Raw genomic sequence first — 115,343 nt, forward strand, 5'->3', positions numbered from 1 at the left:
TATTATCACGTTACGAAACTTTGCGTCATCAATCTTAATTGAACCGCCGTATACCGAACGGTACGTACGGTGGTGTGAGAGGTCGGGAGTTAATCACTCCCTCCTACTCGATTGAATCCATTCCAGTTGCCGGTACAAGATTGAATTTGGAATAGTGTGCCGGAGAAGGAACAGAAAGGTGTCATGTACTTTTATCCTCGGAGTAGACGGCGATAAGTAAGACTGCCTCATCTTCTCCGATGTTTTTTACAAAGTGAGGTACGCTAGCATTCCAACTAAATGAATCGCCTTCCTCTGCAATAACAGAATCTTCGCCTTGTTCAGCAAGAACCGTGCCTTTTAGTACGACATGGCTCTCTTCACCTTCGTGGGCGATCGCTTCACCGGTCGATGTACCGGGTGGTAATTCAACGTGCATCATTCGCAGACCACTTTGCGTAGTAATATGTTCAATTTTTATACCGTTAAACGTTGTGTATACCCGATCAGCTTTCCTAATGACTTTCATATGCTTCTTTTTCTCTAGCAGCAAATAAGGAAGCGGGACGTCTAGAAAGCGAGCGATTTCTTGCAACGTATTAAGGGAGGGGGATGTATTATCATTTTCGATGTTGCTTATAAACCCTTTTGAAAGTCCTATTTGTTCGCTCATCTGTGCGATGGTTATTTTCTTTCTTTTCCGTATATCTCGTATTTTTGAGCCGATTTCCACATGGATCCCTCCAAGAGTATTGTTATGTATGTATATAATAGCACAACTATCTTGACGCTATCTTTCATTTGATGTTATCCTATAGAGAATTAATATTCACATGCGAATATTAAAAAATGAGTTAAATACTCACAATAAATATATTGACGTGATGCAAGAAAGAATAGTAAGTGTTATGAAGTAAATATATGTTTATAGATATATTTATTTTAGAGAAGCGAGGAGGTATGTGTAAACCAAGTATTTTACGATGCTGAAAATCAGATGAAATAGGATAAATAATTATTTTTTTTACAATTAATGTTCACCTATAGAGATATAATATCCTTAAAGAGATATAATAGTAACTTGAAATGATGCCAACCAGTTTAAATATGATCTTCAAAGTCCAAACTCATAGAAGTAAACTTTGGTATTGATCGAGTGATATGTAATAGGAAGCGGATAAAAATTTAGATTACGCACATTAGAAACGATACAAGATAGAAGAGGGAGATTATAAAAATGAAAAACTTTCATAATAAACCTAATACATTTGTTGGACAAGTTAATATAAATGTAATGAATTTGGATGTAGCTCTTGAATTTTACCAACAGGTTATCGGATTTCAAGTACTGGAGCAAACAAATCGAAAAGCGGTTTTAACAGCAGACGGAAAAACAGGATTATTAACGATTGAACAGCCGGTTGATGTACTGCCCAAGGAGGAAAGGAGATCTGGTTTATTCCACTTTGCACTTTTGTTACCGACAAGGGCTGACTTATCCGCCTTTTTACGCCATTTATCTAAGACAGGTTCTCGATTCGGAGCATCGGATCACCTGGTAAGTGAAGCACTCTACATTTCGGATCCAGACGGAAATGGTATTGAAGTGTATATAGATCGGCCATCTTCTGAATGGAGTTGGTCTAATGGAGAAGTCAAGATGGTGTCTGACCCATTGGATGGGGAAAGTCTTCTGGCAGTAAGTGATTTGGAATGGAACGGGTTGCCGGCTGATACGATAATGGGCCACATTCATTTGCATGTAGCCGATCTTCAAAAGACAGAAGAATTTTACACGAGGGGACTAGGTTTTACAGTTGTAAGCCATTATCCTCAAGCTATTTTTATTTCAACGGGCGATTATCATCATCATATTGCCTTAAATACATGGCAAGGAGTAGGTGCTCCCAAACCACAGAAAAATAGTGTGGGTATAAATTGGTACTCGCTTGTTTTCCCAGACGAAGCTGAAAGATCGAAAGTAATGGAACAATTACAGAACCTAGGTATTTCGTATACGGTTGAAGGTGAGTTGTTTGTGATTGAAGATCCATCAGGAAATAAAATTCAATTAACCGTGTAAATTTCCACACTTATCCCGCCTCAAACGAAGAGCCCCAATTCGCAGATGAATTGGGGCTCTTCGTATTTATTATTGAAATGCGTTTTGTACTAGTAACCTAAGACATTAACCTCGAAAGCACTTGCTTTTTTTACGCATGTTATTTTGGTTCAAGCGAAATCAAACGCTTTTTGCCTGCGTACATTCCACTTATAAATAGTATGGTTGCGACAACTATGAAGGTATATAGTGGCGCTGTCCATGAACCCGTAAAGTCATGAAGAATACCGAACAACACAGGACCAATAGACGCGAGTAAATAGCCAATCGACTGCGCCATTCCGGAAATTGAAGCTGCCTGGTCTGGTGTATGGGTACGTAAAGTGAAGAACATCATAGCGAGGCCGAATGCTGAACCGCCTCCTAGTCCGATGAAAATCATCCAAAGTGCAGTCAGGCTTTCGCTTCCGAATTGTACACCACCATAGCCAATTACATAACAAGCGAAAACAGCTACGACCAGAACACGTTGATCACGTACTTTATCCGCAACCACTGGTATGATAAACATCATAGGCAATTGTGCGAGTTGGACAAGGGCTAACATCCATCCAGCAGCATCAGCAGTCATGCCATTTGTTTGCAACACAACTGGAATCCATGAAGCTGTCGTATAAAATAGGAACGATTGCAGTCCCATGAAAACTGTGATGCTCCAGGCTAGTGGCGAGCGCCAAATAGGCCTAGCAGGTCCCGTCTTCTTGTTTTTCTGAACTGTTTTGATAACCTCTTTCTTTTTACGTATTTGAGGAATCCATACGATAATAGCTAACAATGTAATGACTCCCCAAATTCCTAGAGCACCTTGCCAGCCGTAGACAGTTTCATTGGCGATTGGAGAAGCGATACCAGAAGCTAGCGTTGCAGATATACTCATAGAAACAGAGTACAACCCTGTCATTAATCCAATATGGAAGGGAAAGCTCAGTTTAAGAAGGCTTGGTAATAAGACGTTTGCAAAGGCAATTCCGACACCAATTAAAAATGTGCCGATCAGTAGCAAGATACTATTGCCGACAGAACGCATGACAATTCCTATTAGTAAAATAATCATTGCATAGAAAAGTGTTCGCGACATGCCAAACCGTTTTGCAATGCGTGGTGTAAAAGGTGATACAATGGCAAATGCCAGTAGTGGGATTGTCGTTAGAAATCCAGCCAATGAATTGGAGATTTGCAGTTGATCGCGAATGTTTCCAATAATAGGTCCGACAGAAGTTAGTGGAGAACGGATGGTAGCAGCTAAAAATAAAATACCCACTAACAGCACCCACTGACTTTTAGGGAAATGTAAATGTTTGCTTGGTCGTTCTGTTTCCATCATGAAGCCTCCTGTATTCCTTGAAGATTGTTCTGAGAAGTATATCGCTGAATCAGCAGAAAGGAGATTCCTTTATGGAGTACTTACTCATAGTCTTTGTAAATGTTATCACACCGATGCTCATTTTATTAGCAATTGGCGTGTTTTTACAAATAAAGTTTACTTTTAATGTTAAGGCGTTAGGGAATATTCTTACATACTGTCTAATACCTGCCGCTGTGTTTATGAACTTATATCATACTGTTATTGATATAGACATCCTACTCGATGTATTAATGTTTGTCGTATTATTCACATCCGCTTTAATAATTACTGGCCATATATTTAGTAAATTCTTGCGTTTAAACCGCCAGCAAACCGCCGTAATGAAAAACAGTATTGTGTTGATCAATTCTGGAAACTATGGATTACCCGTCAGTCAGCTAGTCTTTCATGCCAATCCACTCGGAGTGTCCATTCAGATCGTGTTGATTGTCTATCAGAACTTACTGACGTACTCGTATGGATTGTATAATCTCGTGTCTTCCACGCAATCGGGAAAAGACATCGTGAAGCAGTTTCTTCGAATGCCGATTATTCATGCATTGTGGCTAGGTGCTGTGCTCAATTTAACAAATATCCACCTGCCACAATTTATCGAGTTGCCGATTAGTCATTTATCGGATGCTTTCATCGCCATTGCGCTCATTACACTAGGCGCGCAGTTAGCGCAGATTAAGGTGAAAACGCTATGGAACCGTTTGATCTACCTAAGCGCTATCGGCAGACTCATTATTTCACCAACTGTGGCGTTGCTGTTGATTTTACTGTTAAGAATAGACGGTGTCACGGCCCAGTCACTCTGGATCGCCAGCTCATTTCCAACGTCAAGGAACAGCTCAACGCTGGCATTGGAATATGATGTAGAGTCTGAGCTAGCAGCCCAGATCGTCCTGTTCAATACCGTAGCTAGTAGCTTTACAGTAGGCGTAGTAATTTATCTTTCCTCACTATTTTTCGGGTAAGTAAAAAACGGGGAGTTTATTACAAAGAGAGTCTGGCGTGGGTGTTGGTAAGCGATTGGCACTACTGAGGAGACGCTTCAATCCAATGCCTTCTCTTGGAATTACTATTTATCCCAATTCACGCCGACTTTTTGTCAAGAATATGTCCATGTGCTTGCCAGCTTGAAGCTATCAAACTAATTGGCAAATATTCGTATTGAAAATTTGTCGAATCATGCTATACTGTTAGCATTCAGTTAAATAAGACTCATATAATCACGGGGATATGGCCCGTAAGTTTCTACCGGTTTACCGAAAATAGACCGACTATGGGGAGAATGAAAAGCAGCTTTCTTTGTCGTTCGACAAGAAATTGCTTTTTCATTTTTAAAAGCGTACATGCCGCTCTCTCATAGTTGTTATATGGGAGTATGGCATATACGCTTTTTTTATTCGGAAAAATGAAGGGAGCACAACGGTGTGGAGTTGTTAAAAAACAAGATTCGACAAGAAGGTAAAGTATTATCGGAAGAGGTATTAAAAGTAGATTCTTTTTTGAATCATCAAATTGATCCATTACTGATGCAGGAAATCGGAAAAGAGTTTGTTAAACGATTTAGCGATCAAAACATCACGAGAATCATCACGATTGAATCTTCAGGTATTGCTCCAGCGACAATGGCGGGAATGATATTGGGCGTTCCGGTAGTGTTTGCCAGAAAACGTAAATCACTTACATTGACGGATCATTTATACTCCGCGAAAGTGTATTCTTTCACTAAGAAAGAATCGAATGATATTTCGGTTTCTAAAGATTTTATTTCAAATGAAGATACGGTTTTGCTCATTGATGATTTCCTTGCGAATGGACAAGCTGCACTCGGACTCATAGATATCGCAAAACAAGCAGGTGCGACTATCGCTGGTGTTGGTATTGTCATCGAAAAATGCTTCCAACCAGGTGGAGATTTGATTCGTAAAGAAGGTGTACGTTTAGAGTCACTGGCTGAGCTTCAGTCACTGAAAAACGGTCAAGTCCAATTCGTCGGGGAGGAAAATAACGGATGAAAACAACACTGCTAGGTTTTCAGCATTTACTAGCTATGTATGCAGGCGCGGTATTGGTACCGCTTATTGTGGGGAATGCCATAGGGTTAACTCCCACACAGCTGACATATCTTGTTTCAATTGATATTTTAATGTGTGGTATCGCTACATTGTTGCAAATTTCACGTAATAAATATTTTGGTGTTGGTCTACCTGTCGTCCTTGGGTGTACGTTCACAGCTGTAGGCCCTATGATTTTGATCGGCAATGATTATGGAATTTCGGCCATTTACGGTGCAGTTATTGCTTCGGGCGTAATCATTTTCTTCATTAGCCGCTTCTTCGGGAGTCTTGTGAAATTCTTCCCTCCAATCGTTACGGGTTCTGTCGTAACAATTATTGGAATCACATTGATTCCTGTTGCGATCAATAATATGGGTGGCGGACAAGGGGCTGAAGACTTTGGCTCAATGACAAATATTTTACTTTCATTTGGAACGTTATTATTCATTGTCTTACTGTTCCGATTCACTTCAGGTTTTATGCAGTCTATCGCTATTTTGTTGGGATTAGTCGTGGGTACGATCGCGGCGATATTCCTCGGCATCGTAGATTTTTCCAATGTACAAGATGCTTCTTATGTTCATATGGTCATGCCGTTTTATCTAGCAACACCTACGTTCCATTTGCTACCGATTGCCATTATGACATTGGTTGCGATGGTGTCACTCGTAGAATCCACCGGAGTATACTTTGCGCTCGGTGATATTTGTGAAAAAGAAATCGATCAAAAAATGTTGGAAAGCGGCTATCGTGCAGAAGGTTTAGCTTCCATTATTGGAGGTATTTTCAACGCATTTCCTTACACGACATTTTCACAAAACGTGGGTTTAATGCAATTATCTGGTGTGAAGTCACGCCGTGTAATATTGGTTACCGCGATCATGCTGATTTCTTTAGGATTCTTGCCGAAAGTAGCCGCTCTTGCAACGATTGTTCCTGCGGCAGTACTTGGGGGGGCTATGGTTGCTATGTTCGGAATGGTTGTTTCTCAAGGAATTAAGATGTTGAGTCCTGTTATTTCAAAAACTCAAGATAATGCAATGATCGTAGCGTGTTCTATCGGGATCGGACTTGGCGTTTCGGTTGTACCGGATCTATTCAAGGAATTGCCAGAAAGTGTACAGATCTTAACAAGTAATGGGATTGTACTCGGAAGTATTACGGCTATCTTCTTAAATATAATTTTCAATATGCTGCCTTCAAAAAAGAAGCAAGCGGTCGAACAAGCACGTCAAGCGGAGACTACGTCACGTAGCATTAAAGAAGGATCATCTTCTGTCTTGGTCAGTGCAACAGCTAATCATAAATAACAAAAAAAGAGCAACTGCTTTTTTGCAGTTGCTCTTTTTGTTATTTTATACGCGATGCTGATCATATAGATGTTGCTCTGTTTTGTTTGTTACCATCGTCAGCAATTGTGGATCGATTGGCGTGTCATAAGCTCTTAATGACTCCCGAAGCTGTTGTTGTGTTCTAGCACCAATCAAAGCAGAGGCCACAGCAGGCTCTTTAAGTGCAAAGGCAAGAGCGTATGCATGTAAGTCGTTTGTTCCCTCCGAAAGCGATTGAATTGTCTGCTGTAACTCAGACGATGTGTAAGAAACGAAGCCACTCATTTTCTTCGCACGGTCCATGCCTTCATTCGTCAGTAGGCCTTTTGCTAGTATTCCTCTCGTGACAACAGATGCACCTTTTTCCGTAATCATAGAAAAATATTCTTCAGGACGTCGATCGAGCAAGCTATACTGCATCATGACAGAAACTGCATGGCTAGTATTCAGGAAACGTTCGATGACAGTGGGGCGGATACTTGAGATACCGTATTCACGTATGATGCCTTCTTTCTTTAATGTTTCAAACGCCTCGATTGTTTCTTCAGCATCATCTTCCATCGTACCACCGTGAAGTTGGTACAAATCGATATAATCGAGTTGTAATCGTCGTAAACTTTGTTTTACAGCGTTCATTATATAGGCTTTTGAAGGATCCCATGTCCAGGAATCTTCCCCATTCCACTTGTTACCGACTTTCGTCGCGATGATCAACTCTTGACGTTTTTCCTTCAATACTTTTCCTATAAGTTCTTCATTTATTCCTCTATCATACAGATCGGCTGTATCGAAATAGTTGATGCCATGATCCACTGCTTCATCGAGTACGGAACGAGCCGCTTCAAGTTCAGTCGGTAATGACATGCACCCTAATCCAAGTTGGGAAACAAGTAAATTACTAGAACCTATTGTACGCTTCTTCATGTGCTTCACTCCTTTGGTTTCATGGTACAATGAAAACGGGATATAAAACCAATGGAAAGGGTTGAGTGCTGGATGAAGTTTGAAGAAATTACCCTCTCAACAGAACAAATTTTTACAGGTAAAATCATTTCGGTGCAAGTAGACGAAGTAGAATTGCCTGATGGAAAACTAGCAAAAAGAGAATTAGTAAAACATCCAGGAGCCGTGGCGATTATCGCCTTGACTGAAGATAAAAAGCTCGTGTTAGTTGAACAGTACAGAAAGCCTTTGGAACGAACGATGCTAGAAATACCTGCGGGAAAGATTGAGCTTGGGGAAGAACCTAAACTGACGGCAATTCGTGAACTGGAAGAAGAGACAGGTTACCGTGCTAATTCATTCGAATATTTGCAGACTTTCTCAACTTCACCAGGCTTCGCGGATGAAATCATTCATTTATATGTGGCAAAAGAGCTTGAGAAAGTGGAACAGCCTGCGACAGGGGATGAAGATGAATTCATTGAAGTACTCGAAGTAACCGTTGAAGAGGCAGAGGAATTGATTGCGAATGAAAGGATTTATGATGCCAAGACGGTTGCGGCTGTCTGGTATGTAAAAAACCTATAAAGGATTGAGCTATTTCTGGACGGACAAGCATATGTTATAGAAACGATGCGGAGGTGTCCTATTTATGGCTCGATCATTGTCTTTTGTATATTTATTCGTTATACTCGCAATTAGTTATATAGGAGGGGCTTTATTATTCAGAGAGTGGCCGATCACGTCACTAGAGCAGGTCATTGGTTTATATGATCAACGTGTGGTGAAGGGATCTGAAGCGGCTTTGTGGTCGCCTGTTGTGGTGACATTGAGCTTTATTCTGTTAGCCATCATTCTGTCTAAGTATAAAAGAGTCCGTTTTATCACTATGTTTCTCGGTGCAATTAAATGTGCTTTTTTTGGTCTGTCATCCACATATTTATTGTCGACAGGCTTAAAAATGGTATCCTATACGATTTGGTGGTTTCCATTTCAATTAATCAGCTGTTTGTTGTTTTTGATTTTATGTTCGGTGTTTAACCCGCCATTTTTCGCAACACCGGCCAGCAAGAAAGATCGTCCATTAACTGCTGTGCCTCCATTAATTGCATTATTGTTCATCACACAGATACTGGAACTATCGATCTTTCATTTTATTAAGTAATATCCACTACACACTATAATGAACTGAACCTTTCCTTTCTATTGTCATCTGGAACGACAGTTTGGTATAATGGAAACAATTTGAGGGGGGCGTCGTATGGAAAGCCGAATCGAACGAATCAAGAAGCAATTGCACGGGGCCAGCTACAAGTTGACGCCTCAGCGTGAAGCGACTGTAGCAGTTCTTCTGGAAAATGAAGAAGACCATTTAAGTGCAGAAGACGTATTTTTGCTAGTAAAAGAAAAAGCTCCAGATATTGGTCTGGCGACTGTATATCGTACATTAGAATTATTAACTGAACTAAAAGTTGTCGATAAAATTAATTTTGGCGATGGGGTAGCACGTTATGATTTACGAGAAGAAGGTGCTGCAAGGTTCCACCATCACTTAATTTGTCTGGAATGTGGAACGGTTGATGAAATTCAGGAAGATTTGCTTGGCGAAGTAGAAAAGGTCGTGGAAGGTCGTTATGGTTTTACAGTCAAAGATCATTGGCTGACGTTCCATGGAATTTGTAAACGTTGTAAAACGAAAGACGAAGAGAAAGAACAAGAAGACAATGGGATGGCCTAAGCGCTGTCCTTTTTTACTTTTTACAAAAGAAAGGAGGAAAGTCTATGAAAGATGCGCAGTTTGCGTTAGAAGATTATGTGCACTTTTTAACAGTTGAAAGACAATTAGCCCAAAATACGGTGAAGTCGTATCAACGCGACCTGATAGCCTATATACGTTTTATCGCGAGTTTAAACTTAGAAACTGTTAATTCTATCGAACGCGCGATGGTTCTACAGTATTTGCAGGAGTTGAAAGATAGTGGTAAATCTAGTCGTACCCTTTCCCGGCACATTTCCTCCATTCGTTCATTCCATCAATTTTTAGTGAGAGAACAAATCACGACACATGATTGCACAATTCATATCGAATTGCCTAAAATCGAACAAAAGTTGCCAGATGTCCTCTCTATACCCGAGATTGAACGATTGATCCAGGCCGTTGATGGCAATACTTCACAAGGTATGCGCGATATTGCATTGCTTGAATTGTTATATGGGACTGGAATGCGGGTAAGTGAATTGATAGCGATTGATTTGGCTGATCTTCATTTGACCATGGGTTTTGTGCGGGTATTTGGAAAAGGTAGCAAAGAGCGAATAGTACCACTTGGACGTTCTGCAATCGATGCCTGTACGTTGTATTTAAATGAGGGGCGTCCTAAGTTCGTCAGTGATACGGAAGCCTTGTTCCTCAACATGCATGGCAGACGGCTGACGAGACAAGGCTGTTGGAAGATCTTGAAAGAAGCAGGAGTGAAGGCGGGAATTCAGAAAGTCATTTCACCGCATTTATTGCGTCACTCATTTGCCACACATTTGATTGAAAATGGGGCTGACTTGCGCGCCGTTCAGGAAATGCTCGGACATGCCGATATTTCCACAACGCAACTTTACACGCATGTCAGCAAAAAACGCTTGAAAGATGTCTACAGTCAATATCATCCGAGAGCGTAAACTACTATTACTGGAGGTTTTTATATGAAGAAATTTCGTTATAACCGTATTCATTTAATCGTACTTGACTCAGTAGGGATCGGTGAAGCACCTGATGCTGAAGCTTTTGGTGATGTTGGCGCTAATACGCTTGGACATATCGGTGAAGAGATGGATGGACTGAACCTACCAAACTTGGAACGTCTCGGTCTGGCGAATATTGCACCGATTAAAGGACTTGCACCTCAAAAAGAAGCGCAAGGATATTACACAAAAATGCAAGAAGCATCTGTCGGTAAAGATACGATGACAGGTCACTGGGAAATCATGGGCTTGCGTATCGATGATGCATTCAAAGTGTATCCAAATGGTTTTCCAAAAGAATTAATAGATGAATTGGAGTTGAAAACGGGTAGAAAAATCATCGGAAATAAACCAGCAAGCGGTACGGAAATCATCGAAGAACTAGGCGAAGAGCATATGAAGACAGGCGCTCTCATTGTTTACACGTCTGGTGACCCTGTACTGCAAATTGCTGCACATGAAGAAATTATTTCGATTGAAGAGCAATATCGGATTTGTGAAATTGCCAGAGAACTTACGTTGCAACCTGAATTTTTAGTAGGTCGCGTGATTGCACGTCCGTTTATTGGGGAACCGGGTACATTTACTCGAACTACAAATCGTCATGATTATGCATTGAAGCCATTTGGGAAAACGGTAATGAATGAATTGCAGGATAAAGGCTTTGACGTAATCGCCATCGGTAAAATTGCTGATATTTACAATGGTGAGGGCGTGACGGAAGCAGTCCGGACAACAGGAAACATGGACGGTGTAGATAAGCTAGTTTCGGTGATGGAAAAAGAGTTTGAAGGCCTCAGTTTCGTTAATCTCGTAGACTTTGATGCATTATATGGTCACCGTCGCGATCCGATTGGTTACGGTAAGGCACTTGAAGAATTTGATGCACGTTTGCCTGAAATTATCGATGCCATGCAACCAGACGATTTACTGATCATCACAGCAGACCACGGGAATGACCCGGTTCATGAAGGAACGGATCATACAAGAGAATATGTACCGTTACTCGTCTATTCCCCTTCAAATAAAGGAGCAGGGCAATTGCCCATCCGTAAAACGTTCTCTGACGTCGGAGCGACAATTGCCGAGAACTTCCAAGTAGAAATGCCTGAACATGGTGAGAGTTTCTTGTCTGCATTGGTGAAGGAGGACTAATTGTATGCTGCGCATGGTAGATATCATTGAAAACAAGCGAGACGGAAAAGAACTAACTAAAGAACAGATTGAGTTTTTTGTGATGGGTTATACAGATGGCTCAATCCCTGATTATCAGGCGAGTGCTTTCTTGATGGCCATTTACTTTAAGGGGATGACTACAGAAGAACAAAGCTATTTAACGATGGCCATGGCGGAGTCTGGTGATCAAATCGATTTATCTGCAATTGAAGGAGTGAAGGTAGACAAACACTCAACGGGCGGAGTAGGAGATACTACGACACTGATCTTAGCACCACTTGTCGCAGCATGCGGTGTACCGGTTGCTAAAATGAGTGGTCGAGGACTAGGCCATACAGGTGGCACACTGGATAAGCTTGAAGCAATTGACGGCTTCCACGTAGAGATTTCAACGGAACAATTTATTCAACAGGTCAATGATTTGAAGATCGCTGTAATTGGCCAAAGTGGTAATTTGACGCCAGCCGATAAAAAACTATATGCGTTGAGGGATGTCACAGCGACCGTCAACAGCATTCCGCTGATTGCAAGCTCTATCATGAGTAAAAAGCTAGCGGCGGGCGCAGATGCTATCGTATTAGACGTCAAGACAGGCGCGGGAGCCTTTATGAAAACAGTAGAAGAATCAAAACGACTGGCAGATGCCATGACTGCGATCGGAAATGAAGTGGGAAGAAACACAAGTGCTGTTATTTCGGATATGAGCCAACCACTAGGATTTGCTATAGGTAATGCACTTGAAGTAAGGGAAGCTATTGATACACTACAAGGAAAAGGTCCAGCCGATCTAACGGAGTTGTGTGTAGTTCTGGGTAGCAAGATGTTGCTTGCAGCGAATAAAGCAGAAACTGAAGAAGACGCACGCAAACAATTGCAGAACGTCGTAGAAAATGGTGACGCACTGCGCTTGTTCGGCGAGTTAATCAAAGCACAAGGCGGCAACGAAAAAATTATAGAGAATACCAATCTATTGCCGCAAGCACAGTATCAAATTGAAGTTCCGGCTAGTAAAAGTGGCTATGTATCCATGATTGATGCCGATGAAATAGGCGTAGCTGCCATGCTTCTCGGCGCCGGTCGTGCAACAAAAGAAGACGTCATAGATCTTGCGGTTGGGATTGTGCTGCGCAAGAAAATAGGTGACTTTGTAGAAATTGGGGAGACACTTGCTATTCTCCATGCAAACACGGAACAAGTGGATGAATCGATCAAATTACTGCAAACTCATATGCATATCACAAAGGAAAAAACTGAAGCACCACCGCTTATACATTCCTTATACTGAATAAAAGCCATGTGCCTGAAGCACACCAAGAAATTGGTTCTTCCAGGGCGCATGGCTTTTTTGTCGTTCATGTGTAAAAACAAATTCAACTGTACATACTCTTGTGTAGCTCGAGGTAGGAGCGTAGGAGAGGCTCGCTGTGAATTCAGTGCAAGGCTAACGGGTATCTTTAGCTAGTCAGTGAAGAATGTATATTCGTGTTATTCCAATTAAACGCGGCACTTCAGTTGCTAGTAAGTGAAAGACAGCGAGTGCATAGAAGAGATCTAACTGCTTCGCACTTTCTCCAAAATGCCGTTCTTTGTGGCAGCGTTTTAGAGAGGTTAGCTTGAACGCTGTGAACCTATGGAAGGGTCCGCTTGGAACGTTGATTAATACTTACCAACCCATTTAATTTCTGTCACAACGTAAGAAGTTTTAGGGACAGCTGACTAGTTTTGTCAAAACTAAAGGATGACCGTTCTAAATGTGCGACAATGCCTTCATGAAGGAGGCGTATCTACACATGTCAACTATTACACAACTGGAAAATGGCATTGTCTTAATCACGCTAGCAGGAGAACTCGATAACCACGAAGCCAATCAAATTAGAGAAGAAGTATCTACCGCTATATTCACGGGAAAGACGCGTGCAATCATCTGGGACCTCTACCAACTAGGCTTCATGGACAGCGCAGGGATCGGACTTATTCTTGGAAGAATGCGCGATCTAGTTCCTGTTAACGGAGAAACGCTCATATTGAATCCATCTCCGACAATGCAGAAACTATTTCAATTTTCGGGTCTTGGTGATGTCGTCAGAATATGTACAGTCGAAGAAGCAATCGACGAAATCGGAGGGGTTGTACATGAAAAATGAAATGACCTTGTCGTTTCTAGCGATAGAACAAAATGAAGCACTTGCCAGAATGGCACTCACCTGTTTTATTGCACCATTGGATCCGACACTGGAAGAAATTTCGGAATTTAAAACAATTGTTTCGGAAGCTGTTACGAATGCTATTATCCACGGTTACGAATGCGATGGTAAAAGTATGGTGAAGATCCATGCGTCAATTGATGACCGCTCAGTTAAAATGACGGTCACAGATGAGGGAATGGGTATCTTTGACATTGAGCAAGCAATGGAGCCGATGTTTACGACCAAACCACAAATGGAGCGCTCCGGTATGGGCTTTACGATTATGGAAAGTTTCTCGGACGGTATCCGTGTAGATTCTACCCTTGGAAATGGGACAATCGTGACATTTGAGAAGAATTTTTCTCCGGTCACAGAAGTAAGTAGAATGAGGTGACGTATGGAAGCATCTGTTGAGAAGCAACACGCTCTATTGTCACAAGAAAAAATGCGAGAACTCATCAAAGAATCACAAGCGGGTGACAAAGAAGCTAGGCGAATGATGGTAGAAGGCAATACAAGACTTGTGTGGTCCATCGTTCAACGCTTTGCTTCGCGTGGTGCGGATTTAGAAGATTTATTTCAAATAGGCTGTATTGGCTTGATGAAATCAATAGATAAGTTCGATTTATCCTATGAGGTGAAGTTTTCAACGTATGCTGTACCGATGATTGTGGGAGAAATACAACGTTATTTACGTGATGATGGAATGGTGAAAGTAGGCCGTACCATTCGTGAGTTAAGTTATAAAATTCGTCATGCAACCGATGATTTCTTTAAGAAAAATGGACGTTCACCCTCCATTTCAGAAATGGCGGAAATATTAGAAGTAAAACAAGAAGATATTATCCTAGCCTCTGATGCGCTCCGTGATCCTGCCTCGTTGCATGAACAATTGTATGAGAGTGACGGAGACAGCCTGACGTTAATGGATCAACTGCGAGACGATAGATCAGAGAGGGTATTCGACCATATTCCGTTACGGGATGTCATTACTCGGTTGAATAAACGTGATCAGACGATCATTTATATGCGCTATTATTTAGATTACACACAAAGTGATATTGCGAAACGTATTGGAATATCACAAGTACAAGTATCACGGTTGGAAAAGAAAATTCTAGCTCAAATGAAAACATGGATGGGCGCAGATGCCGAAGAAGCGCTCGAGAAGGTGAGGAGACCGTAATTTGACCGATACACTATTTACGTCCATACGAGAAGGGGAAAGGTGGTTCATCAACCAGTTTGGCAAAGACGAAACATATGATGCGACTAAACGGTTGATCCACCTATGGGATAAAGAAATACTTCTTCTGTATATGAACGGTTTAGTGGATGGAGTGGTCTTAACAACTTTAATGACAGAAATGCAGTATCGTAATGATTTATATACTAGTGAAGATGTGGAAAACATTGACCGTGCAATGATGGATTATTTTCCGTATCATTCGGTGGAAATCGTCAAGGATGAAGATCAACTCGCGAAAGTTATTTTAAGTGGGTTAGCTGTATTCATTATGAAAGATGGTTTCACATTCGCACTTGATGTGCGGTCATACCCAGGCAGAAATCCTGAAGAACCTGATACGGAAAAAGTCATACGAGGCTCAAGAGACGGTTTTACGGAAAACATCCTGACGAACACCGCATTAGTTCGAAGACGTTTACGTACAACGGAACTACGATTTGAAATGCATGAGACGTCCGTAAAAGGCAAAACGGACATTGCCATTGCCTTCATGAAAGGCGCCGCTAATGAAGGGCATTTAAATTTTGTGCGGGAGCGACTGGATGCATTGAAAACTGATGGCTTGACGATGACCGATAAATCACTCGAGGAATTTCTATTTAAACAAGGATTTCATCCGATGCCGTTCGTTCGGTATACGGAACGTGCGGATATATGTGCGGCGCATTTACTCGAAGGACATATTGCGATCATCGTGGATACGTCTCCTTCCGTCATTTTAGTACCTGTTACGCTTGTGCATCATCTGCAACATGCGGAAGAATATAGACAAGCGCCTTTGATAGGTACTTTCATCCGGATGGTGCGCTTCATAGGGACATTTTTAAGTCTAGTGATGTTGCCGTTTTGGTATTTGATGTCAGTCGAAAATCAATTCGTTCCAGAAGCAATCAAGTATATCGGTCCGAATGAATGGGGAGAAGTTCCGTTATTTGTCCAATTGTTAATAGCTGATGTCGGTATAGAAGTGTTGCGGATGGCCGCAATCCATACACCTACACCGCTGTCGACCGCGATGGGACTCGTTGCTGCTATCGTCATTGGGCAAGTGGCGATTGACGTAGGCTTGTTCTCTTCGGAAGTGGTTTTATACGTGGCGGTCAGTGCTATTTTAACATTTGCCATTCCGTCATTTGAATTAAGTATTACGACAAAAGTGTTCAGGGTTTTCTTGTTAGTTTCCACAGCGTTACTAGGGGCCCCGGGCTTTTTCATAGCACTTGCTGTAATTTACTATTATTTATGTTCATTAAAACCGATGGATGTGCCATATTTGTGGCCGTTCACTCCATTCTTCCCGAAAGCTTTGTTGCGTGTGTTGATTCGTTTCCCTATGACAATCGACGATCCACGGCCGTTTATCACGGAATCGCCGAACCGTGATAGAATGTCATAGGACGATTTAGACATTCCGCATGTCGTTGCCACTTCCCGTCTTTTTGTGATAAAGTTATCTGAAAGAATTCGGGAGGGGTATGGGACATGCATCTTTATGGAACACAGGCAGTGAATGAAAACGGTCATCTGACAATCGGTGGAGTGGACGTTTCAGAACTGGCTACACAATACGGAACACCGGTTATGGTCTATGATACAGAGTTATTCAAAGAGCGTGCGCAGGCATTTAAAGAAACTTTTGAAAAAAAAGATATTAAAGCACAAGTTGCGTATGCGAGTAAAGCCTTTTCTTCAATCGCGATTTATCAACTGGCAGAACAGCAAGGATTGTCTCTTGATGTTGTTTCAGGTGGAGAATTGTATACGGCTGTAGCCGCAGGATTCCCACGTGAGCGGATTCATTTCCATGGCAATAATAAAAGCAGAGAAGAACTAGTATATGCATTTGAAGAGAAAATTGGATGCATCGTAGTCGACAATTTCTTAGAAATCGACATGATCAAAGAAATTGCGGACGAGCGAAAGCAAACAATGAATGTCTTAATCCGTGTAACACCGGGCATTGAAGCACATACACACGACTATATTACTACAGGTCAGGAAGATTCAAAGTTTGGTTTTGATTTGAAAAATGGTCAAACGAATCAAGCATTCCTAGTTTTGCACGATCATCAATATATTCATTTCCTTGGCATGCATTGTCATATAGGCTCGCAGATTTTTGAAACCGATGCATTCAAATTTGCAGCAGAAGTGTTGATGGAAAGAATGGTTGAGTGGCGAAAGAATTATCAATTTATCTGTCCGGTCTTAAATCTGGGTGGAGGATTTGGTATTCGCTATACTGAAGAAGATACGCCGCTTGAGCCAGCTGTCTATGTAGAGGAAATGGCAGATGTAGTGAAAAAGATGGCAGAGGAATATGAATATCCAATTCCTGAAATTTGGATTGAACCCGGCCGCTCGCTTGTCGGAGATGCAGGAACGACCATTTATTCTGCTGGCAGCACGAAAGTTGTGCCGGGTGTCCGTACATACGTAGCAGTAGATGGCGGAATGTCTGATAATATTCGCCCGGCTTTATATGACGCGCACTATTCTAGTGCACTTGCGAACCGGATGAACGAACCACATGACCAGCAATGGACAGTTGCAGGGAAGTGCTGTGAGTCAGGTGATAAGTTAATTGAAAAAGCCCATTTGCCCAAAGTGGAAACCGGTGATTTACTAGCTGTCTTTTGTACAGGAGCCTACACGTACTCCATGGCCAGCAATTATAACCGTTTGCCTCGACCTGCCGTTGTCTTTGTAGAAAAAGGGCAACATCAGTTAGTGGTAAGACGCGAAACTTACGAAGACATCATTAAATTAGACCTTCCGTTGCAATCAGATGTGAAGGAGAGTTTCTGATGAAAAAGAAAAATGTCATTCTTTTCGTTTCAATTGTTGCGATGGCTATAATTTGGGGAGTCATCTATTGGTATTTTGTTGTTCCTGTAATTGATCCGCGTTATAAATAATGCGCGAGTTGAAGAAAACGGTGTAATGGTGTAAACTGTACAAAGGATTTCTGAAAAGAAGGGGTTACTATTGAATCTTATTCGATTTAAGAAGGCACAAGAGAAAATTGCTATGGGCTTTTTATCTTATATCCCTAGTGAGAAGATGTTATGCAAATTACAAGAGACTGTTCAGCAATATCTGTGTGACGAACAGTGGCAGCTATTTCTTTACAAAGAAGCAGAAGATTACATCGGATTAATAGGGGTAGAAGTCAACGACCATGACAAGGTGTACACTATTCAGCATATTTCGGTCAACCCATCTTTTCGTGGAGAAGGAATTGCCTTTAAGATGGTGAAGGAATTGCAGGAGATCTATCCAGGATACGGCTGTAAAAGCACGGACTTTACAGAGCCATTTATACAAAGTTGTTTAAGAAAAGAAGAAGGCGCAGATCTTTAACGGCTGCCCTTCTTCTTTTCTTCACGTTGTAAAAGAATATCTGACCTGTCTCGTTGCATATGCTTATGAATAACAGACGTGCTGTTTTTAGGTAGTAATACCATCCGTGGCTTGGATTTCTCTGCTTCCACTTGCAACCCTGGAGAGATTGGAAGCTGGAATGAATAGAAATCTTCACCTGTTTCAATGCGTGTAAGACAATGCTCTAGCTGCATGATGATTTCAGCAATAGACACTTCTTTAAGATAGTCATCAAATTGTACAGGCATCTCGCGGAAGCGTGTGATGGCTTTGTTCAAAGTACGCGAAGCACCTGCTGTATTTCCTCTGCGCCAATGATATAATCCAGTAGCCATAAGAATATAGCCTGTTAGCGGATGGTCTTTTGAAAAGTTCTCTTGTTCTTTCCAATATTCCTCCAGCACTTCATGGCACTCGAAATAATCTTGATTGTCATTGAAATACACAATAAACTGTAGAAAAAGAGGATGGTAGTAAGGGTGCATCCGAATCATTCCTTTCTGGTTAGGTAGGTTGGTGAAAATGAGTTATAGTGTAAAACTCGAAGTCTTCGAAGGACCGCTTGATCTGTTATTGCATTTGATCAATCGGCTCGAAATTGATATTTATGACATCCCCATGGCGGAGCTAACACAGCAGTACATAGAACATTTGCATGCCATGCGCGTTCTTCGATTGGATGAATTAAGTGAATACCTTGTACTGGCAGCGACGTTGCTTGAAGTAAAAAGCAAAATGCTGTTGCCGGTCAATGAAGAAGAAGCGTTCATCGAAGAATTCGGTTATGAGGAAGACCCGCGTGAAGAATTGATTGCTCGATTAATGGAATATCGAAAGTTTAAAGAAGCGGCCAACTCTCTTCGTGAATCCGCAGCATATCGCGATGAGCATTTCACCAAGGAGCCTGAAGACTTAACGGATTATGGTGAACCGCTTGTAACCGAGACGGAAGATCAGCTAAATGTTTTTGACTTGATTGGTGCATTTCAGAAAATGCTACACAGAAAGAAACTCAAGCTGCCTCTTACAGCGAGTATAACAAAATCTGAACAATCTGTCGGGGATAAGATGTCATCGATCATGAGTAAGTTAGAACTATGTGGTGGAGAATGTGATTTCCATGCACTTTTTGAAACGACAACTGTACCTGAGCTCGTATTAACATTTTTATCATTGCTCGAACTAATGAAATTGCAAGAAGTGAAAGTACGACAAAGTAATAATTTTGAAGAATTACGAATCTCGTTGATCTGAAGGGATGATAGGAATGGACATCGAAACCCGTTTCATTGGGATGACGGAAAGTTTTTTATTCGTTGCAGGTGAAGAGGGGTTAACTCTTGCACAGTTAGCCACATTGTTAAAATGCGGAGAGCAAAAAGCAGAACAAGTACTGAATTTGTTACAAGAGGCATATGACGAAGATGACACACGTGGCATAACGTTAAAAAGTTATGGCGGAAGTTTCCGCTTAATGACGAAGAGTGAATGGGCAGATGACATCAAAAGAATGTTAGAAGATCCAAAACCGTCTACGTTTACACAAGCGGCACTCGAGGTGCTTGCCATCATTGCTTACAAACAACCTGTAACGCGCGTAGAGATCGATGACTTGCGTGGTGTAAAGTCTGAGCGTGCATTGTCTTCATTGGCAGGTAAAGGCTTCGTAGAGGAAGTAGGGCGCATGGATGGACCTGGCCGGCCTATCTTATATGGTACGACAACTTTTTTCCTAGATCGTTTTGGACTGACATCGCTCGAAGATATGCCCCCACTGTCACTTGACGAAGAACAGGAAACATCGGAGGAAACGGATTTATTCATGACAAAATTCCAAGAGGCATTTTCCATTACAGAAGAAGGAGGACATGATGCTTGAGAAAGATTTTGGTCATCGTTCTACTGATAGTTGGATTATTGATGAATCCCGTAAGTAGTCAGGCGGCAGGTTCGTCTTTTGCAGTGATAGATGGAGAGAATGGTAGGTTGTTGATGGGATCAAATGAACATGAACCACTACCCATCGCAAGTTTAACTAAAATGTGGACGGCTTATACTTTTTTGGAGTTAAAGCCCCATGAAGAAGAGACGGTCATTTCCTCAGATGCCGCAACGGCAGAAGGGTCATCTATTTATCTCGAAACGGGTCAAGTAATGAAGACGAAAAATCTGTTATACGGCCTCATGCTTCGTTCAGGTAATGATGCAGCGTCGGCACTGGCTGAACATGCAGGTGGGTCACTTGAAGGATTCGTCTATTTAATGAATGAATTGGCGCAAAGTCACGGATTGGAGCAGACGCATTTTATGAATCCGTCCGGTTTGCACGGTGACCATCATCTGGCGTCTGCATATGACACGGCTAAAATGTTGTACTTTGCCATGAAGAATCCGGAATTCCGTAAAATAGCTTCAACAAAGAACTATCCTTTTGAAACGGAACATGGTAAAAACAGTTGGCAGAACAAACATCGCCTAGTGCTATCTGAACCTACTGCTGTTGCAGGCAAAACAGGTTTCACAAAAGCAGCGGGACGTACATTAGCTACTTATTTTGAAAAGGATGGCAAGTCTGTCATTGTCGTTACGCTAAATAATGGAGACGATTGGCAAGTCCATAAACAGTTATCTCAGCAAGTATTTTCCGAATATCAATCGTATACAGCAGTGAAAAAAGGGAAGTATCAAGTATTTCCTCATATGACCGCAAAGTTAGATCTATCTGTTAAAGTACTTCTAACGAAAAAAGAGAAAAAAATGTTGTCCAATGTGTTACAGATTCCACAAGCAGATGAACAACAGAAAAAAGGCTATTGGTCTATTTATTTAGGTACAGAACCCATTAAGACGGTAGCGGTAGATATCGTGACCGAAAAGTGAATAGAAAACACACTATTTCGAAGATTGTCCTACACAGGTCAGTCTTCTTTTCATTTGCCTCAAAGTGTGACATAATTTTTTCAGTATGTAACATCAAGGAGGAACCCATGGAAAGATTACAAAAGGTATTGGCACAAGCCGGCGTAGCATCAAGAAGAAAGTCAGAAAAACTAATATTGGACGGTTTAGTTAAAGTGAATGGTAAAGTCATAACGGAACTAGGCACAAAAGTTAGCAGAATGGACACAATTGAAGTAGAAGGCGTTCAACTGACAAAAGAAACACCTGTCTATTATTTACTTTATAAACCACGCGGTTATATCTCGACTGTAGATGATGAAAAAGGTCGTAAAACCGTAATGGATCTAATTCCTGAAGTCAGCCAGAGAATATTCCCTGTCGGTAGACTGGACTACGATACATCAGGCGTATTGCTGATGACGAACGATGGAGATTTCTCGTATTTAATGACTCATCCAAAATTCGAAATTAAAAAGAAATATGTGGCTAAAGTAAAAGGAATTCCTTCTCGTGATGATCTCAAGAAATTGGAGACAGGAATCGAACTAGAAGACGGAAGTACTGCTCCTGCACGTGTGAAAATGACGAGCTCAGATAAAAAAACGAATTCTGCGATTGTCGAGATCACAATCCATGAAGGGCGTAACCGTCAAGTCAGAAGAATGTTCGATGCAATTAATTGTCCCGTGCAAAAATTAAAGCGTGAAGAGTTTGCTAACTTGACAACTCGCGGATTGAATGCCGGAGAAGCGCGTAAACTAACGAGGCATGAATTGAAACAACTACGCGTGTTAGCAGAAACAGGAAAGATCGGCTAAGAAAGTGTCAAAAGTTCACAAACCTATCACTAGTGCCGGGCCAACTGATTTTATGTTTTGCTATAATAGCAGTTGGAACATAAATTAGACAGGAGGTTATATGATTGGCCAAAAATAAAAAGACTATCAGGCTAATTAGCAGAACAGCCCTTCTATTAATTTTAGCTGCGATTATTGTCTACGCAATTACTTCAAAAGATAAAGTGAAAGTTTTGGCGGAAGGGGATACAGCGCCTGATTTTGAGCTTGTAGATTTAGAAGGTAATAAACATCAGTTGTCGGATTACAAAGGGCAAGGCGTATTCCTGAATTTCTGGGGCACATGGTGTCCACCTTGTAAAAAGGAAATGCCTCATATGGAGGATCTCTATAAAGACTTTGAAGCGAAGGGTGTACATATCCTGACTGTCAACGTAGGAGAACCAAAAGTGAAAATAGAACTTTTTAGAGACGACATGGACCTTTCATTCCCGATGTTATGGGATAAGAACAAAACTGTTATGGATTTGTATAATATCAAACCATTACCTACAACTTTCCTCATCAATTCAGAAGGAAAGATTACGAAAGTCATTAAACAGGGAATGACAGAACAGCAAATTTACGAGTATTTAGAAAGCATTCAACCAAAGTAAGGAGATTGTTACTCAATGAGCAAAATCAAATGCCAATGCGGGCATGAAAATCCTTATGGTACAGAGCTTTGTGAGAAGTGTGGTCGTCCCTTATCTGAAAAAGCAAAGAAAAGTGATATTGTAGATATGCGCTACGAGGGATCTTCTAGAAGATCCCAAACCTATAAGAGTTCCATTATCGATAAAATTTGGAACTTCTTCTCCAGTGTGAAGATTGGTGTCAGTATTATTGCAGCGGTATTAATCGCGTCAGCAATTGGAACCATCTTTCCGCAGAAGTTCTATGTACCTGCCACTACGCCGGAAGGCTATTTGGAATACTATGAGCGTCTGTATGGTACGGTAGGAAAGCTTTATTATGAGCTAGGATTTTATGATATGTATAATAGCTGGTGGTTTAAAGTACTAGTCGGTATGCTTGCAACGTCTATTATCATCGCAAGTATTGACCGTGTGGTTCCTCTTTATAAATCACTTAAAAAGCAACGTACACGGCGTCATCCTTCCTTTATGAAGCGTCAGCGGATTTTCGGAGAAGGCGATGTCCGAAATACGAAAGAATCACTTGCAAAAGCAGAAGAGAAACTACAAGCAATGCGTTACAATGTGAAGAGGGAAAATGGTGCGATTTTAGCTGAAAAAAATCGTTTCTCACGCTGGGGCCCATATGTTAACCACGTCGGATTAATTATTTTCATTTCTGGTGTTTTGCTAAGAGGAATTCCGGGGTTTTATGTTGACGAAGCGATGTGGCTTCGTGAAGGAGAAACACGTAATATCGTTGGAGCACCGGGTTATGTACTTGAAAATAAAAAGTTCACGTTAGAGAATTATACAAAAGAAGAAGCAGCGGAAGTATTCGGTGAGGCGTTGGAGAAAAACGGTATGATTGCTAAATCGTATACAACAGATGTTACGTTGTATAAACAAGATGAGGGAGCACTACCTGGTAGTGAAAGCCTTAAAAAAGTGAAAGATTACGCTATCAATGTAAACAAACCATTGAAGTTTGATGGATACAATGTTTTCCAGATGGATTATAAACTGGACGAGCTTAAAAACATGACATTTCATTTGGTGAATAAATCTTCTGAAGAATCTCTGGGAGAATTCACGGTGAATTTAAGTGATCCGGCGAAAGTATATGATCTTGGAAATGGATCTACTGTCAATATGCTAGGTTTTTATCCGGATTATGATGGAATTAAAGACGGGGAACCCTATTCAAAGTCACCTGTTCCCAATAATCCAGCATTCATTTTTCAAATGAACACACCGGATAAGCCAGAAGGTGAAAAGAGTTTCGTTGCAATTCGTCAAACGCTAGAAGTAGAAGAGAACGACTATGCGATTAAGTTTGCAGCTGCGGAGACTCGAAACATTTCCGGTTTAACAATTCGCAAAGACAAAACTTTATATATCCTCTTACTCGGTGGTCTAGTATTTATGATTGGTGTTATTCAAGGTATGTACTGGCAACACCGCAGAGTATGGATCCAAGAAGATACAGAAGGACATCTATTGATTGCTGCACATACGAACAAAAACTGGTTCTCATTGCGTAAAGAGCTGGATACATTACGAGAAACAGCAGACTTGCCTGCTTATATAGATCGTCAGGATCCTGAGTTGGACAAGCCGGAACAGGAAGGGGACGAGGAAATATGGACTTAGTTACCATTAGTAGTAACTTATTATTTGTTTCATTTGTTGCTTATTTAGTAGCGACGCTCTTTTTTGGGGGCGCTATAAAAAAGTCGAAATCAGAAAAAGCTTATCATAATAGTAAGTGGGGAACGATCGGTTTAGTTATTACTATCATCGGGTTCCTTTCTCACTTGGGCTATTTCTTTACAAGATGGGCTGCGTCAGGTCATGCACCGCTTAGTAATATGTTCGAGTTTACAACTGCGTTCGGCATGATGCTCGTTGGGGCATTCATCATGTTATATATTATTTACCGAACACCATCACTTGGATTATTTGCGTTGCCAGTTGCGATTATTATTATTTCATATGCAACGATGTTCCCAACGGAAGTCACTCCACTAATTCCCGCGCTTCAAAGTAAATGGTTGTTCATTCACGTAATTACGACGGTTATTGGTGAATCGATCCTGGCGATCAGTGCGATAGCGGGTCTTGTATTCTTAGTGAAGAATATCGATATGACAAAAAAATCTAAATCACGCTTTTGGATAGAAGCGGTTATGTATACGTTAGTTCTAGTTCTTGGTTTTGTTGTATCTTCAACGACTTTCAACGTCATGAACTATGAAGCAGAATTCACGTATATAGATAAGGATGAGGCACCAGCGGAAATTACGTATCACATACCTCCATTATTCGGAATGAATGAGTATGAAGCTATGACACCGGAGAAAATGACACCTTGGGTTGAATTGCCTCCGATTATCAATGCACAAAAACTGTCTTCTCTTGTTTGGTCTATAGCTGTAGGGTCAGTGCTTTACGTATTATTACGCCTAATCGCACGCAAGCCTCTTGCCGCGGTATTCCAACCGTTAGCGAAGAAGGCGAATTCTCAACTTATGGATGAAATTGGCTATCGTGCTGTATTGATTGGTTTTCCAGTCTTTACCCTCGGGGCGTTGATATTCGCCATGATTTGGGCACATGAAGCCTGGTCACGATTCTGGGGTTGGGATCCGAAAGAAGTGTGGGCACTCATTACATGGTTGTTCTATGCTGCATTCCTTCACTTGCGTTTATCAAAAGGTTGGGAAGGTAAAAAGTCTGCATGGCTTGCTGTAATCGGATTTGTTATCATCATGTTCAACTTAATTGCTGTAAATTTAATTATTGCAGGTTTACACTCATACGCATAATCTTCGACTGCATGACATTCATTGTCATGCAGTCTTTTTATTTCTTTTTATAGGTCAGTAATTGTACAATGGTGTTAGAAGGTTGTCGAAAGGGGTAATGAATTGTGGAAGAAACTGTGAAGCTCTTAGTGGTGGATGACGAGGATCGCATTCGTCGCCTGTTGAATATGTATTTATCTAGGGAAGGTTATGAAATTGAAGAAGCGGTCGATGGAGCCGATGCGTTAGAAAAAGTGTTTGCTGGACAATACGATTGTATACTGCTCGACGTGATGATGCCTGAGAAAGATGGCATGGAAGTATTAGCTGAACTGCGTGAAAATAAAATTATGACACCTGTTATTTTATTGACAGCAAAAGGTGAGGAAGCAGACCGTGTAAGCGGGTTTGAAAGCGGTGCAGATGATTACATCGTGAAACCATTCAGCCCAAGAGAAGTAGTCTTACGCGTAAAAGCTATGCTCAGACGTTCAGTTGCATTCCCGAATGTATCGTCTAACACAACATCGAAAGACTTAGTCGTCTTCCCGCAGCTGACGATCGATCATGACGCTCACCGTGTCACAGCTGAAGGTAAAGAAGTTAATTTAACACCGAAAGAATATGAGTTATTATATTTCCTAGCGAAATCACCGGACAAAGTATTCGATCGTGAACAATTGCTAAAAGAAGTATGGCATTACGAATTCTTTGGAGATTTGCGTACAGTGGATACACACGTCAAACGGCTACGTGAAAAATTGAGCCGTGTTTCAGAAAGAGCAGCGAAAATGATTGTCACCGTTTGGGGTGTCGGATATAAGTTCGAGGTTCCAAACGAATGATGAGAATATGGAATTCAATTGTCGGGAAGCTATGGGCCACCATATTGCTTCTCGTTTCCTTTGTCTTGTTTATCGTGACACTGTTCCTACTCGAGTTTCTAGATAATTTCCATACGAAACAAGCAGAAGAATCTTTGCAAAGGGAAGCAGCCACCATCAGTAAAATTGTCAATGATCAGAGCGGACAAACGGCCGATTCCATGCACCAAATTATAGAGGATATTCTCGACATGGAGACGAATGCCATTGTAGTGGATCAACAAGGTGATATTTTGTATTCATTTCATACGTCCCCAAGTAAAGAGGAGATTGAAGATAAATTGCTGTCCGAAAGCAGTTTATATGAGTTACCGGAACTTGGGAAGCAAAAAATGAAAGAAATGATACTGCCTTCATTGACTGAGCAAGACGTCATGGAGCAATTTTTGATTCTATCCTATCCATTCGAACAAGCTAGTGGTGAGCAAGCGAGTGTACTCATGTATCAAAGCCTCGATGCCGTGCACCGTACGACGAAAAGTACAACCAATATTGTCTTCCTCTCCGCATTCATCGCGTTTATTTTGACTACATTCTTTGCATTTTTCTTATCTACGCGGATTACCTTGCCATTGCGTAAGATGAAACAAGCGGCGTTTGAGTTGTCTAAAGGAAATTTCGATACACATTTACCTGTTGCGCAAAAAGACGAAATTGGTCAGTTAGCAACTGCATTCAATCAGATGGGACGTCAACTGAAATATAATATTGAATTGATTAAGCAGGAGAAAGAACAGCTTTCCAGCATTCTTACATCTATGACAGATGCAGTCGTGACGTTTAATCAAGATTATTCAATTCTTTTGAAGAACCCGCAAGCTGAGTTGCTGTTGAAGAAATGGTATGGGTACAATCAAAAAAATCATCATCCATTGCCTAAAGAAGTTTTCCATATGCTTGAGCATGCCATTTCATTCGCAGAGGAAGTGGAAGACGAGTTGGAATTGGGCGGACAGTTTTATGTGATCTCTATTAGCCCTTTATATAGTGAAAATAGTATCCGTGGAGCGGTGGCAGTATTTCGTGATATGACGGAACAACATAAACTGGATAAATTACGTTCGGATTTCATCGCAAACGTATCGCATGAATTACGAACACCCATTTCGATGTTGCAAGGATACAGTGAAGCCATCATAGATGATGTAGTGAGCACTGAAGAAGAACGTATGGAAATGGTCCAGATTATTCATGATGAATCCAAGCGTATGAGCCGTCTCGTCACGGACTTGTTGAATTTAGCAAGAATGGAGTCAGGCTATATTCAACTGAATAAAAGCCCCCTCTCAATTGTGGAGTTTTTAGAACGTATAGTGACAAAATTCTCACAAGTGGCAAAAGATGCGAAAGTGGACTTGTCTTTGAAAACAGATGAGTTGAATACCCTAATGATAACGGCTGATGAAGATCGTCTGGAGCAAGTATTCACTAATTTGATTGACAATGCCATTCGTCATACTCCGGACGGTGGAGCGGTGACGCTATCCGTCTACCGGTCTACCGGAATGCTTGATATAACAGTAGCTGATACAGGTGTCGGTATTCCTGAAAAAGATTTGCCATTTGTTTTTGAGCGTTTCTATAAGGCGGATAAAGCTAGAACAAGAGGAAAAGGCGGAACAGGACTTGGTTTGGCAATCGCAAAAAATATTATGGAAGCCCATAACGGTTCGATTTTAGCGACACGTGGAGATGAAAAAGGAACCATCTTTATTTGTTCACTACCATTTGATGCACTAAACACATGAAACTTCTCTTAGATTGAAACGACTACTATAGAGCGAGGGGATTGAATGGATGACTCCGTTTTTCAACGATTATATGAAGACTATAACCGTGACGTATTCAACTTCCTCACTTATTTGACTCGCAATCGGGAGGTAGCGGAAGATTTGATGCACGAGGTATATGTGCGTGTTCTCAAATCATACGGCCGTTTTGAAGGGAAGAGTTCTGAGAAAACTTGGTTATTTGCGATTGCGAAAAATGTCTCCATCGACTTTTTCCGAAAACAATCGACCAGCATGAAACATACAAATATTCATTTCAATTGGGAAACAGAGCAATTAATTTCAATAGACCACTCGCCCGAACATTTAGTGGAAGCGGGCGAAGAGCAGAAACAAGTGCTTGAAGCGTTACACACATGTACGGGTGATCAGAAAATAGTCATCCTTATGCGGTTCTTCCAGGATCTATCGATTGCTGAAACGGCTGAGGTTTTAAGCTGGACCGAAAGCAAAGTGAAAACAACACAACATCGGGCAATCAAAGCATTAAAGGCGAAATTGGAAGCACGTTCGGTCAGGGAGGATAGATGACATGAGCAGAGATAAATGGAATGAAGACAATCTCGAGAAACGTTTACGTGACATGCCGGTCGTGAAAGATCAGCGTTCTAAAGATGAGATTTTGCAGCGGTTAAAAAGTGATTCAAGACTTTCTGGAGCGAATCAGCCTATAAAAAAGCCTTTCAAACCTAAATGGTCTTCACTTATTGCAATTGTTGCGGCGATTTTATTGCTCACCATCATCCTGCCGGTATTCATTCAACAGAATAATGAAGTATCAATGGATAAAGCAACGACGGAAGATTCAGCTGATGCTATCAAGATGGAGAGTAATGAAGAAATGCAATCGAGCGAAGCAAGTGATGCATCTGTGTTTACAAGGCAGGTCACAGCACCACTGTCGTACGCGGCCTATCCTGCTAATGTCGTGGATCACACAGCGTTTCATATTGGCCTTGTTACCGATCAGGCGACCGTTGTTCCAGTTACGTTCCTACTACCGAATGAAAGCTTGCATGAACGCTTAGGAGGCTCTTCGGATGCAGTGACACTTTATAACGAGTATGCAAATAAAATAGATGAAGAGGCGCTTGGATTTATAGAATATCATCCTTATAAAGCGATCATTTCTTCACATGGTCATCAAGTTCAAATGAAGTTTGCCACAGATCATACTTATGACGTGTCGAGTGCGACACTTGAGATGTTAAATTTGTCTCTACTAGATACGTTTCAAGGGTATGATGAAATCGTGTGGCTACAAGAAGATGCTTCTGCAATTACATTGGATCAAGTAGGTCAAGTAGAGGAACCGATCACTTTGTTAGGTACGGTTTCGCATCAAGCATACTATCGATACATGAAGTCAGATGGGGAAGTAGTACTGTCCACTAATTTCGGCAAAACTTCCCCTACGGTAGAGCAAGCATTGATTGACATGAAAAAGTCACCGAATGATATGTATTCGACTGTGGTCCCTGAAGGAATTGACTTCACGGTTAAAGTAGAAAAAGATATGGTTAACGTGAAATTCACTGAAGTACTTGATTTAGAAAAGATGCAACAAGAAGAAGCGCTGCAATTGATAGAAGGCATTTTGATGACAGCGGCAAGTTTCGATAACTACGTAAAATTCGAACGAGTCGCACAAGAACAATGGATGGGATTTGATTTCACTCAGCCATTGGAAAAACCCATTGGTGTAAATCCAAAGTATTTAATTAACGAATAATTCTGTTTTGTAAACTTGTGAAGTTTACAAAACAGTTTTTTTGCGTTATAATAGGTTCATAACTAAATATTGATTCATCTTCGGGGCAGGGTGTAATTCCCGACCGGCGGAAATGAAGTAGAATACTACTTTTAGCCCGCGAGCTTAACAGCTGATTCTGGTGAGATTCCGGAGCCGACAGTATAGTCTGGATGGGAGAAGGTGAAGGTGCAGCCATCTTTTTGTGTACGCAAAAGTGGTGCTTGTTACCTGACGGATAAGTTTGTGTGATTTATCTGTTCTTAACAGTGCATTTTATTCTCCCTAAAGCATAATTTGCTTTAGGGATTTTTAGCGGAACAATGGATGAGCCAGCCTTTCCTCTTTTGAAGTGAATCGCAAAAGGAGAGAGGAACAAATGAATAATAAGAAGTTACGTAAGCTAATTTTGGTGGCTATTTTGGGAAGTATTTCAACTGTGTTAATGCAGTTCAACTTTCCAATCCCGGCAATGCCTGGATTTTTGAAGATCGATTTCAGTGAGATTCCTGCTGTACTGGCTATCATGACAATGGGACCTGTTGCAGGTATAGGCGTAGAGTTATTGAAAAACGTCATGCATTGGTTCTTATCAGGAAGTCCAACAGGCGTACCGGTAGGGGAAGTCGCAAACTTTGTGACAGGTGTATTATTTATTATGCCAATCTACTGGATCTTTATGAAGTATCGTTCAGCTAAAGGTCTTGCATCAGGTTTGATCGCAGGTACAGTAGCGATGGCAGTAGGTATGAGCATATTAAATTACTTAGTGTTCTTGCCGATGTACACATATTTCCTAGGTATGCCAGCAGTCACAGGAGATTCGCTGTATCAGATGATCGTATTGGGGATCTTACCGTTCAACTTAATCAAAGGCGTAATGCTATTAGTCATCACGTTGATGTTATATAGAAGCATGGAGAAGTGGATTAATCAGCAACAAAAGAAATTATCGTTCTAAACAAATAAACGCCAGTCATCCTGAATATACGGGAGGCTGGCGTTTTTACTGTAAATAGAGGATTGGCAAGTGAGTACGAAGGAGTGAAAGCGCCACCTGAAGACGCTTTCCGAAAGAGCAAGCTGGGGTCGACCGAGTTTTTTGACCGAAACTTACGTTTGTAGTGGATGGACATAGTGCACTCACTTTCTGCGGTGGGTTACGCATTGTGCTCTTTGAACGTATTTCAGTGAAAATCCTGATCCCAACATCCCGTCAGTTTATTCTATATACGGGAATTTGTTATGCACTCGCTTACTAGTTGCGGCTATATTTTATTCAACAAATAAAAAACAACACTTCCATATGGGAGGAAGTGTTGTGAGGACTGAATCAATCTTCATATTTTAATGGATCGCCTTCGAAGGCTTCATCCGCAATTTTAATTGAATCTGTAGGGCAGCCATCGTATGCATCCTCGAGATCCTCCATCAGTTCTTCTGGAACTTCAGTGTTTCCCATGTTATCATCTAAAATAACAAATGCAATTCCCTCATCGTCATAATCATAGATATCCGGCGCAGCAGCTCCGCAGGCCCCGCAGGCTATACACGTATCCTGATCGACAATCGTAAACTTTTTGCTAGACATTTGTCTTTCTCCCTTCTTCCATTCACTCAACCTATTTTGTATCTACTCTATTCTAAAGCTGTTTTCATCACTTTTCAACAAAAATACGCAATTTCTTCAAGGAGGGCGCGCAAATGAGTTTGGATTCAATCTTATTAACGATCTTTCAACGCCTCCATGGTGAGCGTTCAGCGCAAGGTGTCTATCATATACTTCGCGGAAAACGGTCAGGGCAGACGTTACAAGACGTTGAATATTATCAAGTTAAATCATACTATGCATTGTTGCCACAATTGACGGCAAGCGAATTCCAGCAAGCGTTAGAGCGAATGCAGGCTGACGGACTGATCTTAATAAATGAACTCGTCTATGTGACAGCAAAAGGTCAGATGGCGACGGGTAGTGAAATTTGGCGATTTAATGGCTGGAATTACCGAGGACGTGAAAGAGAGTTTGGAAGACGGTTGGCCTTGCTAGTACAGACGTTGTCCAATTTACGCAGCGGTGAGACGATGTTCATGCCAATCCAAAAGGAGTTGCCTACCCAGCAATTTATCAAAGGACTTTTACGTAATCAATCAAATAGCATGACTAATCTATCCATATCATTGCGAAAAGAATTGGAACACGCGCTAATTCATTCCTCATTATCAGATTTGCAACGTACGATAGTGACTAGTCGATTGACGGGATACGGGCTTACCGCGTCTACTTGGGAACAGCTGGCGGCTAGTCTAAACGTATCGGCTAAGACTATACAACTTTACTATTTAGAAGCATTACATATCTTGCTCGATTTCCTACTCCAGCAACCGAACATGCCTTTGCTGACAGAATTAGCAACGGACTGCAGAGTGGACACATATTTGACGCAATCTGCTGAACGGACACGGAAACTATACGAGCGAGGCTATTCGCTGGAGCAAATTGCCTCACTACGAAATTTAAAATTGAGTACTATAGAGGATCATTTCATTGAATTAGCGGCCAATATGGATAACTTTCCATATGAAGAATTTGTAACGAAAGAACAAATGGTTACGGTTTGGCGTCATGTTGAACAGTTGCAGACTAAACGATTGCGTTTGTTGAAACAGCAATGCCCGGAATTGTCGTATTTTCAACTGCGATTAATCATCATCATGGAAGGGAGAGAGAGCTGATGGAACTTCAGAAAGTATTGCATCAAAAGTTTGGTTATGAATCATTTCGACCTGGCCAACAAGAAGTGATTACGGAGTTATTGGCTGGACGAGATACTGTGGCAATATTTCCAACGGGTATGGGGAAGTCACTTTGCTATCAATTACCCGCCTACATGCTTGAAGGAGTAGTGATCATCATCTCTCCGCTCGTTGCGTTGATGGAAGATCAAGTGGCCAATTTGAGAAAACATAAAGAAAAACGTGTGGTCGCTATCAATTCATTTTTATCTAGGAAGGAAAAGGAGTTGGCGCTCTCTACTATGGCGCAGTATAAGTTTATTTTCTTATCGCCTGAAATGATGATGCAACAACATGTCCGGCAGCTAGTTCAACAACTGCATATTGCTTTTTTTGTAGTAGATGAAGCTCATTGTATTTCAGAGTGGGGGTTTGACTTTCGGCCCGACTATTTACGGCTAAAAGAACTGTTCTCATTCACAGAAAGAGCACCTGTATTGGCATTAACTGCTACTGCGAATAAAAAGGTAGTAGAGGACATCATCACTTACTTACGCTTAAGAAATCCTCACATACAACGACAGCCGATGGATCGTCCTGCTATATCCTATCGTATTGTGCATGTGGATAATGAATCGGCAAAGACTGAGTGGATTAGTGAAAGACTAGCTACGACGATTGGGCCTGGCGTTATTTATGTGGCGTCACGAAAACGTGCGGATGAACTTTCGGCCATAATTCGAGAGAGAGGAATCCCAACAGCAAGTTATCATGGCGGCAAAGAACAGGATGAACGATCCATTATTCAAGAACAATTTATACAAGGTGAGCTCGAGTGGATTTGTGCTACCAATGCATTTGGTATGGGAATCCATAAAGATGATATCCGGCAAGTTATTCATGAACATCTACCTGCTACGCCAAGCGCATACATTCAAGAAGTAGGACGTGCAGGACGTGACGGGGATAAAGCTGCGGTCACTCTTTTGTATAGTGAGCGTGATAGTCAGAAAGTAAAGTTCATAGTTTATGAGGATCTGCCAGATGAACAGCAAATCTTGTATTATCATTCTTTACTGCAATCAGGCACGGGGAGTCAATTGGCTGCCGAGCAAGCTGGACTATCGGAAATAGCTAGTCGTTTACTTGATTATTATTTGGAACAATATGATGTGGAAAATGTTATTCGACAAATCCAACAAATATATCAAGTGAAAGAGAAGCAAATTGCGGAAATGGAGAGCTATGTAAAAAGTGATAGTTGTTTGCGTGAAAGATTGGTACAGTTTTTCGGTGAAAATATTTTGCCGGCAGAAAAGGATTGCTGTTCAAACTGTCAAAATCTTGATGATGACTGGCTGATTAAGTCAGAAGCATCAACTAAACAAGAAACTGAAACGTTACAATGGCATGAACGTCTGCACCAGTTATTAGGTTGAAGAAGGCTGTGTGTATTTACATTCTAGACAAAATTCGGCATAATAGAAGAAGATGAGTTTGTGAACGGACGTACTTTTCACGGATGAATAGAGGAATTGCATCATATAATAGCAACAGACATTATGCGGTGTGAAGGAGAAATTAAATATGTTAAACGATCAGTATAAAGTGGATTTTGAACAGCAGCGAAAAGAGATTAAAGAAAAAGTGACGGTCGATAAACTTCCTTCCCGTGCAGAAGTACATGGAAAGAAGAAAGAAGAAAAATATGGTCGTGTGAAAGTCATCAATATTTTTCTGGCGATTTTCACTTTAATACCTATTATTATACTACTCTATGTATTATCGGATCTTTATTCCCCTGATGTTCCAGATCAAGTACCTGTTGAAAAAGTCGAGTTGTCGGTTGGGTTTTATCCGTCTGCAACACATTTCATACATGCCGTTTCCTAAGCGCAGTACAATAGTGGGGATTTTCTTGAAATCTTGCTATACTATTAATGAAAATTACTACACAAAAGCAAAGTAAACGCTTTGCTTTTTTTTATGGGAGTTGACTAATGAAAAAGGTTCGAATAGCAGGATTATCAGTTTTATTATCAGCGATGACTATGCTGACTTATATGTACGCCTTGGCCCATCGGAATCGTGTGCTTACCCATACATTATATAGTACATCGACCCCAACTAATAAATTGAACGTGTTCTTTATTTCAGATATCCATAAACGCAGTATTCCAAAGCGACTAATAGATGATTTGCGTACGCGTTCTATTGACGCAGTTATCGTAGGTGGGGATGTGGCGGAAGGGGGCGTGCCGATTGAGCGAATTGAACGCAATATGCGATTACTCGCTTCAATAGGACCGATTTTCTATATTTTTGGAAATAATGACCAAGAAGTAGGCACAGAAAATATACTACGTGTGATGAAACAAGTTGGTGGCAAAGTGTTGGTCAACAGTACTACATCAATACCGAACCATCCAGCTTTCGGCATATGTGGATTGCAAGATCCGAATAACGGAAAAGTAGAGATCGATAAGGCGGTGGATTCTGCAAGCGGTTATGATCACCTGATCCTAGCTGTACATAATCCATCTTTTGTCCGAAAGTTTGAAGAGAATCGACAACCGGATTTATCTGTTGCCGGCCATACACATGGAGGTCAGATTAGACTTGGACCTTTTGGGATGCAAGACCTTGGTTGCTTCGAGACGGTGGGAAACTGCGCGAAATTAATTAGTAACGGCTATGGAACGACAATGGTGCCGTTGCGTTTCGGTGCGAAACCTGAATGTCATGTAGTGGAAGTTCATTACTAGAACGCAAGAAATTAGGAGAGTAGATGTCATGAATTCTGTAGATGCAGTAATTGTCGGGGGCGGTCCATGTGGCTTGTCAGCGGCAATTGAATTGCAAAATATCGGTTTGTCGGTAGTAGTGATCGAAAAAGGAAATATCGTGCATTCGATTTATAATTATCCGACCCACCAAACTTTTTTTAGTTCCAGCATGAAATTATCGATAGGCAAGACGCCATTCATTACAGCTGTAGATAAACCAAAACGTAATGATGCACTCGTGTATTATAGAACCGTTGCACAAATCGAAAACTTGCGGATCAACAGTCATGAGCGAGTGGAAGATATAAATAAGCAGCATGATAAATTTATCGTGACGACGAATAAAGCGGTCTATGATGCGCAATATGTCGTGGTGGCAACAGGTTATTATGATCAACCTAATCGTTTACATGTCGAAGGAGAGAATTTGCCTACTGTCTATCACTACTTTAAAGAAGCGCATCCGTACTTCAATAAAAAAGTGACGGTCATTGGCGGGAAAAACTCTGCCGTTGACGCAGCGCTGGAATTACAACGTGCAGGTGCGCATGTAACTGTCGTTTATCGAAACGAAACGTATTCGAAAAGTGTAAAACCATGGATACTTCCTGGTTTTGATAGTTTGGTCCGTAATGGTCAAATCGATATGCATTTTAACGCATATGTAACGAAAATCACTGAAAAACATGTCACTGTTCATAAACAAGGTACCCTCTTTAATCTTGAAAGTGACTATGTCTTTGCGATGATCGGCTATCATCCCGATCATGCATTTTTACGTAAAATAGGAATTGAAGTAAATGAACAATCTGGACGGCCTGTTTTCAATGAAGAGTCGATGGAAACAAATATTGATAATTTATTCATTGCGGGTGTTATTGCAGCGGGGAATAATGCCAATGAAATTTTTATCGAAAATGGACGATTCCATGGTGGAATGATTGCACAGTATATTGCACAAAATATGTGAATGGATAAGTCGCTTACCTTACAGGTCAGGCGGCTTTTCTCATATATGATGTGATATACTAGCGACATGAGGAGGCGCCTATGTTTATTTTACTGACAGTCGCAATAGCGCCGGCGCTGGCACTTTTTAGTTATTTGTATTTACGTAAGCAAATTGCTAAAGAGCCATCCAAAACGCTATTCCATGCATTCATTTACGGTGCAATCATGACATTTCCTATTTTGTTTATCCAGCATGTATTTGAAGAAGAGAATGTATTTGCTAATGAATTTTTCCGCAATGTCATATTTACGAGCAGTTTAGAGGAATTTTTTAAATGGATTATTATTTTTATTCTCGTATATAAAACCATTGAGTTTGAAGATGCCTATGATGGAATTTTATATGGTGCGAGTGTCTCACTTGGATTCGCTACAGTAGAAAATATTTTATATTTACTATCTTTCGGTTTGGATACAGCATTTCTGCGTGCATTACTGCCTGTTTCAAGTCACGCATTATTTGGAGTCGTCATGGGCTATTATTTTGGTAAAGCTAAGTTTTCTGCTATGTCAGAAAAAGCAAAATGGATAGCTATTGCATGTTTGGCGCCATTGCTGCTTCATATACTGTACAATTCCATTTTATTCACGAATGATTATTGGCTGTATTTAATGATCCCATTTATGCTATTCCTATGGTGGTTTGGGCTGACACGAGTGAAGTACGCGCATACTTTTGCGATGCAACAATTCAGAAAACGAAATCAATCAAACTTTTAAGAAATCCATCTGAGTTTATCAGATGGATTTTTTGCCTTATAAAATACTCGAAATTGGACAAACTACGAGGAAGCACAATTTTATGGAGGTGGATGTCTATGAAGCGAATTACAAAACGCTTCCTATTTTTATTACTGGCAGGCATCATGATGTTTTCTTTCTTTGCGAGTCATAGTGAAGCGTTCAGTGGACGTGATTTGGCAAAAGGTGCAAAAGGAGATGACGTCATTGAATTGCAAGCAAGACTTCAATATATCGGTTTCTATCATGGGGAGATTGATGGTAATTTCGGTTTTGGGACTTACTGGGCATTACGTAATTTTCAAGAACAATACGGTTTACCACTAGACGGGATTGCCGGTAAAAGTACCCAGAAAAAATTGCGAGGAATTACAGATTACGATGAAAAGTATGTAAAAGGACAGATTGCGAAAGGAAACCAATTTACCTATTACGGCGGTCAGTCACTAGAATCTCAAGTGAAAAAGGGAAGTGCCCCACACAAGAAGTCGCAAACCCAAATGCAAGCACCGCCTAAATATACTGATCAAGATATTAATTTATTAGCCAATGCAGTGTACGGTGAAGCTCGTGGCGAACCATACGAAGGACAAGTAGCGGTAGCGGCAGTTATTTTAAACCGTGTCGAACATCCAGATTTTCCCGATTCAATTGGTGGTGTCATCTTTCAACCAGGAGCGTTTACTGCAGTTGCGGATGGACAGATTTGGTTGACACCGAATCAGCGTGCGAAAGAAGCGGTTATCGATGCAATCAACGGTTGGGATCCTTCTGAAAATGCAATTTACTATTTCAATCCAATCACAGCTACTAGTAAATGGATTTGGTCAAGGCCACAAATTAAGAAAATCGGTTTACACATATTTTGTGACTAATAGAAAGGAGACCTAGCTTATTATGAAACGAATGATTTTCATTCTGACCTATTCATTTATTGTATTGGGAATATATACGTTTGGAACGGTACGTGAAAATGAAGAATTATCAATCGCGTTGAATGGCCAGTATTCCAAAAGTATGACAGATGCTTCACAAAAGCTTGGTGAATTGGAAGAAGCGGTAAACAAGTCATTGCTTTTTGAGGATCAAAAAAGTTCAGCAAAGGAAAGAGAAGATATTTGGCGTTTATCTTCAGATATTAAGTCATCCATTTCCGCACTACCTGTAGATGAAAGTTTCTCTACTTCCTGGATGAATTATTTAGGAAGGCTAGGAAATTTCGCAAAGGAATCTACAGAGAATGGCGACCCTGACAAATATTACGGCGTGATGCAACGCGCTTCAGAAAATCTGGATGAACTAACGAGTGAATGGCAGTTGGCGACGAAGGATATGTTTTCAAGTAAAATGTCGATTAGTAACTGGGAAAAAAAGTTGCGTGACTCACCTGATGGTAAGGCGAATTGGTCGAAAATGGGAGAGTCTGTCATGGGATATACAGAAGCGGTATTCCCTTTAACGGCTAGTGAGTCCGATGCCCAGAAGAAAAAAGAGTTGCGTGATATTAAAGAAAAGAAAATTAGCGAGGACGAGGCAATTCAGAAATTCAAAAAGCTTCTGCCGACTGTTTCCAATGATATCATTGCGGCGGAAAGAAGTAGAAAAGGTGCCCCATATCCATTTTATCATATCCGTTATGCAGAAAATTCATCAATCGGTTATATAGATATCACTGAAAAAGGTGGGCATGTTCTGTCATATCTCATGGAGCGGCGCATGGGTAAGCCTACAGTATCGTATGAAGAGTTAGAGAAGTTGGCTAATGAGTTTTTAAAGAAGGCTGATTATACGGATTTGGTTTTGGAAGAGGCTAGAGAGAATGATAACGCGTGGCATTTTGTTTTCGTTCGGGTACATCCTGAAAATGAAGCCAAAGTATTCTCTGATCCAATTCATATCAAATTAGCGAAAGACAACGGCGAAGTGATCGGTTTGGATGCATCGGAATACATTCGTAAAGAGCAACCGAAACCACAGCCTATTCGTACAGCGGAGTGGCACACGTTCTTCAGACCAGATGTTACCGTAATGGCTCAGGAGCTTGCCTACGTAGAAAATAGTCAAATGGAGCAACGCCTTGCGCATTATTTAACAGTCGTTTCAGGAAAAGAGAACCTGGAGACATATAAGATTCTCGTTGACACGGAGACATTAGAAGTGATTACGACGGAAAAACAATAAAAAGATTGGAAAAATTTACTCCACATGACATAATGAAAGAATAGGACGAATGGCAGGTGGAGAAATGAGACTAAGTATCGGGACAGTATTAACGTTAGAGAAAGATTATACGGAGGAATCGGAAAAATTCAAATGTCGTGTAGTGGATATTGAAGATGACGAGCACTTCATGATGGATTACCCTATCAATATAATGACGGGTAAAACAGCGTTCTTCATAGATGGTACGCAGCTTCTCGTGACATTTGTAGATGAGTATAAGATGTCTTATGCCTTTCGTACGGAAGTGCATAGCCGGGTCAATCAAACGATACCTATGCTTAAACTGAAATATCCCGGTGATAAGCAATTGATTAAAATCCAAAGAAGAGAATTTGTTCGTGTTGACACGTCATTGGACGTGGCATTACAGGCAGACTCCTCAACGTTGCAATTGGTGTCAATGGATATTAGCGCTGGCGGATTGGCAGTCAATATGAAAAATCATGATTATTTCCCACGAAATACTGAAGTGAAATTATTGATCGTTTTGTATTTCTCGAAAACAGAAATCAAATATGTGTCATGTAAAGCAAGAGTAGTACGAAACTGGGAAAGTGAGAAGCGTAGATTGAGCTCTTTCACGTTTGATGAAATAGATGATAAAGATCGACAACACATTATCCGCTATTGCTTTGAACGACAATTAGAATTACGAAATAGCTAAAGGAAAAGTCTGTCGAGAGCAGACTTTTCCTTTTTGCTTATGGTACAATAAAGGCGTAAATGGAGGGATTTTCATCATGACAGCTGGAATGAGAATTGCAATTGATGGTCCTGCAGCGGCAGGGAAAAGTACAATTGCTAAATTAGTAGCCAAAAAATTAGGATATACGTATATCGATACAGGAGCCATGTATCGTGCCATTACTTACAAAGTACTTCAAAACAACATAGATCCACATAATGAGGAAGATATTTCAAAGTTGATCGCCCAAACGGAAATCGAATTACAACCGGACGGACACGTGCAAAAAGTGTTGCTCGATGGTATTGAAGTAACCGATGCGATCCGTTCACACGAAGTGACGACAAATGTTTCAGCGATAGCGGCGTTGACAACTGTCCGTGAACTCTTGGTAGCTAAACAACAGAGTCTTGCAGCGGAATCCTCCGTTGTAATGGATGGTAGAGATATTGGTACTGCCGTTTTGCCTAAAGCTGAACTAAAAATCTTCATGACAGCTTCTGTAGAAGAGCGTGCACAGCGTCGTTTACTAGAAGAACAAAAGCGTGGAATGAAATCGGATTATGAAACGTTGAAAAAAGAAATTAGCGAGAGAGATCAAGCAGATAGCGAACGTGAAATTTCTCCATTAAAAAAAGCAGAAGATGCGATTACAATTGATACAACAGGGAAGACAATAGAAGAAGTGACAAATAGTATTGTCGAATATGCCGAAAAGAGGTTAGCTCAATGAATTTATATCCACTTGGCAAATTTTTGATTAGTACTGTTTGCTTTCCACTTTATCGAATCAAAGTAATCGGAAAAGAAAACTTTCCTAAAGAGGGTGGAGTGCTTTTATGCACGAATCATATCGATAATCTAGATCCCCCTATAGTCGGAATTACAAGTCCAAGAACGGTTCATTTTATGGCCAAAGAAGAGCTGTTTGATATGCCTATTCTTAAAACGGTGTTACCAAAAGTACAGGCATATCCTGTAAAGCGCGGTATGAGTGACCGAGAAGCATTCCGTAAAACCATTAAACTCTTACGTGAAGACAAAGTAGTAGGCTTATTCCCTGAAGGAACTAGAAGCAAAACGGGGGAGATTGGAAAAGGTTTGGCAGGTGCAGGGTTCTTTGCGTTAAAAGGTGGAGATGCTAAAGTCGTCCCTTGCGCAATCATCGGTCCGTATAAAGCCTTTTCGCAACTGAAAGTCGTGTACGGGGAAGCTATGGATATGACACCTTATCGTGATAGAAAAGCATCTGCCGAAGAGGTAACGGAAGCAATTATGGCAGAGATATCCAAGTTGATTGAACAGTATAAATAAAAGAATAAGTGCAATTTTTTGTTTTTAAGTCTCAATTCGCATAATATAGAGATAGGATCATTATGGAGGAGGACTACATATGACTGAAGAGATGAATATGGATGAAGTTAAAGAATACGGTGAAGGTGCACACGTAACGGGTGTAGTGACAAAGGTTGAAGAGAAATCAGTGACTGTTGAAATCGCTGGCGCTCCGTTTGATGGTGTGATTCCGATCAGTGAACTTTCCAGCTTGCATATTGAAAAAGCAGCGGATGCAGTCTCAATCGGTGACGAATTACAATTGGCGATTACTAAGGTAGAGGATGAGATGTATGTCTTGTCTAAGCGTCAAGTAGATGCAGAAAATGCATGGGATTCACTAGAAGAGAAATTTGAAAGTGGCGAAATCATCGAGACAGAAGTAAAGGACGTAGTAAAGGGCGGACTGGTTGTCGACCTTGGCGTTCGCGGTTTTATTCCAGCTTCTTTAGTAGAAGATCACTTCGTTGAATCGTTTGATGATTATAAAGGACGCACGATGACATTTAAAATTGTTGAAATGGATAAAGAAAAGAACCGCTTAATCTTGTCTCACCGTGCGGTTGTTCAAGCACAAAATGAGCAGAAAAAGGAAGCCGCACTTTCTGAAATTCAAGAAGGTGACATTCTTGACGGTACAGTACAACGTATCGCTTCATTTGGTGCTTTCGTTGATATCGGTGGCGTAGATGGTTTGGTACACATTTCACAAATTTCACACGGACATATTGAAAGCGTGTCAGATGTGTTGAAAGAAGGCGATGAGATCCAAGTCAAAGTGTTGTCTGTTGACCGTGATGCGGAACGCGTATCTTTATCCATTAAAGATACATTACCTGGACCATGGGAAAATATTGAAGAAAAAGCAGAAGTCGGCTCTGTACTGGATGGCACAGTAAAACGTCTTGTAGCCTATGGTGCATTCGTCGAGATTTTGCCAGGCGTAGGAAGGACTCGTTCACATCTCACGTATTGCACATGAGCATATCGGAACCCCACAAGAGGTACTTGAAGAAGGCCAGACTATACAAGTAAAAGTATTAGACGTGAATCCACAGGAAAAACGCATTTCATTGAGCATTAAAGATCTTATTGAAAAACCGCAAGAAGCACGTGAAGAAAACTTTAGTTATGAAATGCCAGAAGAAACAACTGGCTTCTCTTTAGGAGATGTCATCGGTGATCAACTGAAGAAATTCCAAAAATAAACGTCAGATTGTGATAAGCTAGCCACAAATGATAAATAAGCTTAACTGGAATGATGATGCTTTCATATGCATCATCATTCTTTTTGTGTATAATATTCAAAGATAGGTCGGAAGGGTGTTATGAAAGAAAATGAAAAAACCAACAGTAGCAATCGTAGGAAGACCAAACGTCGGTAAGTCGACAATCTTTAACCGGATCGTAGGCGAAAGAATTTCTATCGTAGAAGACGTTGCCGGTGTAACGCGGGATCGTATATACAGCGCAGCCGAATGGTTGAATTATGAATTTAACTTAATCGATACAGGCGGTATTGAACTGAGTAATGAACCATTACTTGACCAAATTCGCATGCAGGCTGAAATTGCCATTGAGGAAGCAGATGTCATCATCTTTTTGACGAATGGCAGAGATGGTGTGACAGATTCAGATGAACAAGTAGCACGTATGCTGTATAAAACGAATAAGCCAGTCGTATTGGCAGTGAATAAAGTAGATAATCCAGAGATGAGAGATATGGTCTATGATTTTTACTCACTTGGATTTGGCGAACCGTATCCACTCTCAGGATCACACGGTCTAGGACTTGGTGATTTATTGGATGCAGTCGCAGAAAGCTTTAAAGATATGAACTTAGAGGAAGAGGAAGATGATTCCATCAAGTTCTGTTTAATTGGACGTCCGAATGTCGGGAAATCGTCACTTGTTAACGCTTTACTAGGTGAAGAGCGTGTCATCGTAAGTGATATCGCCGGAACGACAACTGATGCGATTGACTCTACAAAAGTAGTAGATGGACAAGAATTTAAAATTATCGATACAGCGGGAATGCGTAAAAAAGGGAAGGTATACGAAAACACAGAGAAATATAGTGTATTACGTGCCTTAAAAGCAATAGACCGCTCCGATGTCGTATTGATTGTCATGAACGCAGAAGAAGGTATTCGTGAACAGGACAAACGTGTAGCCGGCTTTGCCGAAGAAGCAGGAAAAGGTGTCATGTTTGTTGTCAATAAGTGGGATACGCTTGAAAAAGACGATAAGACGATGAATAATTTCATCGATGATATTCGCGATCAGTTTAGATTTCTCGACTATGCCCCTATTTTCTTTGTTTCAGCTAAAACAAAGCAACGTGTGCATACATTATTCTCCAATATCCAATTGATCAGTGAAAATCATGCGATGCGTATTCAGTCGAGTGTCTTGAATGAGGTAGTGGAAGATGCAGTGGCGCGAAATCCTGCACCTGCAGACAAAGGGCGTCGTTTGCGGATTTATTATGCAACACAAGTTGCTGTGAAGCCACCGACATTCGTGGTCTTTGTCAACGAACCCGAACTTATGCACTTTTCTTATGAACGTTTTTTACAGAACAGATTACGTGAAGCCTTTGGATTTGAAGGAACACCAATCCGTTTAATTACAAGAGCGAGAACTTAACTACGTAAATAGAAAGGGTGGAGGTAATGGAAAAAGTCTCTATAATCGGGGCAGGCAGTTGGGGAACCGCACTCGCTGTTGTGCTAGCTGAAAATGGACATGATAGCTTAATTTGGACGAGACGTGCAGAACAAGCAGATGAAATCCACAATCAGCACACGAACAACCGGTATTTACCAGATGTGAAACTGCCCGATAACCTTAACTCTACTAGTGAACTACAAGTGGCAGTCCAACATGCGAAAACGATTATACTTGCCGTGCCGACTGCTGCGATGCGTGAAACGTGTCGCCATATTCAGGAATTATTAACTGATCCTGCTATATTTGTCCATGTCTCCAAAGGAATTGATCCGGACTCACTGGAACGGATTTCTGAAATCATTGCAGATGAAATCGATGAAACACTGCGTGAAGCCATTGTGGTGCTTTCTGGACCGAGTCATGCGGAGGAAGTCGTACATAGACATCCGACAACAGTAGCGGTCGCTTCAAGCAACATGAAAGCGGCAGAACGGATACAAGATTTATTCATGAGCAATTATTTCCGTGTCTATACAAATAAAGATGTAATCGGTGTGGAGCTTGGCGGGGCATTGAAAAATGTCATCGCTTTGGCTGCTGGAATTTCTGATGGACTAGGTTACGGCGATAATGCAAAGGCTGCTCTCATTACGAGAGGTCTAGCAGAAATTACACGTCTCGGTGTTGAAATGGGTGCGGACCAACAAACGTTTTCCGGATTAACGGGACTCGGCGATTTGGTCGTTACATGTACAAGTGTTCACTCTAGAAACTGGCGGGCAGGAAACTTACTTGGAAAAGGACAGTCCTTGGAAAGAGTGACTGAAGAAATGGGCATGGTCATAGAAGGGGTACGTACTACGAAGGCCTCGTTTCAGTTGGCGCAGCAGTTTCATGTCAACATGCCGTTGACAGAAGCATTGTATTCCATCCTATTTGAAAAAATCCCGCCCAAGCAAGCAGTGGATCAATTAATGACTCGTGGTAAGAAACAGGAAATCGATACATTTTTCGGTATTTAAACAGTAGGAGGGTGACAATTTTGTCCTCGTTAGATAAAATGTGGCTATCTTTTTACGCGATGGGATTCATGGCTATTTCAATGGGCTTGATTTATTTGAGCCGATATAAAATAAAAAACCGTGTCGTACAAATTCTATTTGCGATTATTGCCTATACACTATTAATTACATCGTTCTTCGCAATGGTCTATTTGGTATTCAACGGACCGACTGGAGGGGCGTAAATTATGAACAAACGAATGCTACTTTTTTTAGTTATAATCTGTGGACTATTATTGTCTGCTTGCGGCGGCCGTCCACCTGAAGAAAAACAAGCAAGTGAAACACCTTATCCTGAACTTCAAGAAACTATCCAAAAAGCTGTAGAGCGCTATCAAGAACAGTCGGGCGGTCTATTACCAATTAAAACACGCGATCAAGAAACCGATCAATTCATCAAATATCCAATCGAGTTCTCAAAAATCGTTCCGGATTTCACTGAAAAGATCCCGTCCAACGCATTCGAAAACGGCGGCATCTTCCAGTATGTTCTCGTAGATGTAGAAGAAAATCCTACAGTTAAGCTAGTCGACTTGCGTATAACCGAAAAACTACGCGACTTAAACTTGCGCAAATTTATCAACGGAGAATTACCATTCTTAGATCCAGTTGGCGACAACGTCTATAAAGTGGACTTCAAGAAAATGGGCTTTAAAGAACCACTAACCGTCCAAAGCCCATACTCTGACGCTCATTTACCTATCGTAGTAGGCGGCGACGGAAACTTTTACGTAGACTATTCCATCGACCTCAACAAGATCTTAATGGAACAAAAGCCAGAAATAAAAGCAGGCACAGATATTCGTTATCTACTATACGAAGACTCCTTAGTCCTTCCGGCATATTCCTTGCCGTACACAGTGGATGAAAACAACGAACCTGTGTTTATGAAGAAATAACGTTCTCTAATTTGTAGGTGACCTCATGTATTAGCACTTGAACTTTACATATGTCAAAGAGTAATACAAATTGTCACCATAATATAACTAGGATTGGTACGGAAGATGGGACGACTCTGGGAGGCCCACCGCGGGCCCTCCAGAAGCGTTCCCATCTGGAGTACCGATCCCGAACCGTTACAAAGTTTATTAACTAAATTAGTGCCATTACCCAAAAACGTTTCGTGCATCTATGCATGAAACGTTTTTCTATTTCATAAGCTACAATGCGGAGAAAAAGGAGGGCTAATGATGAAAGAAGAACTATACGAAAACTTAGCTAGAAGAACAGACGGCGATATTTATATAGGTGTGGTAGGCCCTGTTCGAGTAGGGAAATCCACTTTTGTCAAACGAGTCATGGAGGAAGTTGTAATTCCCAACATGACGGATGCCAATGATCGAATACGTGCACAAGACGAACTTCCCCAAAGTTCACCAGGTCCCGTAATCATGACTGCAGAACCTAAATTCGTACCTGCCCAAGGCACAAGCGTTTCAATAGGGGACGGTGAACTGGAATTCCAAATTCGCCTAGCAGACTGTGTAGGCTACGTAATTGATGGTGTTAAAGGATATGAGGACGAGGATGGGCCGAAATACGTCCATACACCATGGCACAATGAACCGATTCCGTTCCAAGAAGCGGCACGTATCGGAACGGACAAAGTGATTCGTGATCACTCGACTATTGGAATTTTGCTGACGACAGACGGTACGGTGAACAATATTTCACGCGCGGCCGCTGAAGTTGCTGAAAAAGAAATCGTTTCGAAATTGCAAGAAATCGGTAAACCATTCGTCATTGTATTAAATTCTAAAATGCCTGCTCATGAAAAAGCGTTGGAACTAAAACAGCAATTACATGAAAAGTATGGTGTTCCCGTCATTGCTATCAGTGCGGATCAGCTCAATGCAGCAGAGATCCAGCTTATTCTCAAAGAGGCATTGTATGAATTCCCTATCACGGATATCGAACTGCAACGTCCCGACTGGATGGAGGAGCTTGGGGATAGCCATAAGCTGAATGCACGTATCGATCAGCTAATCACAGATGGATTCCTAGGCGTCTCGAAAATTCGTAAAGTTCAGGAGATTGCGGAGTTATTGCAAGAAGAAGAGTTTATTAGACAAGCAGAAGTAGTGGAAGTCGATGCAGGTAAAGGCCGCGCCATCGTGAAGATTGATATGGATGAGCAAGCTTTTGTTAATGTCTGTGAGGAGTTCATGGGAACAGAAATGCGTTCCAAAAAGGATTGGTTAATCTTCATTCAAGAAGCGGTTAAAGCGAAAAAATCGTATGATATGTATGCGGAAGCAATTGATACGGCGAAAAAATCAGGTTATGGCGTAGCGTTGCCATCGATTGAAGATTTTCAGCCAACTGCTCCTGAATTAATTAAACAAGACACGTTTTATGGGGTGAAAATGAAAGCGAAAGCACCTTCACTTCACATTATTCGAATCGATATGGAAGCGGAATTCGCTCCGTTAATCGGCTCTGAATTCCATAGTCATCACTTGTTGAAAGAATTGAAAAATGCGTATTTACATGATCGTGAAGCATTATGGGAAACACAATTATTTGGCACACCATTACATGAAGTCATGAAAGAAAGTATCCGATATAAGACCGCAGCAGTTCCAGATCGAGCTAGAAAACGCTTGCGTGAAACAATTGAACAAATGGTGAATGACGGGAATAAAGGTATGATTACCTTCATTGTGTAAGGTGAAAAAATAAGGAAATCACGTAACAAATATAGTTTGAAATGAAGAGAGATCCGTCAAAAACGGGTCTTTTTTCTATGCTTTTCTATCAAAATCGCTTGAAATGCCGTGAATAAAGGAAAAGCGCGATAATATTGTTGCACCGTAGTTTTTCTTATGTTACTCTTTTTACAGTGTTAACAGCAATAGCATCCCCTTTGAGAGGAGGTGAACGGTGTGAATAAAACAGAATTAATTAACTCTGTGGCAGAAGCGGCAGGTCTAACAAAAAAAGACGCAACTAAAGCTGTTGAAGCTGTATTCGATACAATTCAATCGACTCTTGCTAACGGTGATAAAGTTCAATTGATTGGTTTCGGAAACTTCGAAGTACGCGAACGTGCTGCTCGTAAAGGACGTAACCCACAATCAGGCGAAGAAATCGAAATCGCTGCAAGTAAAGTTCCAGCTTTCAAAGCAGGTAAAGCACTTAAAGACGCAGTAAAATAATTTGAGATTTTACATAGGAGTCCGTCCAGCAAATCTGTTCGTCAGATGGCCATGGATGGACTCCTTTACGTTTTTTAAATTGGTATACATAGGGAAGTACAAGTAACTATACGGAATGAATGGAATGTGCTAATATTTTGGGGAAATAGGTTTAGTTCTTACAAGGAGGACATGCTGTTATGAAAGAGCAAGATATAAATAAATTAGAACAGGCAGTTACGATGATCCTAGAAGCAATCGGTGAAGATCCGACTCGTGAAGGATTACTGGAGACACCGAAACGTGTTGCTAAAATGTATCAAGAGGTATTTGAAGGGTTAAATAAAGATCCAAGAGAGTATTTCGATACGGTATTCCATGAGAATCATGATGAAGTCGTGTTGGTGAAAGATATTCCATTTTATTCTATGTGCGAGCATCACTTGGTTCCATTTTTCGGTGTAGCCCACGTAGCATATATTCCGCGTAATGGAGTAGTTGCAGGTTTGAGCAAGTTGGCAAGAGCTGTCGAAACAGCAGCACGTCGTCCGCAATTGCAAGAACGCATTACATCCAGTGTGGCAGATGCCATGATGGAAAAGTTGAATCCCCATGGTGTTTATATCATTATCGAAGCGGAACACATGTGTATGACGATGAGAGGAATTAAGAAGCCAGGGGCTAAAACCATCACGACTGTCGCTAGAGGAATCTATGAACATGATGACGTGAAGCGTGCGGAAATTTTATCTCTTATTCGAACGAACTAAGGTCTTTGCCGAGCGCTTGCTGTATATGCTATCATTAGGATTATATATAGACTGGAGATGCGAAAATGACACAACCCGATTATCTAATTATCAAAGCGAAAAAAGATGGAGTGAATGTCATTGGGCTCACGAGAGGCAATGACACCAAGTTTCACCATACCGAAAAGCTGGATAGAGGAGAAGTCATGATCGCGCAGTTTACCGAGCATACCTCCGCTATTAAGATTCGAGGGGAAGCTGAAATTCATACAGCCCACGGCGTAATTGCGAGTGAGGAAAAAGAATGACCGTATCCTTACGGGAATGGAGCTTACTGATGGAAACAAAAGGATTCACTGACCAAGTCGACAATTACATACACCATTTGCGACGCGCTATTTATCAGCCAGTGGTCGAACGAGATGCAGGGTATGCTCCGATTGACAGGCGAAAAGCTTCGTTGCTCTTATTGCCTTTGCTCAATGGAGAGCAGTGGACAGATGAGATGCAAACCGTGGCGCTAGCGATTGGTGCCATCCACACGGCTTTTGATGTCCATGATCAAATCGATGTCGTAGATGCTTCATCCAAAGAACAGCAATTGATGGTTCTTGCGGGCGACCACTTCAGCGGTATCCACTATAAGCTATTGGCGTCAATTCCAAACTTCCATCTCATTCGTTCTTTGTCATTGGCAGTCGGCAGGATTAATGAATGCAAAACGACATTGTTTCAAGCACCGCCCTCCACTCTTGAAGATCGGTTGCAGTTAATTTCTGAAGTGGAAAGTGCATGTATTGTGAAATTCTTCGAAGCATTCGGCTTTGGTCGCTACACACATATCGTAGAAACAATCTTTCCACTCGTTTGGCTGCTCGACAGCACACAGCGTGACTTGAATCGGATGAAATTTTCGCATCTAGTGCCGAGTACGAATGATACAGAAGATTGGATCGATCAATTACAACTACAGCTGAACAACAGATTGAAGAACAGCTCTTATTTACATACTGAAGTACTAGCAGAGTTGCAGAAAATGACGAAACCATAAGAAAGTAAACTGAAGTGAAGAAAGAAGGGACGAACTGTGGCGGTCTCAAAAGAAGAAAGAGTTCATAACGTCTTTGAAAAAATTTCGACAGACTATGATAAAATGAATTCCGTGATCAGTTTTAATCAACATATTAAATGGCGGAGTGATATCATGGCACGCATGAATGTACTGCCGGGCGCTAAAGCACTTGACGTTTGCTGTGGTACTGCAGACTGGACAATTGCATTGGCTCAAGCCGCAGGTCCTACTGGTGAAGTTATCGGTTTGGACTTCAGTGCCAACATGCTGGATTCGGGCAGAGACAAAGTAGCCCCTTACCCAAACCTTACATTAGTTCAAGGTAACGCAATGTCACTTCCTTTTCCAGACAATTCATTTGATTATGTGACGATCGGGTTTGGTCTACGCAATGTTCCCGATTACTTGACTGTTTTAAAAGAAATGCGACGCGTGTTGAAGCCGGGTGGAATGGCAGTGTGTTTGGAAACATCTCAACCTAAAATACCTGTCTATCGTCAAGGGTTTCGCTTCTATTTCAAATTTATTATGCCGCTATTTGGTAAACTTTTCGCAAAGAGCTTTAAAGAGTATTCTTGGCTTCAGGAATCAGCAAATGAATTCCCAGACATGAAAGAGCTAGCACAGCTTTTTGTTGATGCAGGATATCAAGAAGTATCATATAAGTCTTACAGTGGCGGTGCGGCGGCAGGTCATATCGCTTACAAATAATGAATACACGGGAGAAGGTAATGGGGTTGGAAAAAATTAAGTTGATGTCGCTTTATACGGATTTCCGCAAAGATATGTCCTATATTGAAAAAGAGCTTGAGCGATCCGTGCAATCCTCTTCTCCCATTGTTCGTCAAGCTTCCTTGCATTTATTGAAAGCCGGTGGCAAGAGGATTCGGCCGATTTTCGTGATAATGGCTGCTCAATTCGGAACGTATTCGCTAGAAAGCGCTGCGAAAATTGCAGTATCCCTTGAATTAATCCACATGGCATCACTCGTCCACGATGACGTAATTGATGATTCTGATATGCGCCGCGGTTTACAAACCGTTAAAGCAAAGTGGAACAACCGAGTGGCAATGTATGCGGGGGACTTCATCTTTTCGCGGGCGCTAACATCTATCGGTACTATCGAGAAAGCACCTATCCATCAGATTCTCGCCGAAACCATGCTGGAGATATGCAAAGGGGAAATTATCCAGTTTGATTTCCAACAACAAACAGATCAAGGTTTGCGCGACTATTTGAAACGTATTAAGCGAAAGACTGCTTTACTGCTATCCTCTAGTTGTGAACTTGGCGCACTTAGTGCAGATGCAGATGCTCAAACTGTACGGAAACTAAAGAGATATGGGTATTTCACTGGAATGGCATTTCAAATCATCGACGATATTTTGGATATTACGTCAACAGATGAAGAACTTGGAAAGCCGGCAGGAAGTGACTTGTTAAATGGTCATATTACATTGCCTGTTTTATACATAAAAGATGATGAACAATTCAAGCCCTACATGGAACGTGCGTTTACCGGAGAGATGGAAGAGCCGGATAGACAATCGATGCTTCGCTATATTCGACAAAGTGGTGCGATTGAAAAAGCACAGCATGTAAGTGATCTGTACTTAACCAAGGCACTTAAGGAATTGGAAGATTTGCCGAATGGTAAGTCGAAGAAAGCACTGACTCAAATTGCTGATTTTATCGGCCAACGAAAATATTGACGGAGTTTGTTAATAGTTGAAAGAAAAAGGCGTCGATGGTACGATTTAAAAGGGATCATCCCTATAGAAGATCGAAGGAGTGTTTTAGAGATGGAAAGAACATTTTTAATGGTAAAGCCTGACGGCGTACAACGTAACCTTGTAGGTGAAATCGTTGGTCGTTTCGAAGACAAAGGATATCAATTAGTTGGTGGGAAATTAATGAACATTTCTCAAGAACTTGCTGAACAACATTACGGAGAGCACAAAGAACGTCCATTCTTCGGAGAACTTGTAGAATTCATTACTTCTGGACCGGTTTTCGCAATGGTATGGGAAGGCGAGAACGTCATCTCTACTGCTCGCTTAATGATGGGTGCAACGAATCCAAAAGAATCAGCTCCTGGAACTATTCGTGGAGACTTTGCTGTAACAGTAGGCAAGAATATTATTCATGGTTCAGACTCATCTGAGTCAGCAAGCCGCGAGATCAACTTATTCTTTAAAGAAGAAGAGCTTGTGACTTATGACAAAACAGTGAACAACTGGATTAATTAATCGCCAAAAACAGCCGAGCGAATTTCGCATGGCTGTTTTTCTTATACATACGACCTACTTTTTCCGTTATAATGAGAACGTACATAAGAGAGAAGAGGCAACAGGGGGTTGTTAAATGTCTGATTATTCGATATTAATTCAAGGGATCAAGAAGAAAACTGGGATCGATTTGTCATTGTATAAAGAAGCCCAGATGAAGAGGAGACTCACTTCACTATATGAAAAGAAAGGCTTTCGTAATTTTAAAGATTACTCTCTAGCTATTCAAAGTGATCAAGACTTATTGGACGAATTCCTGGACCGCATGACGATTAATGTGTCAGAATTTTACCGCAACGCCTTGCGTTGGGAGGTCTTAGAGAAGAAAATATTCCCTCAATTATTGGAGAAAAATAAACGATTGAAAATTTGGAGCGCGGCTTGTTCTACCGGGGAAGAGCCTTATTCGCTAGCAATGGTTCTATCATCCTATCTTCCTTTGCGTGATATTTCTATTTATGCAACGGACTTAGATGTGGGCGTATTGAATCGTGCCAAAGTTGGTTTATACAATGATCGTGCATTAAAAGAAGTGCCCAAACCGATCATCGATAAATTCTTCATAAAAGAAGGTGCTTCTTATCAAGTAGTAGAAGATATCAAGAAGACCGTTACATTCAAACAGCAAAACTTGCTGGAAGATCGCTATGATACGAACTACGACTTGATCGTCTGCCGTAACGTGATGATTTATTTCACGGAAGAAGCGAAAGATCAGATTTATACCAACTTCTCCAAAGCACTTAAACCAGGTGGTGTTTTGTTCGTTGGAAGCACAGAACAAATATTCAATCCTGAAAAATATAACTTTGAATCAGTAGATACATTCTTTTATAGAAAAAAACAATAAACCACGTTACGGAGGAATGGAATATGCGCTTTATTACAGCTGGTGAATCCCATGGTCCACAGCTTACTGCCATCATTGAAGGATTACCTGCACAGATGGAGCTAACTGCTGAGATGATTAATAAAGAATTGAAGAGAAGACAAGGTGGACACGGTAGAGGCCGTAGAATGCAAATAGAGAAGGATCGGGTAGAAATCTCATCCGGTGTACGCCATGGTAAAACAATTGGCTCACCGGTTACGCTAACGGTTGTGAACGATGATTGGAAACACTGGACAGGCATCATGGGCGTAGAACCACTTCCGGAAGACGTGAATCCAGAAGATGTAAAGCGTCAAATTACACGCCCTCGTCCCGGACACGCGGATCTAGTCGGCGGCATGAAATATGGCCATCGTGACTTGCGAAATGTGTTGGAACGTTCATCGGCACGTGAAACGACGATGCGTGTTGCAATCGGGGCGGTAGCAAAACAATTTTTGCGTCAGCTTGGGATTGAAACTGTAGCGCATGTTACGGAAATTGGCGGCATCGAAACAGATTCTGCTGCCTATGCTGATCTTTCCATTGAAGAACTACGCGCGATCGTAGAAGAAGATGCAGTATATTGTGCGGATAAAGAAGCGTCTGTCAAAATGACGGAAGCCATAGACGATATTAAAAAGCGCGGTGATACACTAGGGGGCGTAGTGGAAGTCATCATTGAAGGATGTCCTCCTGGGATTGGTAGCTATGTACAATTCGATCGCAAAATGGATGGTAAGCTTGCAGGTGCTATGATGAGCATTAATGCTTTCAAGGGTGTTGAAGTCGGTTTAGGGTTCGATATGGCAAAAATGCCAGGCAGTGAAGTGCATGATGAAATTAGCTGGAATAAAGAGCAAGGATATTACCGAAAATCCAATCGTTTAGGTGGACTTGAAGGTGGAATGACGACAGGTATGCCGATCATAGTGCGTGGTGTAATGAAACCAATTCCAACACTTTACAAGCCGCTAGAAAGCGTGGATATTGATACAAAGGAATCTTTCGTTGCAACGATTGAACGTTCCGATCCTTGTGCCGTTCCTGCTGCATCTGTTGTAGCTGAACATGTCATCGCAACAGAGATGGCTAAAGCGATTATGGAAGAATTCCGTTCGGATACAATGGACGCCTTACAGAAGGATATTGAACAATACAGACAATATGTAAAGGAGTTTTAAGATGGATAAGTTAACTGTTTCCGTCCGAGATCACCAATACGATGTCTATGTAGGTTCAAACACCTATGAATTATTTTCGACTGACTATGCAGATTTGCTAAGTACGACAGATAAAATCGGAATTATTGCCGATGCGCGTGTGGCAGAATTACATCTCCCTTTATTGCAAGAAGCTTTATTACGTTCTGGTCGCGAGGTATCGGTGAAAATCGTACCTGGCGGCGAGAAGTGTAAAATGCCAGAAGTTTACGTGGATTGTCAGTCTTTCTTATTGACTGAAGGATTTACGCGAAATTCCCTCCTTATCGCATTTGGCGGAGGGGCGTGTGGGGATTTAACAGGTTTTGTAGCTGCTACATTTATGCGTGGTATTCGCTTCATCCAATGCCCAACCACTGTACTTGCGCATGACAGTGCAGTCGGTGGGAAAACAGCCATCAATATGCCGGAAGGAAAAAATATGGTGGGATCATTTCATCAACCTTTAGCCGTATTGTTTGATACTGATGTATTTAACACGTTACCTGCGTCCGAAATGCGTTCAGGTTTGGCGGAATTGGTCAAGCATGCTTTTATTTCGGATCCATTATGGACGGAGCAATTACTGGAACAAGAACAGTTTTCTACACCTTCTATAGAGTGGCTTGAAAAGGAATTACTTCGTGGCATCAAGGTAAAAGCAGATATCGTTGGAGAAGATGAGTTTGAGAATTCGACGCGTAAGTTTTTAAACTTCGGTCATACATTTGGACATGCAGTGGAAGCGGCTTCTGGATTCGGCAGCCTCAGCCATGGGGAGTGTGTCATGATTGGTATGGGGTATGCCTTCTTGCTAAGTGAGAAATACGGTAATATCCCTGAAGGATTCACAAATCGCTATCTTCATTTTGCTAACAAAAATGGCTATACATTTAAGCCAGTATTCTCTTATAGTTTCGAAGAGTTATTATCCTATATGCAAAAGGATAAGAAAGCTTCATTCGGTAAAATGAATTTCGTTTTATTACAAAAAATCGGTGAGCCTTTTGTGAAAGGAATTAGTTCAGAAGAGTGTCAGACTGCATTTGAGGAATTTAAAGTAAAATTAAAAAGCGAGGGAATTGTATGAGTGTTAGGGGAATTAGGGGTGCGACAACAGTTGAAAATGATGACGCATTTGAAGTGTTACGAGCGACAGAATCTCTTGTACTCGAAATGGCGGAGGCGAATCAATTCAAACCGGAAGATATCGGTTCTGTAATTGTTTCAACTACAGTGGATGTCAAAGCGGCATTCCCTGCAAAAGCGATCCGTTCGATTGAAGGGTGGACTTATGTACCGGTCATGTGTACACATGAAATCGATGTGCCTGGCTCTATGCGTAAGTGTATACGTGTCATGATGAACGTCAATACTTCCAAAAAACAAGAGGAAATCCAACATATTTATCAAAATAATGCAGTTCAATTACGACCTGATTTACAAAAATAATACAACGTGAAGGGGAGCGATCTAATGAAGTGGAAACCAATATTACGCACGATGCAACCTTATACACCTGGTCGTTCATTAGCGGAAGTAAAACGTACATACGGCCTGCAAGAAGTACATAAGCTCGCTTCAAATGAAAACCCTTATGGTTCATCACCTGAAGTCGCAGAATATTTACGTTCAAAGGCAGCTCAATTTGAAATTTATCCAGATGCTTACACCGCAGGATTACGGGGGAAGCTGGCAGAATTCCATCAAATCGATCCGAATGAAATTATTTTCGGGAATGGTTCAGATGAAATTGTTTCCATCATTTCCCGCGCCTTACTGCAAACAGGAACTAATACGGTAATGGCTTCTACGACATTCCCACAGTACGCACATAATGCAAAAATAGAGGGTGCCGAAATTCGTGAAGTGGCTATGCTTGAAAATGGTGATCATGATTTAGAAGGCTTTTTAAAAGCCACTGATGAAGAAACGGCTGTCATTTGGGTGTGTAATCCGAATAATCCAACAGGTAATCTTTTGTCAAGTGACTCAATTAAAAAATTCTTGGATCAGGTACCTAAAACGGCACTTGTTGTTCTCGATGAAGCATACTTTGAATTTGTTACAGATCCGACACAGCAAGACGCTATGACGTGGATTCATGACTATGACAACTTGATTGTACTTCGTACGTTTTCTAAAGCATACGGACTGGCAAGTTTCCGCATAGGTTATGGCGTCGCTAACGCGGATATAGTATCTGAGCTTAATAAAGTGCGGAACCCATTCAACAACAGCTCGCTTGCATTAGCAGTAGCGGAAGTTGCCCTTGCGGATCAGCGATTCCTTCAAGATTGTGTTACGAAAAATGACGAAGAACGAAAACGATATGTAGACTATGCGCAACAGCATGCATTGGCCATCTATCCGTCAGAAACTAATTTTGTATTAATCGCTGTCCCTCTAGACGCGGATGCTGCATGCGAGATTTTCATGCAAAATGGATATATTGTCCGTAGCGGAAATCTGCTAGGTACACCAGGATTCGTTCGCGTAACGATTGGAACGCATGAACAAAATACAGGCTTCTTTAAAGCGTTCGATCAACTATTAACTAACCAATAAGGATAGATGACAATGAAAACAACAGTAGCTATAATTGGACTCGGATTGATCGGTGGATCACTAGGTCTAGCATTAAAACGAAATCCAGAAATTCATATTGTAGGTTTTGACCGCTCCTATGCAACTGCTGATGAAGCATTTCGAAGAGGAATCATTGACACGGTCGCACCTTCTGCAAAATCAGCCTGTGAACAGGCTGACTTTGTTGTTTTTGCGACGCCCGTCAATACAACGGTCGCTCTCTTTAAAGAAGCGCAAGACTGGGACTTCAAAGAACATGTAATCGTCTCTGATACAGGGAGTACGAAAAAACCGATTATGGATGCTGCGAAGATCTTACAAGAAAAAGGAATCACCTTTATAGGTGGCCATCCAATGGCGGGATCCCATAAAAGTGGTGTATCCGCTGCGATGGAACATCTCTTTGAGAACGCCTATTACATTCTGACACCGAATGACACAACGACTGAAAAACAAATCGATGATATAGAGAAATTGCTTTCCTCCACCAAAGCGAAATTGATTGTCCTACAAGCGGAAGAACACGATCGTATGACAGCTATCATCAGTCATTTCCCGCATATTGTAGCCTCCTCATTAGTCGGCCGCTTAGCCGCGCAGGAAGAACAACAACCATTCGTGAAAAAATTAGCTGCAGGTGGTTTCCGTGATTTAACACGTATCGCTTCGGCAGATCCTGTCATGTGGCGTGATATTACAATCCAAAATCGGGATGAGTTGTTGTCACAGGTAGACGGTTGGCTCGACGAAATGAATACAATTCGCGCTATGCTAGAAGACAATAATCCAGAGCGTATATTCGATTTCTTTGCGCAGGCGAAAACTTACCGCGATCAACTTCCTTCTACAAATGAAGGCGCGGTCCAAGGTGCGCTCTACATGACATTTGATCTACACATCGACATACCAGATCATCCGGGTATCATTTCCGAGATCACGAAAATTCTAGCAGATGCCAATATTAGTTTGACCAATATACGTATCGTGGAAACACGTACCGATGTGTATGGCATTTTAGTTGTCAGCTTCCAATCAGCTGCTGAACGTAAGAAAGCTCGTCAAGTATTGACGGCAAAAACTGACTATTCTATGCATGTACTTTAAGAGGGGGAGAGCGTAATGTCAGAAATACAAACGGTTTCATTCGAAAAGCCAGTACTTCGCGGTGCTTTACAAGTACCTGGAGATAAATCAATTTCCCACCGCGCGGTTATGTTGGGTTCAATTGCAAAGGGCAAAACCACAATCAGTGGTTTTTTGGATGGTGAAGATTGTCTGAGCACCATTGAAATGTTCAAACAGCTTGGTGTAAAGATTACGCGGAACGGAACTTCAGTGACGATTGAAAGTCCTGGCATCGCGGAGTGGCAGACTCCAGCTGGAGCACTTGACGCGGGTAACTCGGGAACAACTGCGCGATTAATGTTAGGTATTTTATCTGGTTCTTCCGTAACGTCTGAAATGTGTGGAGATCAATATTTATCTAAGCGTCCGATGAAGCGTGTGACGTATCCTTTGGAGCAAATGGGTGCGGATATCAAAAGTAAAGGATCGGCGGATTACTTACCACTTATAATCACTGGGAACACATTGCAAGCAATCGATTATTTGATGCCAGTTGCTAGCGCGCAAGTAAAGTCCGCTGTCTTACTTGCAGGTCTTCAAGCCAAGGGGACTACGTCTGTTACAGAAATTACTGTATCGCGAGATCACACAGAACGTATGTTAGTACAATTTGGTGCGAAGCTGGAACAACAAGACAAAGTAATCCGGATCGAAGGAGGGCAACAACTAACAGGTACAGATGTCGTCGTACCAGGAGACATTTCCTCCGCGGCTTTTTTCATGGTAGCTACGGCATTAGTTGAAAACAGTGATGTGTCGTTCCTAAAAGTTGGATTGAACCCTACTCGTACAGGTATACTAGATGTGCTAGAAGCGATGGGCGTGGAAATCGAACTATCAGATGAACAAGGTTTTTCGGGTGAGCGTTATGGCACTGTACGAATAAAGCATTCGCGACTGCGAGGAACTGAAATCGGTGGTGATTTGATTCCAAGATTAATCGATGAACTTCCTGTACTTGCTTTATTAGCAACACAAGCAGATGGAAAAACTATTATAAAAAATGCTGAAGAACTTCGTGTAAAAGAGACGGACCGTATTGAGGCGGTTGCTACGGAATTACGGAAGCTCGGAGCGAATATTGAGACCACGACTGACGGTATGATTATTCATGGTCCGACACCACTTGCGGGTGCCACACTTCAATCCTACGGTGATCATCGTCTAGGCATGATGGCAGCGGTAGCGGGATTGATTACGTCAAGTCCTGTTCAGATTGATAATCCATCTTGTATCGCGATTTCCTATCCGCGCTTTTTCGAAGATCTTTCGGAGCTAGTTAATCAATAAAGTAGAGTAGAAAGCTCAGGTGAAAAAATGAAGATATTGCAGGAATTGGAGCAAACAGTACTGAATGGAGATTTAGATGTACTTCATGATGAAATACAGAAACTGCAAGCTACCAATGAGTATGACACATTATACAATGTCGCAAATCTATTGATCGAATATGGATTCGTCAGACAAGCTGACGATATATTTTCTCAGTTGTTGCTCGTATTCCCTGACGAAGCTCAGTTGAAAATAGATCGCGCTGCCGCTTTACTTGAACTTGGTGAAGAGGATGAAGCCTTACTATTACTGACGGACGTCTCACCAGACGAAGAAGAGTATGTGCAAGCATTGCTTGCACAAGCGGATTATTATCAAATGCTTGGACTTGCCGAAACGGCATTATCTAAAGTGCGTGAAGCCGCAACATTGGCCCCGCACGAACCGGTAATCCAACTTGCGCAAGCAGAACTTCTATTGGAGTCAGGTAGATATAGTGAGGCTGTGAGAATTTACGGGAAGCTTCACGAGACAACCGAAGAGATCGCAGGTGTTCGTCTATCTTCGCGACTTGCAGAAGCGTACAGTGCAGGTGCTGCGTACGAGGAAGCCATTCCGTTCTACGAGGCATTACTGGACAAGGAAGTACATCCTGAAGTGTTGTTTGGATTAGGGTTGGCTTACTATCAAACTGCTCGCTACTCGGAAGCGGTCACACGTCTTGAGCAGTTGCTAGAAATGGATCCAGATTATTTCTCCGCTTATATGCTTGCAGGTCAAAGCTACGCGCAACAAAATGAAGACGACAAAGCGTTGGAGTTTTTTAAAAAAGGTATTGAACGCGATGAGTTCGATAAAGAATTGCAGCTGGCCGCAGGGAAATCTGCATTGAAACTGCAAATGCCAGAACAGGCAGAAGAGCATTTAAAAGAAGCCCTCGTTTTAGATCCGGAGTATATTGATGCAATTGTCACGCTTGCTTCGGTTTATGAAAATCAGGAAGATGACGAAGCGTTAATTGATCTGCTGACGTACTCTGAAGTCGATCAATTAGAAATCCCTTTACTTCATGCTTTCCTTGCATATGCCTATGAACGTACAGAAGATTACGAAAAAGCGTATGAAATGTATTTCAAAGCATATGATGGGATGAACGAAGATGCTGCTTTCTTAGATCAATATGCACGATTCTTGCTGGAGGAAGGTAAGCGCGAGGAAGCGTTACCAGTAATTCAGCAGCTAGTAAGAATCGCTCCGCATGATGAGGAATGGATCGCATACATCGCGCAATCTGAAGAGGAGGGGTAGGATGAAGGCCGTGGTTCCTGTAGCTGCTAAAAAAGAATTTTTAAGGTGGTTTTTAAAGCGCTATCGATTAAAGCGCCGGGAATGTGTATGGATTTTAAATTATCTTCTCAGCAACGAACATTTATTAATGAATGTTCATTTTACAAATGAGGCACATCACTGTCCACGCGCCATGATCATTTCCACAACAGAGGTGGATAGTATTCCGTTTCGCTTCTACAAGGGAAATTTGATGACGGCTGATGCGGAAAAGTCATTTCACGACCTTAGACTGCACCCAGACGAGGATATGTTCATCCAACTGAATTTCAAACACAGCAACAAATGTCCTGAGTACGCGAGTGTGGCGGAAGAGAATCCTTACTTGCCGGAAGATCTGCTGAAGAAAAAGAAAGACCAACAAATAGCTGAAAAGCTGTTGGAAGAAAGCTTCACATTAACGACCAATGACATGTTACTGAAGAGAATCGATGAAGCACTGGACAACGGTGACCGTGAGCTGTTCATTAGCTTGACAGCTATGTTGAACGAGATGAAAAAAGATAAAGACATCAGCCAATGATTTCGCCCTCCGCGGTGGAATCATTGGTTTGCGTTGTGGAAAAATATGAGCTAAACTTTACTGAGTATTGTAAGGAGGAATGACAATGAACTGGGTTCCAAAAGATGTGGATACGTATATAACTCAAAAGGAATATATTGATACCGTCGTAGTACCTTTAATAACGATAGACACACGACCTGAAATGATGAAAAACAGTGCATCCTCTTCTGAGTTTTTGATGAATCTATCGATGTTCATAGAGAAGCAATTTAAAGGACGTATGATGTTCTTACCGCCTGTTTCATACACGCAGTCAACAGATTTGCAACAAATGGCGGACACGTTATCACAAGATTTGAAGAAGTCTTCCTTTACGCATGTCTTCTATCTTACGACAGATTCTAAGTGGACGAGCGTGACGGTAGAAGGTAAGGTCGTCTGGCTTCCGTCCATTCCGCTCGAGACGATGGACAACCATCTTCGCCAGACCATCATGGAAGATCAGCTACGTCAAGTACTGACACACTTTATGGAGAGTTGGAATGTGCAGTAGGGTGATAAATATTGAAGACAGAGTTCAGGATTGACACGATCTTTTGATTTAGAACTTGAACTAAATCAATTTTAATGTCATTATCAGTACAGGCACACCTAAACACCGTCCTCAAAAGGGTACAAGCACTAATCGGGACGTATTTAAAGGTTGATTGCCGTTTGTCACCAAATCTTAATATTTGTCCACAAACTTAAGTACCTACTAAAAGCATTATTGAATTTAGTTTCATATTGATATATCATAGATATGTCCTAGTATTACAATTAGCAAAAGAATGTCCGTGGGACTGACTTTGGAGTAAGAGGAGGGAAATTACTGATGAGCAATAAAGTGTCAAGACGCACGTTCCTAAGTTATACATTAATGGGAACTGGTGGGTTCATGGCCTCTGCAATGCTGATGCCGATGATTCGTTTCGCAATTGATCCCGTTCTGGCTAGTGCCGGCGGTTCCGACATGATTCCAACACCGCAAAAAGAAGCTGATCTCTCGGAAGTACCAGTTCGTGTCGACTATACAATCAAAGATCGACAAGATGGATGGTATACTTCTGACGAATCTAATACGGCTTGGGTCTACAAAGAAGGCGACAAAGTCATAGCACTTTCTCCGGTCTGTAAACACTTAGGGTGTACAGTAAACTGGGAAGGCGACGAGCATAAAAACGAATTTTTCTGCCCATGTCACGCTGGACGTTATAAGAAAAATGGTGCAAACATTCCAGGAACACCGCCGCTTGGACCGCTTGATGAGTTTGAAGTAGAAGTCATCGACGGATTTGTCTATCTTGGTGGAGTAATACCGAACACATTAGTCTAAAGGGTAAGGGGGTACGACCGCAGTGTTAAATAAAATTTATGATTGGGTGGATGAACGGTTAGATATCACACCAATTTGGCGAGATATCGCTGACCACGAAGTACCTGAGCACGTAAACCCTGCACATCATTTTTCTGCATTCATCTATTGTTTCGGAGGTTTGACGTTTTTCGTAACGGTTATCCAAATCTTGTCTGGTATGTTCCTGACAATGTATTACACACCGGATATTGAAAACGCATGGAAATCAGTTTTCTACCTTCAGAACGATGTTGCATTCGGTGAACTTGTGCGTGGGATGCACCACTGGGGGGCTTCGTTAGTTATCGTAATGATGTTCCTACATACTTTGCGTGTATTCTTTACAGGGTCTTATAAGAAGCCTCGTGAATTGAACTGGATCGTCGGAGTATTGATCTTCGTCGTAATGCTAGGTCTTGGATTCACAGGATATCTATTGCCTTGGGATATGAAAGCTCTATTTGCAACAAAAGTTGGGATTGAGATTGCCGCGTCAGTACCTTTCATCGGAGAACAGATTAAAATCCTTCTCGCGGGTGATTCCACGATTTTAGGTGCACAGACGTTAACAAGATTCTTCGCGATTCATGTATTTTTCCTACCGGCTGCTTTGCTTGGGTTGCTTGCAGCGCACTTTATCATGATCAGAAGACAAGGTATTTCCGGACCACTATAAGAACCAATTTTTCGGTTAGGGTCATCTGAAATTTAAGAAGGAGGGAATAACATGCACCGCGGAAAAGGGATGAAATTTGTTGGGGATTCGCGCATCAAGGCTTCAGGCAAGATGTCGAATACACCAAAAGATTACTCAGAATATCCGGGTAAAACCGAGGCATTCTGGCCAAACTTTCTATTGAAAGAGTGGATGGTCGGATCGATTTTCTTAATCGGTTATCTGATCGTTACTCTTGCACACCCGTCACCGCTTGAGCGTCAAGCGGACCCGACGGATACAATGTATATACCGATACCAGACTGGTATTTCCTATTCATGTATCAGCTACTGAAATATGAATTCGCTTCCGGTCCTTATAACGTGATCGGTGCGATCGTAATTCCTGGATTGGCAGTTATGGCATTAATGCTAGTTCCATTCATGGATACAACGAAAGAGAGACGTCCGTTTAAGCGTCCATTGCCAACAGGTTTCATGATTCTTTCGTTCTTAGCTATCTTCTACTTGACTTGGGAATCAGTCGAAAACCACGACTGGGAAGCAGCAAAAGTTCAAGGTGCTATTGTGGACGAAGTGGAATATGATGAAACGGCTGAAGGGTATGAGATTTATCAAGGCTCTTCCTGTATTGGCTGTCACGGTGACTCCTTCCAAGGTGGACTGGGCTTACCGTTAACTAACACAGGTTTGACACCTGAAGAAATTATCAAAATCGCTCATGATGGTCGTGGTACAATGCCTGCTGGTACATGGGAAGGTTCAGAAGAAGATCTTCAAGTACTTGCTGAATTTATATCTGAGCTAGAGACAAAGTAAGAAAAAGAGTCAGGAAACTGACTCTTTTTTTCTATATATTGATCTTTAATTAAACTTTACATAAAAATAGTATATTCCAATGGAAGTGGTGATGTTTTTGCGAATGTTATGGGCTCAAATCTGGATGATCCTTTCACATAAATCATTCTTATGGACTCTTCTTTTTATCAATATAGTAGGTTCGGTCTACGGATATGATTGGTATATGTGGCAACTGGAAATCACAGAACCGAAATACTGGATTTTCGTACCGGATAGTCCTACGGCTACTTTGTTCTTTTGTATAGCTATAATAGGCTGGCTACTTAATCGAAACTTCAAATTGATGGAAGCACTCGCACTCATCACTTTAGTAAAGTATGGCTTATGGGCGGTCGCTATGAATTTGTTGACGCTCGTTGTAACCGGTTCGATTGGTTGGATAGGCTGGATGTTGATAGGCTCCCATTTCGCAATGGCATTGCAAGGAACCTTATACTTGCCAAAATATAAATTCACAGCTTGGCATATTGCAATTGCGGCTATTTGGACACTTCATAATGATGTAATCGACTATGTCTTCGGACAAATGCCAATTTACCACGACCTTTCGCAATTTAGTCCACAAATCGGCTATTTCACATTTTGGTTATCCATAGCTTGTATTGCTACGGCTATGTGGAATTATAAGTCGAGACTGGATATGCGCGTGTTGAAAGCGTAGTTAATAGTTGCAGGAAGCAAGTAAACATTATAAAATTAAAGGCAGAGAGAAAGGGGAGAGATATACGTGTTCTGGATTTACTTTGGTATCATTTTATTGCTTCCTATCTATGCGCAATTTAAAGTGAAAAGCACATATAAAAAGTATTCAAAGATACGTTCTACTTCTGGGATGACAGGTGCTCAAGTAGCAAGGCTTATTTTGGATCAAAATGGTTTACATGATGTAAAGGTAGTGGAAAGCCAAGGGTTTTTAACGGATCATTATAATCCATTGACAAAGATCGTGGCACTATCGACAAGTAACTATCATGAATCATCTGTAGCAGGTACTGCAGTAGCGGCGCACGAAGTCGGTCACGCTATTCAAGATAAAGAGGCTTACTCATTCTTGCGTTTCCGCCACAGACTGGCGCCAGTCGCTAGTTTGACTTCAAACGCATCCTGGGTATTCATCATGATTGGGATTATCTTCTCTAGCATGAACTCTTTGCTAGGTATCGGAATTCTGTTGATGGCCGTTGGGGTACTATTCCAAATTGTTACATTGCCAGTAGAGTTTAATGCATCATCACGTGCGATGGATCAAATCATTCAACTTGGCATCATCCGTAATGATGAAGAACCACAAGCGAAAAAAGTATTGAGTGCAGCCGCGATGACATATGTTGCTGCAACTGCAGTAGCTGTACTGGAGCTAGTTCGTTTGATTTTAATCTTTACAAGCCGTGACTAATAAATACAAAATCCTTCTGCTATAGCAGAAGGATTTTTTTTAATCACTGATTGGCCTTTTTTGTTCATCCAATGTAAATCCTTCACCCATTACATCATGTACTTCCATCATGGAGACGAATGCTTCGGGATCTACAGCGGTGATGAGGTTTTTCAATCGAATCATTTCATTTTTTCCGACCACGCAGTAGAGTATTTCACGGTTTTCTTTTGAAAAATGACCGTAACCTTTGAACACCGTCACGCCTCGCTCCATAGAATTTGATATGTTAGTAGCGATTTCATCTGGAAAGTTCGTTACAATGAATGCACCTCTCGCAGAGTATGCTCCTTCTTGTACGAAATCAATGACGCGAGCTCCAACGAAGAGTGCAACCAATGTATACATCATCGAGCGGTAATCTAAATAGACAGCCCATGACAATAAAATGATAGCGGCATCGAACACAAACATCGTTTTACCCATCGTAATTCCATATTTCTTATGTACGAGTCTCGCTATGATATCGGAGCCACCTGTCGTCCCACCGCTTCTAAATATAATACCTAGTCCTACACCGATGAATACGCCAGCAAATAGCGCGACTAGGAACAGGTCACCTTCCATATGGATATTCACTTGATACTGCATGAACACTTTAATGAAAATCGACACTGCCACCGTACCGATGACAGTATAGATGAAGGAACGTCTGCCAAGCATTTTCCAACCTATTAAAAACATGGGGATATTCAGCAATAAGTTCAGTAAGGCTGGATCCCAATTGAAAGCAAACAGTAGAATTAATGTAATTCCGGTAAATCCACCTTCTGCTAGTTCATGCTGAATCGTAAAGTTCACGAGTCCAAAACTAAATAGCGCTGCGCCTAACATAATCAATAAAATATTCCGTACACGAATTCCAGCGAACAAACACACCACTCCTCCTGTTAATTGATTCTGGATGTAATTGAACTTCTTGTTCTATGTAGCTTGTCCTACGTACGCACTTATAATCATTCAGTGATACGTGCACTATACATAGTATGTGCTAAATATTATATTTTGACAATAGCCAGAAGAATGCATACGATAGGAAGGGGAGTTGATAGCGATGACTAAAACGATGGAACAATTGCAACGAGATGTTGATACATACATAACTGGTTTTAAAGAAGGATACTTTCCTCCAATGGAACTCATCGCACGGCTTACGGAGGAGTTGGGGGAATTATCCCGTGAAGTACAGGATCGCTACGGGATGAAGAAGAAAAAATCTTCTGAAGCCATCCGAACGTTGGAGGAAGAAACGGGCGATCTATTATTCGTCTTAATTTGTTTTGCTAACTCACAACAAATCGATTTATCCGAAGCGCTAGATACCGTATTGACAAAATTCAACACAAGAGATAAAGATCGCTGGACCAAAAAGGAGGAAAAGAATGATGATTAAATTAGCAATAGCAGGTGCACGTGGAAGAATGGGTGGGACTGCTATAGTCGCAGGAACGGAAGCGGCAGATATAGAGATTGTAGCGGTACTCGATTATAAACATGACGGGGAATATTTACATAATGGAACAGTATCGGATGCCGAAGGTGGAATACCGATTTTCACATCGCTTGAAGCGTTGCATGCTGCGCACCATCCTGATGTATTACTTGATGTCACAGATCCCGATGCGGTATTTGCTAACGCAAGTAAAGCATTGTCATTAGGCATGGATGTAGTAATCGGAACATCTGGATTGACGGCTGAAATGCTCAAAGACTTAGAGAGTCTGTCCAATGAACAGCAAAAAAGCTGTATTATCGCACCGAACTTCTCGATTGGCGCAGTTCTCATGATGAAATTTGCTCAACAAGCTGCTCGTTACTTAGGAGATGTTGAAATACTTGAAATGCACCATGATCGGAAATTGGATGCACCGTCCGGAACAGCTGTGAAAACGGCAGAGATGATCCGTGAAGTACGTGCCGCTCATATCCAAGGCCATCCAGAAGAACAAGAGAAACTTAAAGGTGCACGTGGTGCCGATATCGAAGGAATGAAAATTCACAGTATTCGTTTACCGGGATTACTCGCACATCAAGAAGTATTACTTGGCGGTGAAGGGGAATTGCTCAAGATCCGTCACGACTCTTTCGACCGGAAGTCCTTTATGCCGGGTATTTTACTTTCGATTCGTGAAGCTGTTTCTACTCCACGATTCATTTATGGGCTTGAAAAAATTATAGATTAAATTTTTGCAGTGAGGCGGTTAACGTATGCAACGAAGAACATTAAAAGTAGGTGTCATTTGTTATCCATCGCTCGGTGGTTCAGGTGTAGTGGCGACGGAGTTAGGACTCAAAATGGCTGCTAAAGGGCATGAGATGCATTATATTACATCGAGCAGACCGTTTCGGTTTTTAGATATCCATCCGAATATCCATTTTCATGAAGTGACGATTGAAGGGTATGCAGTTTTTAAGTATCCTCCGTACGACATTGCCCTTGCCAATCGCATCGCGCAAGTCATAGAATCGGAACATCTGGATTTGCTTCATGTTCACTACGCTGTACCACACGCGATTTCTGCTATTTTGGCGAAAGATATGGCGCAATCATCTATTGGCATCATCACGACCCTACATGGCACCGATGTGACGATTCTCGGTCACGACCCTGCGTTAAAAAATACATTGTCGTATGGTATTAATAAGTCCGACCGTGTGACCGCTGTATCTCGTTCATTGCGCAATGAAACGATCGAGTTGCTGCAGCCAACGACAGAAATACAAACGATTTATAATTTCATTGATGAAGAAAAGTATTATCCACGTGAAGTGGAACATCTTCGGGAAGAACTTGGTATTGAGCCCGATGAAAAAGTTCTCATCCACATATCTAATTTTCGAAAAGTGAAGCGCATTCCCGATATTATTGAAAGCTTCCGTTTGATTGATAAGCAACATAAAGCGAAATTGCTGTTAGTGGGTGAAGGTCCGGAGAAATTTTATTTGGAAGAATTCGTTAAGACCCATGAATTGCAAGACGATATTTTCTTCTTAGGTAAGCGTAACGATCTGCCCGAATTATTGTCTATTAGTGATGCGATGTTGTTGCTTTCAGAGAAAGAAGCATTCGGTCTCGTGCTGCTGGAGGCTTTTGCTTGTGGTGTGCCCGCTGTAGCAAATGCGATCGGTGGAATTCCGGAAGTGGTTCAAGAAGGTGTCAACGGATTCTTAGTAGAACTAGGAGATGTACAAGCCGTTGCTGATCGTCTGACACAGTTGCTAAGTGATTCCAATTTGCATCAACAAATGAAAAGTAATGCTATGCGTACAGTGCAGGAAGAATTCAGTTCCGAATCAATTGTAGCGCAATATGAGGAATTATATTATGAAGTGGCGGCGATGAAATGACCATTTCTTTCGGTTCAGTAGCAAGTCGGCAAGTAATTAGAGAATTGCATGCGGCAGGTTATGAAGCCGTCTTTGTCGGCGGTGCGGTTCGTGATGCGGAGCTTGGTAAAAAACCACTAGATATTGACATTACAACTTCTGCTACGCCGTCTCAAGTCAAAGAAGTATTTAGACATACAATTGATGTGGGCATTGAACACGGTACGATTCTTGTGCTGATGCATGGAGAACCTATTGAAGTGACGACATACCGCTCGGAAACTACAACTGGCGATCCCGTCTATATAACATCGTTGCGAGAAGACTTGCACCACCGTGATTTTACAATCAATGCGCTCGCTATGACAGTAGACGGAGAACTCATCGATTTCTTTGATGGACTCGAAGATATGAAGCGAAAAATCATTCGTGCTGTTGGAAAGCCTGAAGAACGCTTTCAAGAAGATCCATTGCGGATTTTCCGTGCTTTGCGTTTTTCCTCCGTCTTGGATTTTGATATAGAAGAGCAAACTTTGCAGGTGATGAGAACACTGGCTCCTTCATTGCATGGTGTTGCGATTGAACGGATCAAAACAGAAATGGATAAACTGTTTCAAGGTCAGAACCCTTCACGAGCTTTTCATTACGGGTGTGAAATTGGATTGCCGGAACTTTTTCCCGAGTTATTTGTAGCGTTTAAATCGCTGGATTGCTATACACCATTTCTTGACGCGCGTCATGGCTTTGCTGCGGTGCTCGCCATAACGGATATGAACGCAACAGACCTGGCTCGGCTCTTCAAATTATCCAATAAGGAAAAACGCTTCTTGAAACAATTTGAAGAGGCCTATGCGATACGCACACAACGATCATTTGATCCATGGGATTTCTATAGCTTTTCAACCGACATACTAGAAGTAGTGGGCAAGGTCTTTAACGTAAATCATGAGGATTTTATTGTAAGTAAACAGCAAATTGAACAGTATAAAAAACAACTACAGATTCTGCAACGCACGGACCTATCATTCACTGGGAAAGATTTAGTAAAATGGTCTGGAAAAAATGGCGGTAAATGGACAAGTGATTGGATTACGAAAATTGAACGAGCAGTTGTCTACGGACAAATTGAAAATGACGTACAGACGATAAAGGAATGGTTTATAAATGAAATCTCCCGTGAAAAGTGAATTATTGAAACGATTATTTGCTGCGCAAGGTGAGCCTATATCAGGTCAAGATATTGCCGATGAGTTCGGTCTTTCGCGCACAGCAATCTGGAAATATATTAAAGAACTTGAGGAAGAGGGCTATGAGATCGGGTCACAACGTAAAAAAGGCTATTATTTAATCGAAGCACCCGATTTGGTTAACCAAGGGAATATCACTGAATATTTAACGACAGAACGCTACGGTCGAAACATTAAATATTTCACAACAGTGCCCACTACACAGACAATCGCACATGAAGATGCGCAAAATGGAGCAGAAGATGGCGCATTAATTATTTCGGAAGAGCAGACGGCGGGTAAAGGGCGTTTGGCGAGACCTTGGACATCAAAAGCCAATCGGGGTATTTGGATGAGTTTGATCATTCGTCCTGATTTGCCACCTCAACAAGCGCCGCAACTGACACTCGTTGCAGCGGTGGCAATCGTACGTGCAATTGAAGAAGTGACGGATATTCAACCCGTTATTAAGTGGCCAAATGATATATTAATCAATGGTAAAAAAGTCACAGGTATCCTGACAGAGCTTCAGGCTGATCCTGACCGTGTCAAAGCCATTATTTTAGGGATGGGAATCAACGCCAATCAGCAGCTATCTGATTTTCCGGAAGAACTGCAAATGATTGCGACTTCATTACGCATTGAAAAAGGGGAAATGATTGATCGCGCGCAATTAGTGGCAACCATTCTAAAGTACCTAGAGCAATATACAGACCTATATGTAGAAAAAGGATTCGCACCGATTAAAATTTTATGGGAGAGCTATGCTGCGATAACGGGTAAGAAAATCAAAGCAAGTATGGTCCATGAAACGGTTGAAGGTATTGCACTTGGTATTTCCCATGATGGTATGCTAGAACTTCGATTGGCAGACGGCACTGTGCGTGGAATTTATTCTGCAGACATCGAAGTTAAGAATTAAAACTATACAGAATCTTACTGTTTTGATATAGTGTACGCATAGGGCGGTATCGATTTTGGAGCTGCACCTGTTTGGCAAATGAATTATATAAGAGATCTGCCTTGATCTATTTAGACAGGGACGGAGGAAGCATCATCAAACGCTTACGCAACCCTTCTGTCCATATTTGGATCAGTAGGGTTTTAATTTCGGCTTTTTTGCCTACCAAACGCCTGCTGAAATCAGACGTAAAGGAGAAGATTAACAGTGAAATCCACAACAGATTTTTCGAAAATGAAAGCAGATGGTGAAAAAATCAGTATGTTGACAGCATACGATTATCCGACAGCACAAATTGCAGAACAAGCAGAGATTGATGTACTACTTGTCGGAGATTCTCTTGGCATGGTTGTGCTTGGCTATGATTCGACAGCACATGTAACGCTTGATGAAATGAGTCATCATGGTAAAGCAGTTCGACGGGGTGCGAAAGATACATTCGTAATTGTAGATATGCCATTTGGTACGTATCATGGTTCCGCTGACATGACATTACAGAATGCTTTACGTTTATTCCAGGAAACGTCTGCGAATGCTTTGAAAGTAGAAGGCGGTGGTGCGGTCATCGAAAAAATCCAATTGTTGACGACAGCTGGCATACCAGTATGTGCGCACTTAGGATTGTTACCGCAGTCTGCCGGAGTCAGTGGTGGATACAAAGTACAAGGGAAAACGGCAGCTGCAGCTAAACAGTTAATTGAAGATGCCAAAGCGTGTGAAGCAGCGGGTGCGTTTATGATTGTAGTGGAATGTATTCCTTTCCAATTAGCGAAAGAAGTTGCGCAAGCAGTTTCTGTTCCTGTTATTGGAATAGGTGCGGGTGCTGAAGCAGATGGGCAAGTACTCGTATTCCATGACATGGTGCGCTACGGTAATCATAAACTACCAAAATTCGTCGAAAGTTACGCGGAAGTCGGTAAAGATATCGAAGGTGCCATGAGGTTATATAATTTGGCAGTGAAGAACGGAACATTCCCTTCTGAAAGCCATCGCTTTACAATGAGGGAAGAAGAACTTGAAGCATTATACGGAGGCAAAACACTATGAGTACTAGTGCCACCATGCAAATTGTACGGTCGATTGCGGAATTGCAAAATATCCTAAATCCAAGAAAACGTGAAGGACGCACAGTAGGTTTCGTACCGACCATGGGCTTTCTTCATGAAGGTCATTTGGAGTTGGTAAAAGAAGCCAAAAGAGACCACGATATGGTCGTCATGAGTATTTTCGTTAATCCAGCGCAGTTCGGACCAGGAGAGGATTACGAGGCATATCCACGCGATGAGCAACATGATGCAGAACTCGCTTCAACAGCAGGAGTCGACTATTTATTTATTCCTTCTGTAGAGGATATGTATCCGCGCAAGAGCGGCATCAGAATTTTGCCCGGAGCACAAGCATCACGTCTTTGTGGTGCTTCAAGACCAGGTCATTTCGACGGAGTGTTGAAAGTGCTCTTAAAATTATTCAGCATCGTCGATCCAGATGAATCGTATTTTGGAATGAAAGATGCGCAGCAATTAGCGATTATTGAAACGTTTGTTCGTGATTTTAATCTTCGCACATCGATCTCACGTGTACCTACTGTTCGTGAAGAAGACGGACTGGCGAAAAGTTCGCGTAATGTTCGTTTGCTTGAACATGAACGAAATGAAGCGAGTGCAATCTACGGTGCGCTATGCCAAGGGAAACGTAGCTATTACGAAGGCGTTCCACTGCAAGAAGTAGCGAAGATCGTGCGCAAAGTGATTGAAGAAGAAACATCTGGCACGATTGATTACGTCGAAGTGCTTGCGTATCCATCGTTGGAAGAGAACCTTACTGATACCGAAGAAGTCATCTTGGCCGCTGCGGTACAATTTACTTCCGCGAGACTGATAGATAATATTATTATGTCAACTATAAAGGATGAGAAAAATGTTTAGAATGATGATGAATGGAAAATTGCATCGCGCGACTGTTACGGAAGCCAATTTAAATTACGTAGGGAGCATTACGATCGATGGTGCGCTTTTAGAGGCTGCGGGTATGTTACCGAATGAGAAAGTGCAGATCGTCAACAATAATAACGGTGCGCGCTTTGAGACGTATATTATCGAAGGAGAGCCAGGCAGTGGAGTCATTTGTGTCAATGGAGCTGCAGCTCGTCTTGTACAGCCGGGCGACATCGTGATCATTCTATCCTATGCGTATGTTTCGGACGAAGAGGCGCGTACTCATCAGCCGACTGTGTTGATTATGGATGAACAGAATCGTGTGAAGGAAGTCATCACGGAAAAACCAGGTGTCGCTATATTCTAAATAGTATTGAACCCCCCATTTGAGAAGTAATTGAATGGGGGGTTCATTTGTAAAATATGTGAGTGGGAAGAGATAGCAATGGCGATCTGCGTTCCAGGCGGACGCTTTCCGGGGGAGCAATCTTGAGCCGCTTCCCTCACTTCGTTCAGTCCAGGGTCTCAAGATCACTCTTATTCCCCAGGAGTCGCCGCCTTCCACTCCGATCAACTAGTGTCGTTTTCTAATTATAGAAAGTGCGATTACAAACAGAAACATAATAACTAATTCGAAATTGTACTATCATAAGATAAGGTTATTAAACTGAATACTCTAATGACGAAAGTTCAGACCCTAATTGATTGAAAGGACTAACGTAAATTCGAGACCCTAGACAGGGGCCTTATTTTCTGATAAGTACACAGTATTACGGCAAAGCGAGGCCTTCGCTGTTCACTTTGCTCCAGCTGAGCCCACAGGAAAGCGTCCCCAGGTGGAGCTTCAATCACGAACCACTATCAGAATTACTTTATCGTTTATTAGTTCAAATGGTTTTCTATTGGCCTGAATGCAAGACGTGAGTCGTCATGGTAAATGTGATACAATTTGCATTAGAAACCAAATAGGAAGTTGATGATGGTATGTCTACAAGCAAATATGCAGTTGTCGATTTGGAAACGACCGGTCATTCGCCTTTAAATGGTGATCGGATTATACAAATTGCGATTGTATTTATTGAGAACAATAAAATAATAGATACATATATGCGTTACGTACATCCAAAGCGCCCGATTCCATCTTTCATTCACCAACTGACATCCATTGGCGATGAAGAGGTAAAAGACGCTGCCCCTTTTGAAAAGATTGCTCAAGAAGTGGCTGATTTACTTACAGGATGTATTTTTGTCGCGCATAACACGGACTTTGATGTATCATTTCTACAAAAAGAATTGGTTCGCTGTGGCATGTCAAAATGGCATGGCAAGACGATCGATACCGTGGAACTAGCGAAGATTATGTATCCCACTTTACCTGGCTTTCGTTTGCAAGATATTGCCGAATCATTAAATATTTCATTAAAGCAAGCACATCGGGCAGATGATGATGCAGAAGCGACAGCGTTGTTTTTGTTGAAGGCCATTGAGAAAATTAACACTTTGCCTAAAGAGACGCTTAATCGGATGCATGAGCGTTCATTTGCAATGAAATCGGATGTATCGACATTGTTTTATGAAGCGCTTAAGCAGGCACGTGGAAAGGAAACGTCGAGCGAGTATTCGCTATTTCGTGGTATTCCCTATTTGAAATCAACACTAATCCCTGCATCGTGGCCACAGCCCATAGAATTTCCGATCGACAATATGGCGAAAGAACGAGTCATTCAGAAAATTCATCCATCTTATCATGTGAGGGAAAGTCAGGCATGTTTGATGGATTTGACATGGCAAGCCTTTGCTGAAAAGAAGCAAATCGCAGTGGAGATTCCAACGGGTGTTGGTAAGACGATTGGCTACTTAGTGCCTGCTTTGATTCGCGCATATGAAACGAAACAGCCTGTTGTTATTAGTACGTATACTAATCACTTGGTCGATACGCTCGCTGAAGAAGTACAGAAGCTTGAAAAAGCTTTGCACATGACGATTCCGACGACTGTTGTTAAAGGCATGGCGAATTATATTTCAATGGGGAAATTTGAAGAACTTTTACATTTTAACGACGAGGTTTACGATGATTCCATCACGATCATGCAATTATTAGTCTGGTTAACGGAAACCACAACTGGCGATTTGGATGAAGTCAATGTATCAGGTGGCGGTCAGCTGTTTATCGACCGTATTCGTAAGCGTTCCATGCGAGTAAAGAAAGATGAACGTGTGGCAGATTTTTATGCACATACAGTAAAAAACTGTCAGCAGTCGATGGTAATATTAACAAATCATTCTATGTTGGTGAACGATCAGCAACGTTATGATCCATTATTCCATTCCATCAGCGGATTGGTGATTGATGAAGCCCATCAAATGAACCAAGCAGCAATACGAACGCATCAACAAGTGTTTTCATATACGAAATGGAAGTATGTAATGAGTCAGTTGAATGGTTTAAGTAGCTGCCAGCTATTGTTTGATATTCAGGATATCTTAAGGCGATTTCATTTCAATCATAAAATGTCGACTGAACGGCTTCAATATTCATTCAATGAATTCATGTTCGCATTCGATGAATCGATGCTTGTACTAGTGAACTCCAATTTAACTAACGATAATAAGTCGACAACGAGAACAGTGAAACCATTATCCAAACGTGTGCGGACAAATGAAATCTTTGACAAAGTTTTGCGTAAGATGAATGAGTATATTAGTGTGACCGAGAACTATGCAATGCCAATCCAAAATCTGTCGAATGAATTGACGTTACATGAGCAAGCAGCGCTAAGTGAATGGTATTATTGGATCAATGAAATGAAAATCAAAGCTGGCGAATGGATTGAATTATTTTTGGAAAAGCCAAACACAAGCACAACCATTTGGATGGAAAAAGACAGTCGAAGTTTACCTGGCAGTTTGCAAATTAAGAAAAGTCCCGTAAATGGTTCAGAAGTGATCCGTGACTTTATAGGTACGTTTGAAGGGGAGGCAGGCATCGTCTGGACGTCCGGAACATTAACAGCGGGACAACAGGACCGTTTTGTGCTGGACCAAGCAGGATTGCCTTCTAGCGTGCCGCTATACACATTTGATGCCCCAGCGAACTTCTATGAAGGAGCGCATACATTGATTGTGGAAGATATGCCGGATATTCAGCAAGTTTCAAATGAAGAGTACATCGAAGCAGTAGCAGATGCATTGATCCAAACAGCCGTTGCGATTGAGGGACGCGTCTTTGCATTGTTCTTGTCTCATGATATGTTGAAGAAGACACATCAAGCAGTGATGGACAGCGAGTCATTACAAGAAGAGTACATGCTAATCGCACAAGGAGTCAGCTCCGGAAGCCGTCATAAATTACTGAAGACGTTTAAACAGCAAAAGAAAGCAGTGTTATTCGGCACGACAAGCTTCTGGGAAGGTGTAGATGTGCCAGGTGAGCAATTATCTGCAGTGGTCATCGTTCGTTTACCGTTTACTTCACCCGAAGAGCCACTATTTAAAGCGCGGTCAGAAGCTTTAGTAGCGGACCATAAAAATGCATTTACCCATCTTGGTTTACCTGAAGCCATACTGCGTTTCAGACAGGGGTTCGGCAGATTGATCCGTTCAACCGATGAACAGGGATTCTTCATCATATTGGATCGACGCATTGACACTAAGTCCTACGGCAAGTCCTTTTTACAAGCTTTACCTAAGTCATTTGTGAAAAAAGTATCTTTGGAAGGTCTAGTTAACGAGATCGAAAATTGTTATAATGATTGATGTACAAATAGAAAGCAGGTTGGAAAATGAATCGAAAAAAAACTGCGGTTCATTCAATAGGAAGTGACACTCATGCTCAACTGGATTAAGTTTCTATTCCTATTTTTACTCGCGCTCGGGTTCACGATTACTATTATCGTTTTCTATCAAGCAGAGAAACCGTTTGCTATATCGGAAAACAAAGTAAAAGAAGCCATATTGGCAAATAACGTTCTTGAAAAAGTAGATAAGATGGATCACTATCATGGTAAAACGTCATGGATTACCGTCTATGGTACGGATAAAAACCATCATGAAAAAATCATCTTCGTGGAAGAAGAGACGACAAAGATTTTGAAAGCTGTATCAATTAAAGATGGTATTACAAAGCGAATAGCCACGGACATTATAAAAAAAGAGAAGAACGTCAAAGAAGTCCTCAACGCCTCATTGGGCTTAGAAAATGATACCCCGTTTTGGGAAGTTAGTTATCTGGATGATGAGGATTTCTTAAACTATGCGTATCTGAATTTTGCAGATGGAAAATGGTTAAAGCGAATTTCAAAATTATAGAGAAAAATGGAATTAGGACAAAAGGAGAGCGGTCAATTTGAGAAAGCAATTAGCGTCCAGAGTAAATACTTTATCACCATCTACAACATTAGCGATTACAGCGAAGGCAAAAGAAATGAAGGCATCAGGCATCGATGTGATTGGACTCGGGGCTGGCGAACCGGATTATAATACACCTAAGAACATTTTAGATGCAGCATATCAATCTATGAAGGATGGCAAGACGAAATATACTCCGGCGGGTGGTCTTCCACAATTAAAGGATGCCATAATTGACAAATTGAAAAGAGACCAAGGATTGACTTATACGCGCAATGAAGTATTAGTCGGTATTGGAGCGAAGCATGTAATCTATACACTTTTCCAAGTGTTGCTTAATAAAGGCGACGAGGTCATCATTCCTTCGCCATTCTGGGTGAGTTATCCCGAACAAGTGAAGCTTGCAGAAGGCACTCCTGTGTTCGTTGAAGGAACAGCAGCTGAGCAGTTCAAAGTATCAGCCCAGCAAATCCGTGATGCCATCACGGATCAGACAAAAGCGATCATCATTAACTCACCGGGTAATCCAACAGGTATGATTTACTCAAAAGAAGAACTCACAGCGATTGCGGAAGTTTGCCGTGAAAAAGATGTGTGGATCATTTCAGATGAAATTTATGAGAAGCTTGTTTATGATGATAAAGAGCATGTATCGATCGCACAGCTTTCAGAAGACGCGAAAAATCGTACATTCATTATTAATGGTGTATCGAAATCCCATTCAATGACCGGCTGGAGAATAGGATATATCGCGGGGGATGAAGAAGTAGTAAGCGCGATGACGAATCTCGCCAGCCATTCCACATCCAATCCGACGACGACTTCGCAATACGCAGCAATTGAAGCATATAACGGACCGCAAGACACTGTAGAAGTTATGCGAAAAGACTTTGAATCCCGCTTGAATCAAGCGTACCCTAAACTTTCTGCTATTCCAGGTTTCCATGTATTGAAGCCACAAGGCGCATTCTATTTATTGCCTGATGTACAGGAAGCAGTAAAGAAGACGGGCTATGCAAACGTAGATGATTTCGCCCATGCATTATTGACGGAAGCTAAAGTAGCTGTCATTCCGGGCACAGGATTCGGTTCCGACACGACGATCCGTCTTTCTTATGCCACGTCAATCGATCTTTTGGAAGAAGGAATTGCACGTATCGATAAGTTTGTACGAGATCATTGGAAAGAGTAAAACAGAAGCGACTGACAAGTTGCTGATGAGAGGAAGTTTCAAATATGCAACAAGATGAACGGCTGAAAATTTGGATGGAGCAGGGAAATGTTTCTATTTCCCAGCTCTTTTTTCAACATTATAAACAATTGTTGATTTCGGATAGTGACGCCATGGTATTATTGCATTTGATTGCATTTCAAGGAGCAGGGAACTATTTCCCAACTCCTACCGATATCGCGAATCGTATGCAACTGCAAGAAAAAGAAGTAACGAATTGTCTGCAGCGTATGATGCAAAAAGGATTGTTTTCTATTGAGCAGAGTACGGATGAAAATAAAGTATTGCATGAACAATTTTCATTTTATCCTCTATGGAAACGATTGATAGAAGAAGTCGAAAAACAATCGATGAAAACAGAAGAAGAAGTGATTAAGCAGGAAGAGGGAGAAATCTTCTCGCTTTTCGAGCAGGAATTCGGTCGCTTCCTATCCCCTATGGAATTTGAAACAATCGGTATGTGGATTGATAAAGATGGTCATTCAACGGAAATCATTCGTGCGGCATTAAGGGAAGCGGTCCTTGCACAAAAAATGAGTTTACGCTATATCGACCGAATTTTATTTGAATGGAAAAAGAAAAATGTGAAAACGATGCGCGATGTAGAAAAGCAGACTAAAGCATTTCGTCCAACAACAGTAGCCACAACACCGCAAGTGCAAACTGCGATTAAAGATGTGCCTTTTTACAATTGGCTCGAAGAACGGGAGTAGGTGATAACGGTGCTGACAAAAACAGAGTGGCATACATGCCTGCAAACGTTTGAAGAGATGTTTCCTGAAGCGCATTGTGAACTCGTTCATAAGAACGCTTTTGAATTGTTGATTGCGACACTTTTATCTGCACAATGTACGGACGTATTAGTCAATCGAGTGACGGCAGAATTATTTAAAAAATATAAGACACCGGAAGATTATCTTGCTGTACCGATTGAGGAATTACAGCAAGATATACGTTCGATTGGTTTATTCCGTAATAAATCAAAGAATATCCAAGCGCTTAGCCTTCGGTTAATAGAAGAGTTCGGTGGGGAAGTACCTCCTAACCGAGATATCATGATGACGTTACCAGGCGTAGGTAGGAAAACAGCTAATGTCGTCGTGTCGAATGCGTTCGGTGTGCCGGCATTAGCTGTCGATACACATGTTGAACGTGTAGCGAAGAGGCTAGGGATGAATCGCTGGAAAGATCGTCCGATTGATGTAGAAGAAAAAATCATGCGTTGGACACCGATGGAACTGTGGACACAGACCCATCATCAAGTGATCTTCTTTGGTCGCTATCATTGCAAAGCACAAAATCCCAACTGTCCAGAATGTCCATTATTGGATTTATGCCGCGAAGGACGAAAAAGGATGAAAGCGAAATGACATACGAACAATTAAAGAGAAATGTGCAACAAATACTCGATAAATGGCAACAGCAAAAGCCTGAATTAGAAAAGGCATATGCTGTAAATGATTCACGTAAAATGGAGTTCATACAGCCGGCAATTGGTCAGCTGGAATGGTTAATTGGGCAAAGTGAACAATTGGAGAATCCACATACAGGTAAAATGCATCACGCACTTGCGCCAAATAATTACGATGAACGAATCGAGTTCATCAAACTTCAAAAAAGCAGCCATTATGCATTAATTCAATTGACTATGCTATACGATGAGATGAAAAAGAAAGCAGCGCGATTACGCGTTCAACAATAAATAAAAAGAGCGATTCCACATGCAAAGTGTGGAATCGCTCTTTTTTTTAATTGGTAGAGGAGTCGGATGACGTTTCGCCCGCATCGTTAGGTTTTTGTCCTTGCCCTTGTCCTGGATTGCCTTGGTTCCCTTGATTTCCTTGACCTTGGTTAGTTTGACCTTGATTTTGACTCTGACCTTGACCTTGATCTGGGTTAGTTTGGCCTTGATCTTCATTTTGGTCTAGGTTGTTCTGATCGTTAGATGAGTTATTGCCGCCTTGATTAGTCGATCCATCTTGATCCGATTGATTCGGATTTTCATTATTGGAATCATTGTCGTTACCTGTGTCGTTGTCTGATGGATCATCTTCAGTATTGTTTTGATCATCAATATTTTCATCAGGCTCAACGATAGGTTCATCTTCAATTACCGGTTCATCAGCGCCTTTTATTGAAAGGGAAGCTGTAGCTGAACCGCTCGTATAACCGCCCATAGTGGCACTGACATGGAATGTGTAGTTTTTACCGTATTCCACACCAGAGTAAGTGGTTTGTTTATCGGAAGTCGTCGTGATACTTTGTGCTCCACCACCATCAATAGACACACTGACGTTGAATGTAGGACTTCCGAGACTGCTGTATTTATTCGGCACATCATAATTCCATTGTAATTGAATCGTATTGGAATTCGCATCGAATTGTGCAGTTAATCCCTCGGGACTTGGAATGGAAATCTTTTCGGGAACCGATGCTTTTTTGGGTAATGTTCCTCTGACAAATAATTCATTACTGATGAGATTACGAGAGATGAATGAACTAGCAAGCATAATAGGGTCGCTGCCTTTGACGATTGCGGCTTCTTCGACTGAGTCCGGTTGAACGAACGTACCCGGGTCTTTTGCGATACTGCTCATGACATCTCTAAATAGATTCTGCGGTACGTAACGACCGTGATCATAGGTCTTAATCGGTGAGAAATCACCATAACCGCCCCATGTAGAAATGGTGTACTCCGTTGTATAACCTGTGAACCACGTATCAGGTACATAGTGACTTTCCATATTATCTTTTTTCATTTTTTCAGCAGAATAATTTGTTGTACCTGTTTTTCCGGCAATATCCATATTACCGATGTTTGCGCGAGTTCCAGTTGCTCCATATTCGGTTAAGACATCACGCAATACATCCGTAATCATATAAGCAGTAGAATCTTTCATTGCGGTTACGGGGTCAGGTCGTAAATTCTTTTCTGTCTTACCGTCACGCAATATAAGCTTATTTACAGTATGGGGTTTGGTGTAAATCCCGCCATTACCGAAAGCGGCATATGCGCCTGCCATTTGAACTGTAGAGAATTCATCTCCGCCACCAAGTGCATTGGAGGAATCTATACTTTTATACGTAAACCCAAGTTTATTAGCAAAGGCTTCTGCTTTCTTTGGTCCTACTTTTTCAAATGTCTGGACAGCGGGTATGTTTCTCGACCAGTACAATGCCTGCCGCATAGTCAATGTACCAAGGAATTTACCATCAGCGTTACCGATAGCTACGCCTGAACCTTTATAGCTGTAAGGTTCATCCACTACCTTTTGACCTGTAGACCAATCGAGTTCTTCAATTGCTGGACCATACGATAAAATCGGCTTAATACTAGAACCTGGTGCACGTTTGACTTCAGCAAAATTCAAGTTGCGCCCCGAATAATTCCGTCCGCCGCCAATAGCTACAATTGCACTAGTTTTCGTATCCAGCACGGTCATGCCGGCTTGCATTTCATCTGATTCATAATAGCTTGAATTATTGATTGCGGCTTCTACTGTTTCTTGTACATTTGGATCTAAAGCAGTTTGTACGGTGACACCTTCGGATAAAAGATCGGTAAATCCAGCTGCCTCAATTTCATCCAGTACCGCATCTACATAAGCTGGGTATTTACCGAACACTTCACGATCTTCTTCTGCTAATAGAGTAGAAGTGACTGGTACTTTTTTCGCTTCATTCATTTCAGCCGTCGTAATTTTGCCGTGACGCTCCATAAGTGTTAGGACTATATTTCGGCGCTTTTCCGCACGTTCCGGATGTTTAAATGGATTATAGCCGTTTGGAGATTGTGGCATCCCGGCTAGCATGGCCATTTCAGGTAAATCTAGTTCGCCTACTTTTTTACCGTAGAAGTAATTTGCGCCTGTACCGATACCGTAGCGTGTACCTGACATGAGAACTTTATTGAAGTACATCTCAAAGATTTCTTCTTTTGTATATTCTTTTTCTAGTTTGTGGGCAAGCCAAGCTTCCTGTGCTTTACGCTTCAATGTTTTTTCGTTCTTCAGAAACGAGTTTTTGATGACTTGCTGTGTCAATGTCGAAGCACCTTGTGATCCAAATCCACTACGGAAGTTTGCGACAACGGCTCCTCCAAGACGATAAAAATCGATTCCACCATGCTTGAAGAAACGAATGTCTTCCGTAGCTAGAATGGCATCTTTCAGTTTTTCAGGGATTTCATCGTACGGTACGAATTCCCGTTTCTCTGCACCAAACTTCATGAACACATCGCCGTCTTTTGTCAAGAAGTTAGAGGTGAGGGGGTCTTTCAACAGTTCTTCATCTAATTCCGGAGCTGTACTTGCATAATATGCAAATAATGAAGCTCCACCAACTAGTACTAGAAGGAAAAGTGCTGCAATACCTAGGAGGATTTTCTTCCATAATTGATCTGGAAGCTTTTTCTGCGGCCGCTTTGGTTGCTCCGTCACTTGTTTCTGTCTTCTTGCCGTTCTTGAGTTTATATTATCACTCATAATATTTCCTGCCTTTCGCATTCATTAATCTTTCTTGCGCTTGATCCAATCCGCCACGGCTTGTATGTAATCGAGCCGCGGATGAAAACCGGTGTTGATTTCGATAGATCGTTCCTCTATTTCAGATAATGTAATAGATTTTCTTCCACCATCTTCCATACGTTGCCACAAAGGATAAAATTCCTCGAATGGCAATAAGAAATATCGATCCAACAATGTAAAATTGACAATAAAAAAAGCAAGTCCGGATTGGTCGATTACTTGCTTCATATGCTGCACTTGATGTAAATGAATGTTTTGCAGTGGCAATGAAGTTTTATTTTTCGTTTCCTTTGCTTCAAAATCCACATACAATCCATTCCAAACACCATTATAGTCAGTTGTCGAAGGAGTACGGAAATACGCTTCTGTTATCACTGCAGCGCTTCTTGCAGGATAGCGGACATTGACGATTTGTATGGGCACCGGCTTTTTATGGATGACGGCTAGACCATGCGCCAGATAGTATTCATTTGTATCGTTCAGTTCGTCTTCTAATGATTTACCCCGATTACTGAATGAGTAGTCATAGGTTTTCTTTTTCGCAGAAGACACAGAAGGATTGAACTTTTTTCCGTTTGGATAACGTATCGCCAATGTGACCACCTCGTACTCTACATCATATCATACCGACTATTAGACGAGTTACCAAAAAGAAAGTTTCCATCGAATTGAAAGTAGTCGAATTGGTGACAGCTTGGAATGTTTGTTCGTAGAAAGTGGAGCTGTTGTGGAATATCTGATAAAATGAAGGAAAGCATGTTTTATCATGGAATCTAAAGGAGTTTTATATAAATGGGCAAGATGGAAGACACGAAGTTATTGCTGACTATTTGTGATGAATGTGAACAGCGATTTTATCATATGAGAGAAACGGATCATGAACCGGATTTTTTTGAAGAAGTGAAGCCGTATGCTGATAGTAGTCACCAGGCCATTGCACGGTGGGCCGAAGAGATGAAGGTGTGGATACAGAAAGAAAAGCCACGGTATGTGCATGAAGTGCAAGTGGATTCGTTGAAAGACTCGATGACTCAATTCGTCGTACAGTCTTTCTATAAAGCAACTGGAAAAAAGCGTTTTATTCTTTCTATCCGTGCAGCACGCTATACATTGCAAACCGTTTTGGACGCAATGAACGCGGAGCGAGGAGAGGACCAGATGAATGAATAAACAAAGTATACCCGAAACAATTAAGGAGCTATTCGCTGACTCACGCTTCGGTCCGAATATTGCATACATCGAAACGCTTAAAGAGCAAGAGGCCATCTTAGCGGAGTTTCCTCCTATGTTACACTCGTCGATTCGTAAAGCGTTAGCAACGAAGGGAATCACACAGTTATACAGTCACCAGCGACAAGCATTCGACCAAGTGAGTAAAGGTCACTCGATTACCGCCATAACTCCGACTGCCTCGGGGAAATCACTATGTTACCATTTGCCAGTACTGCAGTCGATTTTGGATGATCCATCTTCACGGGCACTGTATTTATTCCCAACTAAAGCATTGGCTCAAGATCAGCTAGCAGATTTGCATGAGTTGATTGAAGCGAGTGGCGAGACGATTTTAAGTCATACCTATGACGGAGATACAGCACCTGGTTTGCGAACCAAGGTTAGAAAATCGGGACATATTATTTTGACGAACCCGGACATGCTTCACTCAGCGATATTGCCTCACCATACAAAATGGATTTCATTGTTCGAAAACTTGAAATATATCGTGGTAGATGAACTTCATACGTATAAAGGTGTATTCGGTAGCCACGTGGCGCATGTATTAAGAAGATTACAGCGCATTTGCCGATTTTATGGCAGTGATCCGATTTTTATTTGTACGTCCGCAACGATTTCAAATGCCAAAGAATTGGCAGATAATCTGACGAATAAAGATATGGTGCTGATTGATCAAAACGGGGCACCACGCGGCAAAAAACATTTCGTTTTTTATAACCCGCCAATTGTCCACGATGTGTTTGGCATACGCAGAAGTGCAGTGCTTGAAGTCCGTGATCTCGGCGCATTTCTCTATCAAAAACATATTCAGACAATCATTTTTGCGCGAAGTCGAGTACGCGTAGAAATGCTCGTGACCTATATGAAAGAACTAACTAAGAAAAAGTTATTCGATAAAACGGTAATGGGCTATCGTGGTGGTTATTTACCTTCAGAACGTAGAACCATCGAAAGTGGTTTGAAAAATGGTGATATTCGTACGGTGGTTAGTACAAACGCCTTGGAACTTGGTATTGATATCGGCCAATTACAAGCATGTATTATGACAGGTTACCCGGGAAATATTGCCAGTGCGTTGCAACAAGCGGGTCGTGCGGGGAGACGTCAAGAAGATGCGCTAATTATTTATGTAGCGCAATCGATGCCGCTCGATCAATATATTATTCAACATCCGCAATACTTACTTGGACGGCAACCGGAAGAAATCCATATTCATCCCGACAATATGCTAATACTGATGGATCATTTGAAATGTGCTTCATTCGAACTGCCATTTAGCTCTACCGAGACGTATGGTGAATTTGAAGTACAGGAATTACTAGCGTTTTTACAAAGTGAAGGCGTCTTGTTACAAACATCGGATAAATGGCATTGGATGACCGATCGCTTTCCTGCTGGAGAAATCAGTTTACGTTCCGCATCACAAGAAAATGTCATCATTATTGACCAGTCGTTTCCAAAAGAAACTCGCGTCATTGGAGAAATGGACCGATTCAGTGCCATGACGTTGTTGCATGAAGAAGCGATTTATTTACATCAAGGAACGCAGTATCAAGTAGAGAAGTTGGATTGGGAAGAAAAGAAAGCTTACGTTACAGTCGTCGATGTCGATTATTTCACCGATGCAAATCTCGCGGTGGAATTAAAAGTCATCAGTGAAGACAAGCGGATGATGGACGGGGAGCGTATACTAGCGTATGGAGACTTAGCAGTACTCGCCATTCCAACAATCTTTAAGAAGATTAAATTCGATACACATGACAATATTGGTTCAGGTCCGATCTCGTTGCCTGCGGAAGAAATGCATACGTCAGGTACGTGGTTAACGTTTGAAGTTCCCGAAGACTGGGAGAAATCCGACTTGACCGACGCGATGACAGCTGCAGCGTATGTGATTCAATCGTTAGTACCGCTATTCATCAAATGTGATCGAAATGATATTCATGTCGTACCACAAGTGAAGGCGATTCACATGGAGCAACCAACCTTCTTTATTTACGACAGTTATCCAGGTGGAATTGGTTTAAGTGAAAATATTTATAGTCGTTGGAAAGAATTATTAATGCTCGCAGCGGATCATGTGGCGGAGTGCCGTTGTGAATACGGCTGTCCCGTTTGTATTGGAGCGCAAGAAGCAGGACAAAAGAATAACAAACATCGTGCACATAGCTTGCTAGCAGAGTTGGCGAAGTGAGTAGAAAGAGAGTTGAAGCGAATAGCTTTGACTCTTTTTTTATAGACAAAAATGCAAGGTAGAACCATTTGAAAACCATAAAAAATATCGACCCTCTATCTAAATGGCAGTGCATTCTGATAATATGAATATGTATAACTGTCAGAATACTAAAACGAGGAGGGTGAAAACAGATGAAAAAAAGAAAAGTTCATAGGTTTGGTGCTACATTTGTTGTCGCTAGCGCTATTGTATTGTCGGGGGGATCTGTCAGTGCTGCAGAGCAATGGTATACCGACGTATCAAAGGATCACACGCATTATGAAGCAATTAAAGCATTGACGGACCAACAAATCATTCGTGGCTATTCCGAAAATCAGTTTAAGCCTGGAAATTCCATTGAGCGTCGTCACGCGGCGTTAATTTTGGCAAAGCTCGGGGACTTCGAAGAACCGACTAATGTGGCAGATGTATTAAAAAAGTTTAAGGATATTTCAGAGGACAGCTTCTACGCTAAAGAAATGGCAACTCTAGCTAATGCAAATGTATTTAAAGGTGACTCAAATGGGAATTTCAAACCTACAGCCGCTCTGACACGTCAACAAATGGCAAATGTATTAGTAAATGCATTGGACCTTGAGAAATACGATACAGGTAAGAAAGTGGAAATCAACTTATCGAATGTAGGAGAGTCACACAGAAGAGGTGTACAAATCCTTGCGAGTCTTGGTTTAACGGATCAACTGAGTAATTTCAGACCGAATGAGCCCGTCACACGAGGCGCGTTCTCTTCATTCATTCACCGTGCAAATCAGCTACAACCAAGCGATTTCACCTTATCATTGATGCATATGAATGATACGCATGCACGAGTTGCGGAAATGCCAAAAGCCATTACCGCTATTAAAGAAGTGCGAAATGAAAAGCCAGATGCTTTGCTTCTACATGGCGGAGATGTTTTCTCAGGAACATTATATTTCTCAGAGTTTGAAGGACAAGCCGATCTAGAACTGATGAATTTAATGGGTCTGGATGCAATGGTATTTGGTAATCATGAATTTGATTTAGGCGACAGTAAGAATGGCCACAAGTCACTGGCAAGTTTTGTGAAAGGTGCTAATTTCCCTGTAATCGGCGCGAACATAGATTTCTCCAAAGACCCCGACTTGAAAAATCTAGTAAGCAAAACAGAATTCACTAGCACGCTGGCACTTGGAGAAATTCATAAAGGCTTGATCAAAGAAGTGAATGGGGAAAAGGTTGGAATCTTCGGTTTGACTACAGAAAGTACAGCGTTTGTCGCGAGTCCAGGAGCAGTAGAGTTTTTGGACTATAAAGAGTCAGCTGAACAAGCCGTGGCCTACTTTGAGAGCCAAGGCGTCAATAAAATTATTTCGCTAAATCATCTTGGGTTCGATAGTGATCCATCTGTAGGTAATGATTTGCTTATAGCCCAAGCGGTTGAAGGCATCGATATTATCGTTGGCGGGCATTCACACACGAAATTGTCGGAGCCAGTGATTGTTGATAAAAAAGCCAATGGAGAAAGCAAAGACCCTACAGTCATTGTTCAAGCCGATCAATACTTGACGCATCTTGGAACACTAGACGTAGAATTTGATGATAAAGGCGTCATTACTGGACACGCTGGCAAATTAATCAGCTTAAAAGATAAAACGAATGATGCAGAAGCAGCGAAAGCACTTCTTAAGTATTCCGGAAAAGTCGATGAAACGTTTGGTAAAGAAATCGGCGCGACATTAGAAGTGGATCTACCGAATCCAAGAAGTCGTGAAGGAGAGAATTCGACCGAAAGTGTCCGTGCGAATGAAACAGCGCTCGGTAACTTAATAACGGATGGAATGCTAGAAAAAGCAAAAGAATACAATCCGAAAACAGTCATTGCTCTGCAAAATGGTGGAGGAATCCGCAATCATTTAAATAAGGGACAAGTCACAGTCGGAGCAGTAATTGAAGTACTACCATTTGGTAATACATTATCTCTTGTTACGCTTACGGGTGAAGAAATTAAAAATACGCTTGAGCATAGTGTGCGAAATGCACCTAACGAAGAGGGCGGTTTCTTGCATATGTCGGGAATGAAAATAACATTTGATAGCAGTAAAGAAGCTGGCAATCGTATTCAGACCATGCAAGTACAAATGAATGGCGAGTACGTGGATTTAGAGATGGATAAAGAGTATGTGATCACGACAAACGCCTTTACAGCAAGGGGCGGAGACGGCTTTAAAGTGCTTGGTGATGCATACGAAAATGGCCGTGTGACCGATCTAGGCTTGGATGACTGGGTGAACTTGCGAGATCACTTGATCAAGCTTGGAACAGTTAAACCTGAAATTGAAGGTCGAATTATTGATTTGAATAAGTAATCTAGACAAATGTAAAAGAGTTGGAGCTTAAAAGCTTCGACTCTTTTTTGATATTTTTTTAGTAGATGTATGCTTTTTACAATATGCTTCTATACAGCATTTGAGGAGATGAAAGTATATCACCTACATTCGATTCCTTCAGCAAGGAATCGAATGTATTTCATGCCCATTGAACGTGCATTTACATTGCCAACTACTTTAGTTGAGGAGATTGGTCATAATTAAGCGTTTTTACTGCAATACTTCCAAAGCAAATAACATTTTATTTTATAGGATTCAGGGTAGAAGAATAAAGAGATTCGAAATGGAGGAGATAAAATGCCAGTACAGATAAAACGGGTTTATGAAGAGGCAGAGAGAGCGGATGGATTACGTGTGCTAGTTGATCGCGTGTGGCCACGTGGAGTGAGCAAGCAAGATGCACAAGTGGATGAATGGTTGAAAGAAGTAGGGCCGAGCACAGAGCTTCGCCAATGGTTTAATCATGACCCCGGTAAGTTTGATGATTTCAAGAAGAAGTATAAAGAAGAATTGAAGAATAATGAAGCACAGCAGGAAGAGTTAGAGAAGCTGAAAAACTGGACGAGAGAATATAAGAAGAATATAACGTTAGTATTTGGAGCGAAGGATGAAAAGAATAATCAAGCTGTAGTATTAAAAGAAATCTTGGATCATCAGCAAGTGCAATAGTTGAATACAAAAAACGCAGTTCAAAATTACGCACACTTGAACTGCGATGATCCATACATCGATTGATCTTTCACTTATTTTTAAGGAAAACTATGCATTCCTGTTATTAGATTACCCATATGCTTTCTGGTGTGCTTTTTTTCGCTTACTATAATCTTCATCTTGCCGAATAACGTCCCATCGTTCTTTGAAAATTTGTGCAGACTTTGCTTTGACTGGATCTATATCGCGGTCTTTTACCGTTCCATCTTCATTATACTTCCGTCCACTTTTATGATTCGCATAACGACGTGCACGTGTATATCCCATTTGAATGAATTTGCGCGCCATATCCATTCCGATGAAGTCATCTTGTCTTCGATACTCTTCAAAAAGCTCATAAATTTTATCAGCAGACTCTTTTGCAATTTCAGGTGTTTTAAAACGCCAATGAGGTAAAATTTCACTTTTGTAAGGCTCAACCAACAACACACCTTGTTCACCTCGTCCTACTCTATATAATTCAGGCTGTTTGCGTAAATCTAACGTACTGTAATCTAAATCATAATCAAATGGCATATACTCGCATCCTTTTTCCCTTACTGTACCCCCGAAAGAACGGTAGAAAACGTGCGAATTATTTATGTAAAATACTTTACAACAGAACGTACATTCCTTATACTAAAGCAAAAGGGGAGGGAACAGACGTGCGCAATTCATTAGAAAAGGCCTTACGATACGGTGATATACTCGAAGTGATGTATGAAGCTAAAGATGGTTCCATTAGCAAACGAAAAATACGTGTACTGAATATACACGGTAAAACGTTTACAGCGTACTGTTTTTTGCGTAACTCCAAACGAACTTTCCTGATCGATCATGTACTGGCAGTCGTTCCTGTAAGAGTGAAGGAAAAGGTTTTAATTTGATCGACATCAATATAGAAGGAACACAAGTGATCTGTCCCATTTTTTTAGGATGCATCGCTTTTTTCTTTATTCGAGATACGATGTAATGGAACGTCAGAAAATCAAATTACATATAAACCTACACATATCATGTATAATTTAGAGCATTACGATCATTTCTGAGGTGAAGTTATGATAGACCAGTATGTAGCAAAAGTGAAATTTACTCTGTACTACAGACAAGGAGTTCAACATATAATGGATAGCCAACAAATAGAGGAACAGATAGATGAGTTGAAACGTCATGTCATATGAGCAAAAACTGATGGCGATGAAATCACTTTTGAAGAAGACCGCTGTTGTTCAGGAAGTGGAAGAGACATTCAAGGCGCCACCAGCACCAAGCTATGAAAAACGCTGGCTGACGACAGGTATGAAGAAAATCGAAAATGAATTCGGTGTCGTCTACACACGTGTTATTCATTATCCACTCGATACGATGCACGGAGATTTTCGTTTGGGAGATGTCAAGCAGAAGTTGATGAAATGGTCTGAAGCTGAATATATGCACCCATTATCTCCGAATGCCGGTAAGCTCCTATTTTTTGATACGGAGACAACTGGTTTAAAAGGCGCTGGAGCTGTCATTTTTTTAATTGGACTACTAGAATTAAAATCTGATGAATTTGTCATGACACAGTACGTGTTGCCGAACCCAGATCATGAGGCAGCATTTCTTTATGCATCGGAATTATGGAGAGAAGGTCTTACACTCGTCACATATAACGGCAAAAGCTTTGATTTCCCTCAACTACAAACGCGTTGGTCATTACATCGGAAGTTGTTGCCGCCACTAGCTATCCCACATCAAATCGATTTGTTACATGGATCGCGCCGTATTTGGAAAGGGCAGATGGAGTCATTCAAGTTGACCGAAGTGGAGCGAACACAGCTAGGCTTTCATCGCAAAGACGATATACCAGGCCATATGGCGCCTATAATTTATCAAGATGCAGTGAAAAACGGTCGTGCAGAAATTTTAATGAAAGTCATGTGGCATAATGAATGGGATATCCTATCGCTTGTGACACTCTTTAGTCTTTCTACCGATATCGTCATGGAAGAAGATAGTCAGCAAAATGCGCAAATCGCAACGAATATCGCCAAATGGTTCCAAGATCTTGGTTTGAAAGATCAGAGTTTCACAGAACTTAAACGAATTGCGGAAGTGTACGGGACGAGTTATCCTATGACGCATTATCATCTAGGCTTTTTACTGAAGCGTCATAAAGAATTCAATCGAGCGATTCAGTCATTCGAAATCGTCGCAACGCACGGAACTGGCAGAGAACAGGTACTTGCTTATGAGGAACTGGCAAAATTATATGAGCACCAAGTAAAGGATTATTCGCTTGCATATGAGCACATACTAAGTGCGGATAATCTATTGCAGCAATCCAATGAATTTACATCGCGTTTTAGCAATCGGATGAAGAAATCATTAGCAAAACGGGAAATGCGAGTAAAGAGAAAATTATTTCCTGGGCAAGCGCAAGAAGCGACGCATGAAGAACAATAGTCTTTTTCAGTAAGACAAAGAATGACAACATATGCTATAATGACCTTATGGAATCACAGACGGAAGGACGTTTTGTCATGGAATTAAAGCTAGATACGAAAACGATTTTGGAAAAAGAATTTAAACAGGCCATTCGAGGCTATAAACAAGAAGAAGTAGACTGGTTTTTAGATGATGTCATTCAAGACTATGAAACATTCAAAAAAGAAATTGCACGTCTACAAGAAGAAAACACTAGATTGAAGTCGGAAGTCAACTCTTCTCAAAGGCGCTCAGCCACACCGGCTCCTCAAACGACGAATATTGATATCATTCAGCGGATCGCGAATCTTGAAAGAGAAGTATTTGGCGATAAACTGGTTCAGCCTGAAGAGTAAAACTCACCACATGAAATAGAAGAACCGCCACGGTAAAATGTGGCGGTTCTTTTTGGTTTAGTGAAGTCCATTTCTCGTGTTAATTAATTCTTCTATTGAATCAAAATCCTGAACAAAGCCGAGATGAATGGCTTCCCAAAGATAATGAGACGCAATCGAACGTTCAGGTGCAAAAAGTAGCGATTTCTTTATAAGTAGTTGACGCCGCTCCGATTTTTCAATGCCATACAGCCACTGCGCAGACCGCTGGATTCCTACATCATCAATTGCGAGCACGTCTTGTCGGCCGAGTGATAAAATTAAAAACATTTCGGCTGTCCATTTACCGATGCCTTTGACATGGGTTAATTGCTTGAGAATCGCGTCATCATCATATGCTCCAATATTTTTAAGGTCCAGTTCATGATTCACTATTTTGTCCACAAGATCTTTTACATATTCCGCTTTTCTCCTAGTCAAGCCAACATCCCGCAAGTCTTCTGTAGAAGCGACGAGCAACCCATCAACCGTTATATGACCTCCAAGCAAATCGAGCAAACGTGCGTAGATGGCACTTGCGGCACTGACAGAGATCTGCTGACCGATGATGGAACGTACAATGGAAGACAAATAATCTGATCGTAACGGAACTTCGATATCTCCAATGAGAGTAATCAACTGTTTAAGTATAGAATCTTTAGCGCAAAGTGACTGAACTGCTGGATCTTGTGTACGAATATGAAGTGTTTCCAAGTCGCTCACCTCTTATTTTGAAGTTAGAAGGTAAAGATTCAGACACTTTCCCTCATCCATTTTGCTGTTAGCGTGTCTGCAGACAACATTTCTTGTGGCGTTCCTTCGAAAAGTATAGAACCGCCACGTTTGCCGCCGCCTGGACCTAGCTCGATTATCCAATCACTCGCTGCAATAAAGTCTAGATTATGTTCGATGATCATCACCGAGTTTCCTTTGTGTACGAGTTTTTGGAACAATTCAAGTAGCTTATCGTTATCGCTCATATGTAGTCCTAATGAAGGTTCGTCTAACAAATAGATTTTTCCTTCGTTTTGTAAGTGACTCGCCAGTTTGAGTCGCTGAATTTCCCCACCGCTTAATGAACTCGTCGTTTGGCCTAACGTGAGATAATTTAAACCGACTTCCTCGAGCATATCCATTCTTTTTAATATCTTGGGCATAACAAAATACTCTTTAGACTCGTCAACTGTCAACTCTAAGATTTCTGCTATGTTTTTCCCCTGGTACATATAGGAGAGAGCCTCATCTGAATAACGTAATCCACCACATGATTCGCATACAACAGTTACGGGATCTGCAAAAGCCACATCTGGAGTAGTGACTCCTTTCCCATCACATACTGGGCAAGCCCCCAACGAATTAAAGCTGAATAAACCGGCTGGCTGACCTGTTTCTTTCGCAAGGATCTGCCGAATGTCATCCATAATTCCCATATAGGTAGCTAATGTGGAACGGCTAGAAATTCCGATACGGCCTTGGCTCACTTTAATGATATCGGGATATTTAGCCGAGAACGCTTCAAATAGTAGGGAACTCTTACCGGAACCTGAAACGCCGCAGACGGAAACGAGAACGTTTTTAGGGATATCAATCGACACATCTTGTAGATTGTTAGTATTCGCCCTAGTAACGGAAAAATAATCGCTTGACTGACGTGGTTGTTGATTGATTTCCAATTTGTGATCGAGTTTGGTTAATGCAGAGGTGCCTTTTAATCCATCAGGCTCTCCCTGATAGATAATTTCTCCACCTGCAGCACCCGCACCCGGAACCATTTCCACAATTTCATCCGCTACCTTTATTATGGATAGATCGTGTTCAATGACAATGACAGTATTATGATTAGCTTTCAGACTTCTGAGCATCTGAATAAGCATATCTACTTCTTCGGGATGAAGCCCCGCGCTTGGCTCATCGAAAATATACGTAATATTGTTTAAGCTGCTACCTAAATGCCGAGCAATTTTTACTCGTTGCGCTTCACCGCCAGAAAGTGTTCCCATTTTTCTTGACAGACTCAAATAGCCGAGTCCCAAGTCTATCAATTGCTGTACATTCGGGATCGCCTGTTGCGCAATGGACTCACCTAAGGGATCACGAATGTTTTTCAGTTCTAATAAAAGCTCTGTCAGTTCCAATTTATCGTATTCCGCAATATTGAAACCGTTAATTTTACACTTCAATACTTCTGGGTTTAATCCTGAACCACCACAAGTAGGGCATAATGTATGGGTGGATACTGCCAGTACATCCTCTTGCGAAGTTTGTTTCAGTTTCGTTATATCCCGATTAATATATAGACGTACAAATCTAGGTAATAAACCATCCCACTCATGATCATGCGGACCATCTTTCGTATGGAATGGTGCAAACACTCTTTCACCTTCAGGAGGTCCATAGATCAATAAATTATACTGATCTTTCGGGTAAGCTTTAATTGGCAAATCGGGATCGAATAATCCGCCTGTCATCATCCACCTTCCTTGCCAACCAGAGGGGGACAGTGGCTTAAACTTTACTGCATATTCTCGCAGGGACTGGCCCAGATCGATCAGTTTATGTAAATCAGGGTACACGACTTCACCGAATCCGTTACACTCTGGACATTTGCCAAATGAACTTTGACTCGAGAAATCAGTAGCAGAACCGATCGCGGATGAACCGATGCGGGAGAACAGTAGACGGATCAATGGATGAATATCCATGTACGTCCCGACTGTGGAGCGTGTATTTCCTCCAATAGGCTTTTGCTCCACCACAATAACCGGGCTTAGATGATGCATTAAATCTGCACGCGGTCTTTCATAACGAGGCATTTGGTTTCGGACGTACAGCGGGTAATTCAACGTCATCTGCCGTCTACTTTCCGCGGCTAATGTGTCAAATACAACGGAGCTTTTTCCCGAACCTGATAAGCCGGTAAATACCGTATTTTTTTCTTTTGGCAAGTTTACATCTATATTTTTTAAATTATTTTCTCGAAGTCCCCGTAAAACTATTTCATCTCTGACATCCTTCATCATCATAGTCCTCCTTCAAACCTTACGTACTAGTCTTGCTAGATGATTTCCCTGTTTTAAGGAAGTTACACTAAAAGGACCACTTTTATCGTTGTTATTTGGAGAAGTGATTAATTTATACATGTAAACTCCTTTGCGCTCATACTTCATTCAAATCCGCTCAAAGCCATGCCGTACCCGCTCAATGTCGTTTGCAATCCCCTCATAGCTATGCGGTATCCGCTCAATACGCAATAGATCTACACTAATTCATTCTCCACATCACGCAAACTATTTAATCTACCTCATTCTAAACGAATTCATTGTATATCGAATGGATTTGGTGTATACTCAGGAGTGCCATAGAGAGTATTCAGGTAATCGCTGCAACTTCGGTTGTAGAGGAAAGTCCATGCTCACACGGATCTGAGATGACCGTAGTGTTCGTGCTCGGTGAAAAAATAAGCCGGGGCAATGCATTTGCATTGATGGCGGGAATAACTCCTAAGTCTTCGGATATGGACTAGATTCTCTGAAAGTGCCACAGTGACGTAGTCGGCATGGAAACATGTCGAGTGGAACGGGTAAACCCCACGAGTGAGAAACCCAAATTATGGTAGGGGCGTTCTTCCGAAAGAATTCAATGGAGGAAGGAACAGGCAATTGTCTGTAGATAGATGATTACCACTTCAAGTACGAGGCGCGAGCCGTTTGAGTACCGAAGAACAAAACATGGCTTACAGAATACTCTATGGCATTTATCTTACAATTAGCTCTCCTACAGATTTGGGAGAGTTTTTCTTTTTATAGAAGCGTACAAATACATATACCTTTCAAATGACAGAAAGGACATATTGACCAGAAGCAAAGAATGGAGTGTTGAAACATGAGTGAATACAAACTAGTAGCAACTGCTGCGATGGGACTTGAATCTATCGTCGCGTCTGAAATAAAAGATCTTGGCTATGAATGCCAAACAGAGAACGGAAAAGTTTATTTTACGGGTGACGAAGAAGCCATTGCGAGAACGAATATGTGGTTACGTGTAGGTGATCGTGTACGAATCATTGTGGGCGAATTCAAAGCTTTTACATTTGATGAGTTATTCGAACGGACGAAAGCTTTGCCGTGGGAAGAGTTCTTGCCTGTAGATGCGGCATTCCCTGTTTCAGGTAAATCGGTCAAGTCAAAATTATTCAGTGTCCCAGACTGTCAGGCGATTGTGAAAAAGGCGATTGTCGAACGATTGAATAGTGCGTATAAACGAAGTGGATTCTTAAGTGAATCAGGACCGCTATTTAAATTAGAAGTTTCTATATTGAAGGATCACGTAACTTTGACGATAGACTCAAGTGGCCAAGGCTTGCATAAACGCGGCTATCGTATGGCTCAAGGGGACGCACCACTAAAGGAAACGATGGCAGCTGCACTCGTTAAACTTTCTAAGTGGAGCCCGAATCGTCCATTCGTAGATCCATTCTGTGGTTCTGGTACGATTGCTATCGAAGCGGCCATGATTGGACAAAATTTGGCGCCGGGTTATAACCGTTCGTTCTTAAGTGAAGAATGGCCTTGGATGAAAGCGGATGTGTGGGATCGTGTTCGCGAAGAAGTAGAAGACGTGGCCAAGTATGATTTAGAGCTCGATATTCGTGGGTTTGATGTTGATCACAATATTATTTCTATAGCACAGCGTAATGCTATGGAAGCAGGATTTACAGATTTGATTTCATTCGAACAGCGAGATGTGCGTGATTTGAGGCTCGAAGGAGAAAATGGCGTCTTGATCGCCAATCCGCCATATGGTGAACGACTTGGTGAAGTGGAAGAAGCAGAAGATATTGCGCAAGTACTTGGTGAGATTATGAAACAGTATCCGTCATGGTCAGTATATATTTTATCTTCACTGGAAAACTATGAAACGATGTATGGCAAACGTGCAACAAAAAAACGTAAACTATTTAACGGCTTCATCCGTACTGATTTATATCAGTTCTGGGGACAGCGTTCATAATTTGACGGGCAGGAAGAGGAGTACATCCCTCTTCCTTTCGCTTGCATTCAGGAGGAGTCAGTATGAAGACAAAAATTCCATTTGAGTTGGATAAAGGGCAAACGTTTTATGAATCTCTCAACGATTGGCTCGGAGATACGTTATATGATGATTTAACAGAAAAAGGTTTCGAATGTCGCGACGAGCAAATTTATATGGCATTTCAAATAGAAAAAGCACTGAAAGAAAAAAGCGTCTTGCTTGCGGAAGCGGGAGTGGGTACGGGGAAAACGATTGCGTACTTATTACCGGCTATTGCGTATGCGCGTTATACAGGAAAACCAGCGGTGATTTCCTGCGCAGATGAAACATTGATCGATCAATTGATCAAAGAAGAAGGCGATATTCAGAAGTTGAGTACCGCACTCAATATGACAGTAGACGTTCGTTTGGCGAAAGCGCGTAATCAGTATATTTGTCTGAAACGTCTGGAAGATACTAGCATGAAGACGAACGAAGATTTTGTCGATTTAGTGGAAGATCAGTTGCCGGAATTCGTGCATGCAGAGCGTTCATTACAGTCGGTGTATCCGTATGGCGAACGTTCAGATTATCCATATTTGGCTGATGAAGAATGGGAAATGATCAATTATCACCCGATAATGCAATGTGCGGCTTGTGATATTCGCAATCGTTGTGGGCAAACGATTCATCGTAATCATTATCGAGAAGCTGCAGACTTGATCATTTGCTCACATGACTTCTATATGGAGCATTTGTGGACAAAGGAATCACGTGCTAGACAAGGGCAACTGCCTTTATTACCGGAAGTATCGATGGTCGTCTTTGATGAAGGACATTTACTGGAATATTCCGCTCAGCGTGCATTGACATATGAAGTGCAAGAGCAAACGATTATTAACTTGCTTGAACGGATTATGGTGGACGGCATCCGAGAGAAAACATTGCAGTTGATGGAGCAATTGCTCGAGACGCATGAATTATTTTTCAAACAGCTCAAAAGTAATGCCATTCAAAATGACAATGAGCGCCTGACAATTGATAAGAACGAAGAAATGATGAAGTATGCAAAAACAGCGGTTGCATTATCTCATGAACTTCTGGAAGAATTTGTTTTTGAAGGCGAGTTATATGTGATCCCTGAATACGACTTAAAAATCGTCGAAGAGTATTTGGAGCAGTACATTTATTCAATGGAGCTATTTGCCGGTGACAACGACGCAGTCGATTGGCTTGAAAATCGTCGTGAAGAAAGCACACTGCTAATTATGCCAAGACTTGTCACGTCCATCTTGAAAGAGAAGTTATTTACGGGAACGATGCCGATTATCTTCTCTTCGGCTACTTTATCAGTTGAGAAATCATTTGATTACTTAGCGTACAGTTTAGGAATTGTAGATTATCAATCATTTTCTATCGCATCACCATTCGACTATGAAAATGTCATGAAAATTCATTTGGAACAAGGGAATACAAATGAGAAAATCACACGTCTCTCTGAACTGCTTGAGGAAGAGGAACAGACATTGGTATTGTTCGGTTCCAAGCAATCCATGATGGAAGCCTACGATCAATTACCACTTGAACAAAGCGTTATGGTGACGTATGAAGGGGAGCGTTCATTGTCATCATTGGTGAAAGATTTCCAGCAACGTAAAGTGAATGTATTCTTCTCCTATCATTTGTGGGAAGGTCTGGATTTACCGAATGAAGCGTTGACTCGTGTAATCATTTTTGACTTGCCGTTCCCGCCGCATGATCCACTATTCCAAGCTAGAAGGGAATTTGCGGAAGATCCGTTTGACGAAGTAGATCTACCATTTATGTTATTGCGTTTACGACAGGGAATTGGCCGATTGATTCGAACGAGCGATGATTACGGTTCGATTCATTTATTTGTAAAGCCAGAGAATTTAGAATTACTGCCGGTTATTGAACGTGTGTTGCCTGTACCATTTTCGTAAACAGTAAAAAAGAAAGCGTGCTGACGTCGGAGTTTCGACATCTGCACGCCTTTTTCCAGTTATCGTTCTTCGTCAATAGTGAGCAATAAATTTAACATTTGGCCATCTTCAAATTTTACGGGGATTTTAAATGCTTGCTTAAACCCATAAAATTTTGTTTGCCCCGTCATGACAGTAGGTGGTGAAATATCTAGCGTCAGATCCGCTTTTTCCAATACTGTACATAGATTTCCGGCAATCATATTCCCGAGTTCTCCAGTGAATGATTCAGCCATTTCCCCTTCAAGCTGCATACCGAACATGGCGAGACCAATTTCACTGATAATGGATTGTGTAGGCTCTACAATTAAACGACCTTTAATATCTCCAATTAGACCGATCAAAACACTGATTTCGCGTTGTTCGTACGGCTGTTGTATAAGGGCAGGGGATAGTACCTGGAATTTTAATGGAACTACAGTAGTGAGAGAAGCAATCGTTGCATTTAGAACTTTTTGTACATTTGTTGCTGTATCCATCTAAAGAAACACCCTTTCACGAATAGTTTGGTAGTGCAATCATATCACTAGGAGTATCTAAAAGACTAGACAAATTTTATGAAAGTAGCCACATCCTCACTATTTATTCGATTTCTTCAAGATTAGCTGTATACTGGTTCTTCTATTTAAAAAGTAATACTTATAAAGTAACTATCTATTTTTTCACGCATTAATGGTATGATTGGATGAGTTAAAATTGAAAGGACGACGATTATGTCTACAAACAATGAATTTTTACAGCAATCTGCTACATATGGACAAATTTTTTCCAACAATGAAGATGATGAACGCAAAGCAAAAACGACATTACTTGCTAATAAAATAATCGATAAAGAATATACAATTGCTTTTGCTGGACACTTTTCAGCGGGAAAGTCTTCGACAATTAATGCATTAACAGGTGATGATCTCTTACCGTCAAGCCCTATTCCGACAAGTGCGAATATTGTGAAGGTGCATAAGGCGGATGAAGATTATGCTATTATCCATCGTGTGGATGGAAGTGCTGTGAAATTCAGCGGCCATGGGTTCTCTGAAGGTGTGAAAGCGTACAGTAAGGACGGGGCTGAAGTTTCATTGGTTGAAATCGGCCATACAGAATCCAATTTACCGGAAGGAATTACGGTAATGGATACACCAGGCGTAGACTCGACAGATGATGCACATAGACTATCGACGGAGTCTTCATTGCACTTAGCGGATCTTGTCTTCTATACGATGGATTACAACCATGTACAATCTGAAATGAACTTCCGGTTCACAAAAGAATTAATGCGCTATAATAGTAACGTTTATTTAATTATTAATCAGATCGATAAGCATCGCGACAGTGAGTTATCATTCGATGAGTTCAAAAAGTCCGTCGAAGAATCGTTCAAGTTATGGGGGGTAGAACCAAAGGGGATTTTCTACACGTCATTGAAACAACTGGATCACCCACATAATGATTTTGAAAAAGTCAAAGCGATCGTTGATGGTTCGATCGAACACCGAGAAGAAAATTTTGAACAAAATATCGAGCAATCTTTATTAAAATTAAAAGATGAGCATATGAAATATCTTCAACAGCAAGTGGATGACTTGAAGGAGAATCATTCGGAAATCCTCAGCGAATCCGAGTGGGGGCAGTTTGAAGAGTTAAATCAAGATTTGAAGGATGCGAAAAAACGACTGGAATTAGTTTCGGGTGACGAATTCTATGTGAATTTCGAGAAAGAACGCAATGAATTATTGTCGAACGCGGGACTGGCGCCATTTGAAACGAGAGAATTACTGAAAGACCATTTGGAAGCCAAGTCACCAAAATTCAAAGTAGGTTTACTATTTGGTGCGAAGAAGACAGCGGAAGAGCGCGAAAAACGTCGTCAAAAGCTAGATGATAACATTTCAGGTCTGGCGCATACACAAATCGAAATTTATATGAAAGCGTTGATGAAGAGTTCATTAAAGCAAGCCGGAATCTTAACCGATGAGCGTTCACTGGCGATTGATAATATGGATCTAACACTACCGTTTGACAAAGTGGATGAGCAACTGCATGTACAAGAAGTGATCACTGGCGAAACCATTTTGAATTATGCAGAGCAAATGAAGCGTGCCATTCATTTAGTGTATAAACGTAAAACCGATAAATGGAAACAAGAGATGTCCGTCATCGCGAAAGAATCGGGTGGTGAGCAATCGGGACCTCTTGTTGAAACGATTGCCGTGTTGCAAGAAAAAGTAGATGCACTAAAAGAAATGAATAAGTGGCAAGAGCGTATGGAGTGGGTCGATAAAGAAATCGCCAATCCGTCTGCGCCGACACGTATGGGCCGCGATCAACTGGTTACGGAGTGGGAACAGCCTAAAAAAATCGAAACAATTGATTATGTAGCAAAAGTAGAAGAGCAAGAAACGACTGTTGAAAAAGTGGAAGAAGTAGTGGAAGAAGAACGTCAAATGGTCGATTCAGAAAAAGCCATCATACATGCACAGCATATCGCCGAATCGGTCGAGGCGATACCTGGATTTGCAGAAACGGCATCGTATTTGATGACGAAAGCAGACCGCCTAAAAGGACAGGAATTCACAGTTGCATTATTTGGCGCATTCAGTGCTGGGAAATCTTCATTCTCTAACGCGTTGATTGGTGAAAAAGTGTTACCTGTATCACCGAACCCTACAACAGCTGCAATCAACCGAATTCGTCCAGTAAGTGAAACCCACTTGCATAATACTGCGGATATTCACTTGAAAGATGAAGCCACGATGACTGAAGACGTAGCGTTGTCATTCGGTGCACTCGGTATCACGATTTCCTCACTGGAAGATGCCTTTAATAAAACAGATGTTGCTATGAAGCAACCACTTGAAGATGAGAACTTGCACATCCATAAGTCGTTCATCAGCGCATTCCAAAGAGGATACCCTCTTTATACGCCTGCATTAGGGACGACGTTGACAGTAGAGCGTGAAGAATTTACGAAATTCGTTGCACAAGAAGAACGTAGTTGTTTCGTCGATTCCATAGATTTCTTCTATGACTGCCCATTGACTCGCCACGGTATCACATTGGTGGATACACCAGGAGCAGATTCCATCAACGCACGTCATACCGACGTAGCGTTTGAATATATTCGTAATGCTGATGCGATTCTATTCGTAACATACTATAACCATGCATTCGCACGTGCTGATCGTGAATTCCTTATCCAGCTAGGCCGTGTGAAAGACGCATTCGAACTCGATAAAATGTTCTTTATCGTCAATGCGATCGACCTTGCTTCAAATGAAGAAGAAGGCGAAGAAGTAAAAGGCTTCGTTGCCAATGAATTGCAGAAATTTGGAATCCGCAATCCGCGGGTACATGGTATTTCAAGCCTTGAGGCACTGGAAGGCAAATTAACACAACAACCGAATGCATTAATGGTCGATTTTGAAGAGAAGTTTTATTCATTCCTTGAGCATGATTTACGTGCGCAAGTCGTGCAAGCACTGGAAGAAGAAACAACGAAAACAATCGGTCGTCTAGCTTCATTGATCGACAGAACGATCCAAAACCGTTCACGTAAAACGGAAAGACTGGAAGAGCTTGCGACTGCTGAATTGGCAATAAAAGAACGTTTTGAAAAGAGTGCCAGGAAGATCTTAGTGAAATCCACTCAAGATGAATTGAGTGAACTCGTCTACTATATTTTACAACGTGTATTCTTACGTTTCGGTGATTTCTTCAAAGAGGGGTATAGTCCGTCCACTTTCGCGAAAAACTCATCGGATAAAGCATTGAAAATCGCATTGGCGGAAACAGTCAATATGGTAGGCTTTGACTTGACGCAGGAATTGAAAGTAACGAATTTGCGTATTCTTCAATACATGAAGAAGCAATTGCTAGAACGTCAGCGTATGGAAGTCCGTTCACTAGCCGATATGGATCAGTCAATTGTACCTTCGCCATACGAGCCGAATGATAAAGAGATGTTGTCATTTGAAACACCATATGAAGATCCTATGGTATACAGCGCAGTGAATAAATCGTTCAAAAATCAAAAGTCGTTCTTTGAACGTGGCGATCGGGATATCTTGAAAGTGAAGCTGGAGGAAATATTGAAAAAAGATGCATCCAGCTATCTTGGCGATCAGAAAGAACGTATTGAAAAGTGGGCAGACTTATGGATTGAAGACGAAGCAGAAGCATTACGCGTTCATTTGTTGCAGGAAAGTCTTGTACAAATTGAATCAGAGCGTACATTGCTCGATGGTTCGGAGCAGCTGGAACAATGGCAGAAAATCTATGAACAAATCCGTCAAGAGGAGTTGGTTCAATGACACAAGTATTTGTATCTATTCACGATATGGAGACAAGTCACGCAAAATGGATCGATGCGCGCTTTTCATTGCAAGATGAAAAGCAGGGGAAACTTGATTATCAAAATGAACACGTAAAAGGCGCGGTTCATTGGGATTTAGATGAAGACTTATCCGGGACTTCTGTAGAAGGTGGACGTCATCCATTGCCTTCTGCTGAACAACTGACTGAACTATTCCGTAAAAGTGGACTGGAACGTACAGATACGATTTTGATCTATGATGAGGGTGGCGGTCCATTCGCAACACGAGCTTGGTGGATGTTGCAGTATGGAGGTTTCACGAATGTACATGTCGTAACAGAAAGTTATACGGCATTACGCAAAATAGTAGACGTAACATCTGATCCTGCTACGCCTGTACGCTCGACGGTGGAACCAGATTGGCAAAAGCACTTATACGCTAGTAGAAGTGAAGTCGAAGAAGTTGTGGCGGGCAATCGACCGTCTCAACTTGTCGACGCACGCTCTGAAGTTCGCTACCGTGGGGAAAAAGAGCCGCTCTATCATAAAGCGGGCCATATACCGACAGCGCGAAACTTCGATTGGGAACAATTGAAGAGAGACGGACAGTATGATGTGCAGCACGCAAAAGAGCAATTACAACAGATCGTCACGCCTGAAGACGATGTCATCGTCTACTGTGGCAGCGGTGTAACGGCTTCCCCTTTATTCGCGGCACTTAAAGAACTAGACTATCCAAACGTAAAACTATATGTTGGTAGTTTCAGCGACTGGATTTCCCAAGATGACGCACCAATTGAAACCGCAATAAGGGGTTGATACACGATGCTATTTGCATTGCTGGGGGATATTCATTCATCCAAAGAAGATTTGCAGGCAGTACTGGCACAAATTTCCGATGAAGCACCTGACGCAACTATCATCGGGACAGGTGATTTGTACGAATGCACGGTCAGCAAAAAAGATCTTCATGGGCAGACTTATCCTACTGTCGAAGAAGTGATCAAATATCCGGAAGGCATCGATGAGCTGTTAACCTTTCCATCCATTTATGGCAATCAAGAAGAACGTATTCTGTTGTTGACAAAGCAGAGTGAGCCTATACGGGACTTTTTGAACGACTTACCTGAAGCTCTAAAGATAGAAACGGCAGTTGTCATCCATGGTCACCAATGGCCGCATAACGAAGCAGAGGCGTGGCTTGCTGAGTATCTACCAGAGGTGCACCTGGTATTTCACGGACATACCCACCGATCAAGCTTCAAGAGTGATGGACAATCTGTGCCGATTAGCTGGAACGACGAGCTGCCGGTTGTGGGATCTCGAAATATCGTTAACGTAGGTGCTGTAGTAGGCTTTAGAGAATGGATATTATATGATTCTGAAAAACAAAATGTTAGATTTATGAAAGCGTCAAAAGGCTGAGAGATTCATGTCTAGCTCGTTTAGTTGAGTGTGGATAGTAAAATAACATGGGAAGCATCGCATTTTGCGGTGCTTTTTTATTTTTGAAATAGAAAAGGATGATGCGACCATGAGGAATGAATAAAGCACATGCATATAATTGCAGTTGTGGAAGTTGAAAAATGATTTCAATTGATAGAAAATTTAGGTGAAGGGCTTTGGAGATTTTCCGCTTTTTTAATAGATAATGTAGTATTGGCATATATCATCATCGAAGATACTCGAAAACCTTATACAAAGGAAGACAAAAAGCTAGAACCTCTTTGTTACGTAGACGAAGAAACTAAATATTGGAAATAGCTTTATACTGTTAGTATGATGGAGTTACTAAATAGATAGTAGGAGGCGTGTTGAAATGACAAAATATGAATTAGCAAACGTGTGGAAGTGGGAAGTAGAGAATTCGAATAGTGGCGGTAATCGTCCGACAGCCGGTGAACGTTTTGAACAAAAACTACCAGTCGGAGAGGCACCGTTCCAACTCTATTCACTGGGAACGCCGAACGGTATTAAAGTGACGATTATGCTGGAAGAATTAAAAGAGTTGGATGTTGACGGTGCAGACTATAATTTGTATAAAATTAATATTGGTGCCGATGAACAATTTGGTTCAGATTTTGTCAAGATCAATCCTAATTCTAAGATCCCCGCCCTAGTCGATCAAAGTCAAAGTCCACGTGTGGAAGTGTTTGAATCAGGGTCGATTTTACTTTACTTGGCTGAGAAATTTAATAAGCTGATCCCCACAGATATTCATGGACGGACAGAAACGCTTAATTGGCTATTCTGGCAAATTGGGTCGGGTCCTTATGTTGGTGGAGGGTTTGGTCACTTTTTTGCTTACGCGCCAGAGCCTATGAAATACCCAATTGATCGTTTTACTATGGAAACGAAACGTCAATTAGACGTACTAGACAAAATATTAGCTCAGCGTTCTTATATCGCTGGTGATACCTATACGATTGCAGATATTGCGATATGGTCTTGGTACGGACGTTTAGCTTTAGGAAAATTGTATGAAGGCTCTTATGAATTTTTAAACATGGATGAATATACCCATCTCTTGGAATGGTCTCATCGCATTGCGAAACGACCAGGCGTTCAAAAAGGTCTTGCAGCGGAGTATCAGTCGCTTGGGGAGTAGTTTCAAAAAAGACATGTATTGATTTTTTCTTCTCTAAAATAGCAACAGCATTTCCGTAATAAGTCGCTAAAAATTAAAAAAGATCAAGTGGTGAGTTTTAATAAATGCAGGGAGGAAAAGGATGGTAAGGCAGCAGGATTTTACAGAAGGAAATGCACTAAAACAACTCATGCTTTTTTCAGGACCCATTATGATAACAAATTTACTACAAGCATCCTATCAATTTATCGATAGCTTGTGGGTAGGGAATTTGATTGGTGCGGATGCACTTGGTGCTGTGGCTATTTCCGGGACAGTCGTTTTTACGGTTTTGTCATTCGTCATCGGCTTGAACAATGCCGCACTGACAATTTTATCCCAGCAAAAAGGCAGAGGTAGCGAGTCGGGACTTCGGCGTTATTTGAATGCATTTGTCGTTCTGCTTTTCTGCATGTCCATCGTGCTAGGTGTTGCAGGATTTATATTAGCGGAACCACTCTTGCTATTACTTGGAACTCCCGAGGCGATGTTGGCGATGGGCGTTTCGTATTTGCGAATTAATTTCATCGGGATCCTTTTCTTATTCGGCTATAATTTTATTGGTACCGTATTCAGATCGGTTGGCGATTCGAAGACACCGCTTTATTTTGTGTTAGCCGCAGTTATTTTGAACACAGTACTTGATCCTTTATTTATTTACGTCTTTGGATGGGGAGTTCAAGGCGCTGCCTATGCAACGATATTCTCACAGGGAATCGCATTTGCCGCTGGTGCTATTTATTCAGTGCGGAAAAGCCTGGTACCATTCTCAAAACCACATATTCCAGAGTGCCGGGAAGTACTCGATATATTGAAGTTGGGAATTCCTGCGGGTTTACAGATGAGCGTCATTTCGGCTGGTGTGATGGCAATCATGAGTGTAGTCGCATCATTCGGCCCGGCAGTTGTCGCGGGATACGGGGCGGCACAAAGATTGGATAGTTTGATTATGCTGCCGGCCCAAGCACTCGGAACTGCGGTCAATAGTATGGCGGGTCAAAATATCGGGGCGGGCAGATGGGACCGGGTTCATAGAATTACGTTGTACGGGTTTATATATAATTTGATTATCATGTTTGCAATCGCAATTCTTATCATCCTATTTGCAGATTATGGGATTAAGCTATTCATAACGGAACCGGAAGCCGCTGATTTTGGTAAAAACTATTTAAAGGTAATTGCATTATTTTATCCGTTCCTAGGCATTAATTTTGTTTTAAATGGGGCTGTCCGTGCGGCGGGCGCAATGTTCCAAGTGCTTGTGCTAAACATCATTTCTTTTTGGATTCTTCGTTTTCCCATTACGTACATATTGTCAGGCATCATGGGTGAGAAAGGAATTGCACTCGGGATGGGCGTCAGTTTTGTTATTAGTAGTATCGTCGCGTTTATGTATTACCGATATGGAAAATGGCGAGAAGCCGAAGCTTTCGGGGAATGAATCAAACGACTAGAGTGGAAGGTACTGGATATAGAAAGTATGAAGACCGATTCGTGAACCTAATTCAATCATTGCAATGGAATATGTATAGTGCTAAAACAGCGGGGGGCTATGTTATATAGGTTCACGGAATACCGCGTTTAATGAGGTTGATATGCGGAATAAAAAACATGTAACGGGCTATCATCTTGTCGAGAATTAGGAGGTCATACTCTTGCAAAGTACCCGGAGAGTAGGAATGATTTCTTTTGTTAGTCTACTTATAAGACTGGCTTTTCTTTGCCTTTTTTTTTCGGGTAGATTATTCATACCAATGCCACTTTATCCTTGTTCGGCGTAAAAAGACAAATTCGGGAGAGTATCACTTTATGTTTACCCACTAATTTTAGTCATCTACTTGTTGTTCTGCCTTTCTAAGATACACGTCCGGCTGCAGCACAGATTAACAGTCGCAACCACTTAATCCCCTGCAAGAAAGGTCGTCATGAAGCACGACCTTTACGAATAAAAATAAAGCACTAGCAGCACACTCTTTTAGTGACGGTTCTCACAAGATGACAAAACATCTTGCCCAGCTCATCCTTTTTGCTTTTTCTGCAACAAAATCGCTTGTCGCGCAAGCATATCTGCCGTCTTGTTTGTACTGTCGGCAATCCACTTAATAAAGAACAATTCAAACGTCGCTGCTAGTCTCAATGCCTCTTTCAAATAAGGTGCATACTGCGCGTTCTTTACAAATTCCTTCTCCATCGACTGCACGACCACCGTCGAATCCGAGCGTATCGACACCATGCCTGTTGTCAGCTTTGACGCCTCCTCAAGACCTCTCACAAGCGCTTGAAACTCCGCGTGATGATTATTCGTCGGCTCAATCGGCTCACTAATCCGCACGTCCTGACCTTCTCCTTTAATATACACACCAATTCCGCTCAATCCCGGATTACCTGCGCTTGCACCATCTATATACACTTCCAACATAAGATTTTCCGCTCCAATCTGGTAATGAATTGTAAAAAACGTGGAAATACTTGCAACATCCCGTCAGCCGACTTAAAATAGATAAAAGAAAGGTGGGAGTTCTTTTCTAATGAATAAAGTCGTTGTCATGAAAGAAATTAATCAATTGCTTGATATATATTGTGAAGGTTGTTACGTCAAAAAACAACTTACAAACGAACGCGGCAAAACAGGCGCTCACCAATTTTGTATTTCTGACTGTACAGTAGGAGACCAGCTACAATTCCTTGGGAGAGAAATTAACAAGATCAGTACTGCCTCCAAATAAATAATGAAAAAGCATCCCGCAACTGCGTGGATGCTTTGTTTATGTTATAAATTCAGCTGTCTATGTCGAGATGAGGTTACACTTCATCCTCAAGAGTCGATACGTTAGCCGCCTGTGGACCACGATTTCCTTCAATTACTTCAAAAGAAACTGTTTGACCTTCAGCCAGTGTTTTAAATCCATCTGTAGCAATTCCTGTGAAATGCACAAATACATCTTCACCATCATCTGCTTCGATAAATCCATACCCTTTGTCACTGCTGAACCACTTCACTTTACCTTGGTGCATAATAATTCCTCCTCGGCAATTAGAAATCCATCTCCACACGTAACGTGCAAGCCTACTACGGACAACTTACACAATACGGCTTCTTACACTATACATGAGTGGACCAAGCGTGTCAATGTTAGACGGAATACTCTGATTACTATTCAAAAATAGCAAGGAAAGTATTGGTTTTTGTCTGAATAGTATCTATAATGAAGAAGGATTCATTTTTACTATACTTATGAATTAGGTAAGGAAGTGTTGGAGTGAAAATTGTCATCACGCTTTTGCAAGTAGGATTTTTATACATACTCTTTCTAACAGGGAAATTTTTACACGCAAAACTCTCCATTCCGTTGCCAGGTAGTATTATCGGTTTGCTAGTGTTATGGGGACTGTTATCGATCAAAATCATTCCACTTCGCTGGGTGGAAAAAGGTGCATATGTATTTCTATCGACTTTGCCACTGTATCTGATCCCCGCAACGGTTGGCGTGATGGATTATGGTCATGTGTTCGCAGGGAAAGGAAGTCTACTGATCTTGATCACAATCGGTAGTACATTTATTACGATGGTCGTAGCCAGTTTGGTCAGCCAATTTATGGCCAAGCACAATGTGAAAGAGGAGGGGACTCTTTCATGAATACAGTTGTACTTGCCTTCACGATGATCCTATTAACGGTTATTCTTTATTTTGTGATGAATGCTGTTTATGTAAGGTTACGTTCGCCGTTTTTAGTACCCATCCTGACAACAAATATCGCAGTCATTGTATTGTTATCGTTATTCGACGCGTCTTATGAAACGTATATGGTAGGTGGTAAATGGATTGACGCGTTGCTTGGCCCTGCCATTGTCTCTCTTTGTATTCCACTCTATAAACAACGGGATGTCATTAAAATGAATGTGTTGCCTATCTTTGGTGGAGTCGTTGTGGGTGGTATTGTTGGAATGTTGACAGGCGTCCTAGCAGCAAGATGGGTCGGATTTTCGACTGAACTTCTAGCGAGTATTTTACCAAAATCCATTACTTCCCCAATTGCCATGCAAATAGCAGCAGAACTCGGTGGTATTCCTTCACTAGCGACCGTATTCGTCATTATCGCCGGCCTCGCTGGAATCCTCATGGGTCCTTGGATCAATCGCTGGTTCAAGATTGACACAGCGATTGGTCAGGGCATCGGTCTTGGTGTGGGTGCACACGCAATTGGAACGTCTAAATCACTAGAGTACGGTGAACAAACGTCATCCATGAGTTCAGTTGCCATGACGTTGTCAGCAATTATCGGCGCGTTCGCAGGCCCTCTATTCGGTATTTGGTTATTTCCATAGAAAAGCGGAATTCCTATTCTATTAGGAATCCCGCTTTTTTTAATGCTTCTTCTGCATCGCGTAGCTGTTCTATTCGTGGAGCGGAAATAGCGTGTAAATGAATCCCGCTATCATCCAAATTCAATAGATAAGGCGCTTGTGCTTGCTGGATCTGTTCGATGAACGTCTTGACTTCTTGCCGGTTCGATACCATGATCGATGCGCGTACATCGCCATACACAGGATGTTCAACTCGCACATCTCTTACGGTTACGCCGTGGTCGACTAAAATATGCAACTCTTCTTCAGTTTGTTCAGGAGAATGTTTACAGACGATGATTTTCTCCATGTCTTTTACTTTTTTAGTTGACTGCGTGTATAAGTATCCTTGATTTGTCGCCATGATGGGTTCGTCTTTTGCTTTCAATAAATTAATATCGCTGACGATTACTTGTCTGCTAACCTTTGTTAAGTCACCTAGTTCTGCACCCGTAACGGGATGATTAGCTTCTTTTAACGTTTGGAGAATCAAATTTCGACGTTGTTCTCCTGCCACTTTTGCTTTTGTTCGCAAATTTCTCACCTTCTATCTATAAAATATCTATTGGGGTTTGTGCTGTATGTGGTAATACCGCGACTTCAAGTAACGCGTTTGCCAGTTGAGTGACGTTTTCACTCGTTGATGTCTCGCCAAATGAAATCCGAATGAATCCTTTCGCTGAGTGGGCGGGTATATTCATCGCGCTCATCGTCATAGATGACTGTTGCTGACCGACCTGGCACGCACTGCCTGTTGACACCGCAAATCCTCTTCTATTTAATTCTAACATAATGAGCTGTCCTTCTGAATGTTTGGCGCATAGACCAATAATTTGCGGAAGTTGTTCAAATGTCTTTAGACTGCCATAGAAAGTGAATAAATCTTGCCGGGTGGAAAGTATATCCATAAAGAGAGTGCGTAATGTAGCGTACTTTACTTCATTGGGATTTGCCAACTCAGCTGCCGTAACGAATGCAGCAATTCCTGGTACATTCACCGTTCCACCTCTGAATCCTTTCTCTTGTGTAGCACCTGGAAATAGCGGAACTGCACGTATACTTGGATCGATATAGACTGCGCCAACCCCTTTTGGACCATGCACTTTATGGCTTGATATGGACAAGCTGTCTACATATGGAGAGATATCACGCACAGATAATTTACCGAATGATTGTACACAGTCACTATGCAAATAAATCCCTTTAGGTTTTACTAATTCAGATATAGATTGGATCGGTTGAATGGTACCGATTTCCGGATTGCAGTGTTGCACAGATACAACAGTCGTTTGTTCAGTAATGGCATTTTCAAGTGCTTGTAAATCGATGATACCTTTCGTTGTAAAAGGGATCATGGTGATATGGAAGTCTTGCCCTTCAAGGTACGCAGCAGCTGAATGCAAAGAAGGGTGTTCCGCCGCAGAAAGAATAATATGCTGTCCTTTTTTCTTTGCAGACTCAGCTAAAGATAGTAGTGCGAGCGTGTTACTTTCCGTACCGCTCGAAGTGAAGTATATCCCTTCAGGACGTACACCGAGAAGTGCAGATAGGTGTTGTCTGCTATGGGTCAAGATGTTTTGCGCTGCCCCTCCTGCGTCGTGCAGGCTCGTCGTATTACCAAATTGTTGTTGAGAGACTGATATATAGACTGAGGCAGCTTCCTCACGGAGAGGTGTTGTGGCAGCGTAATCAAAGTAATGCAAATGAATGACCTCCTGCAAAAAATAATATATTCATCTTGTCATACAACTGTATATATGTAAAGATAGATGTAAAGACACTACGTATAGAGAAGGGTCGTAGGAATACAGATGAATAGAATCAAATTGGTCTCAATGCTTGAACAGTTTTTCATAGAAGACGTGGGAGATGGTGATTTGTCGGCTAATTCATTATTTCCCGCAGATGCGATAGGTGAAATGCAAATCATCTCTAAAACTCCAGGAGTATTTTGCGGGGTAGATGTCATCACGGCAGGTTTTCAAGTAATGAATCCTACTATAGAAGTCACGTGTCTCGTAGAAGATGGTGAAAGAATAACGGACAAGCAAATACTCGCAACTGTAAAAGGGCCTGTTAGAAGTCTATTGACCGCGGAACGAGTGATACTGAATTGTATCCAGCGAATGACTGCGATTGCAACGAAAACTGCTGACCTAACCGCTTTATTGTCGGGAACAAATACAAGAGTTTGTGATACACGCAAGACAGCACCCGGACTCCGCATGCTAGATAAATATGCAGTTCGTACAGGCGGTGGATTTAATCACCGCAACGGTTTATATGACGCGGTGATGCTAAAAGATAATCACTTGGCATATGCAGGTTCTATTACGAATGCCGTGCAAAACCTGAGAACACGATTAGGTCATACGGTGAAAATAGAAGTAGAAATTGAATCACTAGCGCAACTCCAAGAAGCTATAGAGGCAAACGTGGATATTATTATGTTTGATAACCGAACGCCACAACAAATTACGGACTGGTTGCCATTAGTCCCCCCGGATATCATAACCGAAGCTTCCGGCATGATTACAGAAGACACCATCGCTTCGTATGGTGAGACGGGAATTGATTACATATCGGTTGGCGCACTGACACATTCCGTAATTGCAGCTGACATTAGTGCAACTATACAACTTACAACGCAGGAGGATGGAAGAATATGTCGATGATGGAACTTCTAAAAGAACAGGCAAACGCTATGTTGCCTGAACAATATAAACAGTATACGGTGAGTGAAATGGAAGAAAAAATTCGGGCCATTAAACAAAAATTGGGAAACAAATTATTTATTCCTGGCCACCACTACCAGAAAAATGAAGTCATTCAATTTGCGGATGCTACGGGAGATTCTTTGCAATTAGCACAAATTTGCGCAGCGAACGATAAAGCGGAACATATTGTGTTTTGCGGTGTGCACTTCATGGCGGAAACGGCGGACATTCTAACAACGGAAAATCAAAAAGTCTATTTGCCTGATATGCGTGCCGGTTGTTCGATGGCTGATATGGCGGACATTTTCCAAACGGAACGCGCATGGAAGGACTTGCAAGCGCGTTTTGGTGATACGATTCTGCCATTGACGTATGTCAATTCAACGGCAGCAATTAAAGCGTTCGTCGGCCGTAATGGTGGCGCGACAGTGACTTCGTCAAATGCGAAAGAAATCGTTCAATGGGCATTCACTCAGAAAAAACGAATTTTATTCTTACCTGATCAGCATTTAGGACGCAATACAGCGTATGGGCTCGGTGTGCCTCTTGATCATATGGCCGTATGGAATCCCATAACGGATACTCTCGAATACGATGGACAAAACGAAGAGTGTCAAGTGATATTATGGAAAGGGCATTGCTCGGTTCACGAGAACTTCACGGTAGAAAACATTCGTCAGTTACGTGAAAATGATTCTGATCGGCGTATTATCGTCCACCCGGAATGTTCACATGAAGTCGTGATGAAGTCTGATGACGCTGGTTCTACGAAGTATATTATTGATCAAATTGAAGCCGCGGCTCCTGGTACGAAATGGGCGATTGGCACGGAAATGAATTTGGTCAATCGCCTGACGGAAAATCATCCTGAGCAAGATATCATTTCCTTAAACCCTTTAATGTGTCCTTGTTTGACAATGAACCGTATCGATTTACCCCATTTACTATGGAGTTTGGAAAGTATCATGGAAGGCGCAGAGCAAAATATCATCAAAGTGGATGCAGTGACTTCCGCTGAAGCGATTGATGCGCTTAACCGTATGTTGCAACGAAACTAACGTAGCAGCGCTTGACAATTACTCTGAATATTGTATGATTGGGAAAATGATAGTGAATGTTGAAGAAGGACCAGTAGATAAATAGCATGTGTTAGAGAGCGGAATCCATCGGCTGGAAGTTTCCGTCGCAATGCCTTGTCGAACCTGCCTTTTGAGTCCTGTAAAAAACAGGCGCGGACCTTGGCGTTAAAAGGAAAGTGGGATTCGTGAAGACGAGTCCAATGATGGTGGCACCGCGGAAGTTACGTCCTTTCGTCCTGATTATATCGGGACGATTGGGCTTTTTTATTTTATAAATATAGATGATATGGAGAAATGGAAGGCGAATTCATATGAAAAGACAACGAATAGTTGTGAAAATCGGTAGCAGCTCGTTAACGAATGATAATGGAGAAATCGATCAGGTAAAATTCAATGATCATGTCGATGCCTTGGCGATGCTAAAAAACGTTGGACATGAAGTCATTGTTGTCTCTTC

116 protein-coding genes, 1 other RNA gene, 1 pseudogene and 2 riboswitches (1 of these 120 running past the window's edge) are annotated in these 115,343 nt (G+C 41.6%); of the genes and pseudogenes, 102 read left to right on the top strand and 16 right to left on the bottom strand.

Annotated elements, in window-relative coordinates:
- Positions 1–181 precede the first annotated feature (181 nt).
- Positions 182–712, bottom strand: coding sequence for a helix-turn-helix domain-containing protein (locus CSV67_RS10325; RefSeq protein ID WP_099631515.1), 531 nt, complete (start codon positions 710–712; stop codon positions 182–184).
- A gap of 504 nt (positions 713–1,216) precedes the next feature.
- Here CSV67_RS10325 and CSV67_RS10330 point away from each other — a divergent pair.
- Positions 1,217–2,062 (top strand): VOC family protein, encoded by an 846-nt coding sequence (locus CSV67_RS10330; RefSeq protein ID WP_099631516.1) that lies wholly within the window; start codon positions 1,217–1,219, stop codon positions 2,060–2,062.
- Positions 2,063–2,201: 139 nt separating this feature from the next.
- Here CSV67_RS10330 and CSV67_RS10335 read toward each other — a convergent pair whose 3' ends face one another.
- The gene (locus CSV67_RS10335) at positions 2,202–3,422 is read right to left on the bottom strand and encodes a CynX/NimT family MFS transporter (RefSeq protein WP_099631517.1); all 1,221 of its coding nucleotides are present in this window, start codon (positions 3,420–3,422) and stop codon (positions 2,202–2,204) included.
- A 74-nt stretch (positions 3,423–3,496) separates the two neighbouring features.
- On the opposite strand from CSV67_RS10335, the gene CSV67_RS10340 reads away from it, so the two are divergent.
- The 3 genes from CSV67_RS10340 to CSV67_RS10350 all read left to right on the top strand — a co-directional run bounded on the left by CSV67_RS10340 (position 3,497) and on the right by CSV67_RS10350 (position 6,825).
- Positions 3,497–4,426 (top strand): AEC family transporter, encoded by a 930-nt coding sequence (locus CSV67_RS10340; RefSeq protein ID WP_099631518.1) that lies wholly within the window; start codon positions 3,497–3,499, stop codon positions 4,424–4,426.
- Between the two features lie 227 nt (positions 4,427–4,653).
- Positions 4,654–4,755, top strand: a riboswitch (purine riboswitch).
- A 130-nt stretch (positions 4,756–4,885) separates the two neighbouring features.
- Positions 4,886–5,473, top strand: coding sequence for a xanthine phosphoribosyltransferase (locus tag CSV67_RS10345; protein WP_029053093.1), 588 nt, complete (start codon positions 4,886–4,888; stop codon positions 5,471–5,473).
- Positions 5,470–6,825: a nucleobase:cation symporter-2 family protein gene (locus CSV67_RS10350; protein ID WP_099631519.1), complete on the top strand. Its 1,356-nt coding sequence runs from the start codon at positions 5,470–5,472 to the stop codon at positions 6,823–6,825. Before CSV67_RS10345 ends, CSV67_RS10350 begins: the two co-directional genes overlap by 4 nt.
- 45 nt (positions 6,826–6,870) lie before the next feature.
- Here CSV67_RS10350 and CSV67_RS10355 read toward each other — a convergent pair whose 3' ends face one another.
- On the bottom strand, positions 6,871–7,770 hold the full coding sequence (locus tag CSV67_RS10355) for an aldo/keto reductase (RefSeq protein WP_099631520.1): 900 nt from the start codon (positions 7,768–7,770) through the stop codon (positions 6,871–6,873).
- 72 nt (positions 7,771–7,842) lie between these two features.
- On the opposite strand from CSV67_RS10355, the gene CSV67_RS10360 reads away from it, so the two are divergent.
- From CSV67_RS10360 to CSV67_RS10415, 12 genes are all read left to right on the top strand, one after another.
- Positions 7,843–8,376: an NUDIX hydrolase gene (locus CSV67_RS10360; RefSeq protein WP_099631521.1), complete on the top strand. Its 534-nt coding sequence runs from the start codon at positions 7,843–7,845 to the stop codon at positions 8,374–8,376.
- A gap of 64 nt (positions 8,377–8,440) precedes the next feature.
- Complete coding sequence (locus CSV67_RS10365) at positions 8,441–8,953, top strand: hypothetical protein (protein WP_099631522.1); 513 nt, start codon at positions 8,441–8,443, stop codon at positions 8,951–8,953.
- Positions 8,954–9,049: 96 nt separating this feature from the next.
- Positions 9,050–9,526: a ferric iron uptake transcriptional regulator gene (gene fur, locus CSV67_RS10370; protein ID WP_099631523.1), complete on the top strand. Its 477-nt coding sequence runs from the start codon at positions 9,050–9,052 to the stop codon at positions 9,524–9,526.
- A gap of 44 nt (positions 9,527–9,570) precedes the next feature.
- A complete protein-coding gene (xerD, locus tag CSV67_RS10375) occupies positions 9,571–10,461 on the top strand; it encodes a site-specific tyrosine recombinase XerD (RefSeq protein ID WP_099631524.1) in 891 nt (296 codons plus the stop codon).
- Between the two features lie 24 nt (positions 10,462–10,485).
- A complete protein-coding gene (deoB, locus tag CSV67_RS10380) occupies positions 10,486–11,679 on the top strand; it encodes a phosphopentomutase (protein ID WP_099631525.1) in 1,194 nt (397 codons plus the stop codon).
- A 7-nt stretch (positions 11,680–11,686) separates the two neighbouring features.
- Positions 11,687–12,985 (top strand): pyrimidine-nucleoside phosphorylase, encoded by a 1,299-nt coding sequence (locus tag CSV67_RS10385; RefSeq protein ID WP_099631655.1) that lies wholly within the window; start codon positions 11,687–11,689, stop codon positions 12,983–12,985.
- Positions 12,986–13,490: 505 nt separating this feature from the next.
- Entirely contained in the window at positions 13,491–13,844 is a 354-nt protein-coding gene (locus CSV67_RS10390; protein ID WP_233189525.1) for an STAS domain-containing protein, read from the top strand.
- A complete protein-coding gene (gene spoIIAB, locus CSV67_RS10395) occupies positions 13,834–14,280 on the top strand; it encodes an anti-sigma F factor (RefSeq protein ID WP_099631527.1) in 447 nt (148 codons plus the stop codon). Before CSV67_RS10390 ends, spoIIAB begins: the two co-directional genes overlap by 11 nt.
- Positions 14,281–14,283: 3 nt before the next feature.
- On the top strand, positions 14,284–15,072 hold the full coding sequence (locus CSV67_RS10400; protein ID WP_099631528.1) for a SigF/SigG family RNA polymerase sporulation sigma factor: 789 nt from the start codon (positions 14,284–14,286) through the stop codon (positions 15,070–15,072).
- A 1-nt stretch (position 15,073) separates the two neighbouring features.
- Complete coding sequence (locus tag CSV67_RS10405) at positions 15,074–16,531, top strand: spore germination protein (RefSeq protein WP_099631529.1); 1,458 nt, start codon at positions 15,074–15,076, stop codon at positions 16,529–16,531.
- Between the two features lie 86 nt (positions 16,532–16,617).
- Positions 16,618–17,943 carry a diaminopimelate decarboxylase gene (lysA, locus tag CSV67_RS10410; RefSeq protein ID WP_099631530.1) on the top strand — a complete coding sequence of 442 codons (1,326 nt, stop codon included), beginning with the start codon at positions 16,618–16,620 and terminating at the stop codon, positions 17,941–17,943.
- A gap of 180 nt (positions 17,944–18,123) precedes the next feature.
- Entirely contained in the window at positions 18,124–18,498 is a 375-nt protein-coding gene (locus CSV67_RS10415; protein ID WP_233192595.1) for a GNAT family N-acetyltransferase, read from the top strand.
- Here the strand turns inward: CSV67_RS10415 and CSV67_RS10420 are convergent.
- Entirely contained in the window at positions 18,495–19,004 is a 510-nt protein-coding gene (locus CSV67_RS10420; protein WP_099631531.1) for a DUF309 domain-containing protein, read from the bottom strand. The two genes, CSV67_RS10415 and CSV67_RS10420, sit on opposite strands and share 4 nt — an antisense overlap.
- Positions 19,005–19,041: 37 nt before the next feature.
- Here CSV67_RS10420 and CSV67_RS10425 point away from each other — a divergent pair, with 37 nt between their 5' ends.
- From CSV67_RS10425 to CSV67_RS10480, 12 genes are all read left to right on the top strand, one after another.
- Positions 19,042–19,773, top strand: a complete 732-nt coding sequence (locus tag CSV67_RS10425; RefSeq protein ID WP_099631532.1) for a segregation/condensation protein A — start codon at positions 19,042–19,044, stop codon at positions 19,771–19,773.
- 13 nt (positions 19,774–19,786) lie between these two features.
- Positions 19,787–20,398, top strand: a complete 612-nt coding sequence (gene scpB, locus CSV67_RS10430; protein WP_369802714.1) for an SMC-Scp complex subunit ScpB — start codon at positions 19,787–19,789, stop codon at positions 20,396–20,398.
- Entirely contained in the window at positions 20,395–21,399 is a 1,005-nt protein-coding gene (locus CSV67_RS10435; RefSeq protein ID WP_233192596.1) for a D-alanyl-D-alanine carboxypeptidase family protein, read from the top strand. The genes scpB and CSV67_RS10435 overlap by 4 nt, the downstream gene beginning before the upstream one ends.
- A 107-nt stretch (positions 21,400–21,506) precedes the next feature.
- A complete protein-coding gene (locus CSV67_RS10440) occupies positions 21,507–22,238 on the top strand; it encodes a pseudouridine synthase (protein WP_099631534.1) in 732 nt (243 codons plus the stop codon).
- Positions 22,239–22,342: 104 nt separating this feature from the next.
- On the top strand, positions 22,343–22,873 hold the full coding sequence (gene resA, locus CSV67_RS10445) for a thiol-disulfide oxidoreductase ResA (RefSeq protein ID WP_099631535.1): 531 nt from the start codon (positions 22,343–22,345) through the stop codon (positions 22,871–22,873).
- 15 nt (positions 22,874–22,888) lie between these two features.
- Positions 22,889–24,547 carry a cytochrome c biogenesis protein ResB gene (resB, locus tag CSV67_RS10450; RefSeq protein ID WP_099631536.1) on the top strand — a complete coding sequence of 553 codons (1,659 nt, stop codon included), beginning with the start codon at positions 22,889–22,891 and terminating at the stop codon, positions 24,545–24,547.
- Complete coding sequence (gene ccsB / locus CSV67_RS10455; RefSeq protein ID WP_099631537.1) at positions 24,538–25,722, top strand: c-type cytochrome biogenesis protein CcsB; 1,185 nt, start codon at positions 24,538–24,540, stop codon at positions 25,720–25,722. The genes resB and ccsB overlap by 10 nt, the downstream gene beginning before the upstream one ends.
- A 104-nt stretch (positions 25,723–25,826) precedes the next feature.
- Positions 25,827–26,546, top strand: a complete 720-nt coding sequence (locus CSV67_RS10460) for a response regulator transcription factor (RefSeq protein ID WP_085133365.1) — start codon at positions 25,827–25,829, stop codon at positions 26,544–26,546.
- The gene (locus CSV67_RS10465) at positions 26,543–28,333 is read left to right on the top strand and encodes an ATP-binding protein (RefSeq protein ID WP_099631538.1); all 1,791 of its coding nucleotides are present in this window, start codon (positions 26,543–26,545) and stop codon (positions 28,331–28,333) included. Before CSV67_RS10460 ends, CSV67_RS10465 begins: the two co-directional genes overlap by 4 nt.
- A 45-nt stretch (positions 28,334–28,378) precedes the next feature.
- Positions 28,379–28,906: a sigma-70 family RNA polymerase sigma factor gene (locus tag CSV67_RS10470; protein ID WP_099631539.1), complete on the top strand. Its 528-nt coding sequence runs from the start codon at positions 28,379–28,381 to the stop codon at positions 28,904–28,906.
- A gap of 1 nt (position 28,907) precedes the next feature.
- Positions 28,908–30,107 carry a hypothetical protein gene (locus CSV67_RS10475; protein WP_099631540.1) on the top strand — a complete coding sequence of 400 codons (1,200 nt, stop codon included), beginning with the start codon at positions 28,908–28,910 and terminating at the stop codon, positions 30,105–30,107.
- A gap of 72 nt (positions 30,108–30,179) precedes the next feature.
- Positions 30,180–30,314: riboswitch (FMN riboswitch) on the top strand.
- Positions 30,315–30,504: 190 nt separating this feature from the next.
- Positions 30,505–31,086, top strand: coding sequence for an ECF transporter S component (locus CSV67_RS10480; protein ID WP_099631541.1), 582 nt, complete (start codon positions 30,505–30,507; stop codon positions 31,084–31,086).
- A gap of 372 nt (positions 31,087–31,458) precedes the next feature.
- Here the strand turns inward: CSV67_RS10480 and CSV67_RS10485 are convergent, their stop codons facing one another.
- Positions 31,459–31,716, bottom strand: a complete 258-nt coding sequence (locus CSV67_RS10485) for a ferredoxin (protein ID WP_099631542.1) — start codon at positions 31,714–31,716, stop codon at positions 31,459–31,461.
- 113 nt (positions 31,717–31,829) lie between these two features.
- On the opposite strand from CSV67_RS10485, the gene CSV67_RS10490 reads away from it, so the two are divergent.
- The 39 genes and pseudogenes from CSV67_RS10490 (at position 31,830) to CSV67_RS10680 (ending at position 65,859) form a co-directional block, all read left to right on the top strand.
- Positions 31,830–32,858, top strand: a complete 1,029-nt coding sequence (locus tag CSV67_RS10490) for a YpbB family protein (RefSeq protein WP_099631543.1) — start codon at positions 31,830–31,832, stop codon at positions 32,856–32,858.
- Positions 32,858–34,297, top strand: a complete 1,440-nt coding sequence (locus CSV67_RS10495) for a RecQ family ATP-dependent DNA helicase (protein WP_158232922.1) — start codon at positions 32,858–32,860, stop codon at positions 34,295–34,297. Before CSV67_RS10490 ends, CSV67_RS10495 begins: the two co-directional genes overlap by 1 nt.
- A gap of 148 nt (positions 34,298–34,445) precedes the next feature.
- Positions 34,446–34,751: a hypothetical protein gene (locus tag CSV67_RS10500; protein ID WP_099631545.1), complete on the top strand. Its 306-nt coding sequence runs from the start codon at positions 34,446–34,448 to the stop codon at positions 34,749–34,751.
- A gap of 107 nt (positions 34,752–34,858) precedes the next feature.
- Entirely contained in the window at positions 34,859–35,623 is a 765-nt protein-coding gene (locus CSV67_RS10505; protein ID WP_099631546.1) for a metallophosphoesterase, read from the top strand.
- A 28-nt stretch (positions 35,624–35,651) separates the two neighbouring features.
- Positions 35,652–36,614, top strand: coding sequence for a YpdA family putative bacillithiol disulfide reductase (locus CSV67_RS10510; RefSeq protein ID WP_099631547.1), 963 nt, complete (start codon positions 35,652–35,654; stop codon positions 36,612–36,614).
- An 80-nt stretch (positions 36,615–36,694) separates the two neighbouring features.
- A complete protein-coding gene (prsW, locus tag CSV67_RS10515) occupies positions 36,695–37,375 on the top strand; it encodes a glutamic-type intramembrane protease PrsW (protein ID WP_099631548.1) in 681 nt (226 codons plus the stop codon).
- A gap of 98 nt (positions 37,376–37,473) precedes the next feature.
- Positions 37,474–38,271, top strand: coding sequence for a spore cortex-lytic enzyme (gene sleB, locus CSV67_RS10520; RefSeq protein ID WP_099631549.1), 798 nt, complete (start codon positions 37,474–37,476; stop codon positions 38,269–38,271).
- Between the two features lie 22 nt (positions 38,272–38,293).
- Entirely contained in the window at positions 38,294–39,577 is a 1,284-nt protein-coding gene (locus CSV67_RS10525; RefSeq protein ID WP_099631550.1) for a PepSY1/2 domain-containing protein, read from the top strand.
- Positions 39,578–39,641: 64 nt separating this feature from the next.
- Positions 39,642–40,283: a flagellar brake protein gene (locus CSV67_RS10530; RefSeq protein ID WP_158232923.1), complete on the top strand. Its 642-nt coding sequence runs from the start codon at positions 39,642–39,644 to the stop codon at positions 40,281–40,283.
- Between the two features lie 76 nt (positions 40,284–40,359).
- Entirely contained in the window at positions 40,360–41,037 is a 678-nt protein-coding gene (gene cmk, locus CSV67_RS10535; protein WP_099631552.1) for a (d)CMP kinase, read from the top strand.
- Positions 41,034–41,618, top strand: a complete 585-nt coding sequence (locus CSV67_RS10540; RefSeq protein WP_099631553.1) for a lysophospholipid acyltransferase family protein — start codon at positions 41,034–41,036, stop codon at positions 41,616–41,618. The genes cmk and CSV67_RS10540 overlap by 4 nt, the downstream gene beginning before the upstream one ends.
- Positions 41,619–41,697: 79 nt before the next feature.
- A pseudogene (rpsA, locus tag CSV67_RS10545) lies at positions 41,698–42,847 on the top strand (30S ribosomal protein S1).
- A 130-nt stretch (positions 42,848–42,977) separates the two neighbouring features.
- Complete coding sequence (gene der / locus CSV67_RS10550; RefSeq protein WP_099631554.1) at positions 42,978–44,288, top strand: ribosome biogenesis GTPase Der; 1,311 nt, start codon at positions 42,978–42,980, stop codon at positions 44,286–44,288.
- 26 nt (positions 44,289–44,314) lie between these two features.
- Positions 44,315–45,334 carry an NAD(P)H-dependent glycerol-3-phosphate dehydrogenase gene (locus tag CSV67_RS10555; RefSeq protein WP_099631555.1) on the top strand — a complete coding sequence of 340 codons (1,020 nt, stop codon included), beginning with the start codon at positions 44,315–44,317 and terminating at the stop codon, positions 45,332–45,334.
- An 11-nt stretch (positions 45,335–45,345) separates the two neighbouring features.
- Positions 45,346–45,558, top strand: a complete 213-nt coding sequence (locus tag CSV67_RS10560) for a DUF2768 domain-containing protein (RefSeq protein WP_369802715.1) — start codon at positions 45,346–45,348, stop codon at positions 45,556–45,558.
- 3 nt (positions 45,559–45,561) lie between these two features.
- Positions 45,562–46,272 carry an LptM family lipoprotein gene (locus CSV67_RS10565; protein WP_099631557.1) on the top strand — a complete coding sequence of 237 codons (711 nt, stop codon included), beginning with the start codon at positions 45,562–45,564 and terminating at the stop codon, positions 46,270–46,272.
- Positions 46,273–46,563: 291 nt separating this feature from the next.
- Positions 46,564–48,042, top strand: a complete 1,479-nt coding sequence (gene spoIVA / locus CSV67_RS10570) for a stage IV sporulation protein A (RefSeq protein ID WP_085133386.1) — start codon at positions 46,564–46,566, stop codon at positions 48,040–48,042.
- A 216-nt stretch (positions 48,043–48,258) separates the two neighbouring features.
- Positions 48,259–48,531, top strand: a complete 273-nt coding sequence (locus CSV67_RS10575; RefSeq protein WP_037561579.1) for an HU family DNA-binding protein — start codon at positions 48,259–48,261, stop codon at positions 48,529–48,531.
- Between the two features lie 179 nt (positions 48,532–48,710).
- On the top strand, positions 48,711–49,280 hold the full coding sequence (gene folE, locus CSV67_RS10580; RefSeq protein ID WP_099631558.1) for a GTP cyclohydrolase I FolE: 570 nt from the start codon (positions 48,711–48,713) through the stop codon (positions 49,278–49,280).
- Positions 49,281–49,345: 65 nt separating this feature from the next.
- Positions 49,346–49,567: a trp RNA-binding attenuation protein MtrB gene (gene mtrB, locus CSV67_RS10585; RefSeq protein WP_029053045.1), complete on the top strand. Its 222-nt coding sequence runs from the start codon at positions 49,346–49,348 to the stop codon at positions 49,565–49,567.
- Complete coding sequence (locus CSV67_RS10590) at positions 49,564–50,310, top strand: heptaprenyl diphosphate synthase component 1 (protein WP_099631559.1); 747 nt, start codon at positions 49,564–49,566, stop codon at positions 50,308–50,310. Before mtrB ends, CSV67_RS10590 begins: the two co-directional genes overlap by 4 nt.
- Before the next feature lie 36 nt (positions 50,311–50,346).
- On the top strand, positions 50,347–51,042 hold the full coding sequence (locus CSV67_RS10595; protein ID WP_099631560.1) for a demethylmenaquinone methyltransferase: 696 nt from the start codon (positions 50,347–50,349) through the stop codon (positions 51,040–51,042).
- 26 nt (positions 51,043–51,068) lie between these two features.
- Entirely contained in the window at positions 51,069–52,043 is a 975-nt protein-coding gene (locus CSV67_RS10600; RefSeq protein WP_099631658.1) for a polyprenyl synthetase family protein, read from the top strand.
- A gap of 90 nt (positions 52,044–52,133) precedes the next feature.
- Complete coding sequence (ndk, locus tag CSV67_RS10605) at positions 52,134–52,580, top strand: nucleoside-diphosphate kinase (RefSeq protein WP_099631561.1); 447 nt, start codon at positions 52,134–52,136, stop codon at positions 52,578–52,580.
- A gap of 115 nt (positions 52,581–52,695) precedes the next feature.
- Complete coding sequence (locus tag CSV67_RS10610) at positions 52,696–53,469, top strand: CheR family methyltransferase (protein ID WP_099631562.1); 774 nt, start codon at positions 52,696–52,698, stop codon at positions 53,467–53,469.
- A 23-nt stretch (positions 53,470–53,492) separates the two neighbouring features.
- Positions 53,493–54,674: a chorismate synthase gene (gene aroC / locus CSV67_RS10615; RefSeq protein ID WP_099631563.1), complete on the top strand. Its 1,182-nt coding sequence runs from the start codon at positions 53,493–53,495 to the stop codon at positions 54,672–54,674.
- 1 nt (position 54,675) lies between these two features.
- Positions 54,676–55,782 carry a 3-dehydroquinate synthase gene (gene aroB / locus CSV67_RS10620; RefSeq protein WP_099631564.1) on the top strand — a complete coding sequence of 369 codons (1,107 nt, stop codon included), beginning with the start codon at positions 54,676–54,678 and terminating at the stop codon, positions 55,780–55,782.
- Positions 55,779–56,144, top strand: a complete 366-nt coding sequence (gene aroH, locus CSV67_RS10625; protein ID WP_099631565.1) for a chorismate mutase — start codon at positions 55,779–55,781, stop codon at positions 56,142–56,144. Before aroB ends, aroH begins: the two co-directional genes overlap by 4 nt.
- Before the next feature lie 24 nt (positions 56,145–56,168).
- Positions 56,169–57,260 (top strand): histidinol-phosphate transaminase, encoded by a 1,092-nt coding sequence (hisC, locus tag CSV67_RS10630; RefSeq protein ID WP_099631566.1) that lies wholly within the window; start codon positions 56,169–56,171, stop codon positions 57,258–57,260.
- A 12-nt stretch (positions 57,261–57,272) separates the two neighbouring features.
- Positions 57,273–58,385 carry a prephenate dehydrogenase gene (locus CSV67_RS10635; protein WP_099631567.1) on the top strand — a complete coding sequence of 371 codons (1,113 nt, stop codon included), beginning with the start codon at positions 57,273–57,275 and terminating at the stop codon, positions 58,383–58,385.
- A gap of 15 nt (positions 58,386–58,400) precedes the next feature.
- Complete coding sequence (gene aroA, locus CSV67_RS10640) at positions 58,401–59,696, top strand: 3-phosphoshikimate 1-carboxyvinyltransferase (protein ID WP_099631568.1); 1,296 nt, start codon at positions 58,401–58,403, stop codon at positions 59,694–59,696.
- Between the two features lie 27 nt (positions 59,697–59,723).
- Positions 59,724–60,986 carry a tetratricopeptide repeat protein gene (locus CSV67_RS10645; protein WP_099631569.1) on the top strand — a complete coding sequence of 421 codons (1,263 nt, stop codon included), beginning with the start codon at positions 59,724–59,726 and terminating at the stop codon, positions 60,984–60,986.
- Position 60,987: 1 nt separating this feature from the next.
- Positions 60,988–61,548, top strand: a complete 561-nt coding sequence (locus tag CSV67_RS10650; protein ID WP_099631570.1) for a ReoY family proteolytic degradation factor — start codon at positions 60,988–60,990, stop codon at positions 61,546–61,548.
- 85 nt (positions 61,549–61,633) lie between these two features.
- The gene (locus tag CSV67_RS10655) at positions 61,634–62,083 is read left to right on the top strand and encodes a DUF2487 family protein (RefSeq protein ID WP_158231606.1); all 450 of its coding nucleotides are present in this window, start codon (positions 61,634–61,636) and stop codon (positions 62,081–62,083) included.
- A gap of 318 nt (positions 62,084–62,401) precedes the next feature.
- Complete coding sequence (locus CSV67_RS10660; protein WP_099631572.1) at positions 62,402–62,905, top strand: QcrA and Rieske domain-containing protein; 504 nt, start codon at positions 62,402–62,404, stop codon at positions 62,903–62,905.
- Positions 62,906–62,927: 22 nt separating this feature from the next.
- Positions 62,928–63,602 (top strand): menaquinol-cytochrome c reductase cytochrome b subunit, encoded by a 675-nt coding sequence (gene qcrB / locus CSV67_RS10665; RefSeq protein ID WP_081244540.1) that lies wholly within the window; start codon positions 62,928–62,930, stop codon positions 63,600–63,602.
- A 51-nt stretch (positions 63,603–63,653) separates the two neighbouring features.
- Positions 63,654–64,421: a menaquinol-cytochrome c reductase cytochrome b/c subunit gene (locus CSV67_RS10670; RefSeq protein ID WP_099631573.1), complete on the top strand. Its 768-nt coding sequence runs from the start codon at positions 63,654–63,656 to the stop codon at positions 64,419–64,421.
- A gap of 97 nt (positions 64,422–64,518) precedes the next feature.
- Positions 64,519–65,124, top strand: a complete 606-nt coding sequence (gene lhaT, locus CSV67_RS10675) for a lipoprotein heptaprenylglyceryl N-acetyltransferase LhaT (RefSeq protein ID WP_099631659.1) — start codon at positions 64,519–64,521, stop codon at positions 65,122–65,124.
- A gap of 66 nt (positions 65,125–65,190) precedes the next feature.
- Positions 65,191–65,859, top strand: coding sequence for a zinc metallopeptidase (locus CSV67_RS10680; protein WP_199171302.1), 669 nt, complete (start codon positions 65,191–65,193; stop codon positions 65,857–65,859).
- A 39-nt stretch (positions 65,860–65,898) separates the two neighbouring features.
- Here CSV67_RS10680 and CSV67_RS10685 read toward each other — a convergent pair whose 3' ends face one another.
- A complete protein-coding gene (locus CSV67_RS10685; RefSeq protein ID WP_099631575.1) occupies positions 65,899–66,771 on the bottom strand; it encodes a YitT family protein in 873 nt (290 codons plus the stop codon).
- Positions 66,772–66,952: 181 nt separating this feature from the next.
- Between CSV67_RS10685 and CSV67_RS10690 the strand changes: the two genes are divergently transcribed.
- The 14 genes from CSV67_RS10690 to CSV67_RS10755 all read left to right on the top strand — a co-directional run bounded on the left by CSV67_RS10690 (position 66,953) and on the right by CSV67_RS10755 (position 80,626).
- A complete protein-coding gene (locus tag CSV67_RS10690) occupies positions 66,953–67,291 on the top strand; it encodes a nucleotide pyrophosphohydrolase (RefSeq protein WP_099631576.1) in 339 nt (112 codons plus the stop codon).
- Positions 67,281–68,081 carry a 4-hydroxy-tetrahydrodipicolinate reductase gene (dapB, locus tag CSV67_RS10695; RefSeq protein WP_099631577.1) on the top strand — a complete coding sequence of 267 codons (801 nt, stop codon included), beginning with the start codon at positions 67,281–67,283 and terminating at the stop codon, positions 68,079–68,081. Before CSV67_RS10690 ends, dapB begins: the two co-directional genes overlap by 11 nt.
- A gap of 25 nt (positions 68,082–68,106) precedes the next feature.
- Positions 68,107–69,246: an N-acetyl-alpha-D-glucosaminyl L-malate synthase BshA gene (bshA, locus tag CSV67_RS10700; RefSeq protein WP_099631578.1), complete on the top strand. Its 1,140-nt coding sequence runs from the start codon at positions 68,107–68,109 to the stop codon at positions 69,244–69,246.
- On the top strand, positions 69,243–70,412 hold the full coding sequence (locus CSV67_RS10705; RefSeq protein WP_099631579.1) for a CCA tRNA nucleotidyltransferase: 1,170 nt from the start codon (positions 69,243–69,245) through the stop codon (positions 70,410–70,412). Before bshA ends, CSV67_RS10705 begins: the two co-directional genes overlap by 4 nt.
- The gene (locus tag CSV67_RS10710) at positions 70,390–71,373 is read left to right on the top strand and encodes a biotin--[acetyl-CoA-carboxylase] ligase (protein ID WP_099631580.1); all 984 of its coding nucleotides are present in this window, start codon (positions 70,390–70,392) and stop codon (positions 71,371–71,373) included. The genes CSV67_RS10705 and CSV67_RS10710 overlap by 23 nt, the downstream gene beginning before the upstream one ends.
- 246 nt (positions 71,374–71,619) lie before the next feature.
- Positions 71,620–72,459, top strand: a complete 840-nt coding sequence (gene panB, locus CSV67_RS10715; RefSeq protein WP_099631581.1) for a 3-methyl-2-oxobutanoate hydroxymethyltransferase — start codon at positions 71,620–71,622, stop codon at positions 72,457–72,459.
- Positions 72,456–73,337 (top strand): pantoate--beta-alanine ligase, encoded by an 882-nt coding sequence (panC, locus tag CSV67_RS10720; RefSeq protein ID WP_369803174.1) that lies wholly within the window; start codon positions 72,456–72,458, stop codon positions 73,335–73,337. The genes panB and panC overlap by 4 nt, the downstream gene beginning before the upstream one ends.
- Positions 73,330–73,713: an aspartate 1-decarboxylase gene (panD, locus tag CSV67_RS10725; RefSeq protein WP_083035608.1), complete on the top strand. Its 384-nt coding sequence runs from the start codon at positions 73,330–73,332 to the stop codon at positions 73,711–73,713. Before panC ends, panD begins: the two co-directional genes overlap by 8 nt.
- Before the next feature lie 617 nt (positions 73,714–74,330).
- On the top strand, positions 74,331–77,102 hold the full coding sequence (gene dinG, locus CSV67_RS10730; RefSeq protein WP_099631582.1) for an ATP-dependent DNA helicase DinG: 2,772 nt from the start codon (positions 74,331–74,333) through the stop codon (positions 77,100–77,102).
- 72 nt (positions 77,103–77,174) lie between these two features.
- Complete coding sequence (locus CSV67_RS10735) at positions 77,175–77,654, top strand: cell wall elongation regulator TseB-like domain-containing protein (protein ID WP_099631583.1); 480 nt, start codon at positions 77,175–77,177, stop codon at positions 77,652–77,654.
- 37 nt (positions 77,655–77,691) lie between these two features.
- Positions 77,692–78,885: a pyridoxal phosphate-dependent aminotransferase gene (locus CSV67_RS10740; protein WP_099631584.1), complete on the top strand. Its 1,194-nt coding sequence runs from the start codon at positions 77,692–77,694 to the stop codon at positions 78,883–78,885.
- Between the two features lie 44 nt (positions 78,886–78,929).
- Positions 78,930–79,637, top strand: a complete 708-nt coding sequence (locus CSV67_RS10745) for a DnaD domain-containing protein (protein ID WP_099631585.1) — start codon at positions 78,930–78,932, stop codon at positions 79,635–79,637.
- A 9-nt stretch (positions 79,638–79,646) separates the two neighbouring features.
- Positions 79,647–80,294, top strand: coding sequence for an endonuclease III (nth, locus tag CSV67_RS10750; RefSeq protein ID WP_099631586.1), 648 nt, complete (start codon positions 79,647–79,649; stop codon positions 80,292–80,294).
- The gene (locus tag CSV67_RS10755) at positions 80,291–80,626 is read left to right on the top strand and encodes a YpoC family protein (protein ID WP_099631587.1); all 336 of its coding nucleotides are present in this window, start codon (positions 80,291–80,293) and stop codon (positions 80,624–80,626) included. The genes nth and CSV67_RS10755 overlap by 4 nt, the downstream gene beginning before the upstream one ends.
- A gap of 46 nt (positions 80,627–80,672) precedes the next feature.
- Here the strand turns inward: CSV67_RS10755 and CSV67_RS10760 are convergent, their stop codons facing one another.
- Both CSV67_RS10760 and recU read right to left on the bottom strand, forming a co-directional pair.
- Positions 80,673–83,408: a transglycosylase domain-containing protein gene (locus tag CSV67_RS10760; RefSeq protein WP_158232924.1), complete on the bottom strand. Its 2,736-nt coding sequence runs from the start codon at positions 83,406–83,408 to the stop codon at positions 80,673–80,675.
- A 24-nt stretch (positions 83,409–83,432) separates the two neighbouring features.
- Positions 83,433–84,044 (bottom strand): Holliday junction resolvase RecU, encoded by a 612-nt coding sequence (gene recU, locus CSV67_RS10765; RefSeq protein ID WP_099631589.1) that lies wholly within the window; start codon positions 84,042–84,044, stop codon positions 83,433–83,435.
- A gap of 198 nt (positions 84,045–84,242) precedes the next feature.
- Between recU and CSV67_RS10770 the strand changes: the two genes are divergently transcribed.
- From CSV67_RS10770 to CSV67_RS10785, 4 genes are all read left to right on the top strand, one after another.
- Positions 84,243–84,620, top strand: a complete 378-nt coding sequence (locus tag CSV67_RS10770) for a YppE family protein (protein WP_099631590.1) — start codon at positions 84,243–84,245, stop codon at positions 84,618–84,620.
- Positions 84,613–86,877 (top strand): DEAD/DEAH box helicase, encoded by a 2,265-nt coding sequence (locus CSV67_RS10775; RefSeq protein ID WP_099631591.1) that lies wholly within the window; start codon positions 84,613–84,615, stop codon positions 86,875–86,877. The genes CSV67_RS10770 and CSV67_RS10775 overlap by 8 nt, the downstream gene beginning before the upstream one ends.
- 173 nt (positions 86,878–87,050) lie before the next feature.
- The gene (locus CSV67_RS10780; protein WP_099631592.1) at positions 87,051–89,246 is read left to right on the top strand and encodes a 5'-nucleotidase C-terminal domain-containing protein; all 2,196 of its coding nucleotides are present in this window, start codon (positions 87,051–87,053) and stop codon (positions 89,244–89,246) included.
- A 318-nt stretch (positions 89,247–89,564) separates the two neighbouring features.
- Positions 89,565–89,936 (top strand): DUF488 domain-containing protein, encoded by a 372-nt coding sequence (locus CSV67_RS10785; protein WP_099631593.1) that lies wholly within the window; start codon positions 89,565–89,567, stop codon positions 89,934–89,936.
- Positions 89,937–90,047: 111 nt separating this feature from the next.
- On the opposite strand, the gene CSV67_RS10790 is transcribed toward CSV67_RS10785, so the two are convergent.
- The gene (locus tag CSV67_RS10790) at positions 90,048–90,494 is read right to left on the bottom strand and encodes a DUF4385 domain-containing protein (protein WP_099631594.1); all 447 of its coding nucleotides are present in this window, start codon (positions 90,492–90,494) and stop codon (positions 90,048–90,050) included.
- A gap of 128 nt (positions 90,495–90,622) precedes the next feature.
- Here CSV67_RS10790 and CSV67_RS10795 point away from each other — a divergent pair, with 128 nt between their 5' ends.
- The 3 genes from CSV67_RS10795 (at position 90,623) to gpsB (ending at position 92,779) form a co-directional block, all read left to right on the top strand.
- Positions 90,623–90,844 carry a transcriptional regulator gene (locus CSV67_RS10795; RefSeq protein WP_099631595.1) on the top strand — a complete coding sequence of 74 codons (222 nt, stop codon included), beginning with the start codon at positions 90,623–90,625 and terminating at the stop codon, positions 90,842–90,844.
- A gap of 283 nt (positions 90,845–91,127) precedes the next feature.
- Positions 91,128–92,402, top strand: coding sequence for a ribonuclease H-like domain-containing protein (locus CSV67_RS10800; RefSeq protein ID WP_099631596.1), 1,275 nt, complete (start codon positions 91,128–91,130; stop codon positions 92,400–92,402).
- Between the two features lie 47 nt (positions 92,403–92,449).
- Positions 92,450–92,779: a cell division regulator GpsB gene (gene gpsB / locus CSV67_RS10805; RefSeq protein ID WP_233192597.1), complete on the top strand. Its 330-nt coding sequence runs from the start codon at positions 92,450–92,452 to the stop codon at positions 92,777–92,779.
- A 57-nt stretch (positions 92,780–92,836) separates the two neighbouring features.
- Here the strand turns inward: gpsB and CSV67_RS10810 are convergent, their stop codons facing one another.
- Both CSV67_RS10810 and CSV67_RS10815 read right to left on the bottom strand, forming a co-directional pair.
- On the bottom strand, positions 92,837–93,511 hold the full coding sequence (locus CSV67_RS10810; RefSeq protein WP_158232925.1) for a DNA-3-methyladenine glycosylase family protein: 675 nt from the start codon (positions 93,509–93,511) through the stop codon (positions 92,837–92,839).
- Positions 93,512–93,549: 38 nt separating this feature from the next.
- On the bottom strand, positions 93,550–95,814 hold the full coding sequence (locus CSV67_RS10815; protein ID WP_099631661.1) for an ATP-binding cassette domain-containing protein: 2,265 nt from the start codon (positions 95,812–95,814) through the stop codon (positions 93,550–93,552).
- A gap of 348 nt (positions 95,815–96,162) precedes the next feature.
- On the opposite strand from CSV67_RS10815, the gene rnpB reads away from it, so the two are divergent.
- From rnpB to CSV67_RS10830, 3 genes are all read left to right on the top strand, one after another.
- Positions 96,163–96,538, top strand: an RNA gene (gene rnpB / locus CSV67_RS10820) — RNase P RNA component class B.
- 141 nt (positions 96,539–96,679) lie between these two features.
- The gene (locus CSV67_RS10825; protein WP_099631599.1) at positions 96,680–97,807 is read left to right on the top strand and encodes a THUMP domain-containing class I SAM-dependent RNA methyltransferase; all 1,128 of its coding nucleotides are present in this window, start codon (positions 96,680–96,682) and stop codon (positions 97,805–97,807) included.
- 62 nt (positions 97,808–97,869) lie between these two features.
- Entirely contained in the window at positions 97,870–99,771 is a 1,902-nt protein-coding gene (locus tag CSV67_RS10830; protein ID WP_099631600.1) for an ATP-dependent DNA helicase, read from the top strand.
- Between the two features lie 59 nt (positions 99,772–99,830).
- Here CSV67_RS10830 and CSV67_RS10835 read toward each other — a convergent pair whose 3' ends face one another.
- Entirely contained in the window at positions 99,831–100,289 is a 459-nt protein-coding gene (locus tag CSV67_RS10835; RefSeq protein WP_099631601.1) for a chemotaxis protein CheX, read from the bottom strand.
- A 234-nt stretch (positions 100,290–100,523) separates the two neighbouring features.
- Between CSV67_RS10835 and CSV67_RS10840 the strand changes: the two genes are divergently transcribed.
- The 5 genes from CSV67_RS10840 (at position 100,524) to CSV67_RS10860 (ending at position 108,186) form a co-directional block, all read left to right on the top strand.
- A complete protein-coding gene (locus tag CSV67_RS10840; protein ID WP_099631602.1) occupies positions 100,524–104,117 on the top strand; it encodes a dynamin family protein in 3,594 nt (1,197 codons plus the stop codon).
- Positions 104,114–104,938 carry a sulfurtransferase gene (locus CSV67_RS10845; protein WP_099631603.1) on the top strand — a complete coding sequence of 275 codons (825 nt, stop codon included), beginning with the start codon at positions 104,114–104,116 and terminating at the stop codon, positions 104,936–104,938. Before CSV67_RS10840 ends, CSV67_RS10845 begins: the two co-directional genes overlap by 4 nt.
- A 6-nt stretch (positions 104,939–104,944) precedes the next feature.
- A complete protein-coding gene (locus tag CSV67_RS10850) occupies positions 104,945–105,544 on the top strand; it encodes a metallophosphoesterase family protein (protein WP_099631604.1) in 600 nt (199 codons plus the stop codon).
- Between the two features lie 394 nt (positions 105,545–105,938).
- The gene (yghU, locus tag CSV67_RS10855; protein ID WP_099631605.1) at positions 105,939–106,727 is read left to right on the top strand and encodes a glutathione-dependent disulfide-bond oxidoreductase; all 789 of its coding nucleotides are present in this window, start codon (positions 105,939–105,941) and stop codon (positions 106,725–106,727) included.
- A gap of 121 nt (positions 106,728–106,848) precedes the next feature.
- Positions 106,849–108,186, top strand: coding sequence for an MATE family efflux transporter (locus CSV67_RS10860; protein WP_099631606.1), 1,338 nt, complete (start codon positions 106,849–106,851; stop codon positions 108,184–108,186).
- A gap of 576 nt (positions 108,187–108,762) precedes the next feature.
- On the opposite strand, the gene CSV67_RS10865 is transcribed toward CSV67_RS10860, so the two are convergent.
- The gene (locus CSV67_RS10865; protein WP_099631607.1) at positions 108,763–109,164 is read right to left on the bottom strand and encodes a reverse transcriptase-like protein; all 402 of its coding nucleotides are present in this window, start codon (positions 109,162–109,164) and stop codon (positions 108,763–108,765) included.
- Positions 109,165–109,273: 109 nt separating this feature from the next.
- On the opposite strand from CSV67_RS10865, the gene CSV67_RS10870 reads away from it, so the two are divergent.
- On the top strand, positions 109,274–109,471 hold the full coding sequence (locus CSV67_RS10870) for a zinc-finger domain-containing protein (protein WP_085133446.1): 198 nt from the start codon (positions 109,274–109,276) through the stop codon (positions 109,469–109,471).
- 76 nt (positions 109,472–109,547) lie between these two features.
- On the opposite strand, the gene CSV67_RS10875 is transcribed toward CSV67_RS10870, so the two are convergent.
- On the bottom strand, positions 109,548–109,760 hold the full coding sequence (locus CSV67_RS10875; protein WP_083035681.1) for a cold-shock protein: 213 nt from the start codon (positions 109,758–109,760) through the stop codon (positions 109,548–109,550).
- Between the two features lie 245 nt (positions 109,761–110,005).
- Between CSV67_RS10875 and CSV67_RS10880 the strand changes: the two genes are divergently transcribed.
- Both CSV67_RS10880 and CSV67_RS10885 read left to right on the top strand, forming a co-directional pair.
- Positions 110,006–110,383 carry a CidA/LrgA family protein gene (locus CSV67_RS10880; RefSeq protein WP_099631608.1) on the top strand — a complete coding sequence of 126 codons (378 nt, stop codon included), beginning with the start codon at positions 110,006–110,008 and terminating at the stop codon, positions 110,381–110,383.
- A complete protein-coding gene (locus CSV67_RS10885) occupies positions 110,380–111,072 on the top strand; it encodes an LrgB family protein (RefSeq protein WP_099631609.1) in 693 nt (230 codons plus the stop codon). The genes CSV67_RS10880 and CSV67_RS10885 overlap by 4 nt, the downstream gene beginning before the upstream one ends.
- Before the next feature lie 13 nt (positions 111,073–111,085).
- Here CSV67_RS10885 and CSV67_RS10890 read toward each other — a convergent pair whose 3' ends face one another.
- Positions 111,086–111,625, bottom strand: coding sequence for a transcription repressor NadR (locus tag CSV67_RS10890; RefSeq protein WP_099631610.1), 540 nt, complete (start codon positions 111,623–111,625; stop codon positions 111,086–111,088).
- 16 nt (positions 111,626–111,641) lie between these two features.
- Positions 111,642–112,793 carry an IscS subfamily cysteine desulfurase gene (locus CSV67_RS10895; protein WP_099631611.1) on the bottom strand — a complete coding sequence of 384 codons (1,152 nt, stop codon included), beginning with the start codon at positions 112,791–112,793 and terminating at the stop codon, positions 111,642–111,644.
- A gap of 108 nt (positions 112,794–112,901) precedes the next feature.
- Between CSV67_RS10895 and nadC the strand changes: the two genes are divergently transcribed.
- The 3 genes from nadC to proB form a co-directional block, all read left to right on the top strand.
- Positions 112,902–113,765, top strand: coding sequence for a carboxylating nicotinate-nucleotide diphosphorylase (nadC, locus tag CSV67_RS10900; RefSeq protein ID WP_099631612.1), 864 nt, complete (start codon positions 112,902–112,904; stop codon positions 113,763–113,765).
- Positions 113,756–114,865 (top strand): quinolinate synthase NadA, encoded by a 1,110-nt coding sequence (gene nadA / locus CSV67_RS10905; protein WP_099631613.1) that lies wholly within the window; start codon positions 113,756–113,758, stop codon positions 114,863–114,865. The genes nadC and nadA overlap by 10 nt, the downstream gene beginning before the upstream one ends.
- 332 nt (positions 114,866–115,197) lie before the next feature.
- Positions 115,198–115,343 carry the beginning of a glutamate 5-kinase gene (proB, locus tag CSV67_RS10910; protein ID WP_099631614.1) on the top strand. Its footprint extends 946 nt past the window's final position, so only the first 146 of its 1,092 coding nucleotides appear in the window; its start codon is at positions 115,198–115,200; the stop codon falls past the right edge of the window.

The sequence above is a fragment of the Sporosarcina sp. P2 genome, assembly GCF_002743255.1.
Classification (GTDB): domain Bacteria; phylum Bacillota; class Bacilli; order Bacillales_A; family Planococcaceae; genus Sporosarcina.

Bases quoted from the DNA above. Each gene is read 5' to 3' on its own strand.
- CSV67_RS10330 (WP_099631516.1), top strand. From the start codon at position 1,217: ATGAAAAACTTTCATAATAAACCTAATACATTTGTTGGACAAGTTAAT.
- CSV67_RS10335 (WP_099631517.1), bottom strand. From the start codon at position 3,422: ATGGAAACAGAACGACCAAGCAAACATTTACATTTCCCTAAAAGTCAG.
- CSV67_RS10340 (WP_099631518.1), top strand. From the start codon at position 3,497: ATGGAGTACTTACTCATAGTCTTTGTAAATGTTATCACACCGATGCTC.
- CSV67_RS10350 (WP_099631519.1), top strand. From the start codon at position 5,470: ATGAAAACAACACTGCTAGGTTTTCAGCATTTACTAGCTATGTATGCA.
- CSV67_RS10355 (WP_099631520.1), bottom strand. From the start codon at position 7,770: ATGAAGAAGCGTACAATAGGTTCTAGTAATTTACTTGTTTCCCAACTT.
- CSV67_RS10360 (WP_099631521.1), top strand. From the start codon at position 7,843: ATGAAGTTTGAAGAAATTACCCTCTCAACAGAACAAATTTTTACAGGT.
- CSV67_RS10365 (WP_099631522.1), top strand. From the start codon at position 8,441: ATGGCTCGATCATTGTCTTTTGTATATTTATTCGTTATACTCGCAATT.
- fur (WP_099631523.1), top strand. From the start codon at position 9,050: ATGGAAAGCCGAATCGAACGAATCAAGAAGCAATTGCACGGGGCCAGC.
- xerD (WP_099631524.1), top strand. From the start codon at position 9,571: ATGAAAGATGCGCAGTTTGCGTTAGAAGATTATGTGCACTTTTTAACA.
- deoB (WP_099631525.1), top strand. From the start codon at position 10,486: ATGAAGAAATTTCGTTATAACCGTATTCATTTAATCGTACTTGACTCA.
- CSV67_RS10390 (WP_233189525.1), top strand. From the start codon at position 13,491: ATGTCAACTATTACACAACTGGAAAATGGCATTGTCTTAATCACGCTA.
- spoIIAB (WP_099631527.1), top strand. From the start codon at position 13,834: ATGAAAAATGAAATGACCTTGTCGTTTCTAGCGATAGAACAAAATGAA.
- CSV67_RS10400 (WP_099631528.1), top strand. From the start codon at position 14,284: ATGGAAGCATCTGTTGAGAAGCAACACGCTCTATTGTCACAAGAAAAA.
- lysA (WP_099631530.1), top strand. From the start codon at position 16,618: ATGCATCTTTATGGAACACAGGCAGTGAATGAAAACGGTCATCTGACA.
- CSV67_RS10420 (WP_099631531.1), bottom strand. From the start codon at position 19,004: ATGCACCCTTACTACCATCCTCTTTTTCTACAGTTTATTGTGTATTTC.
- CSV67_RS10425 (WP_099631532.1), top strand. From the start codon at position 19,042: ATGAGTTATAGTGTAAAACTCGAAGTCTTCGAAGGACCGCTTGATCTG.
- scpB (WP_369802714.1), top strand. From the start codon at position 19,787: ATGGACATCGAAACCCGTTTCATTGGGATGACGGAAAGTTTTTTATTC.
- CSV67_RS10440 (WP_099631534.1), top strand. From the start codon at position 21,507: ATGGAAAGATTACAAAAGGTATTGGCACAAGCCGGCGTAGCATCAAGA.
- resB (WP_099631536.1), top strand. From the start codon at position 22,889: ATGAGCAAAATCAAATGCCAATGCGGGCATGAAAATCCTTATGGTACA.
- ccsB (WP_099631537.1), top strand. From the start codon at position 24,538: ATGGACTTAGTTACCATTAGTAGTAACTTATTATTTGTTTCATTTGTT.
- CSV67_RS10465 (WP_099631538.1), top strand. From the start codon at position 26,543: ATGATGAGAATATGGAATTCAATTGTCGGGAAGCTATGGGCCACCATA.
- CSV67_RS10470 (WP_099631539.1), top strand. From the start codon at position 28,379: ATGGATGACTCCGTTTTTCAACGATTATATGAAGACTATAACCGTGAC.
- CSV67_RS10475 (WP_099631540.1), top strand. From the start codon at position 28,908: ATGAGCAGAGATAAATGGAATGAAGACAATCTCGAGAAACGTTTACGT.
- CSV67_RS10480 (WP_099631541.1), top strand. From the start codon at position 30,505: ATGAATAATAAGAAGTTACGTAAGCTAATTTTGGTGGCTATTTTGGGA.
- CSV67_RS10485 (WP_099631542.1), bottom strand. From the start codon at position 31,716: ATGTCTAGCAAAAAGTTTACGATTGTCGATCAGGATACGTGTATAGCC.
- CSV67_RS10490 (WP_099631543.1), top strand. From the start codon at position 31,830: ATGAGTTTGGATTCAATCTTATTAACGATCTTTCAACGCCTCCATGGT.
- CSV67_RS10495 (WP_158232922.1), top strand. From the start codon at position 32,858: ATGGAACTTCAGAAAGTATTGCATCAAAAGTTTGGTTATGAATCATTT.
- CSV67_RS10500 (WP_099631545.1), top strand. From the start codon at position 34,446: ATGTTAAACGATCAGTATAAAGTGGATTTTGAACAGCAGCGAAAAGAG.
- CSV67_RS10505 (WP_099631546.1), top strand. From the start codon at position 34,859: ATGAAAAAGGTTCGAATAGCAGGATTATCAGTTTTATTATCAGCGATG.
- CSV67_RS10510 (WP_099631547.1), top strand. From the start codon at position 35,652: ATGAATTCTGTAGATGCAGTAATTGTCGGGGGCGGTCCATGTGGCTTG.
- prsW (WP_099631548.1), top strand. From the start codon at position 36,695: ATGTTTATTTTACTGACAGTCGCAATAGCGCCGGCGCTGGCACTTTTT.
- sleB (WP_099631549.1), top strand. From the start codon at position 37,474: ATGAAGCGAATTACAAAACGCTTCCTATTTTTATTACTGGCAGGCATC.
- CSV67_RS10525 (WP_099631550.1), top strand. From the start codon at position 38,294: ATGAAACGAATGATTTTCATTCTGACCTATTCATTTATTGTATTGGGA.
- CSV67_RS10530 (WP_158232923.1), top strand. From the start codon at position 39,642: ATGAGACTAAGTATCGGGACAGTATTAACGTTAGAGAAAGATTATACG.
- cmk (WP_099631552.1), top strand. From the start codon at position 40,360: ATGACAGCTGGAATGAGAATTGCAATTGATGGTCCTGCAGCGGCAGGG.
- CSV67_RS10540 (WP_099631553.1), top strand. From the start codon at position 41,034: ATGAATTTATATCCACTTGGCAAATTTTTGATTAGTACTGTTTGCTTT.
- der (WP_099631554.1), top strand. From the start codon at position 42,978: ATGAAAAAACCAACAGTAGCAATCGTAGGAAGACCAAACGTCGGTAAG.
- CSV67_RS10555 (WP_099631555.1), top strand. From the start codon at position 44,315: ATGGAAAAAGTCTCTATAATCGGGGCAGGCAGTTGGGGAACCGCACTC.
- CSV67_RS10565 (WP_099631557.1), top strand. From the start codon at position 45,562: ATGAACAAACGAATGCTACTTTTTTTAGTTATAATCTGTGGACTATTA.
- spoIVA (WP_085133386.1), top strand. From the start codon at position 46,564: ATGAAAGAAGAACTATACGAAAACTTAGCTAGAAGAACAGACGGCGAT.
- folE (WP_099631558.1), top strand. From the start codon at position 48,711: ATGAAAGAGCAAGATATAAATAAATTAGAACAGGCAGTTACGATGATC.
- mtrB (WP_029053045.1), top strand. From the start codon at position 49,346: ATGACACAACCCGATTATCTAATTATCAAAGCGAAAAAAGATGGAGTG.
- CSV67_RS10590 (WP_099631559.1), top strand. From the start codon at position 49,564: ATGACCGTATCCTTACGGGAATGGAGCTTACTGATGGAAACAAAAGGA.
- ndk (WP_099631561.1), top strand. From the start codon at position 52,134: ATGGAAAGAACATTTTTAATGGTAAAGCCTGACGGCGTACAACGTAAC.
- CSV67_RS10610 (WP_099631562.1), top strand. From the start codon at position 52,696: ATGTCTGATTATTCGATATTAATTCAAGGGATCAAGAAGAAAACTGGG.
- aroC (WP_099631563.1), top strand. From the start codon at position 53,493: ATGCGCTTTATTACAGCTGGTGAATCCCATGGTCCACAGCTTACTGCC.
- aroB (WP_099631564.1), top strand. From the start codon at position 54,676: ATGGATAAGTTAACTGTTTCCGTCCGAGATCACCAATACGATGTCTAT.
- aroH (WP_099631565.1), top strand. From the start codon at position 55,779: ATGAGTGTTAGGGGAATTAGGGGTGCGACAACAGTTGAAAATGATGAC.
- hisC (WP_099631566.1), top strand. From the start codon at position 56,169: ATGAAGTGGAAACCAATATTACGCACGATGCAACCTTATACACCTGGT.
- CSV67_RS10635 (WP_099631567.1), top strand. From the start codon at position 57,273: ATGAAAACAACAGTAGCTATAATTGGACTCGGATTGATCGGTGGATCA.
- aroA (WP_099631568.1), top strand. From the start codon at position 58,401: ATGTCAGAAATACAAACGGTTTCATTCGAAAAGCCAGTACTTCGCGGT.
- CSV67_RS10645 (WP_099631569.1), top strand. From the start codon at position 59,724: ATGAAGATATTGCAGGAATTGGAGCAAACAGTACTGAATGGAGATTTA.
- CSV67_RS10650 (WP_099631570.1), top strand. From the start codon at position 60,988: ATGAAGGCCGTGGTTCCTGTAGCTGCTAAAAAAGAATTTTTAAGGTGG.
- CSV67_RS10655 (WP_158231606.1), top strand. From the start codon at position 61,634: ATGAACTGGGTTCCAAAAGATGTGGATACGTATATAACTCAAAAGGAA.
- CSV67_RS10670 (WP_099631573.1), top strand. From the start codon at position 63,654: ATGCACCGCGGAAAAGGGATGAAATTTGTTGGGGATTCGCGCATCAAG.
- CSV67_RS10690 (WP_099631576.1), top strand. From the start codon at position 66,953: ATGACTAAAACGATGGAACAATTGCAACGAGATGTTGATACATACATA.
- dapB (WP_099631577.1), top strand. From the start codon at position 67,281: ATGATGATTAAATTAGCAATAGCAGGTGCACGTGGAAGAATGGGTGGG.
- bshA (WP_099631578.1), top strand. From the start codon at position 68,107: ATGCAACGAAGAACATTAAAAGTAGGTGTCATTTGTTATCCATCGCTC.
- CSV67_RS10705 (WP_099631579.1), top strand. From the start codon at position 69,243: ATGACCATTTCTTTCGGTTCAGTAGCAAGTCGGCAAGTAATTAGAGAA.
- CSV67_RS10710 (WP_099631580.1), top strand. From the start codon at position 70,390: ATGAAATCTCCCGTGAAAAGTGAATTATTGAAACGATTATTTGCTGCG.
- panC (WP_369803174.1), top strand. From the start codon at position 72,456: ATGAGTACTAGTGCCACCATGCAAATTGTACGGTCGATTGCGGAATTG.
- panD (WP_083035608.1), top strand. From the start codon at position 73,330: ATGTTTAGAATGATGATGAATGGAAAATTGCATCGCGCGACTGTTACG.
- dinG (WP_099631582.1), top strand. From the start codon at position 74,331: ATGTCTACAAGCAAATATGCAGTTGTCGATTTGGAAACGACCGGTCAT.
- CSV67_RS10735 (WP_099631583.1), top strand. From the start codon at position 77,175: ATGCTCAACTGGATTAAGTTTCTATTCCTATTTTTACTCGCGCTCGGG.
- CSV67_RS10745 (WP_099631585.1), top strand. From the start codon at position 78,930: ATGCAACAAGATGAACGGCTGAAAATTTGGATGGAGCAGGGAAATGTT.
- CSV67_RS10755 (WP_099631587.1), top strand. From the start codon at position 80,291: ATGACATACGAACAATTAAAGAGAAATGTGCAACAAATACTCGATAAA.
- CSV67_RS10760 (WP_158232924.1), bottom strand. From the start codon at position 83,408: ATGAGTGATAATATAAACTCAAGAACGGCAAGAAGACAGAAACAAGTG.
- CSV67_RS10770 (WP_099631590.1), top strand. From the start codon at position 84,243: ATGGGCAAGATGGAAGACACGAAGTTATTGCTGACTATTTGTGATGAA.
- CSV67_RS10775 (WP_099631591.1), top strand. From the start codon at position 84,613: ATGAATAAACAAAGTATACCCGAAACAATTAAGGAGCTATTCGCTGAC.
- CSV67_RS10780 (WP_099631592.1), top strand. From the start codon at position 87,051: ATGAAAAAAAGAAAAGTTCATAGGTTTGGTGCTACATTTGTTGTCGCT.
- CSV67_RS10785 (WP_099631593.1), top strand. From the start codon at position 89,565: ATGCCAGTACAGATAAAACGGGTTTATGAAGAGGCAGAGAGAGCGGAT.
- CSV67_RS10790 (WP_099631594.1), bottom strand. From the start codon at position 90,494: ATGCCATTTGATTATGATTTAGATTACAGTACGTTAGATTTACGCAAA.
- CSV67_RS10800 (WP_099631596.1), top strand. From the start codon at position 91,128: ATGTCATATGAGCAAAAACTGATGGCGATGAAATCACTTTTGAAGAAG.
- gpsB (WP_233192597.1), top strand. From the start codon at position 92,450: ATGGAATCACAGACGGAAGGACGTTTTGTCATGGAATTAAAGCTAGAT.
- CSV67_RS10815 (WP_099631661.1), bottom strand. From the start codon at position 95,814: ATGAAGGATGTCAGAGATGAAATAGTTTTACGGGGACTTCGAGAAAAT.
- CSV67_RS10825 (WP_099631599.1), top strand. From the start codon at position 96,680: ATGAGTGAATACAAACTAGTAGCAACTGCTGCGATGGGACTTGAATCT.
- CSV67_RS10830 (WP_099631600.1), top strand. From the start codon at position 97,870: ATGAAGACAAAAATTCCATTTGAGTTGGATAAAGGGCAAACGTTTTAT.
- CSV67_RS10835 (WP_099631601.1), bottom strand. From the start codon at position 100,289: ATGGATACAGCAACAAATGTACAAAAAGTTCTAAATGCAACGATTGCT.
- CSV67_RS10840 (WP_099631602.1), top strand. From the start codon at position 100,524: ATGTCTACAAACAATGAATTTTTACAGCAATCTGCTACATATGGACAA.
- CSV67_RS10845 (WP_099631603.1), top strand. From the start codon at position 104,114: ATGACACAAGTATTTGTATCTATTCACGATATGGAGACAAGTCACGCA.
- CSV67_RS10850 (WP_099631604.1), top strand. From the start codon at position 104,945: ATGCTATTTGCATTGCTGGGGGATATTCATTCATCCAAAGAAGATTTG.
- yghU (WP_099631605.1), top strand. From the start codon at position 105,939: ATGACAAAATATGAATTAGCAAACGTGTGGAAGTGGGAAGTAGAGAAT.
- CSV67_RS10860 (WP_099631606.1), top strand. From the start codon at position 106,849: ATGGTAAGGCAGCAGGATTTTACAGAAGGAAATGCACTAAAACAACTC.
- CSV67_RS10865 (WP_099631607.1), bottom strand. From the start codon at position 109,164: ATGTTGGAAGTGTATATAGATGGTGCAAGCGCAGGTAATCCGGGATTG.
- CSV67_RS10870 (WP_085133446.1), top strand. From the start codon at position 109,274: ATGAATAAAGTCGTTGTCATGAAAGAAATTAATCAATTGCTTGATATA.
- CSV67_RS10875 (WP_083035681.1), bottom strand. From the start codon at position 109,760: ATGCACCAAGGTAAAGTGAAGTGGTTCAGCAGTGACAAAGGGTATGGA.
- CSV67_RS10885 (WP_099631609.1), top strand. From the start codon at position 110,380: ATGAATACAGTTGTACTTGCCTTCACGATGATCCTATTAACGGTTATT.
- nadC (WP_099631612.1), top strand. From the start codon at position 112,902: ATGAATAGAATCAAATTGGTCTCAATGCTTGAACAGTTTTTCATAGAA.
- nadA (WP_099631613.1), top strand. From the start codon at position 113,756: ATGTCGATGATGGAACTTCTAAAAGAACAGGCAAACGCTATGTTGCCT.